Origin of the sequence: Corallincola spongiicola, from assembly GCF_004284785.1 — a bacterium.
GTDB classification, from domain to species: Bacteria; Pseudomonadota; Gammaproteobacteria; order Enterobacterales; family Neiellaceae; genus Corallincola; species Corallincola holothuriorum.
Genome location: NZ_SHLY01000001.1, coordinates 345948 through 461290, shown reverse-complemented (window position 1 = coordinate 461290; position 115343 = coordinate 345948). Strand labels below are relative to the sequence as shown.

The 115343-nt window shown below is 47.7% G+C and carries 110 protein-coding genes (1 of these 110 only partly in view); 46 read left to right on the top strand and 64 right to left on the bottom strand.

Translation table 11 applies throughout. The features are described from left to right. The 3 genes from EXY25_RS02000 to queE form a co-directional block, all read right to left on the bottom strand. On the bottom strand, positions 1–1776 hold the 5' portion of the coding sequence (locus EXY25_RS02000) for a S9 family peptidase (RefSeq protein ID WP_130565538.1). 288 nt of this gene lie to the left of the window's left edge; only the first 1776 of its 2064 coding nucleotides appear in the window; its start codon is at positions 1774–1776; its stop codon lies beyond the left edge, outside the window. 150 nt (positions 1777–1926) lie between these two features. After that, the gene (locus EXY25_RS01995; RefSeq protein ID WP_130565537.1) at positions 1927–2232 is read right to left on the bottom strand and encodes a monooxygenase; all 306 of its coding nucleotides are present in this window, start codon (positions 2230–2232) and stop codon (positions 1927–1929) included. A gap of 103 nt (positions 2233–2335) precedes the next feature. Further along, the gene (gene queE / locus EXY25_RS01990; RefSeq protein ID WP_130566022.1) at positions 2336–3016 is read right to left on the bottom strand and encodes a 7-carboxy-7-deazaguanine synthase QueE; all 681 of its coding nucleotides are present in this window, start codon (positions 3014–3016) and stop codon (positions 2336–2338) included. An 88-nt stretch (positions 3017–3104) separates the two neighbouring features. Here queE and queC point away from each other — a divergent pair, with 88 nt between their 5' ends. Further along, positions 3105–3764, top strand: coding sequence for a 7-cyano-7-deazaguanine synthase QueC (queC, locus tag EXY25_RS01985; protein WP_130565536.1), 660 nt, complete (start codon positions 3105–3107; stop codon positions 3762–3764). A gap of 49 nt (positions 3765–3813) precedes the next feature. Here queC and EXY25_RS01980 read toward each other — a convergent pair whose 3' ends face one another. Further along, positions 3814–4182 carry a hypothetical protein gene (locus tag EXY25_RS01980; protein ID WP_130565535.1) on the bottom strand — a complete coding sequence of 123 codons (369 nt, stop codon included), beginning with the start codon at positions 4180–4182 and terminating at the stop codon, positions 3814–3816. A gap of 646 nt (positions 4183–4828) precedes the next feature. Between EXY25_RS01980 and rrtA the strand changes: the two genes are divergently transcribed. Beyond that, on the top strand, positions 4829–5440 hold the full coding sequence (gene rrtA / locus EXY25_RS01975) for a rhombosortase (RefSeq protein ID WP_130565534.1): 612 nt from the start codon (positions 4829–4831) through the stop codon (positions 5438–5440). Positions 5441–5527: 87 nt separating this feature from the next. On the opposite strand, the gene pyrF is transcribed toward rrtA, so the two are convergent. From pyrF to gyrA, 10 genes are all read right to left on the bottom strand, one after another. Continuing rightward, the gene (gene pyrF, locus EXY25_RS01970) at positions 5528–6226 is read right to left on the bottom strand and encodes an orotidine-5'-phosphate decarboxylase (RefSeq protein WP_130565533.1); all 699 of its coding nucleotides are present in this window, start codon (positions 6224–6226) and stop codon (positions 5528–5530) included. A gap of 21 nt (positions 6227–6247) precedes the next feature. Continuing rightward, positions 6248–7414: a lipopolysaccharide assembly protein LapB gene (gene lapB, locus EXY25_RS01965; protein ID WP_130565532.1), complete on the bottom strand. Its 1167-nt coding sequence runs from the start codon at positions 7412–7414 to the stop codon at positions 6248–6250. Continuing rightward, a complete protein-coding gene (locus EXY25_RS01960) occupies positions 7414–7704 on the bottom strand; it encodes a lipopolysaccharide assembly protein LapA domain-containing protein (RefSeq protein WP_205695371.1) in 291 nt (96 codons plus the stop codon). Before EXY25_RS01960 ends, lapB begins: the two co-directional genes overlap by 1 nt. Before the next feature lie 100 nt (positions 7705–7804). After that, positions 7805–8098 carry an integration host factor subunit beta gene (ihfB, locus tag EXY25_RS01955; protein ID WP_114336721.1) on the bottom strand — a complete coding sequence of 98 codons (294 nt, stop codon included), beginning with the start codon at positions 8096–8098 and terminating at the stop codon, positions 7805–7807. Between the two features lie 93 nt (positions 8099–8191). Then, positions 8192–9871: a 30S ribosomal protein S1 gene (gene rpsA, locus EXY25_RS01950; RefSeq protein ID WP_114336866.1), complete on the bottom strand. Its 1680-nt coding sequence runs from the start codon at positions 9869–9871 to the stop codon at positions 8192–8194. A 104-nt stretch (positions 9872–9975) separates the two neighbouring features. Further along, positions 9976–10674, bottom strand: coding sequence for a (d)CMP kinase (gene cmk, locus EXY25_RS01945; RefSeq protein ID WP_130565530.1), 699 nt, complete (start codon positions 10672–10674; stop codon positions 9976–9978). Between the two features lie 212 nt (positions 10675–10886). Next, a complete protein-coding gene (aroA, locus tag EXY25_RS01940) occupies positions 10887–12170 on the bottom strand; it encodes a 3-phosphoshikimate 1-carboxyvinyltransferase (RefSeq protein ID WP_114336723.1) in 1284 nt (427 codons plus the stop codon). 21 nt (positions 12171–12191) lie between these two features. After that, a complete protein-coding gene (gene hisC / locus EXY25_RS01935) occupies positions 12192–13295 on the bottom strand; it encodes a histidinol-phosphate transaminase (protein WP_130565529.1) in 1104 nt (367 codons plus the stop codon). Between the two features lie 38 nt (positions 13296–13333). After that, entirely contained in the window at positions 13334–14422 is a 1089-nt protein-coding gene (gene serC / locus EXY25_RS01930; RefSeq protein WP_130565528.1) for a 3-phosphoserine/phosphohydroxythreonine transaminase, read from the bottom strand. 18 nt (positions 14423–14440) lie between these two features. Then, the gene (gyrA, locus tag EXY25_RS01925; RefSeq protein WP_130565527.1) at positions 14441–17065 is read right to left on the bottom strand and encodes a DNA topoisomerase (ATP-hydrolyzing) subunit A; all 2625 of its coding nucleotides are present in this window, start codon (positions 17063–17065) and stop codon (positions 14441–14443) included. A gap of 168 nt (positions 17066–17233) precedes the next feature. On the opposite strand from gyrA, the gene ubiG reads away from it, so the two are divergent. The 8 genes from ubiG (at position 17234) to adhE (ending at position 26954) form a co-directional block, all read left to right on the top strand. Continuing rightward, entirely contained in the window at positions 17234–17944 is a 711-nt protein-coding gene (ubiG, locus tag EXY25_RS01920) for a bifunctional 2-polyprenyl-6-hydroxyphenol methylase/3-demethylubiquinol 3-O-methyltransferase UbiG (protein WP_114336727.1), read from the top strand. A gap of 5 nt (positions 17945–17949) precedes the next feature. Next, entirely contained in the window at positions 17950–18621 is a 672-nt protein-coding gene (locus EXY25_RS01915) for an HAD-IA family hydrolase (protein WP_114336728.1), read from the top strand. Positions 18622–18632: 11 nt separating this feature from the next. Continuing rightward, complete coding sequence (locus EXY25_RS01910) at positions 18633–19772, top strand: FAD-dependent monooxygenase (protein ID WP_130565526.1); 1140 nt, start codon at positions 18633–18635, stop codon at positions 19770–19772. 65 nt (positions 19773–19837) lie between these two features. Beyond that, positions 19838–20605: a potassium channel family protein gene (locus EXY25_RS01905; RefSeq protein ID WP_130565525.1), complete on the top strand. Its 768-nt coding sequence runs from the start codon at positions 19838–19840 to the stop codon at positions 20603–20605. Positions 20606–20787: 182 nt separating this feature from the next. After that, complete coding sequence (locus EXY25_RS01900; protein WP_130565524.1) at positions 20788–22005, top strand: pyridoxal phosphate-dependent aminotransferase; 1218 nt, start codon at positions 20788–20790, stop codon at positions 22003–22005. Then, positions 22002–22589, top strand: a complete 588-nt coding sequence (yfbR, locus tag EXY25_RS01895; protein WP_130565523.1) for a 5'-deoxynucleotidase — start codon at positions 22002–22004, stop codon at positions 22587–22589. The genes EXY25_RS01900 and yfbR overlap by 4 nt, the downstream gene beginning before the upstream one ends. Before the next feature lie 14 nt (positions 22590–22603). Further along, positions 22604–23935 (top strand): anti-phage deoxyguanosine triphosphatase, encoded by a 1332-nt coding sequence (locus EXY25_RS01890; protein WP_130565522.1) that lies wholly within the window; start codon positions 22604–22606, stop codon positions 23933–23935. Positions 23936–24257: 322 nt separating this feature from the next. Continuing rightward, positions 24258–26954 carry a bifunctional acetaldehyde-CoA/alcohol dehydrogenase gene (adhE, locus tag EXY25_RS01885; RefSeq protein WP_276320499.1) on the top strand — a complete coding sequence of 899 codons (2697 nt, stop codon included), beginning with the start codon at positions 24258–24260 and terminating at the stop codon, positions 26952–26954. Positions 26955–27045: 91 nt separating this feature from the next. Here adhE and EXY25_RS01880 read toward each other — a convergent pair whose 3' ends face one another. After that, positions 27046–27555, bottom strand: a complete 510-nt coding sequence (locus EXY25_RS01880; protein ID WP_165419220.1) for a VC2046/SO_2500 family protein — start codon at positions 27553–27555, stop codon at positions 27046–27048. 158 nt (positions 27556–27713) lie between these two features. Here EXY25_RS01880 and EXY25_RS01875 point away from each other — a divergent pair, with 158 nt between their 5' ends. The 5 genes from EXY25_RS01875 to EXY25_RS01860 all read left to right on the top strand — a co-directional run bounded on the left by EXY25_RS01875 (position 27714) and on the right by EXY25_RS01860 (position 32443). Then, the gene (locus tag EXY25_RS01875) at positions 27714–29345 is read left to right on the top strand and encodes a response regulator (RefSeq protein WP_130565519.1); all 1632 of its coding nucleotides are present in this window, start codon (positions 27714–27716) and stop codon (positions 29343–29345) included. A 190-nt stretch (positions 29346–29535) separates the two neighbouring features. After that, positions 29536–29712 (top strand): hypothetical protein, encoded by a 177-nt coding sequence (locus EXY25_RS18705; RefSeq protein ID WP_165419219.1) that lies wholly within the window; start codon positions 29536–29538, stop codon positions 29710–29712. A gap of 64 nt (positions 29713–29776) precedes the next feature. Next, positions 29777–30763 carry a pentapeptide repeat-containing protein gene (locus EXY25_RS01870; RefSeq protein ID WP_114336738.1) on the top strand — a complete coding sequence of 329 codons (987 nt, stop codon included), beginning with the start codon at positions 29777–29779 and terminating at the stop codon, positions 30761–30763. A 66-nt stretch (positions 30764–30829) separates the two neighbouring features. Next, a complete protein-coding gene (locus EXY25_RS01865) occupies positions 30830–31282 on the top strand; it encodes an acyl-CoA thioesterase (protein ID WP_130565518.1) in 453 nt (150 codons plus the stop codon). A gap of 45 nt (positions 31283–31327) precedes the next feature. Beyond that, the gene (locus tag EXY25_RS01860) at positions 31328–32443 is read left to right on the top strand and encodes a pyridoxal-phosphate-dependent aminotransferase family protein (protein WP_130565517.1); all 1116 of its coding nucleotides are present in this window, start codon (positions 31328–31330) and stop codon (positions 32441–32443) included. Between the two features lie 47 nt (positions 32444–32490). On the opposite strand, the gene EXY25_RS01855 is transcribed toward EXY25_RS01860, so the two are convergent. Beyond that, complete coding sequence (locus EXY25_RS01855) at positions 32491–32883, bottom strand: DUF6559 family protein (RefSeq protein WP_114336741.1); 393 nt, start codon at positions 32881–32883, stop codon at positions 32491–32493. Positions 32884–33066: 183 nt separating this feature from the next. Between EXY25_RS01855 and EXY25_RS01850 the strand changes: the two genes are divergently transcribed. The 3 genes from EXY25_RS01850 (at position 33067) to EXY25_RS01840 (ending at position 35991) form a co-directional block, all read left to right on the top strand. Continuing rightward, positions 33067–34239 (top strand): GGDEF domain-containing protein, encoded by a 1173-nt coding sequence (locus EXY25_RS01850; RefSeq protein WP_130565516.1) that lies wholly within the window; start codon positions 33067–33069, stop codon positions 34237–34239. A gap of 52 nt (positions 34240–34291) precedes the next feature. Next, entirely contained in the window at positions 34292–35101 is an 810-nt protein-coding gene (xthA, locus tag EXY25_RS01845; protein ID WP_130565515.1) for an exodeoxyribonuclease III, read from the top strand. A 245-nt stretch (positions 35102–35346) separates the two neighbouring features. Then, positions 35347–35991, top strand: a complete 645-nt coding sequence (locus tag EXY25_RS01840) for a Bax inhibitor-1 family protein (RefSeq protein ID WP_130565514.1) — start codon at positions 35347–35349, stop codon at positions 35989–35991. 66 nt (positions 35992–36057) lie between these two features. Here the strand turns inward: EXY25_RS01840 and EXY25_RS01835 are convergent, their stop codons facing one another. Both EXY25_RS01835 and EXY25_RS01830 read right to left on the bottom strand, forming a co-directional pair. Further along, entirely contained in the window at positions 36058–36552 is a 495-nt protein-coding gene (locus EXY25_RS01835; protein WP_114336745.1) for a glycine cleavage system transcriptional repressor, read from the bottom strand. 268 nt (positions 36553–36820) lie between these two features. Continuing rightward, entirely contained in the window at positions 36821–38386 is a 1566-nt protein-coding gene (locus tag EXY25_RS01830) for a DUF3360 family protein (protein WP_130565513.1), read from the bottom strand. Between the two features lie 728 nt (positions 38387–39114). On the opposite strand from EXY25_RS01830, the gene pflB reads away from it, so the two are divergent. Both pflB and pflA read left to right on the top strand, forming a co-directional pair. Then, positions 39115–41400, top strand: coding sequence for a formate C-acetyltransferase (pflB, locus tag EXY25_RS01825; protein ID WP_114336747.1), 2286 nt, complete (start codon positions 39115–39117; stop codon positions 41398–41400). Between the two features lie 73 nt (positions 41401–41473). Beyond that, positions 41474–42217, top strand: a complete 744-nt coding sequence (gene pflA / locus EXY25_RS01820) for a pyruvate formate lyase 1-activating protein (protein WP_114336748.1) — start codon at positions 41474–41476, stop codon at positions 42215–42217. Between the two features lie 307 nt (positions 42218–42524). Here pflA and yfbV read toward each other — a convergent pair whose 3' ends face one another. Beyond that, the gene (gene yfbV / locus EXY25_RS01815) at positions 42525–42968 is read right to left on the bottom strand and encodes a terminus macrodomain insulation protein YfbV (protein WP_158537941.1); all 444 of its coding nucleotides are present in this window, start codon (positions 42966–42968) and stop codon (positions 42525–42527) included. A gap of 311 nt (positions 42969–43279) precedes the next feature. On the opposite strand from yfbV, the gene EXY25_RS01810 reads away from it, so the two are divergent. Next, positions 43280–44476 carry an acetate kinase gene (locus EXY25_RS01810; RefSeq protein WP_114336750.1) on the top strand — a complete coding sequence of 399 codons (1197 nt, stop codon included), beginning with the start codon at positions 43280–43282 and terminating at the stop codon, positions 44474–44476. Positions 44477–44538: 62 nt separating this feature from the next. Then, positions 44539–46692 (top strand): phosphate acetyltransferase, encoded by a 2154-nt coding sequence (gene pta / locus EXY25_RS01805; RefSeq protein ID WP_114336751.1) that lies wholly within the window; start codon positions 44539–44541, stop codon positions 46690–46692. A gap of 276 nt (positions 46693–46968) precedes the next feature. Here the strand turns inward: pta and EXY25_RS01800 are convergent, their stop codons facing one another. Genes EXY25_RS01800 through EXY25_RS01785 form a run of 4 tightly spaced genes read right to left on the bottom strand, consistent with a single transcriptional unit; the run spans position 46969 to position 49214 of the window. Next, entirely contained in the window at positions 46969–47373 is a 405-nt protein-coding gene (locus tag EXY25_RS01800) for a CBS domain-containing protein (protein WP_114336752.1), read from the bottom strand. Next, positions 47370–47720, bottom strand: coding sequence for a P-II family nitrogen regulator (locus EXY25_RS01795; protein WP_114336753.1), 351 nt, complete (start codon positions 47718–47720; stop codon positions 47370–47372). Before EXY25_RS01795 ends, EXY25_RS01800 begins: the two co-directional genes overlap by 4 nt. 1 nt (position 47721) lies before the next feature. After that, on the bottom strand, positions 47722–48519 hold the full coding sequence (locus tag EXY25_RS01790) for a DUF1538 domain-containing protein (protein WP_130565512.1): 798 nt from the start codon (positions 48517–48519) through the stop codon (positions 47722–47724). Continuing rightward, a complete protein-coding gene (locus EXY25_RS01785; RefSeq protein ID WP_114336755.1) occupies positions 48516–49214 on the bottom strand; it encodes a DUF1538 domain-containing protein in 699 nt (232 codons plus the stop codon). The genes EXY25_RS01790 and EXY25_RS01785 overlap by 4 nt, the downstream gene beginning before the upstream one ends. 206 nt (positions 49215–49420) lie before the next feature. Between EXY25_RS01785 and EXY25_RS01780 the strand changes: the two genes are divergently transcribed. Then, positions 49421–49858 carry a hypothetical protein gene (locus EXY25_RS01780; protein ID WP_114336756.1) on the top strand — a complete coding sequence of 146 codons (438 nt, stop codon included), beginning with the start codon at positions 49421–49423 and terminating at the stop codon, positions 49856–49858. A gap of 33 nt (positions 49859–49891) precedes the next feature. On the opposite strand, the gene ggt is transcribed toward EXY25_RS01780, so the two are convergent. After that, positions 49892–51637: a gamma-glutamyltransferase gene (gene ggt, locus EXY25_RS01775; protein WP_246019475.1), complete on the bottom strand. Its 1746-nt coding sequence runs from the start codon at positions 51635–51637 to the stop codon at positions 49892–49894. 262 nt (positions 51638–51899) lie between these two features. Between ggt and EXY25_RS01770 the strand changes: the two genes are divergently transcribed. Beyond that, entirely contained in the window at positions 51900–52154 is a 255-nt protein-coding gene (locus tag EXY25_RS01770; RefSeq protein WP_130565511.1) for a hypothetical protein, read from the top strand. A 33-nt stretch (positions 52155–52187) separates the two neighbouring features. Here EXY25_RS01770 and EXY25_RS01765 read toward each other — a convergent pair whose 3' ends face one another. After that, positions 52188–53054: a class I SAM-dependent methyltransferase gene (locus tag EXY25_RS01765; RefSeq protein WP_246019474.1), complete on the bottom strand. Its 867-nt coding sequence runs from the start codon at positions 53052–53054 to the stop codon at positions 52188–52190. Between the two features lie 140 nt (positions 53055–53194). On the opposite strand from EXY25_RS01765, the gene EXY25_RS01760 reads away from it, so the two are divergent. Further along, positions 53195–53545, top strand: coding sequence for a hypothetical protein (locus EXY25_RS01760; protein WP_130565509.1), 351 nt, complete (start codon positions 53195–53197; stop codon positions 53543–53545). Positions 53546–53603: 58 nt separating this feature from the next. Continuing rightward, the gene (locus tag EXY25_RS01755) at positions 53604–54521 is read left to right on the top strand and encodes a TIGR01777 family oxidoreductase (protein ID WP_342771973.1); all 918 of its coding nucleotides are present in this window, start codon (positions 53604–53606) and stop codon (positions 54519–54521) included. Positions 54522–54526: 5 nt separating this feature from the next. On the opposite strand, the gene EXY25_RS01750 is transcribed toward EXY25_RS01755, so the two are convergent. Beyond that, on the bottom strand, positions 54527–57016 hold the full coding sequence (locus EXY25_RS01750; protein WP_130565507.1) for an ABC transporter permease: 2490 nt from the start codon (positions 57014–57016) through the stop codon (positions 54527–54529). Continuing rightward, positions 57013–57705, bottom strand: coding sequence for an ABC transporter ATP-binding protein (locus tag EXY25_RS01745; protein ID WP_130565506.1), 693 nt, complete (start codon positions 57703–57705; stop codon positions 57013–57015). Before EXY25_RS01745 ends, EXY25_RS01750 begins: the two co-directional genes overlap by 4 nt. Between EXY25_RS01745 and EXY25_RS01740 the strand changes: the two genes are divergently transcribed. Further along, the gene (locus tag EXY25_RS01740; RefSeq protein WP_114336763.1) at positions 57680–58315 is read left to right on the top strand and encodes an arylesterase; all 636 of its coding nucleotides are present in this window, start codon (positions 57680–57682) and stop codon (positions 58313–58315) included. The two genes, EXY25_RS01745 and EXY25_RS01740, sit on opposite strands and share 26 nt — an antisense overlap. Positions 58316–58343: 28 nt before the next feature. Next, positions 58344–58622 carry a hypothetical protein gene (locus EXY25_RS01735; protein WP_130565505.1) on the top strand — a complete coding sequence of 93 codons (279 nt, stop codon included), beginning with the start codon at positions 58344–58346 and terminating at the stop codon, positions 58620–58622. A 115-nt stretch (positions 58623–58737) separates the two neighbouring features. Here EXY25_RS01735 and EXY25_RS01730 read toward each other — a convergent pair whose 3' ends face one another. Then, positions 58738–60096, bottom strand: coding sequence for a class II 3-deoxy-7-phosphoheptulonate synthase (locus EXY25_RS01730; RefSeq protein WP_114336765.1), 1359 nt, complete (start codon positions 60094–60096; stop codon positions 58738–58740). 384 nt (positions 60097–60480) lie between these two features. Here EXY25_RS01730 and EXY25_RS01725 point away from each other — a divergent pair, with 384 nt between their 5' ends. Both EXY25_RS01725 and EXY25_RS01720 read left to right on the top strand, forming a co-directional pair. Beyond that, the gene (locus EXY25_RS01725) at positions 60481–62274 is read left to right on the top strand and encodes a DEAD/DEAH box helicase (RefSeq protein WP_114336868.1); all 1794 of its coding nucleotides are present in this window, start codon (positions 60481–60483) and stop codon (positions 62272–62274) included. 83 nt (positions 62275–62357) lie between these two features. After that, positions 62358–63254, top strand: coding sequence for a DMT family transporter (locus EXY25_RS01720; RefSeq protein ID WP_130565504.1), 897 nt, complete (start codon positions 62358–62360; stop codon positions 63252–63254). 22 nt (positions 63255–63276) lie between these two features. Here EXY25_RS01720 and EXY25_RS01715 read toward each other — a convergent pair whose 3' ends face one another. Then, positions 63277–64776, bottom strand: a complete 1500-nt coding sequence (locus tag EXY25_RS01715) for a glycogen synthase (RefSeq protein ID WP_130565503.1) — start codon at positions 64774–64776, stop codon at positions 63277–63279. A 150-nt stretch (positions 64777–64926) separates the two neighbouring features. Here EXY25_RS01715 and EXY25_RS01710 point away from each other — a divergent pair, with 150 nt between their 5' ends. Further along, entirely contained in the window at positions 64927–67116 is a 2190-nt protein-coding gene (locus tag EXY25_RS01710) for a diguanylate cyclase (RefSeq protein WP_130565502.1), read from the top strand. Here the strand turns inward: EXY25_RS01710 and EXY25_RS01705 are convergent. Further along, the gene (locus EXY25_RS01705) at positions 67113–67436 is read right to left on the bottom strand and encodes a hypothetical protein (RefSeq protein WP_114336769.1); all 324 of its coding nucleotides are present in this window, start codon (positions 67434–67436) and stop codon (positions 67113–67115) included. The two genes, EXY25_RS01710 and EXY25_RS01705, sit on opposite strands and share 4 nt — an antisense overlap. A 522-nt stretch (positions 67437–67958) precedes the next feature. On the opposite strand from EXY25_RS01705, the gene EXY25_RS01700 reads away from it, so the two are divergent. Next, positions 67959–69941 carry an SDR family oxidoreductase gene (locus tag EXY25_RS01700; RefSeq protein WP_130565501.1) on the top strand — a complete coding sequence of 661 codons (1983 nt, stop codon included), beginning with the start codon at positions 67959–67961 and terminating at the stop codon, positions 69939–69941. 18 nt (positions 69942–69959) lie between these two features. Further along, positions 69960–70463, top strand: a complete 504-nt coding sequence (locus tag EXY25_RS01695; RefSeq protein WP_130565500.1) for a DUF2505 domain-containing protein — start codon at positions 69960–69962, stop codon at positions 70461–70463. Between the two features lie 62 nt (positions 70464–70525). Here EXY25_RS01695 and EXY25_RS01690 read toward each other — a convergent pair whose 3' ends face one another. Further along, positions 70526–70801 (bottom strand): acyl-CoA-binding protein, encoded by a 276-nt coding sequence (locus EXY25_RS01690; RefSeq protein ID WP_114336772.1) that lies wholly within the window; start codon positions 70799–70801, stop codon positions 70526–70528. A gap of 126 nt (positions 70802–70927) precedes the next feature. Here EXY25_RS01690 and EXY25_RS01685 point away from each other — a divergent pair, with 126 nt between their 5' ends. Beyond that, the gene (locus EXY25_RS01685) at positions 70928–71512 is read left to right on the top strand and encodes a TetR/AcrR family transcriptional regulator (RefSeq protein ID WP_130565499.1); all 585 of its coding nucleotides are present in this window, start codon (positions 70928–70930) and stop codon (positions 71510–71512) included. A 223-nt stretch (positions 71513–71735) separates the two neighbouring features. Here EXY25_RS01685 and EXY25_RS01680 read toward each other — a convergent pair whose 3' ends face one another. The 19 genes from EXY25_RS01680 to EXY25_RS01590 all read right to left on the bottom strand — a co-directional run bounded on the left by EXY25_RS01680 (position 71736) and on the right by EXY25_RS01590 (position 90418). Next, positions 71736–72683, bottom strand: a complete 948-nt coding sequence (locus EXY25_RS01680) for an alpha/beta hydrolase (protein WP_114336775.1) — start codon at positions 72681–72683, stop codon at positions 71736–71738. A gap of 36 nt (positions 72684–72719) precedes the next feature. Next, complete coding sequence (locus EXY25_RS01675; RefSeq protein WP_114336776.1) at positions 72720–74162, bottom strand: wax ester/triacylglycerol synthase family O-acyltransferase; 1443 nt, start codon at positions 74160–74162, stop codon at positions 72720–72722. A gap of 83 nt (positions 74163–74245) precedes the next feature. Beyond that, positions 74246–74602 (bottom strand): phasin family protein, encoded by a 357-nt coding sequence (locus tag EXY25_RS01670; RefSeq protein WP_114336777.1) that lies wholly within the window; start codon positions 74600–74602, stop codon positions 74246–74248. A 68-nt stretch (positions 74603–74670) separates the two neighbouring features. Further along, positions 74671–75309, bottom strand: coding sequence for a phasin-related domain-containing protein (locus EXY25_RS01665; protein WP_158537943.1), 639 nt, complete (start codon positions 75307–75309; stop codon positions 74671–74673). Between the two features lie 270 nt (positions 75310–75579). After that, positions 75580–75942: a hypothetical protein gene (locus EXY25_RS01660; RefSeq protein WP_130565497.1), complete on the bottom strand. Its 363-nt coding sequence runs from the start codon at positions 75940–75942 to the stop codon at positions 75580–75582. 119 nt (positions 75943–76061) lie between these two features. After that, positions 76062–78947 (bottom strand): PKD domain-containing protein, encoded by a 2886-nt coding sequence (locus EXY25_RS01655; RefSeq protein ID WP_130565496.1) that lies wholly within the window; start codon positions 78945–78947, stop codon positions 76062–76064. Positions 78948–79351: 404 nt separating this feature from the next. Further along, positions 79352–79630 (bottom strand): polyhydroxyalkanoic acid system family protein, encoded by a 279-nt coding sequence (locus tag EXY25_RS01650; protein WP_114336781.1) that lies wholly within the window; start codon positions 79628–79630, stop codon positions 79352–79354. A gap of 36 nt (positions 79631–79666) precedes the next feature. Further along, positions 79667–80146 (bottom strand): YchJ family protein, encoded by a 480-nt coding sequence (locus tag EXY25_RS01645; protein WP_130565495.1) that lies wholly within the window; start codon positions 80144–80146, stop codon positions 79667–79669. 37 nt (positions 80147–80183) lie between these two features. After that, a complete protein-coding gene (gene trhO / locus EXY25_RS01640; RefSeq protein ID WP_130565494.1) occupies positions 80184–81188 on the bottom strand; it encodes an oxygen-dependent tRNA uridine(34) hydroxylase TrhO in 1005 nt (334 codons plus the stop codon). 179 nt (positions 81189–81367) lie between these two features. Then, positions 81368–81562, bottom strand: coding sequence for a YwbE family protein (locus EXY25_RS01635; protein WP_114336784.1), 195 nt, complete (start codon positions 81560–81562; stop codon positions 81368–81370). 51 nt (positions 81563–81613) lie between these two features. After that, positions 81614–82210 (bottom strand): DJ-1/PfpI family protein, encoded by a 597-nt coding sequence (locus tag EXY25_RS01630; RefSeq protein WP_130565493.1) that lies wholly within the window; start codon positions 82208–82210, stop codon positions 81614–81616. Positions 82211–82260: 50 nt separating this feature from the next. Further along, positions 82261–82989, bottom strand: coding sequence for an esterase family protein (locus tag EXY25_RS01625; RefSeq protein WP_130565492.1), 729 nt, complete (start codon positions 82987–82989; stop codon positions 82261–82263). A 316-nt stretch (positions 82990–83305) separates the two neighbouring features. Further along, positions 83306–84325, bottom strand: a complete 1020-nt coding sequence (locus tag EXY25_RS01620) for an acetylxylan esterase (RefSeq protein ID WP_246019473.1) — start codon at positions 84323–84325, stop codon at positions 83306–83308. A gap of 122 nt (positions 84326–84447) precedes the next feature. Further along, entirely contained in the window at positions 84448–86169 is a 1722-nt protein-coding gene (locus EXY25_RS01615) for a tetratricopeptide repeat-containing diguanylate cyclase (protein WP_130565491.1), read from the bottom strand. Between the two features lie 47 nt (positions 86170–86216). Further along, positions 86217–86483: a hypothetical protein gene (locus EXY25_RS01610; RefSeq protein WP_130565490.1), complete on the bottom strand. Its 267-nt coding sequence runs from the start codon at positions 86481–86483 to the stop codon at positions 86217–86219. Between the two features lie 78 nt (positions 86484–86561). Next, entirely contained in the window at positions 86562–87356 is a 795-nt protein-coding gene (locus tag EXY25_RS01605; RefSeq protein WP_246019472.1) for an SAM-dependent methyltransferase, read from the bottom strand. Beyond that, positions 87343–87906 carry a GNAT family N-acetyltransferase gene (locus EXY25_RS01600; RefSeq protein WP_207232089.1) on the bottom strand — a complete coding sequence of 188 codons (564 nt, stop codon included), beginning with the start codon at positions 87904–87906 and terminating at the stop codon, positions 87343–87345. Before EXY25_RS01600 ends, EXY25_RS01605 begins: the two co-directional genes overlap by 14 nt. A gap of 133 nt (positions 87907–88039) precedes the next feature. Then, on the bottom strand, positions 88040–89365 hold the full coding sequence (locus EXY25_RS01595; RefSeq protein WP_130565487.1) for a pepsin-like aspartic protease: 1326 nt from the start codon (positions 89363–89365) through the stop codon (positions 88040–88042). 48 nt (positions 89366–89413) lie between these two features. Further along, positions 89414–90418, bottom strand: coding sequence for a DMT family transporter (locus tag EXY25_RS01590; protein ID WP_130565486.1), 1005 nt, complete (start codon positions 90416–90418; stop codon positions 89414–89416). 548 nt (positions 90419–90966) lie between these two features. Here EXY25_RS01590 and EXY25_RS01585 point away from each other — a divergent pair. Both EXY25_RS01585 and EXY25_RS01580 read left to right on the top strand, forming a co-directional pair. After that, positions 90967–91710, top strand: coding sequence for a hypothetical protein (locus EXY25_RS01585; protein WP_114336792.1), 744 nt, complete (start codon positions 90967–90969; stop codon positions 91708–91710). A 143-nt stretch (positions 91711–91853) separates the two neighbouring features. Next, positions 91854–92723, top strand: coding sequence for a mechanosensitive ion channel family protein (locus tag EXY25_RS01580; protein WP_130565485.1), 870 nt, complete (start codon positions 91854–91856; stop codon positions 92721–92723). A 67-nt stretch (positions 92724–92790) separates the two neighbouring features. Here EXY25_RS01580 and EXY25_RS01575 read toward each other — a convergent pair whose 3' ends face one another. From EXY25_RS01575 to EXY25_RS01515, 14 genes are all read right to left on the bottom strand, one after another. Further along, positions 92791–93276 (bottom strand): FKBP-type peptidyl-prolyl cis-trans isomerase, encoded by a 486-nt coding sequence (locus EXY25_RS01575; protein ID WP_130565484.1) that lies wholly within the window; start codon positions 93274–93276, stop codon positions 92791–92793. A gap of 81 nt (positions 93277–93357) precedes the next feature. After that, the gene (locus tag EXY25_RS01570) at positions 93358–93732 is read right to left on the bottom strand and encodes a helix-turn-helix domain-containing protein (protein WP_130565483.1); all 375 of its coding nucleotides are present in this window, start codon (positions 93730–93732) and stop codon (positions 93358–93360) included. Positions 93733–94050: 318 nt separating this feature from the next. Then, positions 94051–96444, bottom strand: a complete 2394-nt coding sequence (locus EXY25_RS01565; protein ID WP_130565482.1) for a penicillin acylase family protein — start codon at positions 96442–96444, stop codon at positions 94051–94053. A 212-nt stretch (positions 96445–96656) separates the two neighbouring features. Further along, complete coding sequence (locus EXY25_RS01560; protein ID WP_114336796.1) at positions 96657–96962, bottom strand: high-potential iron-sulfur protein; 306 nt, start codon at positions 96960–96962, stop codon at positions 96657–96659. Positions 96963–97119: 157 nt separating this feature from the next. After that, complete coding sequence (locus tag EXY25_RS01555) at positions 97120–97305, bottom strand: hypothetical protein (protein ID WP_114336797.1); 186 nt, start codon at positions 97303–97305, stop codon at positions 97120–97122. Positions 97306–97495: 190 nt separating this feature from the next. Further along, positions 97496–98944, bottom strand: coding sequence for a 2-methylcitrate dehydratase (gene prpD / locus EXY25_RS01550; protein WP_130565481.1), 1449 nt, complete (start codon positions 98942–98944; stop codon positions 97496–97498). A gap of 50 nt (positions 98945–98994) precedes the next feature. Then, positions 98995–100128: a bifunctional 2-methylcitrate synthase/citrate synthase gene (prpC, locus tag EXY25_RS01545; RefSeq protein WP_205695373.1), complete on the bottom strand. Its 1134-nt coding sequence runs from the start codon at positions 100126–100128 to the stop codon at positions 98995–98997. 119 nt (positions 100129–100247) lie between these two features. Continuing rightward, complete coding sequence (prpB, locus tag EXY25_RS01540) at positions 100248–101126, bottom strand: methylisocitrate lyase (protein ID WP_114336799.1); 879 nt, start codon at positions 101124–101126, stop codon at positions 100248–100250. Next, positions 101123–101866 carry a GntR family transcriptional regulator gene (locus tag EXY25_RS01535; protein ID WP_130565480.1) on the bottom strand — a complete coding sequence of 248 codons (744 nt, stop codon included), beginning with the start codon at positions 101864–101866 and terminating at the stop codon, positions 101123–101125. The genes prpB and EXY25_RS01535 overlap by 4 nt, the downstream gene beginning before the upstream one ends. 73 nt (positions 101867–101939) lie before the next feature. Continuing rightward, complete coding sequence (locus EXY25_RS01530) at positions 101940–102308, bottom strand: hypothetical protein (protein ID WP_114336801.1); 369 nt, start codon at positions 102306–102308, stop codon at positions 101940–101942. A gap of 404 nt (positions 102309–102712) precedes the next feature. Further along, positions 102713–103114, bottom strand: a complete 402-nt coding sequence (locus EXY25_RS01525; RefSeq protein ID WP_130565479.1) for an SMI1/KNR4 family protein — start codon at positions 103112–103114, stop codon at positions 102713–102715. 190 nt (positions 103115–103304) lie between these two features. Then, a complete protein-coding gene (locus EXY25_RS18700) occupies positions 103305–103469 on the bottom strand; it encodes a hypothetical protein (protein ID WP_158537944.1) in 165 nt (54 codons plus the stop codon). 101 nt (positions 103470–103570) lie between these two features. Continuing rightward, positions 103571–104761, bottom strand: a complete 1191-nt coding sequence (locus tag EXY25_RS01520; RefSeq protein WP_114336803.1) for a pyridoxal-phosphate-dependent aminotransferase family protein — start codon at positions 104759–104761, stop codon at positions 103571–103573. Between the two features lie 240 nt (positions 104762–105001). After that, positions 105002–105562: a hypothetical protein gene (locus tag EXY25_RS01515; RefSeq protein ID WP_114336804.1), complete on the bottom strand. Its 561-nt coding sequence runs from the start codon at positions 105560–105562 to the stop codon at positions 105002–105004. A gap of 507 nt (positions 105563–106069) precedes the next feature. Between EXY25_RS01515 and EXY25_RS01510 the strand changes: the two genes are divergently transcribed. From EXY25_RS01510 to EXY25_RS01465, 10 genes are all read left to right on the top strand, one after another. Further along, positions 106070–106372, top strand: coding sequence for a nitrogen fixation protein NifW (locus EXY25_RS01510; RefSeq protein ID WP_130565478.1), 303 nt, complete (start codon positions 106070–106072; stop codon positions 106370–106372). 195 nt (positions 106373–106567) lie between these two features. Beyond that, a complete protein-coding gene (phhA, locus tag EXY25_RS01505; protein ID WP_130565477.1) occupies positions 106568–107356 on the top strand; it encodes a phenylalanine 4-monooxygenase in 789 nt (262 codons plus the stop codon). Positions 107357–107419: 63 nt separating this feature from the next. Then, on the top strand, positions 107420–107761 hold the full coding sequence (locus EXY25_RS01500) for a 4a-hydroxytetrahydrobiopterin dehydratase (protein ID WP_114336807.1): 342 nt from the start codon (positions 107420–107422) through the stop codon (positions 107759–107761). A gap of 337 nt (positions 107762–108098) precedes the next feature. Next, positions 108099–108620: a PEP-CTERM sorting domain-containing protein gene (locus EXY25_RS01495; protein ID WP_114336808.1), complete on the top strand. Its 522-nt coding sequence runs from the start codon at positions 108099–108101 to the stop codon at positions 108618–108620. Between the two features lie 357 nt (positions 108621–108977). Further along, complete coding sequence (locus tag EXY25_RS01490) at positions 108978–109877, top strand: TolB family protein (protein ID WP_130565476.1); 900 nt, start codon at positions 108978–108980, stop codon at positions 109875–109877. A gap of 550 nt (positions 109878–110427) precedes the next feature. Next, positions 110428–111507, top strand: a complete 1080-nt coding sequence (gene hppD, locus EXY25_RS01485) for a 4-hydroxyphenylpyruvate dioxygenase (protein ID WP_130566018.1) — start codon at positions 110428–110430, stop codon at positions 111505–111507. 1 nt (position 111508) lies between these two features. Next, positions 111509–112654, top strand: coding sequence for a homogentisate 1,2-dioxygenase (locus tag EXY25_RS01480; protein WP_130565475.1), 1146 nt, complete (start codon positions 111509–111511; stop codon positions 112652–112654). 24 nt (positions 112655–112678) lie between these two features. Continuing rightward, positions 112679–113671, top strand: a complete 993-nt coding sequence (locus EXY25_RS01475; RefSeq protein WP_130565474.1) for a fumarylacetoacetate hydrolase family protein — start codon at positions 112679–112681, stop codon at positions 113669–113671. 8 nt (positions 113672–113679) lie between these two features. Beyond that, the gene (gene maiA, locus EXY25_RS01470) at positions 113680–114345 is read left to right on the top strand and encodes a maleylacetoacetate isomerase (protein WP_130565473.1); all 666 of its coding nucleotides are present in this window, start codon (positions 113680–113682) and stop codon (positions 114343–114345) included. A gap of 100 nt (positions 114346–114445) precedes the next feature. Then, on the top strand, positions 114446–115009 hold the full coding sequence (locus tag EXY25_RS01465) for a DUF6795 domain-containing protein (RefSeq protein ID WP_130565472.1): 564 nt from the start codon (positions 114446–114448) through the stop codon (positions 115007–115009). Positions 115010–115343: the final 334 nt, after the last annotated feature.

Below are 115343 nucleotides of genomic sequence, written 5' to 3'. Positions count from 1 at the left end.
AGCCTCCATATCGTCCCAAGGTAACGAATCAAACCAGTATTGGGTAAAAAATGGATAGGCGTCTGCCGTTAAACTAAAGCTATACCAGTTGATCACAGGCTTAGCTACTACAGCGGCTTTGAAGCGATCGGTATGACCAACGATCCACGCAGTCAGCGTTCCACCACCACTACCGCCGGTCACATAGAGTTGCTCAGGGTCAACAAAACCTTTGGCAATAACGGCATCAACACCAGAGATCAGATCATCGTAATCCTCAGATGGATAATTATGATGGATATAATTCGCAAAGACTTCACCGTAACTGTCGCTACCACGCGGGTTAACATACAAAACCACGTAACCAGCCGCGGCAAACAGCTGGATCTCCGCAGCAAAGCGGGCGCCATAATTCGCCACCGGTCCACCATGAATCTCTAGCATCAAAGGATATTTCTTTGTGGCATCGAAGTTTGGTGGGTATGCGATCCAACCTTGTATCTCCAAGCCATCAGCGGACGACGGGTAGCGGATCTCTTCAATCGTCGCTAACTGCTTGCGGGATAATAGTGTCTTGTTTAAATGGGTAATCCTTTTGGCTTTACCACCACGGTAGTTCACAACAGCAATTTCGGCAGGGGAAAGCCCGTCTGTCGTCGTAAACGCGATTTGCCGACCTTTTACAGTGAACTGGCCACCAGCATAAGGTCGGCCTAAAGAAAGCCCTCCGACATCGCTGACCACCTGCTTAAAGCGGCCGTTGCGATCTGTACGGCCTATGTAGGTGTTGCCTTGGTCATCATATTGAAAATAGAGATGCTTGCCATTGTCAGACCACACAGGTGCCGCCACACTTCTATCCAGATCTGCAGTTAAAACTCGCGAATTCCCTGTCGCTAAATTCAACAGGTAAAGTTGGCGATTCTGATAGATCACTTTCCTGTCATCGAAGCCGACATAAGCAATGTACTTACCGTCAGGAGACAACGCTGGATGCGCATCTGGACCTACCCGGTCGGTTAAAGGCTTCACCTTGCCATTGTTCAAAGACAGTGCAAACAATTCACTGTTTAATGGTGCCTTTTCAGCATCTGGAACGGCAGAGAAATAGATGGTTTTAACATCCGGGGAAAATGTTAGTGGACCATCATGATCGTACTGTGCCTGAGTTAATTGGATCGCCGAGCCGCCGTCGGCCGACATCATGAAGATTTGTTGGTTACCAGCCGGTAGGTACCCTGCCCCATCAAATCGGTAAAACGTCGAGGAGACCACTTTGGCTGGTGGCGCCCAATCAGCAGTCCTAGGCTTGCCAGGCAATGCCACTAACGGTTTTTCTTGGCGCGGAACAAACGCAGTGAATAGTAACGAAGCACCGTCCGGCGACCAAGTAAGATTAGTCGGACCTTCAGGTAACTGGCTTAGCACAGCGATCTGTCCGGTGTCTTGCCAGCGCATATAAAGCTGAGTAGAGCCGCCACGGTTAGAGATAAATGCTAGACGTTTGCCGTCTGGTGATAGTCTCGGGGACCGATCATTGAACAACCCTGTCGTTAACGGCCTGAGTTCACCACTAGCGATATTCGCCACCCACAAATTACTGCGTTTCCTGTCCTTTTCAATATCCATAAAGTTGCGAACAAAAATAACTTGTTCACCACTCCTACTGAGTTGCGGATCGGAGGCATATTCTAGGGCAAACACATCCTCCAATTGCAACGTTTCAAGAGGCGCAGCGAATAACAAATGACTTTGTGCTAACAGACAAAACGATACCAATGCAGCAAAGCAGCGCATAATGGTCTCCCTGGAATATGGAATTATTTTGATTATGAGCCAAACACACTAACGGACGGAGCTGCGCCGTTCAATAAAGCGATAGGAATTGTAATGGTTAGTAACATTTGTTTCGATGATAGGAGAGTGAGATCACCAACAATAAACGGCTTATAAAGGAGCCCGAGTGATCAATGAAAGCTGCTCATTCACCTCATACAGATGAGACTCGAACTCTGTCACTCCCAGCGCCTCTAATCGCTTCCTGTGAGTTAGCAGGAAATCTTCTGCATCAGCCTCATTTGCAAAAAGGTAGATCCCACCGGCAAGCCGTGTATCGCGATTTTCGGTCCAAATCTTCCATTTCAAACCAGGCGCTTGCGCTATTTCCTCGGCCAAACCGCGACACGCATCTTCAAGCTGCTGATGCCATGGGCCGCGACTATGAAAGTGGATTTCGAGAATAACGTCTGTCATGAGTTAGCCAAACAAAAGATACCTATGCTGAGTTTAGCTAATAGCAAGGTTTCTGGTATGCGCAATATCAAGCCGATATAACTGACCGTCTAATCAGGCGAAACTACTCAATACCTAAATACTTATGGGTCTGTATCGACAAGCGCCAATTTCTAGCGATACATGTTTTCACGGCAAGTTCAGTGGCGCGAGGTTTTTGGCTTATCGGCTGTAGGCAGATTGTTTTTCCTGACAGTTGACCCGACGCTGATATGGGCGCCAACAATGCATCAAGTTCATCAATATGTGATTGCTTCGCCACTGGGTGTTTAATCTCGTTCGCCCTGAGTAGTGCGGATGCTAAAACATCATATCCGCCTTTCATCGCCACTTTAGGCGAAACCGTTACCCAGGTTTTGTCATCTACCAAAACTTCAAATGTCCCTGAAGTCTCTATTTGGCAATGATAGCCGCGCAAAAAAAGTGTGGAAGTTAAGTCACTTAAGTTGTATACACAAGGCTCTCCACCAGTAATAACAACATGCTTAGCGGTATACCCCTGTTCAGCAAACAAATTCAGCAACTGCGTACTGGTCATTTCACTCCAACACTCAGTTTCTCCCTGCTCTGCTAACAGATCAACAACATCAATTTTGGCGTCATCATCTAACGGCCAGGTATGCTTAGTGTCACACCATGAGCAGCCGACGGGACAGCCCTGCAAGCGCACAAAGATTGCCGGAACGCCGGTATACACCCCTTCGCCTTGAATGGTTTCAAACACTTCATTGACTGGATAGGCGATTTGCTTCATTGAATACCTGTTGTATGTGAGATAGATCGCGTAAAATGCCGGCGATTTATACGTTAAGCGCGAGCATTAAACAACCATCATGAACGAAAAAGTCGTCGTAATATACTCAGGTGGCATGGACTCTTATACCGTGCTGAATAAAGCGATTAAGCAAGGCTATGATGTCTATGCCTTGAGCTTTGACTACGGCCAACGCCATGTCAAAGAGCTCGAGGTCGCAGCCAGCGTCTGTAAAGAGTTAGCTATTCACCATAAAGTAGTTGATATCAGTGCCATCAATAGCCTGATTGGCGGATCTTCACTGACCGATGACATTGCAGTTGCCGAAGGCCATTACGAAGAAGAAAGCATGAAGTCAACGGTGGTACCCAACCGCAATATGATCCTGCTGTCACTTGCTGTTGGTTATGCCGTTTCATTAAAAGCGGGCAAGGTCTTTTATGGCGCCCACTCCGGCGATCATGCTATATACCCCGACTGTCGGCCAGAATTCGTGCTGAAGATGAATGAGGTGGCAAAAATTGCCAACTATGAAATTGTCGAAATATGCAGCCCTTATCTAAACGATAGTAAAATAGATATCCTCACCGATGGCCTGAAAATGGGGCTGGATTATAGTAAAACGTGGACATGTTATAACGGCAGAGAAAGAGCCTGTGGCAAATGCGGTGCATGTGTCGAACGACTCGAAGCATTTGAAAAAAATGCGTTGAAGGATCCGCTCTCGTACGAAGCCTAGTAACAAGGAAAGCGCCCAACGGCGCTTTTCCTCAGCTAGGAACGCTCACTTATTCAATATCTAATTCAGTGGCGTCGTGTTTCTTAAGCAGCGGCAAAACACTCTCAAATTGCTCTGCGTACTTGTCACACAATTCACCATTGGGGTTTTCTTTCTTCAACACCTCAAACTCTGCAGCTGCTGTCGCTTTAACCTGCTCCCAGTCAACCTGAAGATCACCTGAAAAGCCGTTGGCATAAAGATAAAGCTTAGAGATCTCCTGCACTTTTTCTTTTTCTATTGTGACGCCACAGCTGTCATTCATATACATTAACTTACTAATCCCTTCAGCCAGCATATCTTGCGCAAGCTCTTCCGCCGCAAACGTCGGCGCAGCACAGAAAAGCAACACGCCCATAAATGCAGTTCTCTTTAACATCTAATTATACCTCTGGCATCTCTTGTTATTGATGGGATTAAACCTGATGGCATAAACGAAGCCAATCAAGGTCAACATGAATAATTAAAACTATTACCAAACCTGCAAATGCGCCTGCCGCCGCAAACACGGCTACAACTATCTATACAGTTTGAGCTATCTCGCCATGCATCCTAAGTATAACTTCAGCACCACCCAAGACACAGACATATGCACATTAAGATAGCGCGCCAATGGCTCTTCTGCCATAGCTCGTTTTGCTTAATTCAGCTTTCCAGCAGCACTAACATCTATCTGAAACTCTTGATCATTGCGCCATGGATTAACTATATGACTACGAAGTAACAAAATAATTCGCTCATAGAAATAACAACTCAAAAAATATAGTTGTTAAGCAGCCTAGCCTTCAAACTTAGCTTCGTATGTTGCAAGCGTCGACACAGCGTGTATCTGGCGTACTTACGTCTTAAACGTAAACGCGAAATGCACCGGTGAGCAAGATCGACCTCGCCCATGCTGGATCACGCATTGCAGTCGCTTACTCGACATCAGCGATCATTGTTAGCAGAATAGCCTTTTTACTTGGCTTTCGTAATCCAACTACAGGCCACCCTATTCATTAGGAGACATAAGTGGTTACTAAGAAATGATACCAGCGCCAATCAGATCTGTGTGCCATTGGCCCAAAAGGCATTTGCCTATATCGCTAATTATAGGGTTCTGTTTTATCAGCCAATTCACATGGCTGATCTTCCCTGAGCTTAAGGAGTTACTAGCCTTTAACCATCAAGCGGTTGAGCGAGGTGGTTGGTATCGCCTCATTTCAGGCGCCATGATCCACACCAATGGGTATCACCTATTGATGAATGTTGCGGGACTGGTCGCGATTACCCTGCTTTTTGGCAAAACGGTTAGCAGTGTTCGTGGGTTCGTGGCTTGGCTATCTATTACCGTGCTCAGTGGGTTAGCCATTTATCTTCTGGTCCCGGAAGTTAAATGGTTTGTTGGCTTATCAGGCAGCTTACATGGCCTGCTAGCGTGGGCTGCACTAACCCAGTTACCCAAGCACCTCTATTCAAATATCGCTTTGTTGATTGGATTAACGATTAAGATAGTGTTTGAGCAGGTAACCGGTGGTGATACTGGCACCAGTGAACTGATTGGTGCCAGAGTTTTAATCGAGGGGCACCTCATGGGGGCGCTGAGCGGTGTGGTGGTGGCATTCGTAACTCAAATACTTGTTCGGCTGAAAAAATAATCAGAGCATTATTGGCTGCCGATTTAATTCACTGGCTTTAGCTCGCCTCGATAGCCAATGGCCGAACAATAGAGCAGGACCTACTATTTAACTAGGCAATGAAGCATTGATTTGTTGCAATGTCAGAAGCGGATCCGCAGATTGGGTGATCGGTCGACCAATGACTAAGTAATCGGAACCAGCAACAATGGCCTGTTCAGGCGTCATAATCCTTTGCTGATCACCAGCATCCGCGCCTGCAGGACGTATCCCCGGCGTCACCAATTGAAACCCCTGACCCAATGCAGCTTTCAAAGAGGTCGCTTCTTGCGCGGAACAAACCACACCATCTAAGCCTGCGTCCTTGGTTAAATGAGCGAGATTCATAACGTGCTCTGCTGGGCTAATCGGAATACCAATGCCGCGGAGATCATCAGCGCTCATGCTGGTCAATACAGTTACAGCGATCAATTTAGGACGTTCACTGCCGAAACTGGTTAACGCTTCAGCGGCCTTAACCATCATCTGCCGCCCACCACTGGCATGAACATTCACCATCCACACGCCTAACTCTGCTGAAGCGGCAACAGCACGAGCAACAGTATTTGGTATGTCATGAAACTTAAGATCAAGAAACACATCAAAGCCACGACTTTGTAACGCCTTTACGTATTCAGGCCCATACAAGGTGAACATCTCTTTGCCTACTTTCAAGCGGCATAGAGATGGATCAATTCGGTCAACAAAAGCAAGTGCGGCGTCTTGAGTTGGATAATCAAGGGCGACGATGACTTTTGGATCTTGCATGGGGGCTCCTATCTACTTGAGTTACTCGCCATCCAAACCGCGGATAGGCTTAATACGGCCCCAGCTTTTACATGATGGGCACTGCCAAAGCAAGCTCCCGCTGGAAAATCCACAATTACAACAGCGATATTTTGGTTTTATACGGATCTGCGTAGACACCAGCTCTTGCAACGACTTCAGACTTGAACGTGCCTTTGATGATTCGGCTGAGTTGATATGATAGTGCATCAGATGACAAAAGCCTTTCATGGTCGGATGACGCACCAACTCTTGCCTAACTAATGCTTCTGCCGCATCATCACCATCGGTTATAGCAACCCGCTGCGCAAGCTTAATCAGAATGGATACGCCAGCGCCAAGCTGTAACAGGTCACGAAGGAAATGTTCAAACGCTTTTGGGTCTCTATGCCCTTGATATAGATCTTCCACCGCAGCAACGATTTCACTGCAGAAATCAACGTCCTGATTAGGGATCTCTTGGTAGCATTTCAGAGCCCCTTTACGGTCGCCCTTTTCAATAAGTACTGATGCTTTAAGTAGGTAAGCTCGAATACAGGCATTATCAGCTTTAAGCGCTTGGTTAATAAGCTTGAGTCCATCATTGTCCCCACGCGCTAATAAGGGCTCCGCCAACTCGCAATAGTAATGTGCCAATGATGTGGCAATTTTTGCTTTTTGTTGCAGCTTATATGATTCAACCACTGCAACGGCCTTTTCCCAATCCTTGGTATATTCATAGATATGCAGAAGTTGTTCAGCAGACTTGAGTTGGTAGCCTTCATGCTCGAGTAGCTCAATAAAAATCGTTTCAGCTCGATCGAAAAGACCCGCAACCAAATAATCATGGCCAAGTTCAAACATCGCAAAATCGCGTTGCTCTATGGGTAAGCTGGGGCGTGCAATAAGGTTTTGATGAAGACGAATAGCGCGGTCGACCTCACCACGCTTTCGAAACAGGCTTGCTAACGCCAGGTGTGTATCAATGGTTTCGCTATCCACCTTAATCATGTCAATAAAGAGGTCAACGGCTTTATCTGATTGATCTGAGAATAGGTAATTTAGACCGGCAACATATTTTTCAGACAGCTTTAAGCTAGTGTCCTTTAACTCCTGGTCTCCGCTTCGTCGGCCCATATACCAACCGTAAGCGACTGCGATAGGCAGCAGAAGAAAAAGCAACTCGCTCATTAGATCGGTTCGCCTTTGGAGTGAATCGAATTCTCCAGTTTCTTCTTCAATTTATCTCTTTCACTACTAACGAAGCGCAACTTGATCCGAGTGCGGAGATTAAAAAGAAACAGCGTAAATGCGCCGATACAAAACCCAAGCACTAAGAAGACACCTAACAGCGTCGCTAATTGATACTCACCCATCGCAATGAGGTAATTGAACTCAACTAATTGACCGTTCCTGGCGCCGATTAAGACACAGAGGACAAATATAAGTGCCCATAATAGTAGGTAGATGACAAGTTTCACGAATGGGCCTCCAAGCGCAATTCCAAAACCTAACGCACGCCCGGTATTATGACATAAAAAAACGGCATACCTAAGCATACCGTTTTTTTATCATTGACTATCAGCCGCTTACAAATGCGTCATTCACTCGGTCACGAAGTTCTTTACCCGGCTTAAAATGTGGGACAGACTTTCCTGACAGTGTTACCGAATCTCCGGTTTTAGGGTTACGCCCCACCCGCGGAGCACGGTAGTGCAGTGAAAAACTGCCAAAACCACGAATTTCGATCCGCTCACCTTCTTCAAGGGTTGCAGCCATCTGTTCGAGTATCTCTTTAATCGCCGACTCAACCTCTTTGGCAGACAAGTGCGTCTGCGTGGTGGCAAGTCGCTCAATCAGATCTGACTTTGTCATAACAATCATCACCGTTTGACTTAAGGGCCGATAAGCTATTCGGCAGTTAAAAAAAAAGGGCCGCATAAGCGGCCCTTTTTTCAAAAGGATGGCTTATGCATCGCCTTTCGCATTCTTGAAAGCTTCTGCCATGGCACTGCTGAAACCAGCAGTTTCAGTAGGCTGAGCATTCAAGTCTTCAATCGCAGTCTTTTCGTCTGCTTCATCTTTCGCACGGATAGACAAGCTAACTACACGGTTCTTACGATCGATACCCATGAACTTGGCTTCAACATCATCGCCAACGCTCAATACGGTAGAAGCGTCTTCAACGCGGTCACGAGAGATATCTGAAGCGCGGATATAACCTTCTACGCTAGAGGACAACTCAACAGTCGCGCCTTTGGCGTCAACTGCAGTAACCTTACCATTAACGATAGCACCTTTCTTGTTATCATTCAGATAATTATTGAAAGGATCTTCGTTCAACTGCTTCACGCCCAAGCTGATGCGCTCACGCTCAGGATCGACCTGCAGAACAACGGCATTAACTTCGTCGCCCTTCTTGAACTCACGAACTGCGTCTTCGCCTTGACCATTCCAGCTGATGTCTGACAAGTGAACCAGACCATCAATGCCGCCGTCCAAGCCGATGAAGATACCGAAGTCAGTGATTGACTTGATCTTACCGCTAACTTCATCGCCTTTAGCATGGTTGCTAGCGAACTCTTCCCATGGGTTAGCTTTACACTGCTTAAGACCCAGAGAGATACGACGACGATCTTCATCGATATCAAGAACCATAACGTCAACAGCATCACCCAGGTTAACAACCTTGCTTGGGTGGATGTTTTTGTTAGTCCAATCCATTTCAGAAACGTGTACCAGACCTTCAACACCTTCTTCGATCTCTACGAAACAACCGTAGTCAGTCAGGTTGGTCACAACACCGCTTACGCGAGTGCCTTCAGGGTAACGACCAGCGATAGCTACCCATGGATCTTCACCCAGCTGTTTCAGACCAAGTGACACGCGAGTGCGCTCACGGTCGAACTTAAGGATCTTAACTAGGATCTCATCACCAACATTTACGATTTCACTTGGGTGCTTAACGCGCTTCCAAGCCATGTCAGTGATATGCAACAGGCCGTCAACGCCACCTAAGTCTACGAATGCACCGTAGTCAGTCAGGTTCTTAACGATACCTTTAACTTCTAGGCCTTCCTGCAGAGACTCAAGCAGCTGATCACGTTCAACGCTGTTCTCAGTTTCAATAACTGCACGACGAGAAACAACAACGTTGTTACGCTTTTGATCTAGCTTGATTACTTTGAATTCGAGTTCTTTACCTTCCAAGTGCGCAGTGTCGCGTACTGGACGAACGTCAACCAAAGAACCTGGCAAGAACGCACGGATACCATTAAGGTCAACAGTGAAGCCACCCTTCACTTTACCCGTCATGATACCGATTACAGTTTCTGCTTCTTCGAAGGCGCGTTCCAGAACGATCCACGCTTCATGACGCTTAGCTTTCTCGCGAGACAGAATAGTCTCACCGAAGCCGTCTTCAACAGCGTCTAGTGCAACATCAACCTGGTCACCCACTTGAACTTCAACAACGCCTTCAGCGTTTTTGAACTGTTCAGCAGGAATAACTGCTTCTGACTTAAGACCTGCGTCAACCAACACAGCTTCTTTAGTAACAGAGATTACAGTACCTTTAACGATGGCACCCGGGCGGGTTTCGATTGTCTGTAAGCTTTCTTCGAATAATTGAGCAAAAGATTCAGTCATGTTTGATTTTAAACCATACTCATCCACGCAGCTTCCTTCTGTGCGGGGTAGTTAACGTTATTCGTTACCATCCTTAGCAACGAAGAACCGCAGCTTTCACCTAGTTAGGCGGAAGCTGTCGGCGATAATTTTCCATATATGTAATCAAATGCGGTTGCTTCAACCTCATCGATTGACATTTTACTGCTGTCGATGACCAATGCGTCTTCCGCTGGAACCAACGGAGCTACGCTCCGATTAGTGTCGCGTTCATCACGAGCTTGGACATCGGCTAAAATTTGCGCGAGGTTAGCATCATGGCCAGCGCTTTGCAACTGCAGATAACGGCGGTTAGCCCGGTCCTCGGCGCTTGCGGTTAAGAATAGCTTCACTGGGGCGTCCTGAAAAACCACCGTTCCCATATCACGGCCATCAGCCACTAGACCGGGTAGCGCCTTAAACGCCCTTTGTCGTCGAAGTAATGCCTCACGCACCCGAGGGAATGCAGCGATCTTTGAAGCAACAGCACCGCACTCTTCGGTACGAATGCTTTTACTGACCTCTTCGCCTTCCAGAATTACTTGGATTTTCTTGGTGTTCTCGTCTGACACAAACTGCACATCTAAATGCGCGGCCAAAGGCACCAGTGCATCTTCATTTTCGATATCCACACCATGGTGCAAGGAAGCTAATGCCAACACACGATAAATAGCGCCACTATCAAGCAGATGCCAGCCCAGTTGCTGCGCCAATCGCTGAGCGAGTGTCCCTTTCCCTGAACCGCTGGGACCATCAATAGTGATCACTGGTGCGCCTGAAGGCATAAAAACTCCGGTATTCTAATAAAAATCAGTACATTAGGGTGAGCAGATGACGTGTTTACAGCTCTCCCCCTATAAAGCGCGACTATTATAGTGAGAAAGTATTAAAGGTAAAATGCAGTTCAACGATAAAAACCGTCGGACGAAAGCGTCACATCACATTGCTAGGAATAAAAAAGGGACCGCAACGGGTCCCTTCTTAATCTTCAGTCCTATTATAGCTCGCTTAACGATGCCAAACGCTCAAAATAGTCAGGAAAAGTTTTCGATGTGCACTTAGGATCATTAATAGTCACGGGTGTATCACTTAATGCGACTAACGAAAAACACATCGCCATACGGTGATCATTATAAGTATCGATCGCCGCATGAGAGAGCTTGGCTGGTGGTTGGATCACAATGTAATCTTCTCCCTCTTCCACTTCAGCCCCCACTTTACGCAGCTCTGTCGCCATCGCGGATAAACGGTCAGTTTCCTTAACGCGCCAGTTATATACGTTACGAATTGCCGTTGTGCCCTCAGCAAACAAAGCCGCTGTAGCAATAGTCATTGCCGCATCTGGAATATGGTTCATATCCATATCCACCGCCTTTAGTTCGCCCACACGAGAAATGATATATTCATCACCCCACTCTATTTGGGCGCCCATAGCTTCAAGCACATCAGCAAAATGGATATCGCCTTGAATGCTGTTACGACCAATGCCAGTCACTTTAATCTCGCCGCCCTTAATGGCAGCTGCAGCCAAGAAATAGGACGCAGACGACGCATCGCCCTCAACCATAAAGCGGCCTGGTGCTTTGTAGGTTTGATTACCCTTGATGATGAACTTCTGATAATCGATATTTTCTACACTGACTCCGAATTGCTCCATGATATGTAGCGTAATATCGATGTAAGGTTTGGATACCAGTTCACCACTAATCACAATTTCAGTGTCGCCACCAGCCATTGGTGCGGCCATCAGGAAAGCGGTCAAAAACTGACTGGACACGCTACCATCAATAGATACTGTGCCACCAGACAACCCGGTTCCATAAATCTTCAGAGGTGGATAATCGGCATTTTTTAAGTATTCAACATTAGCGCCTGCTTGCACCAAGGCATCGACTAAAGCACCGATTGGGCGCTCTTCCATACGCGGTTCGCCGGTCAGGACGAACTCGCCTGCACCCAAACAGAGAGCCGCGCATAGTGGCCGCATCGCAGTACCCGCATTGCCTAAAAACAGCTCTAAAGACTCAGACGCGTTAAACGCACGGCCAAGCCCTTGCACTGTGCATTCGGTCTTATCATCGGAAAGCTGATAGCTGACGCCCAAGGCTTTCAATGCATTAAGCATATGGCGAATATCATCGCTATCGAGCAAATTGGTTAATATCGTCTCGCCTTCAGCTAACGCTGCTAGCAGTAGCGCACGATTTGAAACGCTTTTTGAGCCGGGTAAATTGACGGTGCCATTAACCCGCTGAATAGGTTGAAGTGTCAGTTGTTCCATTGAATTCATCTATATCAAAGCTTACAAAGAAAGCACTGATGTCAGTGCGTCGATAAAACGGTTATTTTCTTCTGAAGTGCCGATACTTACGCGGAGATGATTTGGTAAGCCATACCCACCAATCGGACGCACTATCACCCCTTGATGCAGCAATGCATCATAGACATCAGTGCCATTTCTACCGGTATCAAAAGTAACAAAATTGCCCCATGATGGGATAAAATTTATCTGCTGCTGACGAAAGAAATCAGTCAGTTGAGTCATCCCTTGGCGGTTAACAGAAACAGATTCGTGTAGAAACTCGTTATCATCTAGCGCTACTTCAGCGGCTTTCAATGCCAGTGAATTAACATTAAACGGCTGACGTAATCGATTTAACAGGCCAGCCATATCTGCACTACTAACACTGTAACCAACACGCAGACCAGCTAATCCATATGCCTTTGAGAAGGTACGCGTAACCACAAGGTTGGGGTAATCATTTAACCATTCAACACTGTTAGCACGATCACTGGCATCAACATACTCATCGTAGGCTTCGTCCAACACCACAATGACATCTTTTGGTACAGCGGCAATGAATGCTTTCAGACACTCTTTCGAGAGGAAAGTACCTGTCGGATTATTAGGGTTAGCGATAAAGATCATTTTGGTCTTGTCGCTAATCGCCGCTGCCATTGCATCTAGATCGTGTCCATATGCCTTAGCCGGCACAACACAGGGTTTAGCCCCTATTGCTTGCGTCACTAGGGGATATACAACAAAAGCGTGTTCTGCAAACATCACTTCATGTTCGGCGGATACAAAGGTACGTGCGATCAGCTCCAGCACATCATTAGAACCATTGCCCAGGGTAATCTGTGCCGATTCTACGCCGAGACGACTCGCCAGCTTCTCTTTCAGATAAAAGCCATTGGCATCAGGGTATCTGCTCAGCTCAGTAAACTCACTAACCAGCGCCTGTTTCACCTTGTCACTGATCCCCAAAGGGTTCTCGTTTGACGCAAGCTTCACTACATTTGAGATACCGAGCTCTCGTTCCAACTCGCTAACTGGCTTACCCGCCTGATAAGGATGTAATCCACGGATCCCAGCATTTGCCAAGGCAATCAAATCACAGCTCACGCCACGCTTCCTTTTTATCAGAGATAGAAACCTATCTATTAACCGAATCTTTTCTCAAAATCCGCCATGAAGTCGACTAATGCCTGAACGCCACTTAACGGCATCGCGTTATAGATACTGGCACGCATACCACCGACAATACGATGACCCTTAAGCGCTTTTAACCCAGCCGCATCAGAGAGTTCGAGAAACTTACTATCCAGACTCTCATCGGCTAACTGAAATGGAACATTCATTTTGCTGCGGCAGTTGTCATCGACATTATTTCGGTAAAAATCACTGCCATCGATAAACCGGTACAGAGTATCAGCCTTGGCCCAATTGACCTTGGCCATTTCTGTTAAACCGCCATTGGACTTAAGCCATTTAAACACCAAGCCTGCAAGATACCAGGCGTAGGTAGGTGGTGTGTTATACATAGAATCATGTTTAACGGCCAAGCCATAATCAAGGATCGATGGTGTTTCCTGCCGTGCATTGCCAATAAGATCTTCACGAACAATTACAACGGACAATCCACTAGGCCCGATGTTTTTTTGTGCGCCGGCATAAATCACCCCAAAACGACTAACGTCTAGCGGTTGGGAGAGGATGGTTGACGACATATCCGCCACTACCGGCACATGGCCAGCATCAGGAATATAAGAAAACTCCACCCCTTCAATGGTTTCATTGGGACAATAATGGAAATAAGCGGCGTCTGGGTTGATATTCAATGCCGACTGGGGAGGCAGCGCAACCTTGCCATCAATAAGGTTCGGCTCACCGGCGACCTTACAGTGAAGGTACTTTTCCCCTTCCGCCAACGCGCCTCGAGACCACTGCCCCGAAAGCAGGTAGTCCGCTGAATCACCCGAATGACTTAGATTAAGCGGTACGCCAGCAAATTGACCTCGCCCACCACCATGCAAAAACAGCACTTTGTAATTTGACGGTATCGCCATCAAATCTCTGAGGTCCTGCTCAGCCTCTGCCGCCATCTGCATATAAGGCTTTGAACGGTGACTCATTTCCATGACAGAGACACCTTGCCCCTGCCAATCAAGCATCTCTGCCTGGGCCTGCTTCATAACAGAGGCCGGCAACATTGCCGGCCCCGCGCAGAAATTAAACACTGCTTGTGTCATAGGTATTTCTTTACCTGATTACTCGTCGGTGTTGGTTTCTGATGCATCAGATTCAACTGACGCTGCGTCACCGTCACCATCTTCAATCAATTCACCATCAATGAGTTCGTCTGTTTCAACTTCATCAATCCGCTGCAAACCAACAACATGTTCATTTTCCGATGTACGGATCAGGCGAACACCTTGAGTATTTCGGCCAACACTGCTCACTTCTGATACTCGGGTACGAACAAGGGTACCAGCATCGGTGATCAACATGATCTCTTCGTTTTCATCGACCTGGACAGCGCCAACGACAGAGCCATTACGATCACTGACTTTGATTGAAACAACCCCTTGCGTACCACGTCCTTTGGTCGGGTACTCCAGCTCAGAGGTACGCTTACCAAAGCCATTTTCTGTCACGGTAAGGATCTGCCCTTCCCCACGAGGGATAATCAGCGAGATAACCTTTTGACCAGGCTTCAACGTGATCCCTTTGACCCCAGCGGCTGTTCTGCCCATGGCACGAACATGCTCTTCGTCAAATCGAACCACCTTACCGCCATCAGTAAACAGCATGACTTCATTGCTACCATCTGTAATGTCGACACCCACCAAGGTGTTGCCTTCATCCAGATTAATGGCACGAATACCGCTAGCCAATGGACGGGAGAATGCGGTAAGCGGCGTTTTCTTCACTCGGCCCGATGCTGTTGCGAAGAAGATATTGAGCCCCTCTTCGTACTCTTTCACCGGCAGGATTGCAGTAATCCGCTCGTCTTCGTCCAGCGGAAGTAGGTTCACGATCGGACGACCACGCGCCGTACGGCTAGCCAATGGCAGCTGATACACCTTCAACCAGTACACTTTACCGGCGCTGGAGAAACACAAAATGGTATCGTGGGTATTGGCAACCAATAAACGTTCAATGAAGTCTTCTTCCTTCATTTTGGTCGCGGCTTTACCCTTACCGCCACGGCGCTGGGCTTCGTAGTCAGATAGAATTTGATACTTCACGTAACCCTGATGTGACAGTGTCACCACCACATCCTCTTGGGTGATCAAATCTTCAAGGTTGATCTCAGCAGATGCGGCCGTGATCTCAGTCCGACGCTCATCACCGAACTCGTCCTTGATCGCTTCCAATTCCTCACGGATCACTTCCATCAAACGTGCTGGATTAGCAAGGATATATAGAAGTTCAGCGATTAACTCGAGCAGCTCTTTATATTCATCAAGAATTTTTTCGTGCTCAAGACCGGTTAACTTGTGCAAACGCAAGTCAAGGATCGCTTGTGCTTGTTGCTCTGTAAGGAAATATTTACCTTCACGGATGCCAAACTCAGGCTCTAGCCACTCTGGACGAGCAGCATCAACACCTGCGCGTTCCAGCATCTGGGCAACATCACCTAACGCCCAACCCTGTGCGATCAAGCCAGCTTTTGCTTCCGCTGGATTTGCAGAGTTTTTGATCAACTCAATAACAGGATCGACGTTTGACAGCGCGATGGCCAAACCTTCGAGAATGTGTGCTCGTTCACGGGCTTTACGTAGTTCAAAAACGGTACGACGAGTCACTACTTCACGGCGGTGATTAATGAACGCTGACAACATATCAACCAGCGTCATCAAACGTGGCTGGCCATGGTCGAGGGCAACCATGTTGATACCAAACACGTTCTGCAATTGAGTCTGCGCATACAGGTTGTTAATCACAACCTCACTCACTTCACCCTTACGCAGTTCAATCACGATACGCATGCCGTCTTTGTCCGACTCATCACGTAGCGCGGTAATGCCTTCGATCTTTTTATCTTTCACCAGCTCAGCGATCTTCTCGATCAGCCTTGCTTTGTTCACCATATAGGGGATTTCAGTGACGATAATGGACTCTTTGCCATTCTTTTCGTCTGTCTCTATATCGTGTTTTGCTCGCAAATAGATCTTACCGCGGCCCGTGCGATAAGCTTCTTCGATGCCTCTCCGGCCGTTAATCTGAGCTGCGGTAGGGAAATCAGGACCGGGAATATACTCCAGCAGCTCATCAACCGTAATTTCCGGCTTATCGATCATTGCCAAGCAACCGTCGATCACTTCATTCAGGTTATGAGGTGGAATATTGGTCGCCATACCAACAGCGATACCAGAGCTACCATTAACCAATAGGTTTGGCACCCGTGTCGGCATAACCGCAGGGATCTGCTCTGTACCATCATAGTTAGGTACGTAGTCAACGGTTTCCTTTTCAAGATCGGCCAACAAAGAGTGGGCGATCTTTGACATACGGACTTCGGTATAACGCATGGCTGCGGCAGAGTCGCCGTCAATAGAGCCAAAGTTACCCTGGCCATCAACCAATGTGTAACGAAGAGAGAATGGCTGTGCCATTCGAACAATGGTGTCATACACCGCCGAATCGCCGTGGGGGTGATATTTACCGATGACGTCACCAACGACACGGGCTGATTTTTTATACGGCTTGTTAAAATCGTTCTTTAGTTCATTCATCGCGAATAAAACACGACGGTGAACCGGTTTCAAGCCATCCCTGACATCAGGTAGTGCGCGCCCCACGATAACGCTCATCGCATAATCAAGGTACGAGCTTTTCAGCTCCTCCTCGATGTTAATCGGGGTGATCTCTTTTGCGAGTTCGCTCATAAAAGGTCTAGTTCCCTACACGGATACTGAAGTTTCTAGTTATGGTATTTTGCCGCGGCATGCTAGCACGTTTTAATGGCCTCGTCAGCGCTCACGAATGACGCTGGCGCACACTTTTAACCTGCGTATAATCGGCAGTCACGAAATTGCCGAGGATTTGCACAATAAATGACAACCACAATGAATGTCGATCCGAAAGAAATTGCGAAATTTGAAGCTCTTGCACATAAGTGGTGGGACGAGCAAGGCGAGTTCAAACCATTACATCGAATGAATCCTGTACGGCTAAAATTTGTCGCCGACAGTGTAGGCGGCTTATTCGGCAAACGTATTCTCGATGTCGGTTGTGGCGGCGGTATTCTCGCAGAGAGTATGGCTCGCAGTGGTGCCGACGTTACCGGCATCGACATGGGTGAAGCTCCTCTTTCTGTTGCCCGCCTGCATGCGTTGGAAACAGGTACAGCCCTGAACTATCAGCAGCAAACCGCCGAACAGCACGCAGAGCAACACCAAAACACCTATGACGTTGTGACCTGCATGGAGATGCTGGAACACGTTCCTGACCCAGCAGCAACGATCGCCGCCTGTGCCAGCATGGTAAAACCTGGCGGTCAGATATTTTTTTCAACACTCAACAAAACAGCAAAAGCCTGGTTGTTAGCCATTGTCGGCGCAGAGTATGTGCTGAAATTGCTACCCAAAGGTACCCACGAATTCGATAAATTCATTCGCCCAGCCGATCTCGTCAGCTATGCCGAGCATGCAGGGTTATCTCCAAAACAGATGACTGGGATCCACTACAACCCACTTCTGCAAACGTTTAAATTAAAGCCAAACGTGGACGTTAATTACATGCTGTATTGTACTCGCGAGGAATGAATCAGATGAATGTCGAAGGCGTATTATTTGATCTTGACGGCACCTTGCTAGATACAGCACCGGATCTTGGCGCAGCGTTAAATCATTTACTGGTTAAAGAGAATCTATCCACGCTGCCACTCGAACTTATCCGCCCTGTTGCCTCTCACGGCGCAAAAGGGCTCATTGACCTCGGTTTTGGAAAAAACATAGACGCCACTTTTTTCGCCGAATTAAGGCAAAGCTTATTGGATTACTACAGCGCAAATATCTGCGAGCACACTAATCTGTTTGATGGCGTTGCAGAGATCTTGGCAGAGCTCGACGCCAAGCATATTCCGTGGGGGGTTGTCACGAATAAGCCTGGTTGGTTAACCGATCCGCTTTTAGCCGATTTTAGCGAATTCTCATCCGCTCGTTGTATTATCAGTGGTGATACATTGCCAGTCAGAAAGCCCGACCCTGCGCCCTTATTTCACGCTGCAGAGTTGCTCGGTGTCGCCGCGAATAGCTGTATCTATGTTGGGGATGCAGAACGAGATATTGAAGCTGGAAGGCGCGCAGGGATGACAACAATGCTCGCCGCTTACGGCTATATTGCTGAACATGACACACCTGAAACTTGGCAAGCAGATATTAGTGTGTCCCACCCTGATGAGCTAAGCCTCTGGCTGCTCGAAAACCTGCAAGGTATTTAAGTAACACGCTCATGGTTAAACAAAGCATTCTCATCGTCGGTGCTGGCATTGCCGGTCTATCGCTCTACCGCGCGCTACGCCAGCGCGGCCTAGATGCCACATTAGTTGAGAGATCGGCAAGCTTGTCGGCGAGCGGCGCAGGGATCTGTCTACCTGCAAATGCCATGGCTGGACTTCAATCTATTGGCTTAAAGCACAAAGTGTTAGATGCCGCTCATCAAGTCACTGAGATTGAATATGCCAAAGCCAATGGGCGTACATTAACGTCAGGCAGCCTGACCAGCTCACCTTTTGATGAACAGCCTTTCGTTGCCCTGCGACGGGATGCGCTTGTCGATATTCTTGCAGACGGCATAGAGCCCATCAGATTCAACTGCGCGCCACAACGAATAGAGCATACCCAAGAAGGAACACTCGTCGAATTCAGTGATGGATACAGCCAATTTTTCGACCTTATCATTGGTGCCGACGGGATCCACTCGAAGGTTAGAACGCTTGCCTTCGGCGAGGAGCCAATCGCAGATCTGGGGGTGAGTTGTTGGCGCCTTATTACTGAACTCAAAGACGTTCCACAACACCCTCGATACCTGATAGGCAAAGACGATGCCTTCATGTTCTATCCACTCGGGAACAACAAATTCTATTGCTACGCTCAAAGCCAGGACAAAAACAAACGACTGTTAACTGCGCCGAAGATCGAGCTACTGAAAAGATTCAAACGCTACGAGCCCTGTGTCATTGACGCTCTAACCCAAGCAATTGATAGTGACGCCCTTATCAGTGGTCGATTAGAGAGCACTACCGGGACGCAATTTTATCACGGCAACATTGTACTCGTTGGGGACGCCCTACACGGTTGTCCACCGAGTCTGCAACAAGGCGTCGGGTTAACACTTGAAGACACAATTATTTTGGCACGACTATTAAGTCGGTATCCGTATATACAAGCCCTTCCTCGTTACCAGCAACACAGAGAAAAACGAGTACAATGGGTAGTCAACGAATCAAATAGGATCATAAAGCTAGCAAATAAGGGGCGTTTTTTTCCTGGCAGGTTAATACGCAATATGATGCTCAGAAGCAAAGGCCCTGCAAACATGATTGGGTGGCAACGTTTGCTACAAGACGATCCTCTAACCAAAGTGCTTTAGAATTCCTCTTACCTTTACAAATCAGCATCTTAAGCTAGAGTAAAAACGGACAAAGGAGAGTCATCATGCCATCCTCAGCATTTAAATTTAGCAAAATGAGCATTCCCATTCCTAAGTTCAGCTTTCATATTCTGCTGACCAGCTTGATATTATTGATCATCATACCGCCCCACCTCACAGATATCGTTGGGAAGGTATTAACCATGGTGCTCTTTAATCTGGTTATGCTTGCCTCCTTGTACGTCGTTGCACAACAGAAGCGCACTTTTTATATCGGAATATTGTTGGCCATCCCTACCGTTTTAGTCGGCTGGGGTGACTTCTACTCAAGCGCTCATCTTGCTAATTACTTAAGGGCCTTAACCCTTATCGCTTTCTTCGGTTTTGTCAGTTTCCACCTTTTGAAATACCTAATTAAGCAGTTACACCCAAATACAGAGATGATTATTGCTGCCATCTCACTCTACTTTATCATCGCCCTGCTTTGGGCAATGATTTACGTCTCTCTTGAGATCCACTACCCGGGTTCATTCAACTTAAAAGCAGGGATTGACGGCGGTGATTTAACCGGTTTGATTAACGAATTGACCTACTTCAGTTTCGTTACTATTTCGACCCTAGGCTACGGCGATATTAGCCCACAAACCACTTTCACTCAGGGCTGGGTGGTGCTTGAAGCTATCGTCGGTCAGTTCTATATCGCCATCGTACTGGCACGACTTCTCGGGCTTTTCGTGGCAGAAGAAACAGCAAAAGAAGCGGAAAAAAATCACGTTAAAGAGATGCTTAAGAAGGCACAATCAACACATAAGGATGACGGTACGCATCATTAATTTGCGGTGCACTCATCAACCGGGAACCTTGCAACACCATCATCAACAGCCGTTAGCAAGTCATGCAACCCAGACGATAATTGCGGCAACGATTCCAATGCAAGGAATAGCCGCTTATCTTCCCAAATCCCCCCGGATAGTGTTACTTTCGAATCACGAACTAATGAAGATCTTAAGGCACCATGAAGCAGGTCGAAAAATCTCACAAACTCAATGACGTATGCTACGAAATTCGAGGCCCAGTATTGCAAGAGGCAAAACGCCTTGAAGAAGATGGTCATCGCGTTTTGAAGCTCAATATAGGTAATCCTGGACCTTGGGGCTTCGAAGCGCCAGAAGAGCTACTGATCGACGTCATTCATAACCTGCCTACCTCACAAGGCTATTGCGATTCCAAAGGTCTTTTTTCTGCGCGAAAAGCTGTCATGCAGCAATATCAACAACGTCAGGTATTTGGCCTCGATATTGAAGATATCTACATCGGCAATGGTGTCAGTGAACTCATATTGATGGCGATGCAGGCTCTCCTTAATAACCACGAGGAGATGCTGATCCCTGCGCCAGATTATCCCTTATGGACAGCAGCCGTCACCCTAGCCGGCGGCCAGCCAGTTCACTACGTCTGCGATGAAGCTGCCGACTGGCAACCTGACATTGATGATATTCGTAGTAAAATCACCCCAAATACCCGTGGCATTGTCGTTATTAACCCTAATAACCCAACAGGGGCTGTTTACAGCAAAGAGATTTTACTGGAAATAGTGGAGTTAGCCCGTCAACACGACCTAATTATTTACGCCGACGAGATCTACGATAAGATCCTCTACGATGGTGCTGAGCATATTACCCTCGCCTCACTGGCAGATGATGTATTGATGGTGTCATTTAATGGATTGTCCAAGAGCTATCGAGCTGCAGGGTTTCGTGCTGGATGGATGGCCGTTACTGGACCAAAGATCCGTGCCCAAGGCTATATCGAAGGGCTGACCATGCTGGCATCCATGCGCCTTTGTGCCAACGTACCCTGTCAGCACGCAATACAGGCAGCATTAGGGGGGTACCAGAGTATTAATGAACTGATCCTCCCCGGTGGCAGACTATTAGCTCAGAGAGACATCGCTTACGAGATGCTGAATCAAATTCCAGGGGTCAGCTGCACCAAGCCAAAAGGCGCGCTATACGTCTTTCCAAAGCTCGATCCAAAGCGTTACCCGATCCACAATGATGAAAGATTTGTCCTAGACCTCCTCCGCCAGGAAAAACTCCTGATTGTCCAAGGCAGCGCATTTAATCTTCCGACAACAGATCATTTTCGCCTAGTCACCTTGCCACGAGAAGATCAGCTAAAAGACGCGATTAACCGTATCGCGCACTTTCTGGAGAGCTACAAACCGTCATGAGTGATAACAGCCACTTCTTCGCGCATATGGCGCGACTAAAACTGATCCAACGCTGGCCGTTAATGCGCAATACTCAAGTAGAAAATGTACAAGAACATAGTCTGCAAGTGGCAATGATCTCCCATGCCCTGGCAGTCATTAGAAATAGATTTTTTGACGGTTCGCTGAACGCTGCTGAAATTGCACTGCAAGCGCTCTATCATGACGCTAGCGAAGTTATTACCGGCGACCTTCCTACCCCCATCAAATATCACAACCCTGAGATCGCTAAAGAGTACAAAAAGATAGAAACGGCCGCTGAACAACGTTTACTAGAGATGCTTCCCAACGAACTATGCGCCGACTTTGAGGGGTTGCTCATTGGGGCTAAGCAGTTACCAGAACACAAATTAATTATCAAAGCCGCTGATACACTTTGCGCTTACTTGAAATGTCTTGAAGAGCAAAACGCAGGCAATAGTGAATTCAATCAAGCGAAACAGCGATTGGAACAGCAACTGGCGCAGTTTGCACTGCCCGAGGTGGACTACTTTATTCGTCACTTTGTAGCGAGCTTTAACTTAACCCTCGATGAGATCAGTTAGCAGGAGCGAAAACGATGGAAAGTCTTGTTTGGCAGCAGCGCCGGCTCGAAGAAACGAAGACAAGGCGTAATGATCATCGCTCTGCTTACCAACGAGATCGCGCTAGGATCCTGCATTCGGCAGCATTCCGGCGACTCCAGGCCAAAACCCAAGTGCTTGGCGCAGGGATGAATGACTTCTACCGCACTAGGCTAACCCATTCATTAGAAGCGGCACAAATCGGCACAGGCATTCGTGCCCAATTAGCATTAAAGCATCCTCAGCATCATCCACTACTCGATAGCGACGCGTTAATCGAAGCGATCTGCCTCGCCCATGACATTGGTCATCCTCCCTTTGGTCATGGCGGTGAAATAGCCCTGAATTACATGACAGCTGAACATGGCGGGTTTGAAGGGAATGCACAAACATTTCGCATTTTGGCGAGGTTAGAGCCCTATACGAAAAGCCATGGCATGAACCTTTCAAGACGCACACTTCTCGGCGTACTTAAATACCCGCAAACATTAAATAACCTTTGCCATCAGCGCTATCCAGCTAAGTCCGACAATCATAGAAAAGTAGTGGCTAGCACATGGCACCCACCTAAAGGCATATTTGACTGTGACCAACCACTACTGGATTGGGTACTCGCTCCCTTTTCCAACAGTGACAAAGAGTTGTTTATGCGCTTTGAGTCGAGCGCAGGACATGCAAAAACAGCATTCAAATCATTAGACTGCTCGTTGATGGAGCTAGCAGACGACATCGCCTACGGCATACATGACATGGAGGATGCCGTTGTCATGGGTATTGTTACGCGCGATGAATGGCAACAACATGTCATAAAACCGCTTCTCGCACTGCATGAGCCTTGGTTTACAGAAAATATTGACCGTATAACCAACCAACTGTTTAGTCGATACCAATACGATCGAAAAGACGCCATTGGCGCTTTAGTTAACACCCTTATCTCATCGGTAGAGCTATCGCACGACGAACGCTTTGAGTCCCCTTTGCTCGCATCTAACGCAAAACTCGGCCCACTGATGCACCAAGCTCTGGCTGTATTTAAGCGGTTTGTATTCAATTTTGTCATTCGTAAACCGGAACTACAGCTACTTGAATTTAAAGGACAACAAGTCGTGATGGCGCTTTTTGAGGCATTCGAAACCGATCCTACTCGTCTACTGCCTGACGATGTTAATAACCGCTGGCAGCACGCACGAGAGAAAGAAGGTACCACCTCTGGTTACCGCGTTATTTCCGATTACATATCGGGCATGACCGACGCATTTGCCAACCGCCTTTATCAAACACTGTTCCTACCAAATTCCAGCACACTCAACAGCCGGCATGATTTTTAATAGATATCAGTGCGTTACAAAAAACTCACAGCAACAAAGCTAGATCGGCGTGTGAATTTTTAATAAAATTACACTTCCCCCCAACAGTCGGCGCCACCAGCGCGCCGAACATCACAAAGGTGCGCCAAAATGAGACTTAAAACTTTCATTTATGTAATTAAATTACAATTGATCCATATCAAGCATACCTAGATAGAGGCATCTATACTCTCAGCCACGCAAAAAATTTATTAAACAGGCTTACCGAACAGCAGCAAAAGCTGGACTATACTCTACATCTCGTTAAGCTACGGCTTTTGTAAGTAAACTGTTGGTCTGTTTAATAAATTTCACATCTCACCAGGAGACACAGTCGATGCCTGTCACCAATATGGAAGAGTTAAACGCTCTTGTTGAACGCGTCAAAACGGCACAACGTACATTTGCAACATACAGTCAGGAGCAGGTTGATCAGATCTTCCGCGCTGCTTCTCTAGCTGCTTCTACTGCTCGTATCGAGCTGGCCAAAATGGCTGCAGAAGAATCAGGCATGGGTATCATGGAAGACAAAGTGATCAAGAACCACTTTGCTTCAGAATTCATCTACAACAAGTATAAAGATGACAAGACCTGTGGCGTAATCGAAAGCAACGAAGAAGGCGGTACTATTACTATCGCTGAGCCAGTAGGTATCGTTTGTGCGATCGTTCCGACCACTAACCCAACCTCTACTGCCATCTTTAAAGCGTTAATCTCGCTTAAGACTCGCAACGGTTGTATTTTTTCTCCGCACCCACGTGCTAAGAACGCTACGAACTACGCAGCGAAACTGGTTCTGGATGCCGCAGTAGCTGCAGGCGCACCTAAAGACATCATCGGTTGGATTGATCAACCGTCAGTTGAACTGTCTAACGCCCTAATGACTCACAACGACATCAACTTGATCCTCGCTACGGGTGGTCCAGGTATGGTGAAAGCAGCTTACTCTTCTGGTAAGCCAGCGATCGGCGTAGGTGCAGGTAACACACCTGTAGTTATTGACGAAACTGCAGATGTTAAGCGTGCAGTTTCTTCCATCCTTATGTCTAAGACATTCGATAACGGTGTTATCTGTGCGTCTGAGCAAGCAGCCATCATCGTTGAGTCTAAGTACGACGAAGTGATCGCTCGTTTCGCTAAATATGGCGCCGCTGTATTGAACAAGTCTGATGCAGACAAAGTACGTAAGGTATTGATGATCGATGGCGCGTTGAACGCCAAGATTGTTGGTCAACCAGCATATAAGATCGCTGAATTAGCAGGCGTGACTGTACCTGTAGCGACCAAAATCCTTATCGGTGAAGGTCTTGAAGCGTCATACGATGACGAGTTTTCTCACGAGAAACTCTCTCCAACGCTGGGTGTTTACAAAGCGAAAGACTTTGAAGACGCTGTTCGTCAAGCTGGTATCATTTTGGATATCGGTGGTGTCGGCCACACTTCTGTGCTCTATACCGACCAAGACGCCAATGCTGATCGTATCGCTTACTTCGGCGACAAGATGAAGACTGCTCGTATTCTTATCAATACGCCTTCTTCACACGGCGGTATCGGTGACCTTTACAACTTCGAACTTGCACCATCACTGACCTTGGGTTGTGGTTCTTGGGGTGGCAACGCAATCTCTGAAAACGTAGGTCCTAAGCACCTAATTAACAAGAAAATTGTTGCTAAGCGAGCTGAGAACATGTTGTGGCACAAACTACCTAAATCAATCTACTTCCGTCGTGGCTCTCTGCCTATTGCAATGGACGACCTGGAAGGTAAGAAACGCGCACTTATCGTTACTGACCGTTTCTTATTTAACAACGGCTACATTGATGACCTTCGCGCTATTCTTAAAGATAAAGGCATGGAAGTTGAAATCTTCCACGAAGTAGAAGCCGATCCTACTCTGACTATCGTGCAGAAAGGTGCAGAGGCATGCCACAGCTACCAACCTGACGTTATCTTGGCTGTTGGTGGTGGTTCACCAATGGATGCAGCGAAGATCATGTGGGTTATGTACGAGCACCCAGAAACAGACTTCGCAGACCTGTCTATGCGCTTCATGGACATCCGTAAGCGTATCTACAAGTTCCCTAAAATGGGCTCTAAAGCTGAACTGGTTTGTATCACTACCACTTCAGGTACTGGCTCTGAAGTAACACCTTTCGCAGTTGTTACAGACGACAAGACTGGCCAAAAATACCCACTGGCTGACTACGAATTGACACCTAACATGGCTGTTGTAGACGCCAACTTAGTTATGGACATGCCGAAGTCTTTATGTGCCTTTGGTGGTTACGATGCTGTGACTCACGCTATGGAAGCTTATGTTTCTGTTCTGGCAAACGAGTACTCAGATGGCCAAGCGCTGCAAGCACTTAAGCTGCTGAAGCAGTTCCTGCCAAGTTCATATCAAAATGGCAAGGCTGATCCAGTTGCTCGTGAAAAAGTTCACAACGCAGCCACAATCGCTGGTGTTGCTTTTGCGAATGCTTTCTTGGGTGTTTGTCACTCAATGGCTCACAAACTGGGCGCAGAGTTCCATGTACCTCACGGTCTGGCAAACGCACTGTTATTGGCTAACACTATCCGTTTCAATGCCACTAACACACCAACTAAGCAGACTGCATTCTCACAGTATGACCGTCCAAAAGCCCGTGCTCGCTACGCCGAAGTAGCTGATCACCTGGGTCTGGGTGGTAAAAACACTGAAGAGAAAATTAACAACCTGTTGACTTGGTTGGAAGAGCTGAAAGTTGAGTTAAATATCCCACTGTCAATTAAAGACGCGGGTGTTGACGAAGCAGCATTTATGGCGAAAGTTGACCAATTGGCTGTTGACGCGTTTGATGACCAGTGTACTGGTGCCAACCCTCGCTACCCGCTGATCAGTGAACTGAAGCAGGTATTGATCGACTCCTACTACGGTCGTCCATACCAAGAAGGCGATGATAGCGCTGATGCCCTGAACAAGGCCGTTAAAGCTAAGAAGTCACCTGCTAAGAAGAAGTAATTTCTAACTTAGTATGAAAAAGCCCGCTTAATAGCGGGCTTTTTTATGCATGAAACTCACGGAGACAACTGTCACCGCTACGTTTCGTGATTTATAGCGCTGTTTGTGAGCTGCTATGCAGCTTATTCAGTAGTTCAATCATCGGCTCGCTCGAAGAATATTCAGGCTTTGGGCAGACGTCAGCCCGTTTCCAATGAGGCAGAATATCGAGAATATCCGCAGATAAAGAGTTATCGTCCTCTTTCTTAGCCACTAACGCCGTCGGCGCGAGCGCAGCGAGTAGCCTTACGTCAGTGATCGAACCACCTTCAGCAAATAGTTGACTCTGATTTGTCGCACGCAGCATCGTTTCAGCATCGCTGAATAACGGCGCACTCTCTGGTAACGAAAACTCTTTCCTTAATTGCGTCTCATCTGGCGCGGGTTTGATACTGTCAAAACAAGCAAACTGAAACTGCGGCTGATCAAGCACATCATCCGACAACATACTTAGCAGATAAGCGAACTTAGCAGAATCGCCGCTACCAACCGCTTTGTTTAGCGATTGGCCGAGCTGAAGCTCATTAACGATGATTGACGAATTGACCTGTTCGGACTGCACAATTCTTTTCCAGTATGAAACCTAACTTCATATCGGCTTCATTATTAGATTCTTTAACTGTTTCTCTTCCAGTTGTTGATCAACGCCACTCAACGCATTGACATCGCTATGCTATATTCCAGCGAAGGGACTAATCCGCAGCTGTAAAGGAAGTGAACTTGAGCCTGACCCACTCTCACGTGCTTGTAGTTGATGACCAACGTTCATTTCAGGTAATGCTTAAAGGCATGCTGAATAATATCGGCTTTAACAACATCGAAATGTGTGAAACCGGTGAGCAAGCCTGTAAGTACTGTGATGACCGCCCTTTTCAACTGCTCTTAGTCGACTATAACCTGGGCGTAAACAAAAAAAATGGTCGCCAACTTTTGGAAGAGCTACGCGGTAAAGGGCTGATTACAACAGAGGCTATCTTTATCATTGTGACGGGTGAAAATAGTCGAGCCATGGTTTTGGGGGCGTTAGAAAACCAACCTGACGACTACATAATGAAGCCATTTTCCCAACGTCAGCTCAGTTCACGTATTGAGAGAGCGCATCAAAAACGGCAAGCGATGCAAAGTGTATTGCAGCCGTTGAACGATAAAAACTACCCAGAAGCAATTGCAGCTTGTCATACGTTGATCGCCGCAGGCAGCAAATACAGCAACCATTGCAAAAATTTATTGGCTGAACTCTATTGCAAGGTGGGGCAGTATGAGAAATCAGAACAATTTCTAAAAGCACTGTTAGCCGAGCGAGATATCACGTGGGCAAAAGTAGCATTAGCCAAAGCGCACATGGGTCTGAAACGTTATGATGTCGCCATCCAAACACTGGAAGAGTTGCTAATCCAGCACCCATTACTATTAGATGCTCATGATCTTAAAGCACAGTGCCAATATATGCTCGATCAACCAGAACAAGCGCTACAGTCTTTACAAGATGCAGCTGAGATATCTCCCCATTCGATTGAAAGGCAGCAACACATAGCTCGGTTATCCCGAGAAGTTGAACTCTCAGAACTAACACAAAATACCTATCAAACAATCTATGAACTAAGTAAACGTTCATTACATCACAACGTCGAACACCTACTCAATTATGTACGGAGTACGTTTGAAGCAGCAGAAAGCGCAGAGGAAGCGACCCGGCGTCACAAGTACCAACATGAAGCCATGAATGCGCTATTCCGTGCTAGACACGATAATCTCTACGGGAATTTTGATTTTGCTACTTTTGAAGGGCTCTGCCAAGCCAAGCTTGAAGCTGCGAAAGGTGAATTAATCAAAGCAAAGAAAAGCTATTACAACGCTTTGAAAGGGCTTGTCGAGCAAGGGAAGGACAAACTACCCATAGAGTTTTCCGGTGAAGGGCTGATAACACTATGCCAGATTGGCGAGTTTGAAGAGATGCAACACCTCGCAGAGCGAATGCAAAAAAGTACTAACTTAGGCACCTATGCTCGCGACGCACTACAAAGCTATCAAGCGGATGACGCACAACATGAACGGGTTGCGCAATTCCGCCAATGCCACCAAGACGGTAGCAGATATTACGAGCAGGGCAATTACGACGCAGCCGTGCGCGCATTTCGCACGGCGCTTAGCCTCGCGCCAACCAATACCGGTGCAGCACTAAATATGATCCAATCACTATTGCAACTTTGTAAAGCGGAGAAAAAGCCACACGAACTGCTACGCGAATGCAAAGAGTTTTTCCGCTTGCTCGACGGCGTCTCCCTCCCCTCGCGCCACAAAATACGCTATCAAGACCTAAAGCAAAGCTACAACAAGCTTCAACAAAAATAGTAATTTTCTTTTTCAATTATCTATTTGACCGTTTACACTTCATCAAAATAGATAATTGAACTTTCCTATGCATCCAATAGTCAAAAGCCTTTCGGCCAGCACTTTCGCTTTATCGACAGTATTCATTTTGAGCGCCTGCACAACTCAAAATGGTTGTGAAAACATTGAAGAAGTTCTTGCGCAAGAGAAAATGTGTAAAGACTTACAAAAACAGATAAGCAGCACATCAAGCCTACAGGTACGCGGCGCCCTAAAAGACCAGTATCAACAAGAGTGTGTCGATTTCCGCTATTATCGAGACAACTTCGAAGGTGGCAACATCTGCACATTAGAGGATAAAGAAGCTGTCGGCAAAGAAAGCGACTAAGCCTCCTAGCAACTCCTCTTCACCAACCTATAATTAGGTCAACGAGTTATCATTCTTTGACCTAATGCCTAGTATAACCAAACATAAATGCGGATTTGTTGGCGCAGGATCCCGCCAGTGTAGCCAAGAAGCGTTAGCTCACGGCTACTGCTTTTGGCACGATCCCAATAGCGACAAATCTGGCATAGATATAAAAACGCCACTCGAAAAATACGTGCGTAATGGTGAAGTATCCCAAGGACTTCAACTCAAGCGCGCTAGGCTTGAACAACTTGATTTGGTTAACCGGGGCGCCAGCTCAGGGTTTGACCTCCGAGGAAGCGACCTATATCGCGCGTCACTGCGTGGTGCACATCTTTTTTCCATAGATTTATCCAACTCGTCACTGATGAAAGCTGATCTTAGCGGCGCCAACCTTCATTGTGCCAATCTGAAGCAATGCAATCTATTGGGCACAAAACTTAAAGGTACGCGATTAGACAACGTTAACATCGGCAAGCAGCTATTGCAGGAGAAAAGAGGACATAAGCTGTGGAAGGCTGGCCATAAGCAAGAAGCGTTTGATAATTTTCAGCAAGCCGAGGAGGTATACCGAGATCTACACAAGGCAGCTGATAGCCAAGGCCTATTTGAGATGGCTGGCTATTGCCTACACAAAGAACTGACCATGCGCCGCTACCAAATGCCGAAGCCCTCCCTTAAGCGGGCGATATCTAAAGGAATAGATCTCTTTTGTGGTTACGGCGAGCGGCCATTTAATGTTGTCTTATTCGCCATGCTTTTTATTCTGGTTTGCGCCGTGGCTTACTTCCTGCTGGGGATCACACATCAAGGACAACTACTGATGTTCACGCCTGAAACGTTAGGTATGGAGGACGTTAATAGTGCGCTTGCCTGTCTCTACTTCAGTGTCGTCACATTCACGACATTAGGTTATGGTGACATAGCCCCTGTTGGACTATCGCGTTTCATTGCCGCTTTTGAAGCATTTACCGGCAGCTTTACTATTGCTCTTTTTGTTGTCGTGTTCGTAAAAAAGATGACTCGTTGAAGCGTGCTGGAAATCCCTGCTATTTGCCTCTAGACTGGTCATACCAGAAGAGTGCTAGTGGTACTTATGAATAATCTGCTCAATGACTTCCCGGTTGTAATTGAACAAGCAGTTGCTTGGGGTGAAATGGATGCACTGAATCACGTCAATAACAGTGTCTACTTCAAGTATTTCGAAAACGCCCGGATCGCCTACTTCGGCAAAATTAAAGTGATGCAACAAATGCAGACACTCGCGTTAGCCCCTGTACTGGCATCAACGCAATGTCGATATAAAATGCCACTAACCTACCCGGACTCTATCTCAATAGGCGCAAGGATCAGCGAACTCAATAACGACAGGTTCATGATGGAGTACCGAGTGGTCAGTCATAAAAATCAACGCACTGCCGCCGAAGGTTCAGCGCTTGTCGTTGCTTATAACACCAAAGCACAGCGTAAAGACAACCTGCCCTCATCAGTCGTCGAAGTGATTAGATCAGTCGAAAGAATTAATCTTGTAGACAACACGTTACTCTAATTTACTCAGGTAGTTAGAAAAGACATATAAGAAAGAGAACTCACCATGAACCCTAACAGCTTTCAGCCACCAAGACGCACCTTAATGGGCCCTGGCCCATCCGATATATCAGACCGAGTATTAAGCGCCCTGTCACGCCCAACCATAGGTCATTTGGACCCTCTATTTATCGGCATGATGGATGAAGTTAAAGCGCTACTTCAATATGCGTTCCAAACAAAGAACGAGATGACCCTGGCCATTTCAGCACCGGGCTCTGCAGGTATGGAAGCCTGTTTCGTGAATCTTTTGCAACCTGGTGACAAAGTTATCGTTTGCCGCAACGGCGTATTCGGCAGCAGGATGGTTGAAAACGTCCAACGCTGCGGCGGCACCGCAGTGACAGTCGATGATCCATGGGGGCGTGCAATCACCCCTGAAAAGCTCGAAGAGGCATTGCTAAAGCACCCTGACAGCAAATTTGTCGCATTCGTTCATGCAGAAACGTCAACTGGGGCTAAATCAGATGCGAAAACGCTCTGTGCTATCGCCAAAGCTCATAACTGCTTAACTATTGTTGATGCTGTTACATCGCTCGGCGGTATCGAATTAAAAGTCGACGAATGGGGCATCGATGCTATCTATTCAGGCAGTCAGAAGTGTCTTTCTTGCGTGCCAGGCCTCTCCCCTGTCAGCTTCAGCCCTGCCGCGGTTGAACATATTAAGCAGCGCACCCACAAGGTTCAAAGCTGGTTTTTAGATCAGTCTCTGGTTATGGATTACTGGGCTGGTGAAGGAAAACGGTCGTACCATCATACTGCCCCCGTCAATGCGCTTTATGGGCTCCATGAGGCACTTGTACTATTGCATAACGAAGGGTTAGAAAAAGCGTGGGCCAGACACCAGCATATGCACCAACAATTGCACGAGGGGTTGGCGTTGCTCGACATCGATTTTATCGTTCCCAAGGAAGAGCGACTGCCGCAACTCAATGCTGTGCATATCCCAAATAATGCTAACGATGCAGAGGTTAGAAATAGACTGCTGGCGGAATACAACCTTGAGATTGGTGCTGGGCTCGGAGAATTAGCAGGAAAAGCATGGCGTATCGGATTAATGGGTTATGGTGCGCGGCGAGAAAACATCACATTACTACTTGGCGCGCTTAGAGAAATTCTATGACGCTACAGAAACAAACAAGCGCCTCTATGGCGCTTGTTGTTAAACAATTATCGACGACGAGAAGGCCAAGGAAAACGCCAACTGTCCCAAAGGATCCCTTGAGGACCAGATTGGTTCGCGTACTGATAAAGGTACTGTGTTGTTAATACTTGTTCAGGTTCTAAATTCAATTTTTCACGGATCTTACTGCGCACCCGTTGGTAGCTGAGAGATAGCCTTTGACTGCGCGCCCATGCATTAAAATCACTTTCGGATAAGAAAATAGCATAAGCTTGTTCTGCTGCACGCTCGCCAAGTAAACCACAACGATCTAATCCAATATTTACTTCATCAATCGTATAGCTGTTTCTGTCACCATAACAAGCGCGAAGATATGGGGAAACAAGAGTGATAACTTTTATGAGTTGTTTCCGGGTCGAGAACAAACTAAAAAAGGACATAAATCAGTTATCTCCGTGACTGAGGAGGCCGCATCATACCAAAAACGTGACACAGTTCAAATATTTTGCGTTCTTAGTTTTGACCTATTCGCTTTTTAGAGTGCGGTGTTGCCATTTACCGGCAAGGGTTTAGCATGCAAGAAAAGCGCAGATAATGAGATGCGGCCGGAGACTCGATCTTAAATGGTAACAATAAAGCTACTTCCGAGTGACGTTAAGCAGCGAGCTTTGACCGAACGCTTTTTGCTATCAGCATCAGCCTACATACTTTGTGTATCACTCGCGTGGATGTCTTCCGCTTTTGGCTTGGCTGAAATTAACTCCTCCATTCTTATCTGGTCTACGGCCATCATCTCCGCTTACATCATCACGCTGTTTGTAATCTATCGTTCAGGTCTCAACACCTTGATCGAAGATTCCGTCTTAACCCGCTTACAAATGCTTGCAGCAATCGGCTGGAGTAGCTTTTTTATTAGCCAAACCCAAGAGTTACGCGGCGCGTTCCTGATGGTGTATCTGTTTATTACCATGTTTAGTTTTTTCACCTTAAACAGGGCACAAACCATCATCATGTCGTTTTTTATCTCCGCCTCATACGGTTGGGTGATCCTATACGATTGGGTAACGCAAACACCAAATTTTAACCCTCATGCCAATTTGTTGCAGTGGACAATATTGACTGCCGTATTGATATGGCTTTGTGCCATCGCCGGGTATATGACTCACGTCAGAGATAAGGTTCGTCGCTCTTCACTACAAATTAAACAGCAAAACAGTCAGATACAGGAAACTAACGAAGAGTTAGCCTTAGCTCTATCACGCGTAGAAGAGCTAGCGAGCACCGATGAACTAACCGGATTGGGTAATCGTAGGTATTTACGAAAGGAAGCTACCAAGCTCGCTTCGAAACAATACCAGGAGAACAAGGCATTCGCCGTTTGTTTGTTGGATGTCGACCATTTTAAGCGGATTAACGATACCTACGGCCATCAAAAGGGCGACGAGTTGTTACGAGAGATCGCTGAAGTCATGAGAAATCAGCTGCCAGAAGCGGCAACTCTCGCTCGTTTTGGGGGCGAAGAGTTTGTACTTCTGTTGCCGGAGGCAACAATGGAATCCACTAAAGCGGTTTGTGAAAAGCTACTTAAGCAGATAACGTCACACCATTTTGTCGCTATCAATGGCTCGCAAGAGATAAGTTTATCGATCGGAGCAACGCTCTTTTGTAGTGGCGACAATATGGATAAAGCACTCCGCCGCGCAGACCAATCTATGTACCAAGCCAAGGCCAACGGTCGCAACCAGTGCGCATACGATTTCTCATTAGACGCAAGTATTGTAAATATATCCAATTAGTAAGTTAGAATTTTAATGCCCGTTGTCATTCATTTAGAAAGTAAGAGATAACATGAAAATCGTCAGTTTTAATATCAATGGCCTTAGAGCACGCCTTCATCAGTTGGAAGCGCTAATAGACAAACATCAACCGGATGTCATTGGGTTACAAGAGACCAAAGTGCATGACGAAGTATTTCCATTAGCAGCTGTAGAAGCTCTCGGTTACCACGTAGAGTTTTATGGCCAGAAAGCCCATTACGGCGTCGCCATGTTAAGTAAACAAAAGCCTATTTCCGTCGAAAAAGGATTTCCTAATGACAGTGAAGATGCGCAAAAACGGATGATTAAAGCGACATTTGAACTCGAAGACGGTTCGCTACTGCATGTTATGAACGGCTACTTCCCCCAAGGCGAAAGTCGCGATCACCCAGTAAAGTTCCCATATAAAGAGAAGTTCTATCAAGATCTACAAACCTATTTAGAAGACACCCACACTCCCGATGACAAACTGATTGTCATGGGTGATATCAACATCTCCCCCACCGATTTAGATATAGGCATCGGAGATAACAACGCGAAGCGCTGGCTAAAAACGGGGAAATGCAGTTTCCTACCGGAAGAACGAGAATGGTTAACAAAACTACAGGGTTGGGGATTTACCGATACTTTTAGATACCTAAGCCCTGAGGTCACAGAGAAATACAGCTGGTTTGACTATCGCTCCCGCGGTTTCGACGACAATAGAGGGCTACGTATCGACGTTATACTAGCAACAGCGCCGTTGGTTGATTGCCTAGTCGAATCTGATATCGATTATCAACTCAGGGGAATTGAAAAGCCGTCCGATCACGCGCCGATTTGGAGTTCATTCAAATTTTAACGGAACGATTAGCGACGATCGATGCAACACTTATAAGTTGTCCAGCCCGTAACAAGACTGGATAACTACTTGGGAACATTTTTCATCATCTTGTAAGTAAAGCGATGAAGTTACATTTGCTTCAGTCTAACTATGGCCGAACAGGGAACCTCAGGTTAAGATAGTGGTCTTAATCAGCTGTAAAACAAGATTACAACCAAAGGTTGCGGCGGTGGCCTCAGCCAACAGGGAAATAAGGAAAAGCTATGAGCGTGGTTTCAACAGCGTCACAAGGCGTTATTCAGGAACAGAACAAAGTATTAAAAAATACCTTTTTCATGGTGGGATTACAGTTCGCTACTGCAGCCGCCGTAGGTGTAGCTGCCACCCTACTCGCTTTGCCACCTGTGCATTGGATCATCTTCCTAGCCGGGTTTTATGGCCTTTCATTCATGGTTGAGAAAAACCGTTACAACATGACCGGTTTCTTCTGCGCACTCGCGGCTGCAGGCTTGTTGGGATACGCCAGTGGTCCAATCATCAGTATGTATTTAGCAGTGAAGCCTGACGCCGTATTTATGGCGTTAGCGATGACCGGCCTATCTATGTTTGGTTTATCTCTCTACGCCACCACGACGAAGAAAGACCTTAGCCTGCTCGGCGGCGCAATGAGTATCGCATTTTGGGTATTATTGGGCGGTGTCGTCTTAAATATCTTTATGGGTAGCAGCTTAATCAGCCTGATGATTTCCGGCGGTATCGCCATATTCTCTGGTCTAGCCATCATGATGACAATCCAAGCTATCATCCGCGGTGGTGAAACAAGCTATGTATCAGCCTCACTGACAATCTTTGTCGGTATCTACAACATATTCATGTTCTTCTTGCGTTTCTTTGGATCTGACGATTAAGCGAGAGAATGACTTAAATAAAAGCCCGGTCAAATGGCCGGGCTTTTTGCTATTGAAGGCGATGTTCTAATTCAGATTAACGACGGCATCACCATCTAAAGACTCAAGCTTTGCCGCTATAGTGTTCGGTTCGACATCCTGCGGCAATCTGAGCTTCATTTGTGCGGTAAATATATTAGAGCCCAGCTCCACCACACCTACGCGGTGGCTTTCCATATGTTCAACCTTCACTCCCTCTTCGGTCAGTAAATGAGTAATTTCACTCACCAATCCAGGGCGATCACTGGAGTCGTAACTCACATTGACCGTAGCGCCAACTTCAGCGTCCTTAATCGGGCTGAAAAGCACATTAAATCCTTCAAGTGCAGCAAACTCCCCTTTCATCTGCGTTTCATTCTCTGCAGGGATATCTATTTTAATTAATCCCGCAAACTGTCCGCCTAGATGATTAGTTTTGCTATCTAACCAGCGCCCCCCCAAACTATGCGTCTTCTCCGCCATGAGTTTCAACATACCCTGATGCTCAGGACCAACAATGCTAACCATGAACTGCACACTCATGAGATTACCCTCCGTTTAGGGGTTGATTTGTAGCGCACCTAAACCTAATAAAATAGCAGAGCCTACATACGCAACAGGAAAAATACTTACGTCATAAGTGTAACACTTGATCGCACATTTCACTGGTTAGCTACGGCTTAAAATCAAACAGTTAGTTTCTGAATCTGCGTACGATCATGAATAGTTACAGTTTGCGGCACTAAATATAAAAAAAGCCGCTTATCACAGATAAGCGGCTTCGAAACTATTGTATATTAACTAGTTACAGCTATAGCAATGCTGGTATACCAAACTTACCTTCCAGCATACCAACAGCCAACATCGCTGCGGCACAAACAATCAATACCACGGTAGGAATGACAAGACGATCCAACTTGCTCAGTCTCTTCGGACGCTCTTTATCACCAATCAAGCCGTTATTATCAAGCAGCATGGTCAGTGCCCAAGCTAAAACTGGATTAGTAACCATCGCAGCAAAAATACAGATACCAGCAGACTGAGAGTCTTTCGCATCTTTAATCATCTGCATGCCAGCTTCCAACAGAGGCAAGGCAACACCAACCAACAAAGCGATACGCATCACTGGTGGCCAAACTGCAGCATCCATCGGGTAGCCCACGATAGCAATAACCATAACCAGAGCACCAAGAAGAATCGCACCGCCAGGGATTGGGCGCTTAGCAATTGCAGCAGGGATCATATAAGTACCCCAACTAGACGTGATATTACCGCCACCAACCGCTGTACCGACCATTTGACGAACTGAACACATGGTCATGGTGTCATCTACATCCATCAATACTTTTTCGGTCTTCTTCGGATAGTTCAGTTCTTGGAAAATACGGTGCCCAAGGAAGTCTGGTGACCACATAGCAACGGCCAAGATAGCGAACGGTAATGATGCAATAAAGTGCTGCATATTGGGCAAGCCCAACATCCAACCCTCTTCAGTAGAACCCCACCAATACACAGGGTTGAGGTTAGGTAAACCAGGTTGCGTAGTGAAGTTAAGGTCAAAACTGGCGCCTGATAGCATCGCTACGACAAAACCAGTGACAGCACACAACGGAATAGCGAGCCAGCGCTTACCTAATTTAGCGAGAACCGCATAAACAACGACAGTAATAGCCAAAACAATTAAGGCAATATATCCCATATCACCAGCAGCAACGCCTTCAGCTTCATTACTCAAGCCATTCGCCCAAGAAATCAGAGAGTCTATTTGGCTGATGGAGCCAGTAAAGCCGAGGAACACCAACAAGCCACCGGCGACACCTTCACTGGTTAAATTAACTAATCGGGAGCCCCCCTTTACCGCACTCAAAATCAAGCCGAATACGCCGATTAAGATAGCCAGAGCTAATGGATGTGCACCGGCCATAGCAATCATAAAGATCATTGGGATCATGGGGCCATGATTACCCGCTAAGTTTGCTCTGGGATTGATGAAACCCGACGCCAGAATACAAAACAAGAAAGCAGGGATAATCATCTCTACACGTGCCACTTCAATGGCAAACTCAACCCCAAGGTCAATATGTTCCCATTTATCAGAGAGACCCGCGGCCCAAGCCATCATCACTGCTGAATACATTGCAATAATGCCGATAGTACCAGCGATCGCAGGTACTAAATCTTCCAGTTCAAATCGGAAGTCACGTCCAGGTAAATTCAAACCATAGCGTCGAGGCTTCATGATCTGAAGTTCATGGTCTAAATAGTCGGCACGAGTATCAAACTCCCGACTAGGGCGATGCAGTTCGCGATAGCTGCGCTCTTCTGTGGTGTCAGCGTTAGCCGGATTCACCGGATCAATATCTTGATGGTTACCCATAGCGACGTTGGCTTCCTCTAAATGATTAAAAACAAAACAGTGTCAGTGCTCGATGGACGAATCTAAATAAGATAGCCGAATGGCCAGAAATAGCAGTGTCGCCAGCAAGCATACAGATCATGGAAAGGAGTGTAGTTTTTTTTCAACTTTTTTAGTTGATGTTGATCATAATTAGCTAACTGTCTGTAACAAATAAATAAGCAGAATCAACCCTCTGAATTAGCGCTGCAATGTGGCTAGAAGCCGGCGCCTTGACAGGTTTAAACCCCATAACTGCTGGGGTTTTAGATGGTTCCCTATCTCACCAGTAATCAGCAAAACAAGTACAAACAGATAACATATTAATTTAATGTTATATTTTCAATTGGTTAACAAACACTCTGACAATTTCTGTAATAAAATTACAAAAAATAAAAATAACTGATCCAGATCAATTATTACGGCCTACCTACTGGTAAGATGACAGCGTGAATTTTGGTTTATCCACCCATTTCTTTGATACTGAAGTAAGTGGTATGTAATTGCCTTACAACGTATGAAATAAGCATTTCATCGGTGACGAAACGACATTGCACCAATGGTTACAATGTGTCGCCTAGAGCGCAAAAAAATCATATAAACTGAGGCAAACAAGCTATCCTTTTAGCAGGTGCGCAAGCCCGAGCAGACATTGGCACCAGCTTCAAATGTAGTCTTAATTTATGTCACGTGTGACAAGGGGAAACGTAATGCCAGAGTCAAAATCAGTTAACGCCTGGGACGGTTTTACAGCAGGTGATTGGCAAACAGAAGTTAACGTTCGCGACTTCATCCAAAAGAACTACACGCCATATGAAGGTGATGAGAGCTTCCTTGCCGGTGCCACCGAAGCCACAACTCAGTTGTGGAATACCGTCATGGAAGGTATCAAGCAAGAAAACACAACCCACGCACCTGTCGATTTCGATACCGACAACCCAGCAACCATTACTTCTCACGACGCCGGGTATATCCATAAAGACTTAGAAACCATCGTTGGTTTGCAGACTGATAAGCCGCTGAAGCGTGCGATCATCTGTAACGGTGGTATTCGCATGGTTGAGACATCTTGCAAAGTCTACGGCCGCGAACTCGACCCTATGGTCAACAAAGTTTTCAGTGAATATCGTAAAACCCACAACCAGGGTGTATTCGATGTTTACACAGCAGATATCCGTAACTGTCGTAAATCAGGTGTTATCACCGGCTTACCTGACGCCTATGGTCGTGGCCGTATTATTGGTGACTACCGTCGCGTTGCCCTCTATGGCATCGACGCGCTGATGAAAGACAAGGTTAAACAACATATCAGCCTTGAAGAAGATATGTACTCTGCCCCTGACGGCGCAAACCTTGAAAAATCGATTCGTCTGCGCGAAGAGATTAGCGAACAACATCGTGCCTTAGGCCAGATGAAAGAGATGGCCGCTAAGTACGGTTGTGACATCAGCAAGCCTGCACAAACAGCACAAGAAGCGATCCAATGGACATACTTCGGCTACCTCGCTGCAGTTAAGAGCCAAAACGGCGCCGCTATGAGCTTAGGCCGAGTCTCTACGTTCCTCGACATCTACATTGAACGTGACATCGCGGCTGGTAAGCTTACTGAAGAACAAGCTCAGGAAATGATTGACCATTTCGTAATGAAACTGCGTATGGTTCGTTTCCTTCGTACCCCTGAGTACGACGATCTGTTCTCTGGTGATCCTATCTGGGCAACGGAATCAATTGGTGGTATGGGCCTTGACGGTCGTCCCTTGGTTGCTAAAACCAGCTTCCGCTTCTTGAATACGCTATACACCATGGGCCCAAGCCCAGAGCCAAACACCACTGTACTTTGGTCAGAGCAATTACCAGAAAACTTTAAAAAGTACTGTGCAAAAGTATCTATCGACACCTCATCTATTCAGTACGAAAACGATGATTTGATGCGTACAGACTTTGATTATGATGACTATGCGATCGCATGCTGTGTAAGCCCAATGCGTATCGGTAAAGATATGCAGTTCTTTGGTGCCCGAGCCAACTTGGCCAAGACCTTACTGTACGCAATCAACGGTGGTATGGACGAGAAGCTGAAGATCCAGATTGGTCCTAAAGAAGCACCAATTACAGATGAGTTCCTCGACTACGACGTTGTGATGGAGCGCCTGGATCACTTCATGGATTGGTTGGCCAAGCAATATGTTGGTGCGTTGAACTGCATCCACTATATGCACGACAAGTACAGCTATGAAGCCGCGCTGATGGCACTGCATGATCGTGACGTTCGTCGTACAATGGCATGTGGTATCGCAGGCCTTTCGATCACTGCTGATTCCCTTGCTGCAATCAAGTACGCAAAAGTTAAGCCTGTACGTGACGAAGATGGTATCGCCACAGATTTCGAAACTGTTGGTGATTTCCCTAAATTTGGTAACAACGACACTCGTGTAGACGAAATTGCTTGTGATTTGGTTGAGCGCTTCATGAAGAAAATTCAGAAGTTGTCCACTTATCGCGATGCTGTACCTACTCAGTCAGTTCTCACCATTACTTCTAACGTTGTTTATGGTAAGAAAACGGGTAACACGCCAGATGGCCGCGCTGCCGGTGCTCCTTTTGCTCCGGGTGCTAACCCAATGCATGGTCGCGATGAAAAAGGTGCCGTGGCATCACTGACATCAGTTGCTAAACTGCCATTTGCTTATGCAAAAGATGGCATCAGCTACACTTTCTCTATCGTGCCTAACGCGTTGGGTAAAGATGATGACACCCGTAAGCAGAACTTGGCAGGTTTGATGGATGGTTACTTCCACCATGAATCAGCTATCGAAGGTGGTCAGCATCTGAACGTTAATGTCATGAACCGCGAAATGTTACTTGATGCGATGGAAAACCCTGAGAAGTATCCTCAGTTAACTATCCGTGTCTCTGGTTATGCAGTACGTTTCAACTCTCTGACCAAAGAGCAGCAGCAAGACGTTATTACCCGGACATTCACCGCAACGCTGTAAGTTGCTAGAAATTAGGGTATAAAAGTAAGGCCTTGCGTATTCGGTACTCAAGGCCTTTTTTTATGGAGATATCATGGCAGCAATAAAAGGTAGAGTTCACTCCACTGAATCCTGCGGCACCGTGGACGGCCCTGGCATTCGTTACATCGTATTTATGCAAGGCTGTTTGATGCGCTGTAAGTATTGCCATAACCGCGATACATGGGATCTAGACGGTGGACGAGAAGTCACCGTTGAAGAGTTGATGTCAGAGATGCAGAGTTATCGTCACTTTATGAATGCCAGTGGTGGTGGCGTAACGGCATCGGGAGGCGAGGCAATTTTACAGGCAGCCTTCGTTAAAGAGCTATTCAAAGCCTGCCAAGCCGAGGGGATCCACACCTGTCTCGACACCAATGGCTTCGTTCGTGTCTATAACGACGATATTCATGAGCTAATCGACGTCTCTGATTTGGTGATGTTGGACATTAAGCAAATTGATGATGCCAAGCATATTGACCTAACAAAAGTGAGCAACAAAAGAACACTGCAATTTGCTCAATACTTGGCAGACAAGAACCAACCTGTTTGGCTACGTTATGTGGTCGTCGGTGGTTATACAGACGATATTGAGTCAGCACATGCCCTTGGTAATTTTATCAAGGAGATGAAAAATATTGAAAAAGTAGAACTACTTCCCTATCACGAGTTGGGCAAACACAAGTGGGAAGCCATGGGTGAAAAATATGACCTTGATGGTGTCAAGCCACCAAGTAAAGAAACAATGGAAGCAATAAAAGATGTGATCGCTAGCTATGGCCATCACGTGATGTATTAGTTATTGCTGATATTACTTGGCCTAGCGAGTTAAAAGATCTCGGCGGTAGGAGTTAGTCACTGCCGCCACCTTTCACAGCAGGCTCGTTCTCCTTTTTATCATCACAATAGTCAACTCTATTTAGAGAGCAATTATGGCGCGCGCTCGTTGGTATAACGTCGATATCAGGCCAACGCAGTTTATTCATGTTCATGGCAGATGGCACTGCGAATGAAGGAGCAATAAGCTTTATTACCACCTGTAAAACAGCCAAATAAAACTCGTTGAATGGAACACGATTCTGAACTGAAACGTGTGATGGCCTTGGCTAGAAAATACGCTGCAGCCTTGAAGATTCTAACTGCTTGAACGCTTGGTTTAGCAAAGCGCCCATATCCAAAAACTGCGGTTGTGATTTTACTGGAGATATCTGACACCCTTCAGCATTCATCCGAGCGTGGATATCTCGATACCATCCACTTAATGAGGGCGGTAAAGGTTGAGTAGCGCGATGCCCAAGCCAGAGTAAGCCTTGAAACGGAATCGACATAAGCAGTAGGCTCACAGCAATCATCTGAGCAAAAAACAAACCATCGACCAACAGATATTGCAAAGCAGGTAACATCACCGCAAAGCCGGGCAGCCAACGAGTCGCCCAGCGAGTAAACTGTATTACCCGAATCTCAGGGAAATGACGATACAGTTCAGGTCGGATAGGCCAAATGTTCATGTAGCGTTGCCCTTGCTGCAGTAACTCTGTTAGTTGCGACACCACGTACCCCTGCTTAAAACTTGATTCACATCTATGAGTGTACCTCATGTGACAACATTTTCGCCAAAACTATCCCATAACCCAGGTCCGGCGTTGCCGATTGATCATATAGTGCTAAAAATTGACCTAAGTTAAGGCGAGCACAGGGATTTTTTGTAATTTTATTACATTAGATATATATTTGCTCGCGCCTACACTCCATCATCAGCAGAGCGCACCGAACAATGCTTTTTGTTCTATTCTTATGTGACTTTAACTGATGAACGGGTGTTTCATCCCCCAAACAACTTGACTCAGGCTAAACGACTATTATGAGTGCCAACTTAGTTCTTGTTCTTAATTGCGGTAGTTCGTCTCTCAAGTTCGCCATTATTGATGCAGATAACGGCGACGAAATTCTTTCCGGCTTAGCCGAATGCCTCCACCTTCCCGAATCTCGCATTAAGTGGAAACTCAAAGGTGAGAAGGATGAAGCAAAATTAGGTGCTGGCTCAGCCCACAGAGAAGCGCTTGATTTCATAGTTGCATTAATTAATAAGCAACCTGGTCTAGCTGAATCGCTCGTAGCAATCGGTCATCGCGTGGTTCATGGCGGCGAACGTTTCACCAGTTCAATCGTTATTGATGACACTGTTATAGAGGGAATCGAAGCCTGTGCCACACTTGCTCCTCTGCACAACCCGGCGCACCTAATCGGTATTCGTGCAGCTCAAGCTGCGTTTCCTGCGCTTAAGCAAGTAGCCGTATTCGATACCGCATTCCATCAAACCATGCCTGAGCAGGCTTACCTTTACGCCCTGCCCTATAAAATGTACCGTCAACACAGTATTCGACGTTACGGCATGCATGGCACCAGCCATTATTTCGTTAGCCAAGAAGCCGCTAAGATGCTTGGCAAACCGATAGCTGAAACGAATGTTATCGTTGCTCACCTAGGTAATGGTGGTTCTGTTTGTGCGGTAAAAGGTGGCAAAAGTGTAGACACCAGCATGGGTCTGACACCTCTTGAAGGGCTTGTCATGGGTACCCGTTCAGGCGATATTGATCCGGCTATCATTTTCCATTTGGTTGACAACGTTGGCTACACCCTCACAGAAGTAAACAACATGCTGCACAAGCAAAGCGGCTTGTTAGGATTAACCGAAGTCACCAGCGACTGTCGTTATGTTGAAGATGGCCTCGAGAGCGGCAAGCCGGAAGCGATCCGTGCTCATGAGGTATTTATTTATCGATTAGCTAAATACATCGCCAGTTATGCAGCTGCGCTGCCTAGCATTGATGCTGTCGTATTTACTGGTGGTATCGGCGAAAACGCAGCAGCGATCAGAAAAGATACCTTAGAGCTGCTACCTGTGTTTGGCTTTGAAGTTGATGACGACGCAAACATGAATTGCCGCTTTGGCAAAGCAGGTGAAATCACCTCTGCTGAGAGTCGTGTTAAAGCATTGGTTATTCCAACCAACGAAGAGCTTGTCATCGCCAGAGACAGTGTTCGTTTGGCTAAGTAGTACTAAGCGGCCCGAGTCATTTACTCGGGCTTATCTTACTCAAGTACAAAAGGAAGTTCATAGTGTCACGCACTATAATGCTTATTCCCATCGGTGGCGGCGTCGGTCTCACAACCATCAGCTTAGGTATGGTTCGCGCATTAGAACGCCAAGGTGCCCGTGTCGGTTTTTACAAGCCAGTTGCACAGCTCAGGCTTGGTGATAAAGGCCCTGAACGTTCAACCGCGATTATTAATAATGCGACCAGCCTGACACCAGCTGAGCCATTGCGCATGCACTACGCAGAATCATTGATCAGTAGTGACCAACGCGATGTCTTACTCGAAGAGGTCGTCGCCCGCTATCAACAGTTCTGCGGCAATGACGATACCGTGGTAGTCGAAGGTTTAGTGCCCACTCGCCGCTCACCCTGGGCAAATCGCGCAAATATCGATATCGCCAAAGCGCTGGACGCAGAAGTTGTATTCGTTGCGACCCCAGGAGTTGATGATGCAGGGCAGCTGCGAGAGCGCGTAGAAATCGCCCACAACAATATGGGCGGAGACAAGAACACCCAACTATTGGGAGTTATCGTCAACAAGGTCGGCGCACCAGTGGACGATCAAGGACGTACCCGCCCTGACCTTAGTGAAATATTTGAAGGTAGCGAAGCCCATAGTAATGCATCCGTCGATGCTATTATCAAAGCGTTTAAGCATTCGAAAGTTTCACTATTAGGCTGTATTCCATGGACATACGATCTAATTGCACCACGAGTTAAAGACCTCGCTGACCACCTGAACGCCGAAGTCATTAACGAAGGGGAATTAGCCGGTCGCCGCCTGCGTAGCGTGACATTTTGTGCCCGCAGCGTGCCCAATATGATCAGCCACTTTAAACCTGGTAGCTTGCTCGTGACATCAGCGGATCGCCCAGATGTCATCGTCTCAGCTTGCCTAGCAGCAATGAATGGCGTCGAGATTGGTGCATTATTGCTGACTGGCGGCTTCCAGCCTGATGCAAGCTTAATGGAGCTGTGTAAACCCGCGATGGTTGGTGGACTGCCTGTTATCTTGGTGGATACCAACACGTGGCAAACATCACTCAACCTGCAAGCATTTAATCTTGAAGTGCCAACTGACGACCCCCAACGGATCGAACAGGTGCAGGATTACACAGCCAGCCACATTGACGAAGGCTGGATCCATCAGATAGTGGCAGGTACAGATCGTAAGCGGAAACTCTCACCTCCGGCATTCCGTTATAAGCTGACAGAGTTAGCGCGCCAGGCGAATAAACGGATTGTGCTGCCAGAAGGCACAGAGCCAAGAACCATTAAAGCTGCAGCTATGTGCGCAGAACGTGGTATCGCACGTTGCGTCCTCTTGGGTAATCCCGATGAAGTCGCTCGTATCGCTAGTCAACAAGGGGTAACCCTTGGCGAAGGCGTAGAGATTATCGACCCGCTCGCAGTACGTGAAAAATACATCGCACCGATGGTTGAAATGCGTAAGCATAAAGGGCTGACCGAAGTCGTTGCCGACGAGCAACTAGAAGATGAAGTCGTGCTAGGCACGATGATGCTAGCGCAAAATGAAGTCGACGGCTTGGTTTCTGGTGCTGTTCACACCACAGCACACACCATCAGGCCACCACTGCAACTTATCAAAACGGCGCCAGGTTGCAGTTTGGTATCATCGATCTTCTTTATGTTGTTACCTGACCAAGTTCTGGTTTACGGCGATTGCGCGATTAACCCAGATCCTACTGCAGAACAATTGGCTGATATCGCTATCCAATCGGCAGACTCAGCAACAGCATTTGGCATTGAACCCAAAGTTGCCATGATCAGCTACAGCACGGGTACTAGCGGCACAGGTACAGATGTAGACAAGGTTCGCTTGGCAACCGAAATTGCCAAACAGAAGCGTCCAGAACTGATTATTGATGGCCCACTGCAGTACGATGCTGCTGTCATGGAAAATGTAGCGAAGAAGAAAGCGCCTAACAGCCCTGTCGCTGGTCAAGCGACTGTCTTCATCTTTCCAGATCTGAATACTGGCAACACAACCTATAAAGCCGTTCAACGTTCAGCAGACTTAATCAGTATTGGCCCCATGCTGCAAGGCATGCGCAAGCCTGTTAATGATTTATCTCGCGGTGCGTTAGTGGAAGATATTGTCTATACAATCGCTTTAACAGCGATCCAATCCAGACAGTTGGATAACGTAAGCTAAAGTCGCCAATTCAGACCATAAAAGTAAAAAAAAAGGAGCTTAGCTCCTTTTTTTTTACTTGACATTTATTCGCGGGGATATTGAGAATTTGATTGTTCACTCTTCGATCAATAATTTTTATTGCATAAAAACAACAAGATAACGCCAACCACTTAATTCATCAACAAAGTTATCCACAAAATCTGTGGATAGTAATACGCACCATAAAACGTCTAACTAAGAAATTTGGTTAGTTGCAACTGTTTTCTTAATAGAGATTACATAAAAGTAAGACTATTAAGAGCCATTAAGCGCAAAACCTTTAATAACAATGTTGTTGTAACTGACGACACCTAACACCCGCCCTTCATCGATCACCGGAGCACGATGGATCCCAAAGCTATCGAACAAGCGAGCACAATACCTGACATCCATGCCTGAGCTAACAGACACTACAGGCTTAGCCATGATCTCATACAGATTGACCCTCGCAGGCGATTTGTCTTTCGCAATAACCTGCTTTGCAATATCGGAAAGCAGTACCATGCCAAATTCGTCATGTTCATCTCGTTTATCAATAATTAGTGCTTCAAGCCCCTTATCACCAATTAACTGCAGCGCTGCTTCGACCGTGATCAAGCCATCCACTAATTCAAATTTGTCGACCATTACTTGTTTCACCGGTACTCGCCGAATAGTCATAGTGTTTCCTCCACCTGTTTCTTAAGTGCAGCAACCTGATGGGCAACGCCAACGGCATCTTCTACGTCTAACTGGATTGCGATCCCTGCCCCTTTAGTTGCGTCAAATCGTCCTAGTTCAGAGATCTTTTCTAATACTTTTCTGGAAAGATGCTCTTCAACGAGAAAGAGTAAAACATCGCGCTGGGTTTCAAGATCAAGCCCAAAAAATGTCTTATGCTTGCTTAACCCTTCGCCTCTCGCATTATTTATCACCGTCGCGCCCGTCGCCCCCGCGACCCTAGCAGCTTCCATGATAGATTCAGTTAATCCGTCTTCGACAAAAGCAATGATCAGTTTGAAATGCATGTTAATTTTGCTCCTGTTTTTTTGGCGAACCTTTGCGGTGTTCCTGCCATTCAGAAAGCTGCGCATACGCCATTACAGTAATAATGGGAAATAGGCTGGCAAAAGCGATCAGACCAAAGCCATCGATCAACGGATTACGTCCTGGTACTGTTTCAGCCAATCCCAACCCTAACGCGGCCACTAGCGGTACCGTTACGGTTGAAGTAGTGACGCCACCGGAATCGTAAGCCAATGGAATAATCAACTTAGGCGCCACGAAGGTCTGGATCACTACCACGACGTACCCTGCCAAAATATAGAAGTGCAGAGGGTCGCCCACCACAATACGGTAACTTCCCAAGCTAATGCCGATAGCCACCCCTAACGCAACGGCAACCCTTAACCCCCAAACACCAATCGCGCCGCCAGAAACCTCGTGGGCTTTAATCGCCACCGCGATTAAGCTAGGCTCGGCAATTGTCGTGCTAAAGCCAATTGCCGCAGCGAAGATATAAATCCAGTAGTAATCTTTCCAATCAACGTGAAGGTCTAACTCGTGGGCGTGAGTGTAGATAAACTCTGGACGCGTTAACTGCTTTGCCATTAACTCGCCAAGCGGAAATAGCGCTTTTTCTAACCCAACCAAAAACAAGCTTAAGCCAATAATCACGTAAACAAAGCCAAGCATCACACGCTTAGTTCGTGGGATGGGCCGTCGTAACAGCACCAATTGAAAAACCAAGATGATGGTAATGATAGGCAACACATCAAGCATCGTATTAGCCGTGCTATAGAGTAGTTCTAGTAACAAGCCACTCATATCAACATCCCGTATATCATCACAAATATCATCGGTGTCAGCGACGCGAACGCAATCAAACCAAAACCATCCAGCATGGGATTACGCCCTTTAATCACACTGGATAGCCCGACACCTAATGCGGTCACCAAAGGGACAGTAATCGTTGATGTGGTGACGCCGCCAGAGTCATAGGCGATCCCAATAATCTCTCTCGGCGCAAAAACCGTCGTGATCAGCACCAAGATATAACCACCGGTGATCATCAAATGGATCGGCCACCCCCTAAGGATCCGCAATACACCTATCACAATCGCGACGCCTACAGACAAAGCAACCGTGAGCCTAAGGCCATCGGCATAAGACTCCATCGCTTCCTCGGTGCGAGCAATCATGTCGCCTTCAGCCGCAACCTCCGCCGCTTCATCGGCCACGGCAATCAGCGCGGGTTCAGCAACGGTGGTACCAAAACCTAAACAAAACGCGAATGCTAAAAGCAGCCAGACATTACCCTTCTGCGCAAAGGCATGGGCGAGATTTTCCCCCAGAGGGAAAAGACCAATTTCCAAGCCGCGAATAAAGAACGCCAGTCCAGCCACAACTAGCAGCAAACCTATAAGAATTTCGGAGAAATTAGGTAACGGTTGTTGCAGCACAACCAATTGGAAAAAAGCGACAACGATGACAATTGGAAGCAGATCGCGAACCCGCCCCATCAAGGAAGAAAGTAGATTACTTAGCAGTTCCTTCAAAAGCCACCTAGATAATCAGATAAACTTGTTGAATTAATAATGGGTTAGTTATCTGCTTAACGAAATACGATTATTCAGTTATGTGATGCATAGCGTAATCATTGGTATGTTTTGACCTATGAAAATGATTTATGCACTATAGACTGTGAAAAAAATTAAATGTGATGAAAATGAAAGCACGTCGTATTAACGCTCTTATCTCTTTGCTGTGTGCCTTTTTACTGCTAACTGGCTGTGAGGAGAAAGTCAGTACGCCTGAACAGGCGGCTATTGATTTCTTTGCTGCTATCTACATTCGCGCTGACGTAAACGAGGCTACCAAATACTGCATGCCGGAGTTGGCCGAGCTGTTAGTTCATTATCGCTCAGCACATTCCGTCAAACGCCATGTGGTTGGGCTGTCAATGAATGACGTTGAACTAACACTTAGCGACACGGATGCCGATTTTTTCCGTAAAGTAGCTACCCAAGCACAAGTAACCGTGCACTTTAAAGGAAAAATAGACGGTGGTGTTCGAGAGGATGAGCGCACAGTCATTGTTGTTAAGAAAGGTCTTGAATGGTACGTAGAATCAATCAAGCCAGATATATTCATGACCAATGGCTAACGTAATTAACGCTAGCCATTGCTGACTCAGGCACTATTCTGCCAACGCTAACCCTTCCCGCCGCGGGTCCGCTGCTGCGTCAATAAAGGTGTCTCCTACCTCAATAGCATGGATACCACTATTAAGATCAATCAGTCTCACTCTATGTCCTCTCACCTCTAAGGCTTTTTTTAGTAGAGCAATTTCAGTACCCTTTTCCAGCGCAGTGTAATCGTTTCTGTTAGTGACGCGCGGGAAGTCAATCGCTTGCTGTAAAGCCATGTCCCAATCAATACGCGCCAATAGGCTCCAGGCAACGTAGTCAATAATCCGACTTCCGCCCGGTGAGCCGATAACCAACCAGAGGCGGCCATCCGGTCTAAACACCATCGTCGGTGCCATTGAGCTTCTTGGCCTTTTACCTGGTTCAATACGATTAGCCACCGGCAATGCGCCACGTGTAGGTTGCAGCGAAAAGTCGGTTAACTGGTTATTAAGTAAAAAGCCTGCGACCATCAGTGAAGAGCCAAAACCCATTTCAATACTCGTCGTCATCGATACTGCATTACCACGCTTATCAACGATAGAAAGGTGACTAGTACTCTCAAATTCGGGACTTGCATCCAAAGCTCTCAGGTAGTCGACCGGCTGCCCGGCTTCAACCACCCCGTCATCGCGGCCTGTAATTAAGCCTTGGCGCAATTTGATATACCTATCATCCAGCATCTCAGAAACCGGTACAGCGACGAAATCGCTATCAGCCATATAAATATTGCGATCTGCAAATGCTAACTTAGATGCTTGAGTAAACAGATGAACAGCATCAGCAGAAGTCGGCTTTAGGGCCTGTAAATCGCTTCCTTCTAACAGTTTAAGTAACTGTAGAACCGCCACGCCACCGGAGCTCGGTGGTGCCATGCCGCAAACTTTATAGCCTCGATACAGACCACAGATAGGTGTTCGTTCCAGCGCGGTATAATGATTTAAATCCTTTTCGCTCAGTAACCCTGGGTTAACCTTGGCATTGTTTACCACATAGGCGATGCGGCGAGCCAGCTCACCTTGGTAAAATGCTTTCGGCCCAAACTCGGCAATCGCCGTCAACGTATCTGCCAGCGGCTGATTAACCAATAAGCTACCCTCAGCTATCGGTTTACCATCAGGGAAAAAATAGGCCTTGTTCGATTCAAACAATCCCATGCCAGGATTAATATTGGCTGCCACCAATTTAGCTAATCTGGGAGAGACAATGAAGCCCTCTTTTGCTTGCTTGATTGCGGGCTCGAACAACACTTTCCACGGCAACACGCCATGCTTGTCATGAGCCATTTTCAGCATGGCGACCACACCAGGGACACCAACCGAGCGCCCGCCCACCAAGGCATCCTTCCACGCCATTGGCTTACCATCTGGCAGTAGAAACATATCAGGCGTCGCTGCTTGCGGGGCGCTTTCCCGACCATCTAGGCTGGTCAAGGCACCTTCTTTAGCATCGTAGTGCAGCATGAATGCGCCACCACCAATGCCGGATGATTGCGGCTCAACTAGGGTCAATACCATCTGCGCTGCAATAGCTGCATCCACGGCACTGCCGCCCGCTTTTAGCATAGCCATCGCTGCTTCACTGGCGTGCTTATTCGCCGTGGCAACCGCAACGCTACTGCCGCGCGCTGTTGTTTTCGCACTTAATCCTAACGCTTTTTCCGGCTCTAGCTGCTCCTGTGACTCCAGCGGGGTGGCCAATAATCCCAACGGAAAAAGAAGCACGACCAACAGCCACCAGCGATTTATCCCACCCACGTTATCTCTCCCTATGATGCACAGCGCCTGAACAGTTAAGACTAAAAAATACTACAATCACTCAGTTTAACAGACTCACTTCTCAGATCCGTGGCGCTTTCAACATGTTAGAAATAAATAGATACTATTTTGTTAATAAACACTTTAATTTTCACTGGCTTGCTGGCATTCAAGGCTTGTATGCTGCTATAAAGATCAATAACAGTTGGATTGACTAGATGGGCAAAATTAAACCCTGCCCCCCTAATTAAGGAGTTAACAAATGAGTGGCAATATGATGATTGTTGTTTTGGTGGCGATTGTGTTCGCTTACTTGGCCTTAACACAGTTCAGCGCCAGAGGCCGCCGTCATAATGCGTTAAAGCAGCGGGTGGATATGCTTGAAACCCAACTGGCAATCTATAAGCAATATGTGAATAAAGAAACACTTGAAGCAATAAACCAGCGCCTACAAGTCGTTGAAAAAATTGTCACCGACGATAGCTATGATTTAAAGAAAGAGATTAACGATCTGTGATAGCTAACAGGAGAGCCTGTTAGCTATCTGCTATTAGCTACCATACCTGTAATGTAAAACCTTGAGCGCCTTTTCAGGAAAACGATCAGCAAAGGCTGCTGGGTTAGGCAAACGCTGCACAAAGCTCAAGTCAGGCGCACCTTTTTCAACCATCGCGGTTAGATATTCACTGTCTTTTTCTGGCGCATTTAAACAGAGTAATATATCTGCTCCCTCTTCTGCCAAGGAACTGAGCCGCCTAATTACTTTCGGATAATGTTTATCCAAAGTGAAACTACTGCCTTGGAAAGAGGGTGGATCAACGATAATCAAACCATAGGGTCCGAAACGTTTTAGCTTTCCCCAACTATTAAAAAGGTCGTGTCCGAGGAACCTTGCTCCATGCAGATCATTTTTTACATGATTTTGCTTGCCGACGCTCAGTGAACCTTTGCTCATATCCAAGTTCACCACACTGTCTGCACCACCCGCTAGTGCAGCAACAGAAAAGCCACAGGTATAGCTGAATAGATTGAGAACAGAACGCGCTTTGGCATGTTCCAACACCCACTTCCGCCCTTCCGCCATATCTAAAAATAAGCCATGATTTTGATGGTTAAGCAGATTGACCTTGTATTGCAGGTCATGTTCGGTGACCCATAAAGGCTGTGAAACCTCACCATGCAGGCACTCTACTGGCGCACCTTTTAAATAGCGACGTTGGCAAAGGACAGCTTGGATAGGCATCTGCCATTGCCGAAACTGATCCGCTACCGCATCAACAAGCGTATTCACATCATCGTCACTCACTTCACTATAAAAGGTGAACAACAGATGGCTTGCATACCAGTCGATAGCAATCGACTCTGCACCACCGGTTAGCTGGCCTCGACCATGTAATAATCGTTCAGCATTTTCCACAGATTTAGGCTTTAAAAGTGAATATAGGATATTTTTTGTACAATCCATGCTAATATTGTCACCAATTCGTCATCAAAATGTTGTAAACTTACAGAATTAGATGACATTGCATCGCATTCATGGGTTTTAAGGAGGTCAAAATGTTGACCTTAGTATTGAGCGCTATTTTTATTGCTACCATTCACGGCTATCAAAGGCTAAAAAGCGTAGACCGCACCTTTGCAGACCGTCTAATTAAGTCGATGATCCTATGTGTTATAGCCACCGCACTGGCGATGTTTAGCGACACAATGACCACAGAAACAATGGCTAGCAAAAGCTTACAGGCAGGCGCTCGTATGGTTGCCGTCGGTATTGCCATGGCGGCTGTCAGCCGTGCTTTGCTAGTCATACTGCAATTTGCCAATCATCGTCGCGAAAGAGGCTCTTACGAGCTCAACTCTTCATCCAATGATAATTCGGAGGATGACCTACTGCCCTGCCGAGGATAGTGTATAGTTTATCGGGTTTCGTTTGTGACACAATCCGTTATCACTTTGCACAGCATAGGTGACCTCATTGAACATATTGATCACTGGCGGCACAGGCTTCATTGGCAGCGCACTCACCAAGCACCTTAAAAACCAGCATAAGGTGACAGTGTTAAGCCGCCACCCCTCATCAGCACAAAAACAGCTTGGCTTCGACGTCAAGATCATCCCCAGCCTTAATGAACTTAATGATCTTGACCCATTTGATGCTGTGATCAACCTTGCCGGCGAACCAATAGCCAACAAGCGCTGGAGTAAAAGTCAGAAGTCTAGAATTACTGGCAGTCGTTGGCACATTACCAGTACGCTCGTGCAGCTCATGCACACTAGCAACAACCCACCATCCATTTTCCTGAGCGGCTCCGCGATAGGGATCTATGGGCGTCAAGGCAACGAGGCTATTGATGAATCGTTTACAGATCATCATGACGAATTTTCCCACCAGATCTGCCAACGGTGGGAAGAGTTAGCGGAAGGTAAGCCAGACAATGTCCGCCTCTGTATATTGCGAACGGGGATCGTACTTGGCACCAAAGGCGGTGCCCTGAAACGTATGCTACCGCCATTTCGATTTGGGCTCGGCGGGCCGCTTGCCACCGGCGAACAGTACATGTCGTGGATCCACATTAACGACATGGTTAAAGCCATAATATTCTTACTTGATCACCCAACAGCAAACGGCGTTTTTAATCTAACCGCCCCCTCTCCCTGCACTAACCAGGAGTTTACCGATGCGCTAGGTAAACAGCTGGAACGTCCAGCGGAATTCAGATTACCACGCTTTTTACTGCGCCTATTGTTTGGCGAAATGGCCGATTTATTGATTTACGGCCAACGGGTCGTACCATCACGACTACACGAGCATGGCTTTCATTTCTGTCATAGCCGATTAGATGAGGCATTGGCGAGCCTACTGGCTCGCCCTAAAACAAAGTAGTGTTGTCAGTGCGTTGCCACGCGCGATTTTGACGCCCGTAGCAACCTACTGGTTAGCCAAAACGCCAGTGGTAATGTCGCCAACATGCCGACAACAGGTCCCAGCAACCACAACTGCCCATGCCAGCGGGGAGATTGTTCGAATATCCATAAGGCCTGCGCACCTAACAGCGCCTCTGCGATCACCGACGCAATCACACCAGCCAATATGCCAACCAAAACAAACTCCGCCATCAACAGACGTTTTAAGGCACTATCACTGGCACCAAGTATGCGATAAATATGCAGTTCACGGTGGCGGCGGACAAAACTCCCCATCACCAACGAAGCCGTCACCAGTAACGCTGTTATTAACACCAACACCACTAGCACGGTCACCACTTGCACGATCTGCACTAGATAGCCGGCAAATTTCGCTAATATTTGCTCAATATCAATCAAGCTCACAGCGGGATATTGCCGCATATTGGTATACAACCAATCCCTACTCTCATACGGCAAGTAGAAGCTGGTAATATAAGTATGTGCATAAGCATCCAAACTACTTTTTGGGAAGATCACAAAAAAGTTCGGACGCATCGATTTCCAGTCTAATGAACGTATGCTAGTGATCGGTAGAGATATCTCGCCACCGGTAACAACAAAAGTAAGCCGATCACCCAATTCAAGTTCGAGCCGCTTAGCCATACCCTCTTCAACAGATAAACCTTCGCCGTTGACGGTTTTCTGCCAGTCACCCGCTTCGATTACATTATCTTCAGGTAATGTATCAGTCCAGGTCAGGTTCAACTCTCTATTGATCCCTCGACGTCGTCCTTGCTGCTCTTTTATGGCGACTTTGCCATCACGATCATCGACCACCTTTTCACCATTAATGCTAGTTAAGCGGCCACGAATAATGGGATAAAAACCGCTTAAGCGTCCTTTCTGGTTGGTGATCTGCTGCGCCAGCACAGTGCGCTCATCTGGGTTTACATTAACCAAAAAGAAATTAGCCGTTTGCTCTGGTACCAGGCGTTGCCATTCATCAATAAGATCTGAACGCACAAATACCATCGCCAAAGTCAGTGCAATGGCAAGAGTTAAGCCGACCATCTGGATCGTCACTCGAACCCGTTGCCGCACCAATAGCAACATTGCCAAGTGCAATGTTTTCATCTGCGCCGGTACACGAATTCGTTCGACCAATAGCAGAACACCACTGCTCAACAGCGTTAAAACGATGATTAACCCAAGCATAAGTAGCAGATTTAACCAACCACTCACTAATCCGGTTAACAGTACAAAACCGACCCCGAGTAACACACCGCCTTTCACAGCTGGCGCCTTGGGGGCGCGCTCCGCAGATTCCAGTAGTTGACGTGGTCCAACACGGAACAGGTAAGCCAGCAGAGGTGCCAACAAGCAAACGCAAGCCACAACCCCACTGAGCGCAGCCAACAAGTATGGCCGCACGCCGATGGATTGTTCGGCTAACAGCGGCGCAAAAGAGGCCATCTGCTGAGCAGCCATATAATCAAGACCACTACCAACCAATAACCCAAACGCAACCCCTGCAAATACAGTGATACCTAAGTGCAGGCCAAACTGCGCCAATAACAAACGTTGAGAAGCACCCAATATCCGCAGTACACCGATCCGCCGAGTTAATGGGCCGGCATAGGACTGTAACGAAGACCACATCGCGATCAGGGTCAGCGCTAATGCTGACACCATGGCCAAAAATAGCACCTGTTGTGCCCGTTGATAGGCATCCCCCAAATTGGATTCGCTATCAACTAACGAGGTCAGGGTGTGGCGCTCTTTTTTGTTCTGCTTGAGCCACCGGTACCAGTCATCAACGCGCTGTGAATCGCCACTAAATAGATAACGGTAATTAACGCGGCTACCCGGCCTTATAACACCGCTTCTTGCAACATCGTCGAGGTGGATTAAGCTCGGAGGCGACGAGCTAAACACCCCAAAAGCAACATCCGGTTGCTCCAGCAAGTAGTGGCTGAAAGTCAATTCAGTATCGCCAACTTCAACACGCTCTCCCACAGCAACTGACAGCTGTAGCGCCAGCGTTTCACTCAACCAAACCGTGCCTTGCTCGGGGCCATGCGTCACCCAGTAGCCTTCGCTGCCAATGGTATCGCTGATGCGGAGTTCACCCCGGAGTGGGTAACCATGAGCTACCGCTTTCACTGATGACAACTGCAAGCGGTCTCCAGCGAACATCATGGTAGAAAAACGCAACATCTGGGTACTGTTCAGCCCCCTTAAGTGGGCATCATCTAACCATGACTGGTCAACCGGTTGCGGTGCAGAGAGGACAATATCGGCGGCTAAGAAACCAGAAGTGGAACGTTGTAAAAACACCTCGATACGCTGGCTGAGAGCCAAGAACCAGAACAGGATTGCCACCGCCGCGGCTAGGGATATCCACCAAAGATAGAGCGACGCACCTCTGCGCTCCCCTTTAAGCATATTTAAGCTGTTTGCCAGCAAACTCATTGCTTCACGACCTCCAATTGGCCATTGGTGAGCCTAAGTACCCGCTGACACTTTGCTGCTAACGCCTCATCGTGGGTCACAAGCAAAAGTGTGGTTCCTTGCGCTTCATTTAGCTCAAACAGCAACTCACTGATGTGCTCACCGTTGGCACGATCCAGATTACCTGTCGGCTCATCTGCAAGCAGAATGTTAGGTTGATGGACAAATGCGCGAGCGATCGCCAGACGCTGTTGCTCACCGCCCGACATCTGTTGTGGATAGTGGCGCGCCCTTTGCGCAAGGCCAACCTTCTCCAACATCCCTTCAGCCTCACCTTTGGCGAGTATCTTTCCGCACAGCTGCGAGGGCACCGTCAGGTTCTCAACCGCCGTTAACTCGGGGATAAGCAAAAATGATTGGAAAACAAAACCAATATGCTCAGCACGCATTGCTGCTAAAGCTGATTCGGAGATATTAGTGATGCTCTGCCCCGCCACCGACACTTCTCCTGCCGAAACGCGCTCGAGCCCGGCGGCTAAAGAGAGTAATGAACTCTTACCCGCGCCAGACGGCCCGATAATGGCGACCGTTTCACCCTGCTTGACTTGTAACGACACACCATCGAGGATGGAGAGGCTGCCTTCAGGGCCGTCAACTGTATAACTGACTTGTTGGAATTCAATCATGTTTAACGCTGTTTCGTCTCGCATTAGCGCTTTTTTCCTCATACTTATTTTTGCTTTGCCTGCCTATACGTATGCCCAAGAGAAATCGACCATTATTGTTCTGGGTGACAGTCTCAGCGCGGCCTATGGCATGTCGATTGAACAGGGTTGGGTACACTTATTGAGTGACCGGTTAATTGCCGAAGGTAACAAAACTAGCGTGGTCAACGCCAGCATCACCGGCGATACCAGCGACGGCGGATTACGCCGGCTGCCAGATCTCCTTACCAAGCACCAGCCAGATGTTGTCATCATAGAGCTGGGCGGAAACGATGGCTTACGTGGGTTTGATCTGCAACATACAGAACAACAGCTAGCACAATTGATTACCGCATCGAAAGCCGCAGGGGCAACCCCGCTGTTAGTTGAGATCCTACTGCCACCAAACTATGGAAAGCGCTACACAGCGGCGTTTCAAGCGATCTACCATCGCTTGGCCGAAACACATCAAATTACACTTGTTCCCAGCTTTTTACCTGCTGTCGCAGAAAACCCAGCGCTGATGCAAGCCGATGGTATTCATCCGGCAGCAGACGCGCAACCAATCATTGCCACCCACATGCTACCCTTTATCAAGCAGGTGATCGCCAAGTAGAAATGACAAATTCAAGGAGGATCTGTTTATGTCTGGTTACAAAAAAACACTCTCCCCGTATCAAAAGCGAAAATACAAAATGGCTTTAATTGGCGCAGTTGTCGCCTTTCTGGCATTTATTATCGCACTTCAGGGAATTGCCACACTAGGCGCTGGCTTCGTTTCGCTATATGGCATATTGATGTGTCTCTACAATCTTTTACTCGGAAAATTCAACTACGACGAGGTCGATTCAGACATCGACAATAGCCACGAAAGTGCCGCAAAGACTGTAACTAATGCATCTAATAAAGATAGACAACGCTAACCCCGCGAGCACATCGCACTCGTTAACAACCTATATTTCAGGCAAAAAAAAAGGAGCCAATGGCTCCTTTTTTTATTGCTGCAACGAAATGCAGAACTAACCGGGTCAGCGGATCCTACTTAATCGCAGCACGTGCCGCTTTTACATGATCGGCGATCATAAACGCCAACTCTAACGCCTGATCAGCATTCAAACGCGGATCGCAGTAGGTGTGATAACGCTCAGCCAAGTCATGGTCGGTTATCTGGAATGCACCGCCGGTACACTCTGTCACGTTACGGCCGGTCATTTCGAAATGCACACCGCCCGCCACAGAGCCTTCAGCACCATGGATCTCGAAGAAGCTTTGCACCTCTTTCAACACATCCTCAACCCGACGCGTCTTATAACCGGTAGACGACTTAATGGTGTTGCCATGCATAGGATCACAGCTCCACACCACGTTCTTCCCTTCCCGTTGCACGGCACGAATTAACTCCGGCAAATGAGCACCAACGTTGTCCGCACCCATGCGTACGATAAGGTTCAAGCGCCCCTCTTCGTTATTCGGGTTAATAATATCGATGTTGCGCAATAGATCTTCGATCTTAGTGCTGGGTCCAGCTTTTAGACCGATCGGGTTATTAATACCGCGACAAAATTCCAAATGAGCCCCATCAGGCTGACGGGTACGATCGCCAACCCAGAGCATATGTGCTGCACAGTCGTACCATTCCCCGGTCAAATGATCTTTGCGGGTCAATGCCTGCTCATAAGGCAATAACAGCGCCTCATGAGAGGTATATAGAGTGGTCTCATGCAACTGCGGCGTGGTGTTGCCATTGATGCCACAGGCAGCCATAAATTCGAGGGATTCGTCAATGCGATCTGCCAGATGCTTGTAGCGATCTCCCAGCGGGCTCTTTTCGATAAAGTCGAGATTCCAGCGCTGTACCTGATGCAGATCTGCCAAGCCCCCTTGGGCAAAAGCACGTAACAGATTCAAAGTTGAAGTCGATTGCTGGTACGCCTTCAACATACGCTCAGGATCGGGCACCCGTGATGCGCTAGTGAACGCAATATCATTGATGATATCGCCACGATACGACGGTAATGTCACACCATCAATGGTTTCACTGTCCGCTGAACGCGGCTTAGCAAACTGTCCAGCGATCCGTCCGATCTTAACTACGGGGCTTTTCGCACTGAATGTCAGCACCACAGCCATCTGCAGTAACACTTTAAACGTATCGCGAATATGACTGGTTCTAAACTCAGCAAAACTTTCAGCGCAATCGCCACCCTGCAGTAAAAAGGCTTCACCACGGCCAACACGGGCGAGGTCTGCTTTTAAAGCGCGCGCTTCACCAGCAAACACCAACGGTGGTTGGTCAGCCAATTCCTTCTCAACACGTGCCAACGCTTCAGTATCAGGATACTGAGGCAACTGCTGCACTGGCTTATCGCGCCAGCTGCTAGGGGTCCACTGAGTCATCTCTTTGTCCGCTTACATTATTTGAGGCACGCATTATAGAGACTGTTGCCCCTGCAGAACAGCAGAACCACTAAGGAAAGTCTGGATTTAGCCTGTTTCACCATTAGCTCTCTTAAACTGTTTAGTCCAAATGTAAGGATTGGTTATTTTTTAATCGCTATTGCATAATTTTGTGATCCATGTATCATGCCGCCTCCTTACCAAGAGTGGTTAATTCTGTTCTTTGGTGTGTTTGAGGTCGTAGCGCCTGTTTTCGCCGCGTGAGTTCATGGCGAAACTACAATTCTTCAGGGCTGTCACCTCGTATTAGTGATTCGCATGCGCCGTGCTCGATGATGTTTCGAGATGAACGCCGCGCCGCTTGCCCAATATGAAGAATGTGAAATGTCAGAAGTTGAAACTCTTGACAGCGGCTTCGCTGTACTCAATCTCCCAGAAAACTTGTCTAGTGCGTTAGACAGCCTTGGATTCAAAACACCTACTCCGATCCAGCTTGAAGCTATCCCGCACCTCCTCGAAGGTCGCGATCTGCTGGGCGAAGCACAAACCGGTACCGGTAAAACCGCTGCGTTCGGTTTACCCGCACTTGCTTTAATCGACCCTAGCGTACGTAAAACCCAATTAATGGTCTTAGCACCAACTCGCGAACTGGCTATTCAGGTAGCTGAAGCGATTGAAAGCTTCGCCAAGCATATGCGTGGCCTTCGTGTTGCGACTGTTTATGGTGGCCAATCATACGGTCCTCAGTTAGCTGAACTGGAGCGTGGCCCACAGGTTATCGTTGCTACCCCTGGTCGTTTGATGGATCACATCCGTCGCGGTCGTATCAAATTTGATGATCTGAAAACACTTGTTCTCGACGAAGCTGATGAGATGCTCAACATGGGCTTCCTGGAAGACGTAGAGTGGATCATGAGCCACGTGCCAGAAACTACGCAGATGGCGTTGTTCTCTGCCACCATGCCCCCAGCGATCCGCAAGATCACTGAACGCTTCCTGAAAAACCCAGCCCACGTCAAAATTGCCGTGAGCGAAACCAAGAAAGCGAACATTCGCCAGCGCGCCTGGGAAGTTCGTGGTATCAACAAACTGACCGCACTAGAGCGTTTAGTTGAAACAGTCGAATACGACGCCATGTTGGTGTTCGTTCGAACTCGTAACGATACCGTAGAGTTGGCTGAGCGTTTGGAATCACAAGGTTTCAAAGCATCTGCACTTAATGGTGATATGAACCAGCAGATGCGTGAGCGTACAGTTAACCAACTGAAAGAAGGCAAGATCAATATCTTGGTAGCAACTGACGTTGTTGCACGCGGCCTTGATGTACCCCGTATCTCACACGTATTGAACTTCGATCTGCCTGACGATCACGAATCTTATGTTCACCGTATCGGTCGTACTGGCCGTGCTGGTCGCAGTGGCGAAGCCTTATTGTTTGTTCGCCCTCGCGAGCGTTACCTGCTGCGCCACTATATGCGTGCAACCGGTGGTGACATCGAAAGCATGGAGCTGCCAAGCCCAGTAGAACTAGGCGCACATCGCCAAGAGAAGTGTCGCGAAGAGCTGACCAAGCTAGTCGACAATCCAAACCTGGAAGCGATGCGCGAAATGATCAACGCCATGGCCGAGCAATCTGAAACTTCTGTTTTAGATCTTGCCGCAGCGTTGCTCTACAAGTATCAGCAGAAGCGTCCACTGCAACCTAAGCCTGATCCAGAGCGCCCGCAACGTGATACTCGTGGTCGTAATGATCGCTTTGACCGTAACGACCGTGGTGGTCAGCGGAATGGCCGTGGCCGTAACGAACGCGGTGGCCAGCGCTTTGATCGCAATGACCGCGGTGGTGATCGTCCACCTCGCGCTCGTCAAGGCCAAGGTCGTCGTAACGACATCGATTGGAAAACCTATCGCTTAGCCGTTGGTCGTGACCATGGTGTACAGGTGAAAGATATCGTCGGCGCTATTGCCAACGAAGCTTCTATCGACAGTGGTAACATTGGCGCTATCCGTTTGTTTGATGGACACAGCACTGTACAACTGCCAAGTGGCATGCCAGCGGAAGTGTTCAGTCAGTTGTCGAATGCACGGGTACGCAATAAGCCGATGGGTATTAGCGCTGACACAGGTGGCGCACCACGTCCGCGTCCACGCAATCAAGAGTCTCGCGCTGACGCATAACCGCTAGCCCGTTGATCTGATTTAACGCCGCAGCTCGCTTTTCGCGTCTGCGGCGTTTTACTGTCTGGAGTTCCACTTACGCCATGGTTGCTTTTACAGGTGAAATAGCTGCATTAACCGCCGCCCTATTCTGGGCGATCGCAACCTGGATCTACAGCCACTGCAGTCAGCGTTTTGGCGCCATGCCCCTCAACGTTATCAAGGGCGTCATCGCGTCGCTTCTGCTACTCATTGCTCTCCTGCTCAGTGATGCCTCTGTCGGCATACCAAGTGGCAGCGCATGGGGTTGGCTCATCATCAGTGGCGTGATAGGTATTGCGATTGGTGATACAGCCTACTTCGCAGCGCTACGGCGCATGGGCCCCAGGAAAGTATTGCTCATGGAATCGCTGGCGCCTCCCCTCACCGGCGTATTAGCGCTGTTGGTCCTCAACGAAGCAATCACCGTGACCGCTGCTTTGGGTATGCTAGTCACACTCACGGGGGTCATCTATGTGCTGAGGCAGCAAAGCCACGATGACAATGAACCATCGATATGCAAAAAAGGCCTTTTTTACGGTGCATTGGCGGCTGTTTGTCAGGCGGTGGGGGTGTTACTTTCACACTATGCCTTGGTTGATGCTGATGTCGCGCCACTGTGGGGGGCACTGATAAGACTAGTTGCCGGTACCTTAGTGATCGCTCTATTGTTAGGCTTACGCCAAGAGATCCATAAGCAGTTGATAAAACCCCTGTTAGCGATGGATATGCGAAACAGCGCGATACTAACCGTCGCCATCGTCGTTGGCACGTTTTTGGCCATTTGGTTGCAACAAGTATCGCTGAAATATGCCAATGCCGCTGTCGCCCAAACGCTGATGGCGACCAGTCCATTATTCGCCCTACCTATCGCCTGGTTAAGAGGAAATCCGCCCACCTTTAAAATTTGGCTAGGTACCTTATCTGCTGTCGCAGGGATCGCCATGATCATGTTTGGCTAAGCACTTGTCGCCATACGGGACGTCATGCTCTTTTCAACGGCGCGCTGTGCTCTCCGCTATTGTTCGCATCTGCCACCAGTTTTGAATAGATAGCAATATATTCCTCTGCCACCCGCTGCCAATCAAATCTTGTGCTCATTGCATTACGTCGTAACAGTTGCAAGAGAAACGGATCATCATGGTAGTGTTTAATGGCCTGTTTAACCGTAGCCAAAAAACTCTTCAGTGTAGGCTCGAAGAACTGATAGCCATTGGCCTTGCTGCGATTGGCTGTTAGCGCATCAAGCCCGGTGACACTGTCCTTTAACCCACCAACCCCATGCACAATTGGTACAGTCCCGTAACGCATAGCGTAGAGCTGGCTTAAGCCACACGGCTCAAACAAAGAGGGCATCAACATATAGTCGCTAGCAGCCAATGTATTGTGGGTACCTTCGCGGCTGAAATCAGCAAGGTATCGAAAACTATGAGGATAGTGTGCAGCCAGCTTCTCTAGCTCTTTAACAAAGCCCTCCTCACCATGTCCCATCACTACGCAGCGCATCGCATCAGCTTGTAACAACTGCCGCAATAACGGCAGCAGCAAGGAAAAACCTTTTTGCTGTGCAATGCGGCCGATGAAGCAAAACAGCGGCTTGTCTTCAAGACTTTCCAATCCCAGCTGCGTCAACAGTTGCTGTTTGCACTTCTGCTTTCCTGCTGGCTGATCAGCGGAATAATTGAACGGCAGACAACTGTCACTGGCCGGATCCCATTCCACCAGGTCAACACCATTAAGCACCCCGGTAAAGTCGGCTCGGCGGTAATTAAATACGCCAGCCATACCATGACTCGTTGCATTGGCTAACAGCTCATCTCGATAACTCGGTGATACCGTAACAATGCGATCTGCCATCACAACACCTGCTTTTAATGGATTAAGGCACCCCATATCCTCAAACAGTTGCGGCACCATGAACTTAGGATGTATTCCCAATTGTTCATGCCAGTCATAATCGGCACGCCCCTGGTAGGCGCCATTGTGAATAGTCAGCACGGTGCGTGTTGCAGAAAAGAATGTTGATGCGGCAAAGTGCTCACGTCGATAGAACGGCACCAATGCCCCCTGCCAGTCACTACTATGGATCACATCTGGTTGCCACTTTAATGCCAACGACAAATCAAAAGCGGCGTGAGACAGCAGAGCATAGCGTAAAGGGTTGTCTTGATACGCGGCGTGTCCATCATCATAGATGCCATCACGACCATACAGAGCTTGATACTCGAGCAAATACAGCGTGACCCCTTTCAACGTGACACAGTGGATCACCGCGTGAAAGGTTTGCCAGCAACTCAAAGGAATTGCGATGGGAAAACTGTGGCTAATGGTCACTTCATCCTGTATTCGCCCGTAAAATGGTATCAATACACGAATATCTTGCCCTTGCCGCTTAAGCTGTTCAGCGAATGCGGTGCAAAAGTCCGATAAGCCACCGACTTTAACCAAGCCCTCATATTCAGAGGTAACCAATAATATCTTCACTTTGCCTCCCTTGTTCGCACATGGCTATACCCACGACAAAGGTGTCGAGTAAATACTCTAACCTTAAGCGTAAGCCAATACAGGGAATTTTCCAGCACAGTTAATAATTTACGGATCTATACTCAGTGAAATGCTAATAAGGAATATGCTGTGATCAGAAGATTGCTAACCACAATTTTACTGTTAGGTTCCGTTTTTTTACTGACGGCTATGGGAAGCGTCTTAGCAGATCCACTCATAGACGAGATTGAGTTTACAGAGGAAGAACAGGCGTGGCTGGACAGTAAAACAGCACTGCACCTGCACACCATCCGTGGCGACTACTCGCCAGTAATTTACGTAGAAGGCGGGCAATTCAAAGGCTTCGTCGTTGAACTAATTAACATCGTCTCCAATAACATCGGTTTACCGATCCATTACAGCTTTAGCAAAAGCACTGAACAAGCAATATTCCTATTTGATTCTGGCCAAACAGATGCCCTGCTACCCGTTGTTACAACCAACCTCAGAGAACACTATGCCTTGTTCACCGTTCCTATTTTAGAGGAGGAGCTAGTGATCATGGTGCCACAAGGGATGCCCGCGGGTATCGATGTACTCTCTATACCCAACGTTAGACTCGGTGTTGTCGGCGATACAACCTACCAAGCTGAGGTGGCTAGATTCGCGGCAAACAGTGCTAACCTTTCCAGTTACAATCGTCACGAAGATCTGATAACAGCACTGCAGTTAGGCGCCATCGACGCTGTTATCGCTGCCCAATCTGTCCTGCAGTACCAAATTAAGACTCGAAATATAAAGGGCTATCACCTCGTCCCCTTTACTAACGAGAAACACCGCTATCATTCTGCTATTGCCATTCATAAGCGCAACCCGCTGTTACAATCCATACTAAACAAAGGGATCAGACAAATTCCCAAAGAGGTCATTGATGCCCTCGAAGATAAGTGGTTTCTCAATAGCAGTGACGCATTGGCAGCACCCATATCTGACATTGATCTCCAGTTCTTAGCGCAACTTAAGGAGGTGGATTATTGCATCGACCCACAATGGAAACCGCTAGAGTGGCTAGAAAACGGCAAACACGTGGGGCTAAGTGCAGATCTGCTATCAGAGATCCAAAGCCGCTTACCTATCCAGTTTAAGCTACACAAAACTGAGCATTGGCAGGACTCGCTAGAAGCGTTGAAGCGTGGACAATGCCAAATGCTTATTATGGCGTCGGCGACGCTCACTAGATTAAAAGAGATGAGTTTTAGCCGCAGCTACCTAAACACGCCGATAGTCATTGTCACTAAAGAGAAAGAACCCTATATCGCTGATGCTGCAACCATAGGCAGCAAGAGGTTTGGTTATATACAGGGCTATGCCTACGAAGAGCTGGTTAAGATACGGTACCCTAACTTAGAGCTAAAACCGTACGAGTCGTTCAACGACGCTCATAAAGCCCTGCAGCGTAATGAGATTGATGGCTATATCGAGAACTATATTGTGAGCTCATATCACCTCAGTTCTGGTGACTACCCGGGCTATAGAATTGGTGGCCGTCTATCCCTCGACATGAGCCTCGGCATCGCGGTCACGAAAGAGCTTACCCCGCTGTCCAAGATAATTAACAGCATCTTCAATCAGATCCCAGCACAAGAGAGAGAAGCCATTGTTAGCAAATGGACGACGGTCGAAGTAATAAAAACAATTAACAAATCCGCAGCGATCAAAGTGATTTCAATTGCTCTGGTTATTATCGCCATCATTATTTTCTCTAACTACAAGCTGCGCCGCTTCAATCAGAAGCTACATAAAGCACACCTTGCATTGCAGCAAGCCAATGAAGAGCTGGCAAAAATGGCCGTGACCGATCCCCTCACCCGTATCGGCAACCGCGCCTATCTAGACAATATCATCGCCAAGGAAATTGAACGCAATCTGCGTTACAGCCACTCACTTTCGGTTTTGCTGATTGATGTCGACCACTTTAAAAAGATCAACGATAAGTTTGGTCATCAGGTGGGCGATGAGGTACTCAAAGAGGTATCACAACGATTGGCATCAAACATACGCCAGTCTGATAGCTTAGGGCGCTGGGGTGGTGAAGAGTTTCTTATCATCTGTCCAGAAACCGATCTGGATAATGCTGCCATTTTAGCGGAGAAGCTAAGGGAGATAATCAACGAAAAAGAGATGCCCGAAGCGGGCATTCAAAGCATCAGTATTGGTGTCGCTGAGTTAGCCCATGACAGAAAGCCAGAGCCAATGATAGCCAGAGCCGATCAAGCCCTCTACCAGGCTAAGAATAAAGGCAGAAATAGAACCGCAATCTTCCGCCAACAAGCTGATTAACCAAACACCACCAATTGTTGCAGGTCGGCGATTAAACTGCCGACTTCACCCTTAGCGGTACAACGTTGATCAGGCAGATCAATACGCTGCCTCAACGCAATAAGAGAATCCACTAAAGAGATTCGGCTTCTATCAACCGAGCTATCCCAATGATGTTCATCAACTACAAATGCCGCTTCACTCAAGGCATCAAGTGCTGCGCGCCAATCTTCGCTGGTAGACCTCGCCTCATGGCGGTGCTTCTCCAGCACTTTTCTTACCACTAACTGTAACTGTTCGGTCGAGCAAACAATCCGATCCGTCTGGTTATATACATCCATACCTACTCCTAAAACGATTCCGTTTCAGGGTAAGAATAGCTAACTCTTCGCAGAACAGATCGGCAAACAACTGCGCAATGACACTTACGACGGAATGAAAATGAAAATAGATAATCACAGCAATAAGTTGGCAGGAGGAAAAAAATAAAAATATTTTTCAGCTGAAAATGGCGACCATCCATGGCCAGCGTGACGTCCTTATTGCCCGCAAGGGCGACGCTCTGAGAGAGCGTCAAGTCACATAAAAAGAGTCCAGAGTAAGCTATTTTTCTTGCTGTAGCGGGTACTGATACTAGGTTTAAATTCGTAGTCGAAATGAGAGGTCGCTCATGAAATCTGCTCAGTCAATTAAAGCACAAGTAAAATTCCTCGACGTTGCTGACCTAGATCAAATATCGCAACCATACCCAGATATTTTGTCGGAAATTTGACCACTACGATGTTTACTCACGCAAAACCTTTCTTTCTGGTCAGACCAGATCATAATTATGCCAGTGACAACAAATTGGAAGAGGTTGAACTATGAATTACTTCGTGACCGGCGGTACAGGATTTATCGGACGCTATCTAATTGAGAAACTACTCGCTCGTGGCGGGACGGTTTATGCATTGGTTCGTAGCGATAAAGCAGAACAAAAACTACTCGACCTGTTCGCCGATCACCAACACCAGATCAATCCCGTGCGGGGTGACATCATTTTGCCAGGACTGGGACTCTCAGACGAAGCCAAGACAAACTTAGTAGGCAAGATTGATCACCTGTTTCACTTGGCAGCGATCTACAACCTCGACGCCGATGCCGAACTGCAGCAACTGGCAAATGTCCATGGCACACTGCACACCCTGCAATGCGCAGAAGCCCTCAAGGTCGGTTGCTTTCACCATATAAGCTCTATCGCAGTAGCAGGGTTATATCCGGGTTGGTTCCGTGAAGATATGTTTGGACAAGCTGAACACTTAGATCACCCCTACCTGCAATCCAAACATGATGCAGAAAAATTAGTACGGGACAACCAGGCGGTACCATGGCGTATCTACCGACCCGGTATGGTTATTGGGCATTCAAAGACCGGACAAGCGGATAAAGCCGATGGCCCCTACTACTTTTTTAAAACGTTACAAAAACTGCGCCGCACACTGCCACCCTGGCTACCAACCATAGGTGTTGAAGGAGGTTATCTCAATATCGTACCGGTCGATTTTGTGGTTGCGGCTATGGACCATATTGCCCATCAACCAGAGCAAGATCAGACCTGCTTCCACCTCACCGATCCTAATCCCAACACCGCAGGTGAAATGCTCAACATCTTCGCCGATGCTGGCCACGCGCCACGTATGGCAATGCGAATTGACACCCGGTTGTTTAATTTCATTCCTCGGCAGGTCAAATCGGGCATCCTTAAAATGCCGCCCATTAAACGACTTATGGGTGCCGTCGTAAAAGATCTCGGCATCCCCAGCAGCGCGCTCAACTTCGTCAACTATCCAACACGATTCGACTGCCAAAACACGCTAGACGCCTTAAAGGGAAGTGATATCACTTGCCCACAGTTAGCAGACTACGCCCCCGCTATCTGGGACTACTGGGAGCGAAACCTCGATCCTGAATTGTCATTGGATAAAACCTTAGCAGGGGTACTTAAGGGCAAAACTGTACTGATCACAGGTGCTACCTCAGGCATTGGCGAAGCCACCGCGAAGATGTTGGCAGGTACAGGTGCCAAACTCGTATTGGTTGCGCGAACCCTAACCGAACTCAAACGGGTACAAGAGGAATTAGAACAACAGGGTGGTGAAATCCATATCCATAGTTGTGACCTGTCAGACCTAGACGCCATAGAGCTAATGTTGGAGCGGATCAATGACCAGCACCTGCACATTGATCTGTTAATCAATAATGCAGGGCGTTCAATCCGCCGTTCAGTAGAGCACTCTTTTGATCGGTTTCATGATTATCAACGCACCATGCAACTTAACTATTTTGGCTGTCTAAAACTGACCATGGGGTTACTACCCGGTATGTTAGCCAATGGCGGCGGACATGTGATTAATCTCTCCTCAATCGGTGTACTAACGAACGCGCCACGGTTTTCAGCCTATGTGGCTTCGAAATCGGCCATGGAATCTTTTACCCGCTGTGCAGCATCGGAGTTTTCCGACCGCAATGTACAGTTCACCACCATCAATATGCCGTTAGTGGCGACACCAATGATCGCCCCGACCGAGATCTACCAACAGATGCCCACCCTAACGCCAGAACAAGCAGCAGAAATGATCGCTAAGGCAATCATAGAAAAACCGAAAAGAGTGGCAACCCGACTCGGTATTTTTGGTGCCTTAATCCATGCTGTCTTTCCCAAATTGGGCGAAATCATTATGAACACAGGCTTCCGTATGTTCCCTGATTCGCCAAGAGCAACCGAAGAAGTTGAACATAAAGAGAAAGAAAAGCCCTCTCAGGAAATGATCGCCTTCGCTGCACTGTTGCGCGGTATACACCTCTAAGGATAAGGAGCAATAGCAATGAAATGCACAGCCAGTCACCAATATAGCCACAGCCTTGATCAGGTTTATCTGTTTTTTCGCGATGCAGAAACAATCAGCGAAAAATATGCAGCACTAAAAGCGATAAATATAAGCACCATCCGCAACGAAGATACCGATGATGGCTTTATCAGTGAAACAGAGCGTGAACTGCCTGCCGATGTGCCCGCGCTGCTGGCAAGCATTCTGGGAGACTACAATAAGCTAATTCAAAAGGAGCATTGGTATAGCAAGGATGACGGCAGTCTCGGCTGCGACATGACCATAGATCTCGTTGGTGTCCCGGTTAAGATTGAAGGCCACATGCACCTACATGAGAACGAAACTGGCGCAATAAATGATGTCACCATCGAAATCAGTTCCTCTTTACCCTTAATCGGTAGCAGCCTCGCGCGGTATGTAGCAGGCGACTGCAAAAAGAGCATGGAGCAGGAATATCAATATATTCAGGGGCAGCTACAAGCAGCAGAAGTGGCCGGATAGATATTGCATGACAGAAAAAACGGGGCAAGCCCCGTTTATTTATGGATTAAGCGATAGCTGTGTTAAGCCGCCAACTCGCTCTTCAGGCGCGTAACCACACGGCAATAACGGTCCATGGCCGCATCCTTATCCAGGCCTTTTATATGCTCCCGCGCTTCGTGCTTGGCACAGGCGCGGAAATCAAAAAAAGCGGGCCTGGGTCCGTTAACATCGCCCTCAGTGGCTTGCTTGAACAACGCATAAAGCTCGAGCAAGTCTTCATCTACGGGGCGATGAGGCAAGAGCCGGACATCGTTTTGAGCTTGTTCAAACAGATCAAACAGGTTTGAATCAGCCATTTTTTTCTCCCTTACTTTGATGAGACATTAGGTTAATAGTCATACAAAAGCAGGAGAAAAGATCCGTGGCGAGATCAATAAAGGTGTTTTTTTAACCAGTCACAATGGAGCTAAACAGGGTGAAAAATGCGTAATCGTGAGCGAGTCCTCAATCTTAGCTTAACGCTGTTTAATCAACAGGGCATCGCCCATGTGTCGACCTTACAAATCACTACCGAACTAGATATCAGTCCGGGTAACCTGTATTACCATTTCCGCAATAAAGAGGACATAGCTAAAGCATTGGTTCAAGAGTTTGACCAAGCTATTTGTCGAATGCGAACTGAATTCTCAAATCAAGTGACCACACTCGAAGACTATCCACCATTTCTGCTTAGCCTCATGGCCCTATTGGCACAGTACAGGTTTGTTCTTCGCGATCTCGAAACCCTGGTACTGGGAGAGCCTGACCTTAAACGCAACTTCAGCCACCTATACAACTCACTTAAGACGCTGAATAAACGAATGTTTGATCACCTTGATCACTTAGACGCCTTGAACATTGAAAAAGAAGACCAGAAGTTTCTCGCTGACAATAGCCTGATGATAGCTATTGGATGGGTGAATCAGTTAAGCATGGTTAGCAACGAACAGGAACACGCAATGATACTGCGCCAAGGCGTAAGCCGTTTGGTCGCGCTGGTTCAGCCGCATCTAAATACCACTACCTAGCTTCTTCTCTTATAGGTATTTGCTTGAAGACGGGCGCAGGAATAAGCTCAAGAGAGCAAGAAGACACCAATGATAGCTTGGCTTCACGAGCCGATCAGGCGCTCTACTTTGCTAAAGAAAATGGTCGAGATCAGGTACGGGTTTTCTCTGTTAGTGGCGAGCGCCAACCAAGTAGTGTTTTCATTAATGGTAATAAATGAACTTTCCCTTTTACAACGATCAATTATCCCACATTCGCCTCTGCCTGCGGCAATGGCTCAGCCAACCGTTCGATCTTATCCACGACAAATTGGCCACACTGCTGTATCGCCTGCTGCGCTTCAGGCAACTGATGAAAAATAGGAAATACGTGAGGCATACCTTCCCAAATGCTCAAATTAACTTCCCCCCCGGCAGCCTTTACCTTCTCTGCTAAACGAACCGAATCATCGAGCAACACCTCTTCCGATCCCACATGGATCATCATCGGCGGTAAACCTGAGAGATCGCCATACAGCGGCGACACTAAAGGATCACACGGGCAGTGAGTATTGAGATAACTGTTACGCATCAACAACAGCGTAGGCAAAGCAAAGAAAGGATCGACATTACGTTTAGCGAACGAAGACTCACCTGTCATCGCCAGATCCACTGACGGTGAAAACAACACGGCCGCCGCAGGCAAAGGTTGCCTATCCTGCTTCAATTTCATTAAGCAGCTTAATACCAAATTACCGCCAGCAGAATCTCCCGCCATAATGATCGACGCAGCAGGCACACCATGCGCCAATAACCAGCGGTAACCTGCCAGGCAGGCTTCTTGGGCACAGGGGAACGGATGCTCAGGTGCCAATGGATAGTCCACCATCATACCGCGCAGACCCGTCTGTTCGCTCAAGCGTGCCAGTACAGCATTGTGCACCAACGGACTTTTAAAACAGAAGCCACCACCGTGGAAGAACAGGATCACACCATCTCGGCGACAATCAGGCATCTCAATCCATTCGCACTTCAATGAACCAGCTTTAAACGGAATGGTAAACATATCGGAGGGGTGATTGATAAAAGAACCTAGCCGATCCATACCATCAATCACTTTACGCATATCAAATACATTGTCACAACGTTCCAGGCGGTTTCGCATCACCCGAAACAGGAGTTGATTAAATGCTTTGCTTTGCCAACTGGCCATTATCACCCTATAAACCGATTATTGGTCTGAACTGCGCTATTCCGTCTCTTGTAACAGGAATAACTGATCGGTGACGAGATCCACCGCGGTGTTAAGGACATCTTGCTCTAATCCAGCCAAGGCGTCTGTGAGGTAGTCGGATATCTGCTCAAAATTTGGTAGCGAGGTATTGCATCCCACTAAGCCGAAATGTACCCAACCGTCATAACTATACAGCGTGATATTCAGCGACTGACCCGGCAATAACAGTGACAAAGGGTATACCTCCGTCATCTGCGCGCCCATGTAATAGCGCGGTGCATTGGGGCCCGGGACATTGGAGATAATCAGGTTACTTGCCGGCGGAACGACGCCGTTAATATTAAGCTTACCGCCTAATAATGCCGCCGCGTTTACCAAGATGGAATAGTTCACATATGCCTTCGGCGATAGATCCAACGCTTCTTGCTTCACCCCTTGGGAAGAGTGCTGAATAGCAGCTAGACGTGCCAGTGGCGTATCTTCAGGCTGTCCCATCTCCACTAAACCGATCGACATCTTGTTACATGCGGAACTCAGATCCCCTTTGGCACGCAGATTAATCGGCATCAACGCCACCAATGGTTTCTCCGGCTGCATCTGTTGAATGTGCAAATAACGCTGCAATGCGATATCGCAAACTGCCAACGCCACATCATTCATCGACGCACCAGTCAAACGACTCACCTGCCTGAAGCTGGCCATGGGAAAACGACCAACACAGATCGAACGTCCCTGCCCCGGCTTACGATTGAACGCCGTCTTTGGCGCCGTAAAAGGGGTAGTTAATGCAGATGATTTGAGGTTAAGCGCGCTCATCGCCAAGGTACTGCCAATACGGAACAAGCCAGGCAAGGTAAACGCCTGCTTGGAAAGCTTGTAGACAGCATCCAGCCAAGCCTCAACCATACCGGTTTCATCTTCATCACAGTGCCGTTCAGGCACCATGGCGTTTTCCCAAAACGCGGTAAACTCTTCGTCTGGAGTTTCACTACAGGCGTTGATGAAAATACCACTGGCACGCATACCATCAGCCAATGCGTGATGCACTTTCAATGACAGAGCAACCTGACCATCGTCGAGACCATCAATGACCGTGAGTTCCCACAATGGACGACTACGATCCAAGCAACGGGCATGATTGCGTGAAACCAGTGCATTCAATTGCGCCCGATCACCAGGCTCTGCCAGCGTTTCTAATCGCACATGATCAGATAAACAAACATGATCACACACCTGCCACTGCGGCAAGTTGCTGTACTTCATCTGCAATCGCCAGTTAAACGGCGCTGCAATATGCTGTTTGGTCAACAATTTTGAATAGAGGCGGCGGGCAAAACTACTCCTTTCACCCTGTTGATCTGCAGGGGGCTTTAGTAACACCAAGCCGGTCACATGCATCGGTGTATCGCTGGACTCAAACCAAACGAATGCCGTATCCATGAGAGAAAGTCCCGGCATGTAACCTCCTTAGATTAGAAATCAGGGTGTGAACCTAAGCTCACACCCCGGTCAGAGTCAGGCCATTACAGATAACCTTCCGACTATTTCTTGGACAGTGATTCAACTGCGTCAGCCAACTTGTCGAGCTTTTCGTTCATATCTTCAAGCTGCTTACGGTCGATACCGCTTAACTTCAAGAATAGGTCATTCACCCGAGTTTCCAGCTTGTCAGACGCTTTTTCTTTTTTATCTTCCAACTTCTGGCGGGTGGCGTATTCCACTTCCTGCCCACGAGTCACCAACTCTTCGAAAAGCTCGGTTGTCTTGCCGTTCAGGCCTTGTGCTTCCTCCAAACTTTTACTGTAAACCCCTAAGCCAGCCAACCAGATGTTACGGGCAAGCTGCTCACCATTCTCCATCACGCGTTTTGCGGTTTCTTTTACATTATTGGCGCTCATAATGTCGCCCTCCTCTTATCTGGTAGCTGGGCGCGGCCTTCGCTCCCCGCTACGTTAGGAATATCGCTCTAAGCGGTTTCGGTCTCTGTCGGCTTTTTCGCCGCAGGTCTCGCAACTGCCGGTTTCGCAGCAGGTTTAGGCACGGCTTTCAGTGGCGCTTTAACCTCTGCTACTTTTCCTGCTGCTTTCGGCGCTGGCTTTTTAGCTGCTGGGCGTACCGTTTTCTTTGCCGCTGTCGCAGGTGCTTTTGCCGCTGGCTTGGCTGCCGGTTTTGCCGCGGGTTTGGCTGCTGGTTTCTTTGCAACAGCACGTTTCACGGGTGCTTTTTTGGCGACAGGCTTCTTATCTTTTGCCAATAACGCATCAACCTGCTTGGTCAAATCGTCTAGCTTTTTGTCCATCGCTTTCAGCTGCATGACATCTAAGCCGGAGGCTTTCTGCATCAGATGATTAACCCGTTGCTCAATCGCACCAGACGTTTCACTGGCCGCATCTGCCACCTTCTCTTTCGTGCTTTGCTCTACCTCTTTGCCCCGCGCTATTAACTCTTCAAACAGCGACTGGCTCTTGGCCGATAAACCACTTACCTCTTCAGCACTCTTAGCATATGCACCAAGTCCTGCTAACCAGATGTTATGCACCATGGTCTCGCGTATTGAACCAATTTTTTTCACCGCTGCACTGGCTTTTCCAATTAGGTTACTCATATTTCCTCCCTGCCTGTTTTGACTGTGCATGGGCTGATTGGACTGCGACACAGGTTTTTCAGGCGCTTTTTTAACCTACTTTGAAGGTACGCCAGAGAATTAGAGTGCTCTCTCTAAAGTCAGCGTGAGAATTGATGTGGATCAATTGGGGAGATAATAAAAGCTGGTCAGAAACCAGACAGCGCACTTTCAGCCGAAAGGCAGCTTGGCACTCAACGAGGGTGTATTACTTATTTAAGTAATAGCGTTTTGCTTTAACTTGAAAGCAGTTTAAGGCTCAACCTGCGATGTGCTCAAAGAATAAGCTACACCGGCCATGTTAATTAGCTGTGGCTCTTGCACCACAGTGACATCCAGTTCGTTATTAGCAAACTCTGCGGTAATAATTTCACCATCACAAACTAATCGACCATGTTCCACCATATCGCCATGGGACCAGATCACTTCAGGAAAGCGAAACTGCAGATGCCAACGCTTGGCTACACTGCCCTCTGGTGTCAGTCCACCCTCCAACTCTTCAACGGAAACATAGTCCAGCTCCAATCCCGCTTGGCATATCTCGGCAGCACGCAAAGGCATTGTCAGTAGAACAAAGCTAAGCACACTCACGAATAACAACTTCACTCCTATCATATACCCTCCACCACAAACATAAGCCTCAGTCAGTGCGAATCAAGCAACCAACAACACTTGCCAGATAAAACAGGCATGATGACCAGAACAAGGTCACCATGCCGATATCGCAGTGCAGCTTAATCCATCATCGCCTTAAGCTGATTAAAGAATTCAGCATCTGGCGCCTCTTCCTCTATCGCCACCGGCTCAACAAAAGCCCGCGCACCGGCAACGCCACCGTCACCCTTATAGAAGTAGAAGTTAATGCTGCCCCAATCATCGTGATCTCTAACCACAGTGTAGGCGCCGTCCTTGTTCACATCCAAACCATATTCAATATCATTAGGATAGCCGTTACAGTTGTAATCAATTGCGCCCGAGTTAGGATGACCAAAACCTACCGCATCATGCAGCGGTGCATCACCGGTCTCATCCATATCGATACTCAGGCCATGACTGTAACTGATACGGAAGTGACGATAGTCATCGGTCGGCGCATTGCTTAGATAAGGCACACAAACGCTGCCATGCAGTCGGCGCATTAGGCGGTCACCCTCGTCCAGGCCGATTGTCGGCAAGCCATCCAATTGGTGCATGTAGTTCATTGTGCTTAGGTAATTTGGTTTGTAATTAACGTTGTCATTACCACCATGAAGCAGCCCCAAGTTATGACCAAATTCATGCATCACAGTGCCAGCCTGATAGTTAATCAACAAGTTGGTGTTACGCGTGGTTTTACGATTAAGTCCCCACTGGCCTAAGGAGACAATCGCTTCTTTTCCATTCACCCAAGCAACACCTGAACTACCCGCTGAACCAGTCAAGTTACGTGAACTGCCAAACACCAAGTAGTACCAAGGGGCGTTAAAACGACGGGCATAGCTCATATGCTCGATCTTGAGATTATATAAACCCGCAATTTCTGGATTTGAGCTGTATTGCAGTTGAATGGTCTTAGTGAACGGCAACGCGTTACCGCCCCCCAAATCGAAATCGTCGGGGCTGATACCCGCATCAGCATGGTAGAGCGAGCCAGTATCAAAATGGATCGCGATCCCTTCAGCAGCGAAAGACGCTTTCACTTTCTCTAAAGCTTCACGTTGCGGAATAACACCGAGATCTGTCGTTTCCATCCAATCGATCTCAACAAACAGATCAGGCGTACCTACACGAGCACCCAGTTGATAGTAGTACTCTTCAAAGTAAGGAATACCATCCAGCTCGGCACAATCGGGTAGCCCATCTTTGTCTGTGTCACCCAAAAAGTTGATATCGCTTCGGCAAGCGTCCGGTGCAGCATCTGGGGCGCTAACAAGCACCGTGACGTTATCAGTGGCAATTAAACCACCGTCGTCCGTGACCGTTAATGTGACAACATAGTCACCTGCTGTGCCGTAGACCAAGCTAGGCGCAACACCAGACAGACCATTTGACCATTGGTAGCTAACGATCTCGCCGTCAGGGTCTTGAGAGAGTGAGCCGTCAAAATAGGCAACTTCACCTACTGAAATAGTAATATCCGCGCCAGCTTCCGCGATCGGAGCTTGGTTGTCGATACCAGTTTTTTCCACACGATAGCTAAAGTTACTGTCGTTAAAAGTGATCAGGTATTCCCCTGGTCCCTGTGTAATAAAGATGTCCTCACCCGCTTGCTCAGCCCAACCGTCGGCTTCGTTGTCACCATAGTTGAGGCTCCAATCACCGAGCTGATCGAATTTAAAACGCTGCTCACTGCCAGCTGCAAAGGTGGCTGTTGCCTGCCAAGTGTTATCCTCCACCAACGCCATCTCACCGGTCGCCCAGCCATTGTGGGTACCGCGCAAATAAAGGTGGGTAAAGTTCTGTTGTACGCTGTCGTCCTTCACTGTCACAACCACTGTGTCAGTAGCCGTTGCACCATCGTCATCGGTGACCGTCAGCGTGACTTGGTAACTGCCGGCATTTGGATAGGTCAGCGTAGGATTGACACCTTGCAGCCCGTTCGACCACGCGTAAGCAACAATATCGCCATCACTATCACGGGATCCTGCCGCACTGAAATAGGCCGTTTCACCAACCAGTAAAGTAATATCATCCCCGGCATCAGCTACCGGAGGCAGGTTACTCTCACCCGCTTTACTAACAGAGTAGGTTAACGTGGCATCATTAAACGTGATGAAATAATCGCCAGCGCCCTGATTAATCAGAATGTCGCCACCTGCGATCTCTGCGATACCATCAGCATTGCTATCACCATAGTTCTCAGACCAATCGCCGAAACGATCAAACTTAAATCTATCGTCAGCGTCGCCAGAAAAAGTAACTGTGGCTTCCCAGCTGTGGTTTGCCACCGCAACCATGGCAGTTGTAGACCAGTCATTATGGGTACCGCGTAAAGACAATGCCTCGAAGTTATGCTCTGCATCAGCTGCAGTGACATTAATCAACACGGAGTCCGTGGCTGAGGCACCGTCGTTGTCAGTCACAGTGAGAACAACGGTATACAGTCCCGCCTGCTCATAAGTCAGTGACGGTGCGACGCCAGATAAACCGTTTGACCATGTATAACTAACAATTTGGCCATCACTATCATAAGACGATCCGGCGTTGAAAAAGGCTGTGTCACCGACATTCAGGCTGATGTCCTCACCGGCATCAGCCACTGGGAGCAGGTTCTCTCCACCCTGTTTTGTCACGCTGTATTGCAGCGTTTCGTCGTTTAAGGTGATCTGGTAGATCCCCTCGCCTTGCGTCACAGCAATGTCACCGCCAGACGCATCAGCGTAACCATCCGCTTGATCATCGCCAAAGTTGGTTGACCAATCGCCATACACATCAAACTTAAAGCGCTCAGTATCAGTGGCAGCAAACTGGGCATTCACTTGCCAAGTATGATCCGCAACCAATGACATCGATGTCACTGACCAGCCATTGGAAGTACCACGTAAGTTTAACTGCGGGTACGTCTGCTCAAATGCATTCGCAAATGACGGTAACCCCATAAAGGTAATCAAGATAAATAATGAAACGCCTATCCTCGACATTGAAACCACTCCTTACAACACCACGATTTAAATAGCCACGAAGAACAATGGAGATCACAACACAGATGAATTATGTGAGCGATATCACGGACAGGCTAGCGCTATGTAAATGAGTTGTAAATGGAATGTTTCAATGATTTTTCTTGAGAAAGAGGGTTCGCCTCAAAATAGGCATTAAGAAAAATTGATAATAGTAAGGTAATTAGCCGCTTAGCGATCCATTAGCAAATGTTTGGGTTGAGGTCTGAACAGTCAAATCGCCACCACACTAACTCGCGTTACGCAGCGCAAACTAGGGTGGTAAAGAGAATTATCCGTAACAAGCTGTCACCCTTTCCGTCACAAAAGGGCGATACAAAAAGTTGATGAGGGGAAACTGCGCTTAGGAAAACAGCATTTAGAAATCAGCTCAACAGCCTATCCAATTGCTCGTTAATCGATGTCTCGATGCTGTCTTTAAACAGCGATAGCATAAAGCCCAGTTTGATAGAGATCTCTAACTGATGCTCCGTTGGACGCAAATGGCCATCGGCGCCGCCATCATGGGTAAAAATCAGCAACTCTTCCTGCCATTGCCACTCTATGCCGTATTTTTCGGCCAGTTTGTCAGCAACCTTTTCACTCAATTCTCTGACTTTATCGTGTCCTAAATCATGTGCTCGAACGAGCAAAATAGCAGCCATCAGTATCCCTTTCTCTAAGCTGGATTAAAGTCAGATTTAACCACAGCACTTCTTAAATTTTTTACCACTACCGCAAAGGCACGGATCATTTCGTCCCATGTTTACCACGGCGGCGGGGGCAAAGTCACCCTGGGTATAAACCCAGCGCTGCTCAAGGCGGGTAAATTGCGAATGCTCCTCGTGAACATACACCTTTCCCTGCTGCATAAACCAGGCTTTGAACCTCACCCAGCCATCATTATCCAAAGCCCCACCCTGACTCGCCAACACTTGCAGTCGCAACCATTGGGTTTCTCGTGCCGATGCGACAAAATCAGCGGCAGTGTCAGTGCCACGAAAATCAGGGTGATGCGTTGCGTAGAGGTAGTCACCATCATGCTTAACAAAGGCACAGAAGCGGGAGCGCATTAACGCTTCACAAGTCGGCGCCAATGCCTGACCACAATGATAAACCCCACAACACGCGCTATAAGCGTTGCTGGAGCCACAAGGGCAGCTCTCACTGGTGTTATCCATCAACCATCACCTCAGTTAGCACTCCTCTGCGCCACCGTTAGCGCTTAGAACTCGCAGCGGCGCTTGTTTGCTCTTTCTGCGCCAACTTCTGCGCCTGCTTGCGTTGTTTTCGCTGCGCAATTGCCTCAGCCGCATCGGCGCCTATATGTGCTTCGCCACGGTGCTTTGCCAACTCAACCTGCTTTTGCCGTTCAGCAAAGCGCGCACGCTGTTCATCGGTCACTTTGTCATAACAGTGTGGGCAACTGATCCCCAGCGCAAACTTCTCACTCTGTTTATCCTGCTCAGTGATCGGCAAGCGACAGGCATTACACTGGTCGTAATTACCCTTCTCCATTTGATGATTAACAGTGACCCGCTCATCAAAGACAAAGCACTCGCCTTGCCATAACGTATTTTCTTCAGGCACCTCTTCCAGGTATTTCAGAATGCCGCCCTTCAGATGGTAAACCTCATCGAAACCTTGCTCTTTCAGGTAAGCGGTCGATTTTTCACAACGGATCCCACCCGTACAAAACATGGCGACTTTCTTGTGCTGCTTTTTATCTAAATTCTTCGCAACATAGTCAGGAAACTCGCGGAAGCTTTCGGTTTGCGGGTTCACCGCTCCCTGGAATGTGCCGACCTGGATTTCGTAATCATTACGGGTATCCACCAGCACCACGTCAGGATCGCTGATCAACTCGTTCCAATCTTTGGGTTCGACATAGGTGCCCACCACTTGCTGAGGATCTATCCCCTCAACCCCCATGGTGACAATCTCTTTTTTCAACTTGACCTTAGTGCGGTGGAAAGGAGCTTGGTCAGTGAAAGACTCTTTGTGCTCAATATTCGCCAGACGGGGATCCTGGCTGAGCCACTGCAACAGACCATCCACACCTTTGCGGCTGCCCGCTACAGTGCCGTTAATGCCTTCGGCCGCAAGCAGCAAAGTACCGCGGATCTGGTGTTGATTCATCGCATCGAGTAACGGTTGACGGAGTTGTTCAAAATCGGGCAGAGATACAAATTTATACAGTGCGCAGACAACAATATCAGACAAAACAGCGTCCCTTATATTCAGTAAAACAGCGAGCTGGAGCGTAATTCCAGAGCAAAAAGCTCAAGTATTATAAAGGAAGGTTTTTCGGATGTCTCTCAGCTTAATGGGCGCCGCCAAAGCGCTCTGTTACAGCGGTGCTCGAACAGGTGTTACGTGGGTGCCAATATGGAAGCAATGCACTATTCCAAAATCGCCTGCACCCGCCCTACTTCACCGGAATCTAATCTGACCTTGATACCATGGGGATGACTGGGAGACTTGGTCAGTAACGATTGGATCACCCCTTCGGTTAACTGGCCGCTACGTTGATCTTGCTTCTGCACTATGGCCACAGGTAATCCGGGGTGCAACTCGCTTCTATTAGGTACAGCCATCAATCTACCCTCTTAATTTAACGCGTGCTGACAATTCGCAACGTGCCATCATCACATCGCCTCTGCTTGCCAAGCATATTCCATATAGTCCGCTGTCGCCTTCGCGGCAAGGGGGCCAAACAATCTGGCCACCATGTGTAGGCTCATATCAATTCCGGCAGAAATGCCCGCAGAAGTAATGAGCTGACCGTTATCGACAAAGCGGGACTGATGACAGATCTTGGCGTCAGGTGCTAAGCCTTGCAACAGCTCAAAACAGTGGTGGTGGGTTGTTACTTTGCACTGCGATAACAACCCAGCCTTGGCCAACAACAAAGCGCCACTGCACACTGACATCGTATGCGTTGCCGCCGCAGCACGTTCCGCGATCCACTGGATCGTTTTGGTTTGCTCTATAACGGTTCGAGTACCCGCCCCCCCAGGGACAAGCAGCAGATCTGCTGCACTTATCTCATCAATAGCGGCGTCAACATTGATCGACAAACCATTTTTGGCCACCACAGCCATACCATCGGCCGACACCAATTGTATCTCAAGTAAGCTGTTTTGATTCAGTTCGTTGGCGACCCCAAACACTTCAAATGGGCCAGCAAAATCCAGAACTTCCACATCATCAAACATCAGTACCACTAATCGCATTTTCGTCATACCTGACAACCTGCCTCTACGACTAAAACTAGATAATCAACAACCAATCTCTATAGATACAGCGGTGCCATACGGCGCCAGTAATACGCACGGTGGGCACGCTCATCCCACGTTAACAGCTGGTGGGCGATACCCTTGCCCCATAATATATGGCTCAAATGCTCGTTGTTTGCTTTAAACGGATCATCCCTGCCAATCACCAGCACTATCTCCATCGCCCGTAACTGCTGTAAACGCCAATCACAATGTAAATTGGGCAGAAAATGGGTGGGCGTGTGATAGTAGATATCATCATTGTAGTAGCCGCTGAACAAGTCGCTAAAGTACTCAACGTTCAGCGTCAAATCATAACGACCAGAGAAGGCTACGAGCTTTTTAAAAAGGTGGGGATGACGAAATGCGATATTAGCAGCGTGAAACGCGCCTAAGCTGCAGCCGTGGGAAATAACACACTCATGCTGATTCTTGTCCTGCATAAATGGCATCACTTCATTGAGAATATACTCCTCGTACGCTTTCTGCCGTTCGATACGCCCATGGGGGTGAGCCCAACAACAGTAGAGACTTTCGGCATCAACGCTATCAACACAGTACAGTTGTAAATGCCCCTGTTCGATCTTATCCCGCAGCGATGCCACTACGCGCATATCTTCATATTCATGAAAACGCCCGCCACGAGTCGGAAATATCAACACTTTGGCACCAGCATGGCCAAACACGAGTAACTCCATGTCCCGCCCTAACCGATCACTCCACCACTTGTGATACTCCCGGTTCATAGTCCCATCCCTGTGTCCTCACTTGTTTGATATTGGCTTACATATCGTTTGGGTTGTAACCCTCACCCTTTAGTACTGACGGTTCCTCTGCATTAAATATCAGCAGCACGTGTGCAACCGCGAAAACAACTCTTTTACTCCTTCTCCCCTAAAAAGCGAAAGCAAGAACCAGTCGAGAAGGCTGGAATGAGGGGTCTTTGCTTTACACTTACGAGCTAAACACCCCTCACCCTAGCCCTCTCCCCTAGGAGAGGGGATCAAGCAACCGCGTTACTTCCACGCCAAGAAACAAACCTCAAAGAAGCAAGATCCAGCCCTATAGTGGCTTAAAAAACTGGTTCAACTGGTCCATCAACTCATTGTTCTGTTGCGCTTGTCGCGGATACTCATGATGCCCAGCATCGAGCACCAGCAACTCTTTCCTTTGAGGCACCGCGTTGTACACAGCAAACTGCCCTGGTGGTGCAACCGCAGGGTCAAAGCGGGCACAGGCAAAATGTGTAGGTACCTGAATTCTCGCAGCCGCAGTAGCGGCATCGTAGTAACCCAGTGTACGCATGGTTGTTTCAGGATGATGACGATAGAAGCGCCTAACCGCCTGACCACTGCCGCGGGTTTTTAACGACACCCGTAGCGGTTGATGGCCAAAGGTCGGCACATTGAAGTGGGCACGCCGGATCCGGGAGTCATAGGCAGTCGCCATTGCGCCAAGCCCGCCGCCAAAACTTATTCCCAAATAGCCAATATGCCCAGCCAAGTTAGGAAACAGCCGCAGTAGCGAGGAAACCCCAAGCCAAATATCATCAACACAGCCACCAATCACATAGCGCTGCGGATCATCAATATCGTGTAATACATGAAACTGAGGGTTGGTGGACAATGGTTCACGGTGACTTAGCGACAACCCTCGAAAACAGGGAAACAACAATGCCGAATCGGTAAAAGGCAGATTAAAGTCGGGCGCATCTCGGCCGCCATAACCATGGCCAATCACAAAGCCCCGTTTAACCACACCGCTTTTCGGTAGCAGTAACCAACCGCGAATAGGGAATTGATCTGTCGACTGATAAGTAACATCAAACACACGCCAACCTAACCAATCGCGATTGAGATCGGCAATCACTGGCAGTGGCTGGCAAGCCAACGCACGTTGATAGCGTTTATGCCAAAAATGGTCAAAATCTGACGGTTCATCGGGGCGGCCAACGGCCATTAGCTGTTCGAGGGAATAGCCATAAGAGGGGTCAAAGTGATAAGGGTGATCTGTGATGAGATTGCCGTCTACTGCAGCAAAACCTTCTACTTCACCACTTTTAGCTTCAAGATTAACTGCCACTTCATCGTAACCACTAATGGCTCACCTCCATAACGCTGGCCTGAATGATCAACAGCGCTGCCATACTAGCAAGTGGCATATCTCCCTATTGCCACAACCTATTCACCAATCTTCGAAGCGGGCTAAATGCCCGCCCCCAATATCACACTGTTGTCATAGTTAGGCGACAGGGTGACCCGATTACGACCATGTTTCTTAGATAAATATAACGCTTTGTCGGCATCAACGATCAACGCACGACTGTCATAGCCAACAACGGAAGACGCTGACACGCCAAAACTGGCAGTAATTTGAAACTTAGCGCCAGCAGGTGTGCTATCTATCCGTTCGATAGCGAGTCGGCACTGCTCGGCGACGCGGGTGGCATTCGCCATATCGCAATCAGGCAGCAGAATACCAAACTCTTCACCGCCTAAGCGGCCAACTAAATCAGCACGCCGCCCGCTACTGCTACAAACCTCACCCACGGCTTTCAATACCCAGTCACCTGCCGGATGGCCGTAACTGTCGTTAATTCGTTTAAAATGGTCCAAGTCGAACAAGACAAAGCTAACACTTTGCTGCGCTGGTTGAGCACTTACCAACGCCTTTTCAAAACATTCAGAAAAATAGCGACGGGAAAGCACGCCAGTTAACGCATCCACTTCTACCTGTTTTTTTAAGCGCAACTGATGCAATTTGGTCTTATAAACCCAAAGGATCAGCATACAAACCACAATCAACGCCATCGATAAATACAAACGATTATTTTCAGCTTCGACTTTGGCAACTTGAGACTCGAGATCGGCGAGGGAAAGTTTTTTGTTTAGACTTGCAATATGCCTAGTAGCTTCTTCAGCTTTTAACTTGACAGAGTAGAAAGCAACAGCTGAAGAAAGTTTTGAATGTTCAACCGACGATTTTACTAGTTCATATTCTTTTAAAAATTTAAATGCTCTCTGTAAATCACCAATACTATAATATGCTTGGTAAAGAGTTTTGTAGGCTTGCACTCTATTCTCAATATAGCTTTGATCGACATCATAATCAAAAGAGAGCATGGCATATCTAACGGCTTGTTCATAACCTTTATTATCTAACCATATAGAAGAAAGTGTGACATACCACTCAGCAATGAGATTGTCGTATTTTGTATTTATCACACGTTCAAGTTCAGAAACAGCAAGATTTAAAAAATTAAATCCATTTCCGTCTGCCACTCCTTTTTTTATTATGTTCACCTGCCCTATATATGCCAAAATATGCTCACCTATTTCTTTGCAAAAAGAAATATCATCATTAACTGTTGAACTTTTAATCCCTGAATCAGACAGCTCACTATATATTTCAGACTCAACAACAAGCTTCAAGCATCTATTTCGGTCATCAAGGTATTTAGTTTCCATACTACTCAACGCCGCTGCAGCCTCAACATTCAACCCAGCCTTCAATAACGTATAAGACATTAGCAGCGTTGCATTATTCCGTTTTTCTTGTTTTACTTTATTATATATTTCATCAGAAAATTTTAGAGCATTTGAAAACGCTTTTTCAGTTTGACCTTCAAGCCCATACAGATTAACTAAGGCGATTAATGAAAGAAAAGCAGCATCAGCATTAATGCTTTCCTCGACAACACTTTCATATAGAGATATAGCGTCCGATGTCTTACCTAATCTTGAAAGGTAAAAAGCTTTCAAATAATTTAAATGAGACACCTGATACGAGCTCATATTTTTTCTAAAACTTTCCAAATGTTCAATTTTTCTCTCAAATACACTCATGTTTTTTGTTCTAAGGCTTTCAGCCTCAATCAATAGAGCGTCAAAATCTTCAGCAAAAGAATTAAAGTTCAGGAGTAGCATAAATAATGCTACTCCGCCTAACTTATGAAGGAAAAATCTAAGCAATGTTATACAGCCTGCGCTATCAATGATTCAACTTCACTATCTTTCTCTGTGTCATCTTCTTCATCTTCAGGCTTCTCAGGAAACAGGGCACAATAAATATCTCCATTCCCCAAATTAGCAAGACGTTTAGGTTCGCGGCTCAAAATAGCAGCCTGCTCTTCCTGACTCAGCTCATAAGACTGCATCGTTTCAACCAGCTCTTGTTCTGTCATTGCTCGTAACTTCGCGCTGGAACCAAACTCAACCGCAAACTTGATTAAATTGCTCATAACACTTCCTTTTATGTGTTGGCCTAGGCCACCTTTAATTTCGAGGGGAGTAAATCATCCCTCACTGTTAAACCTGTATTAAGCTGTTCCAGCGATAGCTTTGATTCGTTCTATCATTTTATGATTACGCTTTAGTTTCTCACTGGGCGGTATCACTAATGTCGTGTGCATCGCCATTTCAGCACTTGCTAACTCACCAAGATGAACTCTATCTGCCCTTGGATCTGCAAATGGCAGGGTCGCGGCTTCGTACAACAGAACTTGATGATCAGCAGGGTAGGTTTCCATCAGCAGCTCAGCCAATAACGCAATATATCGGGTATCAGGTTCGAAACGTGTCATCGCCAAATCACCGGCCATCGCTGGCTGCCAAATAACCAAGTAGGCCGAGGAATCAACTCGTCGCTGATGATACATAAATTGACTGGCTGCAAAATGTTGGCAACCAACCTCTCCGGGATCGATACCCAAATCAGTATACAAACAATCCTCGGCGGAAATGCCCGGCTCAAATACCACATTTAGATTGTCGGCTTTAGCTACTCTCACTAACTCGTGGGGTGCCCAAGCAAACACACCAGGATGACCGTAAAAAGCAGCACAAACGCGCTTGCCGAGTCGTACAGCTTCAAGCACAGTATTGACCATCAATTGATAAGTATCTTCCCGTGACCGCCCCTCACCATAATGCTGCTGCAAGCTAACAAAATTACTGTTCAGTGAACTGAGCCAGGTCTCTGTCGCGCTATGAGAAACAGAGGCAAAAACGATGTCAGCCTCCTCAACATAGCTTTTCGCGATGGGTGTGATGTGTGCCCCAAGCATCATGCCTGTGCCTACGACCGAAAGCTGGCCAGGTTTACCTTTGTTCATTGCATTCATCTTTTAATGTTGTAGAGGTAACAGCCCAAAATTCGAAGTCATCTGTCGTCTTTCTATTCACATCAATCTTATGAAACCCAAGCCTTGTCACCAGTGTTTTGGCAGGCCAATTCTCAACTGCAATACGCGCGGTAACGCTCGCCAAGCCAAAAGATGTAAATGCATAACGAGCAATACGGTTCATCGCGATATCGGATATCCGAGGGGATCGAACGAATGGCTTCAACATGATGCCAATTTCAGCACTATCGGTGTTTTCAAACATCAAACCAATCAAACCGCATGAACCACTGCCATCGACGCTAATAGTCCAATAAGCGCACCGTGGCTGCTTGACGTTTTGCTGTTGCAAGACATAGGAAAACAACGCTTCAGTAGTTTGCTGTTTGAGTGGTGCGCCAATAAAACGCATGGTTGCAGGGGTTTGATAAAGCTTTGAGAATAATGAAAAATCAGACTTTTTTATAGGAATAAGGCGAACACCGTTCTCCGCACTACGAAGATCAGGTTGTTGGTGAAAATCCTTTTTATGACCGTCCAATTGTCTAATGGCGCATCTCTGCATTAAGCCAAATTGATCTCAATCAAAACAGATTATGTTGTTCTATCATTGTTTTTTTTATTAAACAATGCATTAACAGGCAAACAGTGAAGGATTCACACAATATGTTTGATCACTTCCGCTTCGCCGTTCTAATCACCCCTAACTCATGCTCACTACGATCAAACACGCAGAAGTAGTTACTCAGCAACGGCAACCCCAGTATCGACTGGTTTGCCCAGCCATCGAGCTGACTAATCACAGTAAACATAGCTTCGCCCTCACCGGGCGCGTTGATCTGCCAATAGTGGGTGGCGGGACAGGTTAAGGTGACGTCACCGTACTCCCCTTCCATGACAAAATGCAGATCAGGCCAATGGGGCAGATGCAATTTGCTCATGGGTAACCCAGTCAACTTCCGCGCGGTTTTTTGCCCCGCTGCGACCAGATCCAACAATCCGGGCTCTAGCTTGCTCAGGCAGTCAGTGAAGTATTGGTACATGGGATCGGTCAGCACCATGAAGCTGGAGCCGCAATCGAAGATACTGTTGCTCTGATAGCTCTTCTCGTATTTGGGTTGGATCCGCTCTACGTCCATCGCTGCGAATCCGTCTACCTGAAACTTCTTAATGCGGGTGTTGTAGTAAACATCATGCACCACAGACACGGCTTCCAACTCACCGTGATACAGGTGGGTGTGTTCCTCACCGCCACCCAAAATAAGAAAACCTGTATTTAACGGATCATGTAGCAGTTCACTTTCTGCTTCGTCGGCTTCCGTCATATGGTAAAACGCCCGCTGGGTATACAGTGCAAACTTGTTGCTGCAACGGCCATCCTCTTCCATCGCGGTAAAATAGGGGGTGATATGCACGGTTGGATATTGCTTAAACAGTTTTTGAAAACTCTTAAGCTCATTGTGATCGGCAACCGCATTAAACGGCCATGGATAGGTATGGGCGATATCACTGCCCTGCTGTTGCAAGTAGTCAGACATGTCGTGAACAGTGTCTAGCGGCGCGTAGGCCAAGCCCCAGATGCCATCCGCTTCGAAAAAATTACGTTGTGGCTCTTCAACAATCAGCGCCAGCGCCACATCATCCAACACCACTTGTTCATCATCGTGGCCGATACCAATCTGTGAATGCACCACGGGTCCCGCCCAACCACCTGCGCCATAGGCGATCGCCTGTGCCAGCGGCGTGGGTTTAAGGTGGGCGTCCTGATCGGGCAACACTTTGTCTGCCCGCACCGCTAAGGCGGAACTGCCCGTGTCGAGCAACACATTCACCAGGCGCTTCTCACTTCCCACATATATTGGCGCGGTGTAGCCGCCTTCGGCGTACGCCATGGTGATGGGAATAACCATCGCTTCATGAAAGCTTGTTTCGGCCTTGGCTTTACGCGGCTCAGCCTGCGAATGCACGAGAGTCTGCTTGTCTTGGCTGTTTTGCGTCATGGTGTATCGCTCCGTCTTTGCATTATCCGTTTATCGCTATGACTTCGATCATGGGTTGCTTTTTACTGTCATCAACGCGATACCCAGTAGCACGAGGCTACCGGCCGTTATCAACCCCTGAGTGATCGGCTCTTGCAACCAGAGCGCTGCGCCAATAGCAGCCAATATCGGCACCAGCAATTGGCTAACGGCGGCATGACTGGCCTGTAGATAGCGTAATGCCTGATACCAAAGCGCGTAGCCCACACCAGATGCCAGAGCACCAGAAGCAACGGCAAGATACAAACCTCGGGGATCGAGATTGATATGTATTGTGATCTCGTCTAACCAGAGCGAGGCAAACAACACAAAAATCAATGCAACTAATACGATCCAAAGCAGAGAGGCTGCAAAATGATCCCGGCTCTCTTTTAACGGATCTAAGCTGCCGCGCCCCGCCAAGGTGTAGAACCCCCAGGCGATCCCCGCTACGACCATAAGGCCAACCCCGATAAAGCTGATGTTGCTAGCATCACTTTGTTTGGTTACTGCTGGTAGCACCAGCCAAACAAACCCTGTCAACGCAAATAGAAAACCTAGCCATTGTCTTTTGCTCAACGACTCGCGTTGCACTAGCGCTGCTGTCATCAATGTAAATTGCACTGTGGCAAACAATATCAGTGCGCCAAGGGCGGCGCCCAGCTCAACATAAGCAAGGGAAAAACCTAAAGCATATAATGCAAGCCACAAAGCAGCACCACGGCGCAACCAAGACCTGTTGACAGAAAACGCTTTGCTGTCTTTGCTGGGGCATGCCGAGACCAGCGATGCACGACGCTCAATCAGCCATCGCCGCAGTAAAGTGAGTACCGCCAACATCACTGCGCCAGAGAATAATCGCACCAACGTAAAACTATACGGATCCATCGCTTGCGCTGTTTCAGCAGCGGGAGCCAATGCCTGCCGACACAACAAAGAGTTGGCAGCAAACGCCAGCAAAGCGAGGGATGTCAGCGCAACGGTACGAAGCTCGATGAGTAAGGAGTTTGATTCAACAGGCGTTTTGGCTTCCATCAACAACTCGTAAGTTAACCTTGGTTGCTAAAGCTAATGAACAACAGCCTAAAAAGCTAGTTTTGGTCATAGTGATCGCTGTCAAAAAACTTGTCAGTCATCACTCGAAATTTGTAGTAATTAATCAAAAGCTAACTAACTGATTTAAAAGTAACCAAGAAAAAGCGGTAACTAAATGTTAACATTCACTGCTGTTACTTGTAACATTGCAGTAATAAATTGATGTGCATCATAGTTACAAACGCCTATACTGTCTGTTGGACGACTACAGATTCCACATGGAAGAAATTGGTAGAGCAAGGTATACACGCCCTTCCGTTTCATCCTTACATTAACAAGTCAGTGACTTTTTAATGGTGTACCAGCGAGGTAAATAGTGCTCGCACAGTACAAGGGATGACAATAGAAAATGATGTTGCCTGGCTGGTAGTCGGTCGATAACTGTAAAAAGAATGTCCTTGTGGCGCGTGAAAGGACACATTGAAGAAAGTGGTACGTTACACCGGTAGTAGTTAGCAGTTGGCGGCGGACGTTTCAAGGAGCTCAAAATGAACCTCAGTTACAGAGATATCTTCTTGGTACTATTTGGTGCCGGGTTTACAGCATTTGTGAACTCAGTTTCCAGTAACCAAGACGCTTCTCAAGCAATTCCAGTGTCTCAAATGGCAGCAGTGGACGCAGTCATTGTGGAAGAAGCAGAACCTAAGTTAGCAACCTCCAAGCTAACCATCGAAATACCTTCCAGCAAAGCTGGCGAAAAAACCTTCTTAGAAGCATTTGATAGCGAGTCGAAACTCACTAACGCTGAGCGTTGGCATATGGTGGCAACCTATTTTTCCGAAGAGGAAGGTGCCAATAAGCCTAATTTCGATCTCAGTCAGCCTGCCCTTGCGGCGACTTACCTTAACCAACTAATCACCGACAGTGGGATCAGTTTCGACAACAAGCTGGCGATCGCTGACGCTTTGCAGAAATTGCAAGACGCGCCAAATCAGCCTGGAGTTGTTGCCTATTTCCACGATCAGTTGGATGAGATTGACGAGCCAGCACAACAAGTGCGTACACTTAAAGTGATGCACGAAGCCACCGAAGAGTACATGCTCGATGAAGTGGTGTTGCTGTTGGATAGCGACGCCAGTGAAGTTCGTTTAGCGGCACTTGAGGTCTTGGTGCATGCTCCGCACAGTGATGCGCTTGAGCAACGGTTGAATCGACTATACGAAAGTGATCAATCTGACGAAGTTAGCAAGCGAGCGTTGACCGCACTAACCAAGTTCAGAGAACAACCATAATCGTTTCTCGCTAACAAACCGGGCCTCTCGCCCGGTTTTTTGTTTTTATGCCAACCCTCTAAAAATTCGACATTTATCTGTCATAGTTTCGATTTCTGACTTACCTTTAACGAATAAGTAATAGACGTTAGAGTGCCCCCGCCATGGAAGAAAATATTGCTGATGTGCAGAAGTACTACGACCTGATCGCTGATTTCTTGGTGGAGTACAGTTTCCAACTGTTAGGTGCCATCGTAGTTCTGCTGATCGGTCTCTGGATCGCTAAGAAAGTAGGCATTTGGATCAATAACCTATGCTTGCGCCACCACGTTGATGTGACCCTGGCAAACTTTCTCGCCAATATGGTGAAGATCGCCATCATCGTGATGGTGGTCATTATGACCCTCAATCAACTTGGCATTGCCATCACACCATTTGTCGCAGCGATAGGTGCCGCATCATTAGGTGCTGGTTTGGCTTTTCAAGGCATGCTCTCTAACTATGCGGCAGGCTTAACCATCATTCTTACCCGGCTGTTTACTATCGGTAATACCATCCGAGTGCAAGGCGTTCACGGCGTGGTTAAGGAGATAAACCTTGCCACCACCTTGTTAGAAAACGAAGACGGCGAACTGATCCTGATCCCTAACAAACACATTGTCGGCGAAATAGTCCATAACTCTGCTGCGGCTCGAGTGATAGAGGCTGAAGTTGGGGTTGCCTACGATACGGATATCGACAAGGCATTAGCCGTGATCCGAGAAGCGATAGCCCAAACAGATGATAGTCAGGACAAAGCCAACAATAACGACAATGAAGCCACAGAGAGCGACACTTTAACGCCGAATATCGGTATCGACCGCTTTGATGACAGCGCCATTGTTATCGGCTATCGGGTCTGGGTACCCAGCCTCAGCTTTTTTGAGCGAAAATACGCGCTGAATAAAGCAGTCATTGACGCTTTACGTCGCGAAAACATCCAGATCCCATTTCCACAAAGAGTTGTCCATCAGTACAAGGATCCCGCGAGCTAATCCTGCTGTACTGCCGCAGATCAAAAAAGCCGACTTAACGTCGGCTTTTTCAGGCAATAAGTATTGCTTAGTGATTACAGCTTGGACCGTGCACGTGACCATGCTCCAGTTCATCATCTTTCGGCTCACGCACAGCGGCAACACTGCCGGTAAACGTGAGTGTCTTGCCTGCTAATGGGTGGTTGCCATCAACAGTCACTGTGTCATCACTGACGTTTGTGACAACAACGCGCACCGGACCTTGATTGGTTTCAGCGGTGAACGCCATACCAACGACGATCTCTTCAGTCTGTTGGAATGCTTCTTTAGGTACTTCCTGAACCATTTCGGCATGGATCTCGCCATAACCATCTTTTGGTTCAACAACCACTTCAAATTCAGTACCCGCTTCCATGCCTGTCAGCGCATTTTCTAACCCTGGAATAAGATTGCCGTGGCCATGTAAATACTCAAGCGGCGTACCTTCGGCAGAAGCATCTAGTACTTCACCACTGGCGTCTTTAACTTGATAATTAATCGATACGACTTTGTTCTCTGCAACAGATTTTGACATTTATTAACCCTATGAATTATATGTAATATATTATTTTTAATGGACTTAGTTAAACAAGTGAAGTCATAACTCACTCACATTTTAAGCCATCGCCTCATTTATGCGCTGTACAACTTTATAGCCTTTCAGGGTCATATATGCCCTACGTACTCGGTAGTCTTTTTCATCATGCCGTAACTCAATCAGACGCAGACCTTCCTTTTCATGCGACAGTCTGTCTGATAGCATTCTAAGGTTGCGGCTAGTTGTCGCTTTTGGTAATCCTAGCCTGTGAGATATATCGCTACTCGATACACCATCCTCACACGATACTTCCATAAGAATAGCGATGCCATTAAGCGGGAAGTCAAAGTGAAGATCTTTTAGAATCTCTGTAACTTTTATAAGTTTCTTACTAATTAGAAAATCTGCCCTAACAGAGTTTTCCACTGCTGCCGTTTTCGATAAATCATCCATTCTTTTATTTCGCTACATCAGTCGTTACTAATATCTGACTCCATTTTCATAAACAAAAACAGCGCTTACTTATCAGATGATTAATTGTCTTCGTTAAGAAAAGTCTGTTGTCAAAAGCAGGTAGAAACTCATGCTTTATAGAACAACGACTTTGTTCTCTGCAACTGTCATTTAAATTCCTGTGCTTATCAGTGCATGGTTCATGAGCTTAAACCCATGGTAAATAGATAGTGAGGCTAGGCCTAACAGCTATCCGCTCTACGGTCTTTCAAATCAGCCCGCTAACACCGTTAAGCATCAGCATTTTGCTTATCCCATTTAGTTATGGGCAGCAGGCAGTAATTTCAAGTGATAAATAGTCTGTTGCGGCAAAAAGGGTGATGGGTTGCCCTCAACCCAATCCTGGTGACCAGCCTGATAGAACTCAGAGAACGGATGTCCGCTCTGCCCAGTTGGCATATGAAATATGCCATCAGCTTCCCTACCCGGCGCTACCACCATACGTTGTGACGCGCCAAACGCTCGTCCCTGTATCCGAACTACGTTTTTCCGGTCTCCAGCAATTGCTTGTTGTGGCATATCAAGAAAATAGCCAAGCCCCGGTACCGCTCTGCTTAACGGGTGTTGCAGGTGAAGCTGATGGGCTAGCCCCCACGTTGCTTCGTCAGCCGGCAACCCATTAAGTGTAAGTTCACTAAATGCGGTGCGAGCGCTGTTTAGCAGCAGCGCTTCCCAACTCACAAACGCCGGATTAAGCAAGTGATCGGGCTGCTCACTGATCAGCAGCCATAATGGGTTATCAATAAAGTTGTCGATACGTTTTACGCTAAACCCTTGGTAGTCCTTCAATGTCAGTGCTTGATAAACCGGCCCTAGGCTGTTTTCAAGCACCGCTTGGCGATAAGCACTCACCAAACGATAACTGACAGACGACACTTCGGCATGCCCATCCCACTCATCTAGAATGGCTAACAGTTCTGCGGCAAACACGGGCTCAGGTTGAATATCAACCACATCCCGCAGATGGTCTGCCCAGCGCCCCAGCAACCGGTTTTCAGTGTCGAGTTGGATCGCCAACAGATCGGCCTCATTCAATTTGGTTTTAGCCGCTAAGCGCTCGGCAATGGTGCCAGCTCGGATCCCGATGTCGTAACCACCATCACCAATCAAAGGGTAACGTTGATCCATTAACACCTGCGAATTAGCCGTCCACAAATAGCCGTCTAACTCATCGGCGACCACGCGGGGATAGTCTTCTGCCGCACGATACCCCTGCCAGTTACCATCCTGTTGTGACCAATCCTGTACCCACTGTTTATCTAACCAGAGGCGATCGGGGATAGCGCCAAAAACACTCCAGGAAAGGTTGCCCTCGGCATCCGCCAGCATCATGTTTTGCGCCGGAACACCGCTGCGGCTGGCAATCGCTAAAGCTTCAGCACTGCTCAGCGCTTTAGACAGCTCCATGATCTCAAAGTTAGCCCCTTGTTGATCATGAGCGATCCAGCGATAGGCAAGCAGGTTCCCCTGTTCATCTTCACCAATCACCGGTCCCCAGATAGTTTCACGCACCGTAAATGGATTCGGGTGGTTGTTCACCATGATGATCTCTTCATGGTAATCAAATTCACGCCAGCCAGTGGGGGTCAAGTACTGGCTGCGGCGGTCATCCGTCACTAACCTAACCACCTCACTCCAGTCGCCATAGGTATTGGTAAAACCCCAGGCAAATTTTTCATTACTACCCACCACCATAGCGGGTGTACCAGGTAACGTAGCCCCGGTGACTCGGCGCCCGTCCTCCAGATACCAACTAGCGCGATACCAGGTATTAGGTACGCGAATGCCCAGATGCATATCATCCGCGACAATGGCAGCCCCATGATGGCTGCGACTGCCAGCAACGCCCCAGTTATTACTGCCAGGGATCCCTTCGTCCGCCCAATGATAAGCGGCCAGCGTATGACCTGGCGCTAAGCCGTTCAGTAGAGCAGCGATTGGCATCTCGGGCAAAGCCAGGCGGGTAGTAACGTCGCCCGCCAGCGGTGCTTCCCAATGGAATTTCGAATCGTCACCAATATCTGCTGGCTGCGGCCTGAGAAATTCAAACCAGTCAGCAGGAAGCTGCGTCTGCATAAAGTCGAGGGAGCGTTCATAGCTACCATCATGATCCTGCAGATCAACATACATAGAATAGAGACACAGCAGACTGTCTTCTGCAGACCAGGGGCGAACAGATTGCATCAACAGTAGATACTCAAAGGGGCGCGCGCCTAAACTGGCCACCCCTTCATTCACACCCGCGGTATATGAATCAATCACAGTGCGCTGTGCCTCTGGCAGCGCCTCGATGGTTTGCCTTGCCCGCGCTCTAAACCTATGGGTGCGCATTTCTCGATCCCAGTCCAGCGCTGCGCTACCAAACAATTCCGATAGTTCACCGGCAGCGTTTCTTCGCAGCAGATCCATTTGAAAATAACGATCTTGGCCATGCAGCCAACCAAGGGCATAAGCTCTATCCGCATCATTGGCGGCTGATATCGTCGGCACACCATGACTATCCCGCTCGATTTTTACCGCCTGCGTAAGCGGGTGACCACCCCACTCACCTTCTAATACAGGTAGACTGGCCGTCACCGCAAAATAGACCCCGCCGAACGCCAGCAGGGTTAGCACAAACGCCATCAGCAGCAATCGCTTAATGATTTTCATCGAATACTCGCAAACAAAGGAGATAACAATTAGGTCGTTAATAAAACTTAGCGCAGTTTTAACTTTAATTTAAATCAATCAGTTAGAAATGTGCCACGGGTTTGATATGACGACAATATTAGGGGTGACAACGGAATAAACAGGAGGAGTTTTACGGTGTTTACAAAGGTCAAACATGGCCCTTGTAGCAAGGGCCATCTACGACTCGGCTATTAAGGCTTTTTAACCCAGCCTGCGCACCAACCTTTTGCGTTCACCAGTTTACCTGGGAACAGATTGCAGGGACGCCATTCATCACCGTCGGTACCGGTGATATGCATACAATTAGCGCAGTCCTGTTCAGCATTTTCACTGGCGTGCACATACTTAAGTGCTTTCGCCGTCGCATCATCTAACGACAAGTGAGGCATGTCGCCAGCATGAGCAAATTGACGCAGTTGTGTTCCTACCGTGACTCCAACAATACCTAACGAAGCATATTTGAGGAAACGGCGACGATCATTTTGGTTAACGGGCATTTTATTATTCTCCGTGGCTATCCACAGTGTTTTTACTGTTGCCAGAGAAGAATAGTTCAATTTGAATAATTGGTATGTGAACTAACTCATTGAAGTTAATTTAGTTGTTAATAAAAAAAGGCTTCCATCAGGAAGCCTTTTTGCGGTCAAACATGGCCTATTCGTGGCCATGTCCAGAAAACAGTTGCTGGTAAACCTCTTCGGCTTCCATACCCCGACGATAAAGGGGCTCTAGCTGACGATGGGATAACTGACTGGCTTCATCAGCCATGGTTGGGTCACTTTCGGCCGCCAAGCGGGCGATCTTTTCACGCCACACAATGAAGTTACTTGCACTTGCCAAGGGAACCTCCTTGAAAATCAAATAAGAACTCTGGGTTGGCGGACTACTCACTCGCCAGCGAATAATTTTCACATTTACTTTGACAGTAAAAGTTCAAAAAGTGTCCAAAAAAATGGCTACTTTAACGATCAGTAGCCAATTTCATTTGATCGATCACATTGCCGAAACAAAGTCAGCAACGAATACAGTGCTAGATCACAAACAGCTCACAGAACAGGTTGACAGGTGTTGCTTCGAGCGCATTTTGATCCAAACAGAGGGACTCGATTTTGTCGCACCGCCCTTGTGGGAAGCGGGTTGCGAGGTTTTTTCTAAACTTAGATTCAAGCACCGGGATCCCCTCCTCCCGACGTCGACGATGGCCAATCGGATATTCTACTTCGATCTTTTCTGAGCAACTGCCGTCGTCATAAAACACTTGTACCGCGTTGGCGATCGATCGTTTTTCAGGATCGTGGTAGTCCCTGCTGTATGCAGGATCTTCAACAATCTCCATCTTCTCTCGTAACTCATCTATCAATGGATTAGCTCGATGAAAGCTATCTTCATAATGCTCTGCTACCAGATCACCGTACATCAAGGGCACCGCCGTCATATATTGCAAGCAGTGATCTCGGTCTGCTGGATTAGCAAGTTCCCCCTGCTTGGAGATAATGCGAATAGCCGATTCATGGGTGGTGATTACAATTTTTTCGATGGCGTGCAGGCGCTCTTTGACTTGCGGGTGCAATAATACCGCCGCCTCACATGCTGTTTGCGAGTGGAATTCCGCTGGGAAAGAGATTTTAAACAGCACATTTTCCATCACATAGCTGCCATAGGGGCGCTGCATCTTGAATGATTTGCCCTTAAAAGCAACATCATAAAAACCCCAGCCTGGTGCCGTAAGCACACCGGGAATCCCCATCTCACCGCGCATCACAATATCGACCAGCTTTACCGCCCTGGAGGTGGCATCGCCCGCTGCCCACGATTTGCGAGAACCGGCATTAGGAGCATGGCGATAGGTACGTAATGATTGCCCATCCACCCACGCATGTGACAATGCGGCCAGGATCTGCTCTCGATCGGCACCGTGAAGTTTGGCAACCACAGCGGTCGATGCCACTTTCACTAACACCACATGATCAAGGCCGACACGATTGAATGAGTTTTCCAGCGCTAAGCCACCTTGGATCTCGTGGGCCATGATCATCGCTTCTAACACATCACGCATCACTAATGGTGCCATACCTGAAGCTACCCGCTTCTGCGACAGATAATCAGAAACGGCTAGGATCGCACCTAAATTGTCTGACGGGTGTCCCCACTCTGCTGCCAACCAAGTGTCATTAAAATCCAGCCAGCGCACAATACAGCCGATGTCCCAGGCCGCCTTTACGGGGTCAAGTCTTAACTGGGTGCCGGGTACGCGTGCGCCATTGGGAACATGGGTACCTTCGACGATCGGCCCCAGATGCTTGGTGCACTCAGGAAAACGCAGCGCTAGCAGGCCACAGCCCAGCGTATCAATGAGACAGTTCCGTGCGGTTTGCCATGCTTCGTCACTGTCTACCTGATAGTTCAGTACGTAATCAGCGATCTCCTGCAAAATGTCGTCGTAAGGAGGACGTTCATTTAACTCTACATTCGCGCTCATCAGAATCTTCCTATTGCTATTCTTATCTATTATTCAGATGCGTAACCACACTATTTGGCTACGCGTTGTTCAATCGCTACGTAAGCGCGCGGCTCAGGCCCCACATAATCGGCACTTGGACGAATAATTCGATTATCCGCCCGCTGCTCCTTCACATGCGCTGCCCAGCCTGTAACGCGGGACATAACAAAGATCGGGGTAAACAGTTTGGTTGGGATGCCCAGATAGTGATACGCCGAAGCATGAAAGAAATCCGCATTGGGAAATAGCTCTTTTTCCCGCCACATCACCTGCTCACAACGCTCTGACACTTGATAAAGCAACGGCGAATCAGCCTCTTCAGCGAGCCGTTTAGACCACGCCTTGATGATCCCATTGCGCGGATCTGAGGTGCAATATACCGCGTGCCCAAAGCCCATCACTTTGTCTTTGTTAGCAAGCTTTTCCAGCAACAGTTGTTCGGCGTGTTCAGGGCTATCCATCTGCTGGATCAATGCCATCGCTGCTTCATTTGCACCACCATGAAGTGGCCCGCGTAAACTGCCGATGGCGGCGGTAATACAGGAGTGCATATCAGACAAAGTGGAGGCACAAACTCGCGCAGTAAAGGTCGATGCATTAAATTCATGTTCGGCATACAGCACTAACGACGCATGCATCACCGATTGATGCAACGCACTCGGCTTCTCTCCGTGGAGCATGTGTAGGAAGTGGCCGCCGACAGAATCATCATCGGTCGCTGTTTCGATGCGCTTATCGTGATGGGAATATTGATACCAGTAACAGATAATCGCAGGTAGCAGCGCGATCAGACGTTCAATCACTTGGTCTTGTTCAGCAAATGTCTGTTCCGTTTCCAGGTTACCAAGTAGCGAACAACCGGTCCGCATCACATCCATGGGATGCGCAGTCGCGGGGATCCGTTCTAACACCTCTTTCAAGGCCAAAGGGAGCCGCCTATGGTGACGTAAGCGTGCGTTAAACTCTTCCAACTGTGTCAGCGACGGTAATTCACCGTAAACGAGCAGATAAGCGACCTCTTCAAAGCTCGCATGCGCCGCCAAGTCAGCAATGTCATAACCACAATATGTCAGGCCAGAGCCCGATTGGCCAACGGTGCAGAGCGCAGTTTTACCAGCCACCTGACCACGCAGCCCTGCGCCACCCAGTACTTTTTGTACCATGATCCGATCCTCCATAAACTTGTTTGTGATGGTGCGATACGTGCCGCCCATCGATTTTTATCTGTTATGGAAGTCACTGTATGTAGGGTACAGCGACCTATATAGCTTCGATGTTAGAGTTAGTTGTTATCCTCGCTGTACAGCGCATCCAAACGCTGCTCAAAACTGTGATAGTTGAGAAACTGATAGAGTTCCTCCCGTGTTTGCATTTGTGGCACCAGATCACATTGATCACCATCGCTCTTAAGGGTTTGATACACCTTCAATGCGGCAGCATTCATCGCCCGGAATGCGCTGAGCGGATACAGCACCATGCCCACACCAGACTGTGCTAACTGTGGCAAAGTAAACAATGGTGTTTGGCCAAACTCGGTCATATTCGCCAAAATAGGGACATTCAATGCGTTGGCAAATGCAGCATAGTCGTCCAACGTATGCACTGCCTCAGCAAAAATGCCATCGGCACCAGCTTCAACACAGGCTTGGGCACGCTCAATCGCCGCTTCAAGCCCCTGCTGGGCAAACGCATCGGTACGCGCCATGATAAAGAACTGTGGATCGTGACGAGCGTCTACCGCCGCCGCAATGCGATCAACCATCTCCTGCTGACTCACGATCTGTTTATTAGGTCGATGACCACAGCGCTTCTGTTGCACCTGATCCTCTATATGAACAGCGGCCACCCCGGCACGTTCCATCTCCTTTATCGTGCGGGCAATGTTAAACGCACCACCCCATCCGGTATCAATATCCACCAGTAAGGGCAGATCTGAGGCTGCCGTGATTCGTCTAGCATCGGTCAATACATCATCCAGGCTGGTCATGCCCAGATCGGGTAAACCATAAGAGGCATTGGCCACCCCTGCCCCGGACAAGTACAACGCCTGATGACCAGACTGCTCAGCCATCATGGCGCAATAGGCATTAATGGCACCGACCACTTGCAGCGGTGTTTCGCTATTTAGGGCACTGCGAAATCGTGCTCCGGCTGAACTCATAGTTTGGTTTCCTTTTGATCGGGCGCTTTGGCAGTGCTTGCAGGCGTCAGCCTTGTGTCATCAACATCTGACATATCTTCTGCAAGGGTGCGTTCAATATTACGGCGAGCGGTTTGGATATGGCGCTGCATTAAGAGAGCGGCGAGTTCTCCGTCTCTGGCAAGCAAAGCTTCATAGATACGTTGATGCTCGGCCAACGCTTGTTGCGGCCTTGAGTGACGGTGACTGCCAGTGTAGCGGTAGCGACGAACTAGCTGATAGAGCTCGTCACAGAGCAAATTAATCAGGCTTTGATTACCGCTGCCTTGGATAATGCAGTAGTGGAAATCGAGATCACCTTGTTGGTTGAAGTAGCGCTTACCCTCTTGTGCGTCGATATACTCAGCGTGTTGAGTAAGCAGCTCACCTAAATCTGTTAGCGCCTGGTCACTCATCTGGCGAGCAGCTAAGCGACACGCTAAAGCTTCCAAACTTTCACGAATAAGGTAAATTTCTGCCAGCTCTTTTAGATCTAAATCGACCACCTGTGCGCCCACATGGGGGATTTTTCGCACTAGCTTACGCCCCTCCAGTCGATTTAACGCTTCTCGTAACGGGCCACGACTGATGCCATAGGTAGCTGATAGTTCAGCCTCCTTCAGCTTACTGCCAGGCGCAATTTCACCCTTGACGATCGCTTCCTGCAAGCGGAAGAAAGCATCATTATTTCGGGTTTGCGGATCTGCAATTATTGTTGACAATATAAAAGTCCACGCAGGATATCTATCTATAAAATAGCGATATCAAACAGACATTGTCAACAATGCGTCGTGATTAGCGGTTGTCGTTATCAGGCAGTTTTTGGTAGATAGAACAGATCAGGCAGGAGCTTTGCACAAAGTGGTCAACCGTATTGCGGTAGGCACGAATATGATACGGAGAGGGACCCATCTTCTGCTCAGCAAATTTTAAATACAGTAGGTCGAAGCCGTTTACGTTTAGATCATGCCAATCTGAAGCATCTATGGCAGTGACTAGGTGATTCTGAACATCCTTATAGCTGCTATAACCCCAACTTTGAGCAACGGCTTCCCTTAGTTTACTTAAGTGGTATTTCGGTTGGTCTAAATGAATATATTGTTCACATAATACGTGGGAAAAACGCGATACAACTTCTGAATAGCTAAGGCGAAACTTCGTCATATGATGCTCCGAAAACGAAAATTCTCATTGAGAGCGCTCCCCTGTTCGGGAGCCGGAACTCAACAAATTCAATTACGTTTTGTGCACCTATCACAAGGTAAACAAGAAATACCATTGTGAATACAGCAGGTTACAAACTAAAGGCATCTCTAATTTAAACACCTGGAACTAAGCATAGCTAAGAAATGGACAGCAATACCTTTTAAATTGTAATAAAAATAAAATATTTTCGAATGTTCATGTCGCCGAATAGCGCTCCGATCTCTCTTTATAGGTAGATCTATCGGTGTTTGAGCACATATAAAGCAGTTTCGGCATCAGGACTGACCAGTACAAACAGCAATGTTGCACTGATCATTCGTTGTAAGCGGCATAATCACAACAAAACGCTCGTCAAGCCAGTATCAGGACTCTAACCATACCTCTTTGGCCCACTGCCAAATATCCTGCCAGCTGCCTTCAGTCAGCTCACCGTCCACCCAATGAACGACTTCCCCCTCCGGCGTCATACAATAATAGGTACCACGATCAGCACAAATTACTATCAGGTGGCGCTCTACCCCTTCTGACCATGCGGTCGCGGTGACCTCTGGTAAGTGGGTGTGCAGATAGGGATCAGAAGCGGTGACTGGCTCAATGCTGCCATACACGACATCACTCACCTCCTTTAGGAAGGTTTTCAGATCGCGAGGCATAGGTAGCAGGATCTCTTCCTCAATCACCACAAGATCATCGTCATCCGGCAGTTCAACGGGAACCGGCACGGACAGGCTGACTTCGCGCAGGCGTTCTATGGTTTCTTGCATTGCTCTACCTTTTTGTCATTCCCATCACTGCCAACATGAGATGGGGTATGAACTGTGATTAACAAAGATTGTTAGTTCTATGGCTAAAAACTTATGCCGGCGATTTTGGAGGGCAAGTGCCGAAGAATCAAGTCAGTATGACAAAGAGACACTGACTTGTAGTGGTGACGCGAGTTATCGAAGAGAGCATTTAGCTCTGGGTGAGATCATTAAGCTGACGTTGATAGTATTCAGGCACCGCTTCGGCCTTCTGCAAAAGGTAGATATTATCTACCTTGGTTCTGCAAAAAGCTGCGAACGTCGCGATACTAATACCGTAAAAGCGTAGTAAACGAAAAAATGCACGGCCATTCATAAATCACCTGTTCTAACGAGTGTGGGGCGAACCCACATTGAATGCGCGAAGCATTCAAACAAACGCAGATGACAAAACGATGACCGAATTAATAGTTATCGTTATTTTTGCAAACGTTTTTCCAGCTCGGCAACACCTGCGGGTAGATCGACATTGACCCCTAACTCTTTCACGCTAGAGCCTAGGGCATGTACCGTTCTAAACAGGTGATGAGTACGGCACTGCTCCCCCATCTGGCCAATACGAATAATATTGGGTCCAAACGAGCCCGATATCTCCACCCGATGTTTAGCTGACATTAATGCCAGAATCTCAGGCCCGGTGGTGCCGTTTGGTACGTTGATACCTACCACCGAATTCAGTCGGCTGTCAGGCTCGACATACAGGCTCATACCTAACGCTTCAATCGCCCCCTGCAGTGCCAAAGAACAGCGCTCATGGCGCTCGAAACGCCCCTGCAAAGTTTCGCTGCAGATCAGGCGTAACGCTTCATGCATAGCCAAAATACCCGACACAGGTGCCGTGTAGTGATAGGATTTTTTGTACCAAAACTGATCCGCCAACCGGGCATCTAAACACCAATGCCGTAGCGTATCTTTACGTGATTCGATCAGCGACCAAGCTTGTTCAGAAAACGCCACCAAAGACACACCAGGAATAGAGGACAAACCTTTTTGGCCGCCGGTAATTACTGCATCAACGCCCCACTCATCCATCGCCAGTGGCATGGTGCTCAAGGTACATACTGCATCCGTTATCACCAAACAGTCATGGGCTTTGGCTAACTTACAAATGGCCGGCAAGTGACGGTTGTAGACCGTATTAGAGGTCTCCCCCTGTACTATGGTCAAGACCTTAGGTTTATGTTGTGCGATCAGTTGTGCAACCTGTTCTACATCAGCACAAAAACCATCTTCTACCTCAAAGCGGATCACCTTGGCTTCGGTACGCTCTGCCATTTCAGACAAACGGTGACTAAAAAAGCCGTTGCAAATGCTCAGGACGGTATCGCCAGGAGCAACCAGATTCACCACGGCCATTTCCATCGCTGCAGAGCCTGGGCCTGCCACCCCTAAAATATGCCGGGATTCGGTTTGAAAAACATAACGCGACATCGACTTAACCTGCTCGATGATCTGCGACATGGTGTCACCCAGATGATTGATCACAATGGAATTTGCCGCCGCTACCCGGGCAGGAATAGGCACAGGGCCCGCTCCCATCATCAACAGCGGCTCTTCAGGCAAAATATTATCCAGTGACACAATATCGGTAGGCGCTTTTACAAACACTTGATTTCCTTAATCTGTCCAACCCAAAACTCAGGCCGTATCAGTTTTCTCTGCAGTAAATTTAGCCGCCTATCATATCTGGGTTTTGTAGCAATGAGTAAACAAAAAATTACGTTTTACGCTGAATGAATTTAATCGAAGAAGTTGCGAATGGGATCTTTATTAATGTAGGGCTCTGCGATGGTAAGAGTGGTGAGAGAAACCATCGCTCCCTCACCCTTGGCATGGCTTCATCAGCAATTAGATAGCGCCATGAACCTCTTTCTTAGCTGATGTAGCATTGGCTAGCATCTCATCCAGTGAGAGCTGTGCAAATCTCGGCGCATAATCTTTCAACTCGCCGAACACTTTCAATACTTTGTCGGCCGCTTTAAGCCCTTTGAAATCACTCTTTTCTAACCGCAACTCTTCCGTAAGCTGAGCCCACACCATGGCATCCCACGGTAGTAGATAGCCACTAATACCATTGATCACCGTCTTCGCTTCACAATGGGCATTGGGCGCCAACAAAAAGATAAACGCATCATCAGCAAAATCCTGACCATAGCGCTCAAGCAGCAAGCTGATATCTGCGATATCGTCGAAGCCGCCAACGATCATTTTTAGCTTTTCTCCCTCTGCCAGTAATATTGCATCGCGAAGCAACTTCACTGGTGCTTTGCGACGACCTGAATCATCGGCGATCTCACCATCGATCAGCACCAACTCACCACGATAGGCATGCAGACCAGCCTGACTTGTTTCCGCCTTAAAGTTGGTGGTAAATAACGCCCCTTGCGCTTCATAGCTATCCAACAGCATGATTTAACTCCTAAAATATTAAAGTGATACCACTGCTATATCAGCAAGAAACAAACCATCTACCCGCCGTAGTCAGTTTTAGTAATTAGGCTAAATTTCAACATGTTGCGTGACAACAAGACCTATTACCTATTGTTGGATTTGACACAACACACGCGGAATTTGGCTGATTTACTGCAAATTGTTGGCCGTCCAGCTAAACAACCCAACCCCTAACCCGCTGGCGGGACTATGTAGATTAAAGGTGTGGCTCGACGCCGTAGTGGCATCAATATTGATAGAGGAACTGATAGGAACTGATAGGAACTGATAGGAATTGATAGAAGCTGAGAGTAATTCAAAGAGATTAATAGCAGTTAAGAGGGCTTAACGTGAGTTAGAGATGCAGTTGCCGCTAAACTGAAAGCCGCACGAAGAGAAAGATAGGCACTGCAGTTAAGACTATTAAGGTAACAGTTTGGAACGCTAAACCGCCCTCTCCTGACAGTCGGCATAAGCAGCTAGATAATGACAACAGATAACAACACAGACGCCGCGCAAGCAACAAAAATTGCCGCACAGATAAATAGCATGAGTAACATGGCCGAGTTACTGACTCTTTTTGAGATCGGCTTTAATACGACGTTTATAGAGCGTCACGGCAAAGAGGTTTACAAGCGCTTTAATGGCCACGTATTACAACAGCAACCGGCTGATTGGTTTGATTATCGTCGTTGCCTCAAGCGTGCTTATTGCCATATTCAACGCGACTATATGCGCTTAGAAGGGCGTGCCACCTGCCATGGATGCACCTCGTGCGATCGTCGTTAACAGCCCAGCCACCAGCTAAAAGGTTAGTTAATTCAATTAAGTAACATCACAAAGTAAACAATAAAGTACGATTTGACAGCGCGGCTTTATCCCCCACAAATTGGGCGTTTGGCGTAATCACTCCTAAAGTGATGTCCAAATTATAAGCGTTGGCTGACGCCCTACGTCAGACCGAAGCAATTGAGGGGGACAGCGGTGAAACAGTGTCGCTATGTATCGAAACAGGCAGACTCAGATGGCCTTATCATCTGGAGTGACGAAGAACATCAGGTATGGCATGACCTGATCACTCAGCAGCAAGCGGTGATGCCTGGTAAAGCCTGTGATGAATACCTTAAAGGCATGGAAGCGCTCGCCCTCCCCACAGATCGTATTCCACAACTGGATGAGATTAATCGTGTGCTCATTGCAACCAGCGGCTGGCAGGTTGTGGCGGTCCCCGCACTGATCCCATTTGAGAAGTTCTTCCAGCTGCTGGCAAACAAGCAGTTTCCCGTCGCCACCTTTATCCGCAGCCGAGAAGAGTTCGCCTACTTGCAGGAGCCTGATATCTTTCACGAGATCGTCGGCCACTGTCCGTTACTCACAAATCCCGCCTTCGCCCATTTTACCCATCGCTACGGTCAGATCGGTTTGGCAGCCACCCCACAGCAACGGGTATATCTGGCAAGGCTATATTGGTTTACCGTCGAGTTTGGCTTGGTCAACACCGACGAAGGCTTGCGTATCTATGGCGGCGGCATTCTGTCATCACCAGGGGAAACAGAGCGTGCATTACACTCTCCAGACCCCGAGCGCCTGCCGTTAAAAATCCTCGACGCAATGCGCACCCCTTATCGTATTGATATCATGCAACCGGTCTATTATGTGTTGGATGATATCGACGAACTGGTCGAAATTGCTGAAATGAACTTGATCGCTAAAGTCGACCGAGCGCAGAAACAGGGGCTATTCCCGCCGCGATTTGCCCCCGTAGCGCAGTAAATTAAAGCAACGCGCATTCGGCGCTAATGCTATTTGTTATCACCATTGGACACAGGAACAGCTATGTCAGATCTTGCAAAAACTAACTGCGAAGCATGCCGCGCCGACGCACCGAAAGTCACTGACGCAGAGTTAGCAGCCCTAATCAAAGAGATCCCGGATTGGGCAGCCGTTAGCGAAGACAGCATCTTGATGCTCCGTCGGCAGTACAGCTTCAGTAACTTTAAGAAAGCGATGGCTTTTAGTAATCGCGTCGGCGATCTCGCTGAAGAGTATGGCCACCACCCAGCAATTTTAACCGAATGGGGCAAAGTCACGGTGACATGGTGGACACACAAGATCAGTGGACTACATAAGAATGATTTCGTGATGGCTGCAAAGACCGATTTAATTCCAACCGACTAGTAGGCGTGTCGAGTTAACGATCCTCCGCTTCCCCTCCCAAAAATCAGGACGGTACTATTCGTTAGCACTGTCCTGATCAGGCTGATCCAAAAATGGGTTTAGTTGAGCTATTCGCTAGCCCTGTCCTCGTGAGATTCAGCCCCCCTCACAACGTCACCAAATTATACATAGCTGCGGTACCTTCAAAGTGCTTCGTTTCTAGTTCGTTGAATTAAAACAACTAATATTAATGGTCTTATTATTGCACCGTTGTCGTAATGAAGGCGTTCTGCCTGACTAAGGCTAGAGTGATTAAGTGGGCTACTGGCGCTAAATACTAATAAAGGGATGTTTAACCATGAAAAATTTCGTTTCTGTATTATCAGTATTACTGCTGACAAGCTGGGCGGGCATTGCACACGCTGGTTTGATGGGAGCAACGGTAGGCGCAGATTTTTACTACCCAAACGACACCAGCTTGTATTGTTCCAATGGCACTAAAACGGTAGACGCTACGGTTGAATATCCAACAAGCTGCAGTGGATTTAGTGTCGTAAGCATTGATGTGAGTGATACTCAGGTGATCGTCGGACACTCAGGCAACAGCTTTGCGAGTGGCAGCTTTAACGGCTTTGTACTTTCAGTACTCTCTGATTTATCCATTACATCGTTAATGTATGATGCTGCGGCAAGTACCTTAGGGGTCACCTCTTATGGTTTTGACGCCAGCTCTGCCTATTTCAACTTTGCCGGACAACTTAATGGCACCGCTATTTTCGATATTAATTCTAGTACTAACGCGGCCGTTCCTGCACCTGCAAGTATTGCGCTGATCGCGCTGGTTATTGCTGCAATGGGTTGGCATCGTAAGCAAGCATAGATGTTTTCGCTTCAAGCCATATGGAAGCTCCTGTAAGGGAGCTTTTTTATTGGTATCTTTGTAATTACTTGATGACTAAAGAAGCAACAGGCCGATCACTTACATCAACCATTCCGGCTGTTACAGCACTAAAAAAACCACATAAGTTATGCAGGGTGAAAGACCTACTCTCTAGTCGATAATAGAGGCATGATGTACAGAACCACTTACACAAGGTACGACATTCCAATTGCTGTTTTTGCTTGGCGATAGTGGCCTGTAAATTCCATTAACGGTAACTTGCATCCTCAACAATCAGATGTGGTTATCGGCACGCATCAATTCAGTTAATTAGTAATGAGCATCAGGAATATATAGATGAGAGCTTTCAACCGCATCAGTACACTAGCCATTGCCGCAACCGCTCTCACATTTGGCTCAACATTGTCCGCAGCGCCGACACCTTACCACTCTGCGCCAGCCGCTAAGCAGGCGGTAGAATTTGCGCCGGGAATCATCTCTACCAAAGACAATTTTGAGATCAACACTGTCTTCAACAAAGCGGGTGATCACGTTATCTTTGCTCGCTGCCATGACGACTTCAGTCAGTGCACCATGATGGGATCTCATTATAAGAACGGTCAATGGCAACCGCCCGTAGCACTGCCATTCTCTGGCGGCTATTTAGAAGCCGATGCCTATTACAACGAAGATTACTCAGCGATTTACTTCGTTTCCAAGCGGCCAATAAAGCCAGGCGCAGCAGTTAGCAGTTCAGTGAATCTTTGGCGTGTGGCGCTAGACAACGGTGTCTGGCAAACGCCCGAGTACCTGCCAGATCTCAGTTCTGACTCGGATGACCTGTATCCCTCAATCACCGCCAACGGTGATCTCTACTTTCCCTCTTTTCGCGATAACCAACGTCAAATGTACGTAGCGAAGAAGACGCCTGCTGGATTTGAAGAACCAAAGCCCTTACCTGCACATATCTATGGAAAAGACGCCAAAATCGGTGACTCTGTCGTGCTTCGTGATGGTAACACCATTATTTTTAGCATCTCCGGTCGCAACGACAGCGTCGGCAAAGGCGATCTCTATATCGCCGACAAAGTGGATGGGATCTGGAGCGAAGCGAGAAGCTTAGGCGAAAAAGTTAATACGCCAAACCATGAGTTCACACCGATCGTGTCACCCAATGGCGAATACCTGTTTTTTACCCGTATCGAAAACGGCCGAGGCAATCTCTATCAGATAAAGCTAAGTGCGATTTTGCAGTAAGCATCAAGCTGTCGGTTGCATCGATGCAACCGATACATCACTCAAACAATACACAACTTCATCGCAGTTTAAGTACTGAACCAGCAAGGCATCTGCTTTGATTTCAAGGCGCGAAAGCTATTAGTAATAGTTGCCACCGCACTACTGGCAGTGCTCGTTCAGATACATGGCCTGCCTTCTTGCTCACTTTCCGAAGCTAATACCCTGGCGCAACCAACGGCAACGTGCCGAGCACAGCATAGATATTAATTGCTAAGGCATTAGCACTGCTGACAACCACGGAACTTGCATCCCTCCCCACTTAGGCTCATTTAGACTTGCCACTTTTTCAACGATAATTGACAACGTTGCGCCGCCAAACCGCGATATATAGGGGTTTGAAGCACGGCTCTGATGACGTAACGATTTGTTTACCATTTAACCAAATCGCCTCACTTTGCTCCCTCCGCTATTTTCGCGACAGATTGCAGTAATTAGCCCTAACTTAGGTTCAAACAATTACAACGCCCATTAAAAAGAGGTGACTGTTCCCATGGCTAATCTCAACCCGATGACTGATCCAGTTCTTAACCCACTTGGTACTGACGGCTTCGAATTCGTCGAATATACAGCGGCGGATACCGCCGGTATTGATGCGTTAAAACAGCTATTTTGCTCACTCGGCTTTACCGAAGTGGCAAAGCACCGCTCAAAAGCGGTATGGCTCTATAAGCAGGGTGACCTTAACTTTATCGTTAATGCAGAGCCTGGCTCGCAAGCGGAGCAGTTCTCACGTATTCATGGGCCGAGCGTATGCGGTATGGCATTCCGTGTTGCCGATGCCGGGGCAGCATTAAAGCGCGCTATCGCCCATGGCGCTACTGAGTATGTTGGCAACCTGGGCGCCATGGAGCTTAAGATCCCTGCCGTGTACGGTATTGGCAAAAGTACGCTCTACTTTATTGATCGCTACGGCGACAGCAGTATCTACGAAGTAGACTTCAAGTTTTATCCAGACTGGCAGCACAAGATGGAAAGCCACCAAGTGGGGCTTTACGAGCTGGATCACCTCACTCATAACGTGATGCGTGGCAATATGGATAAATGGTCACACTTCTATGAGCAGTTAGGTAATTTCCGTGAGATCCGGTACTTCGATATCGAAGGTAAACTCACGGGTCTGAAAAGCCGCGCCATGACGGCTCCCTGTGGCAAGATCCGCATACCGATAAATGAATCTTCTGACGACAAATCGCAGATCGAAGAGTTTATCCGTGAATACCACGGCGAAGGGATCCAGCATATCGCCATGACCACAGATGATATCTACACCACAGTACAAACCCTCAAAAATCGTGGCGTGGAGTTTATGTTCACACCGGACACCTACTATGAAAAGGTCGATACCCGAGTTCCCGACCATGGTGAAGATGTCGCTCAGTTGCAAGCCTTGAAGATCCTGATCGATGGCGCACCTGAAAAAGATGGGATCTTACTTCAGATCTTCACCAATACGGTGATCGGGCCGGTGTTCTTCGAGATCATTCAACGCAAGGGAAACCAAGGCTTTGGCGAGGGCAATTTCAAGGCATTGTTTGAATCTATCGAAGAAGATCAGATCCGCCGCGGTACATTGAGCGAGGAGCAGTAATATGGCGAGCCAACCGATCAACTTTCCCCGCACAGAGGGGCAGTGCTCTGCACAAGCCCACGCTGACTTTCCCGAAGAGGGATTATATGAACGTGAGGTGGGGCGCGATGGATTTTTTGGCTCTGCCAGCCATATTCATCACCGCCATCCGCCTACGGGTTGGCTGGCCTGGGAAGGCCCGCTCCGCCCCCGAGCATTCGCTTTTGCAAAGATCACAGGTATTGCCCCCGACAGCCCGTGGCGCACGCCCACTTTGCTACACAACGCTCACTGCCGCTACCGGCTATGGGACTGCAACGAAGCGATGGAAAATCTAGTACGTAATGCCGACGGTGACGACCTGCTATTCGTTCATGAAGGCGACGGCGAGATATTCTGCGATTATGGTCATATGACGTTGACCGAAGGTGATTATGTGGTGATCCCTCGAGGCACCATGTGGCGACTCTGCCCTCAACGGCCTATGCGCCTATTGATGATTGAGGCCACCGAACAAAGCTACCAGTTGCCCGATAAGGGGATGGTGGGTCGACACGCATTATTTGACCCTGCGGTACTGAAAACACCGCAGATCAACCAGACTTTTCTAGATCAACAAAACGAAGAACGTTGGCAAGTGCATGTTAAGCGCCATCAACAGATATCGGTGATCACCTATCCATTTAACCCGCTTGATGCGGTGGGTTGGCACGGCGATCTTTCGGTGGTGAAACTGAATTGGCGCGACATACGCCCGTTAATGAGTCACAGATATCACCTACCGCCGTCGGCGCACACCACCTTTGTTACCAAACACTTTGTTATCTGCACTTTTGTGCCCCGTCCGATTGAGAGTGACCCCGGCGCACTGAAAGTACCGTTCTATCACAGTAACGATGACTACGATGAAGTGTTGTTCTACCACGCGGGCGACTTTTTCAGTCGCGACAATATCACCCAAGGCATGGTCACCCTGCACCCGGCGGGTTTCCCCCATGGCCCCCATCCTAAGGCGTACAAAGCGGGTCAAGAATACAGCCGCAAGTTCACCGACGAAGTGGCAGTGATGCTTGACACCCGTGATGCGTTAGAAGTGTCACCGAAAGCTTCAGAACTGGAGAACCCTGACTATGTTTACAGCTGGCGCAATCACAATGAACTGGGTTGAAGTGAAAGCAGAAAGGAGCGCTAAATGAAGTTAGCCAGTTTGAAAAACGGCACTCGTGATGGACAACTGATCGTTGTGAGTCGCGATCTTAGCCAAGCGGTGACCGTGACAGAGATCGCCAGCACCCTGCAGCAAGCGCTGGATAACTGGCAAATTGTCCGGCCGGCGCTCGACACTGTCTATCAACAACTCAACGACAACGTGCTTGCCGATACCTTTGGCTTTGTTGAAAGTGCTTGTGAATCCCCCCTGCCCCGTGCCTTTCATTGGGCTGATGGCAGCGCCTATGTTAATCATGTCGAGTTGGTACGCAAAGCGCGCGGAGCCGACATGCCAGAGAGCTTCTGGAGCGATCCACTGATCTATCAAGGTGGCTCTGATTGTTTTCTGCCTCCCCATGATCCTATTCCGATGGCATCCACCGATTGGGGCATCGATTTTGAAGCGGAGATCGCGGTGGTGACCGACGATGTGCCGATGGGCGTTGCGACCAAAGATGCGGATAACCACATTCAACTACTGATGCTGGTTAATGATGTATCACTGCGTAATTTAATCCCCGGCGAGTTAGCCAAAGGGTTTGGCTTTTACCAAAGCAAACCATCCAGCAGTTTTTCTCCTGTGGCGATAACCCCTGATGAACTAGGTGATCATTGGCAAAAAAGTAAAGTGCTGCGGCCTCTGACCAGTCACCTCAATAATGCGCTATTTGGCGAGCCGGACGCAGGCACAGATATGACCTTTAACTTTGCCGAATTAGTTGCTCATGCCGCGAAAACACGGCCACTGTGCGCAGGCACCATTATAGGCTCAGGCACAGTAAGCAATTATGACCGTAGCGCAGGCTCAAGCTGTATAGCTGAAAAACGGATGTTGGAAACCGTTGCAGAAGGTAAACCCACAACGCCGTTTATGAACTTTGGTGACACCATTCGCATCGAGATGTTTGATACCGCCGGCCGCTCAATTTTTGGCGCGATCGAACAAACCGTGATCCCGTTTCCACAGGAAGAATAGAGGTAGCCATGGAATATACACTGTACTCATATTGGCGATCATCAGCAGCGTATCGCGTGCGCATCGCCTTAGCATTAAAGGGGCTGCGCTATCGTACCGAGCCGGTTCACTTAGTTAAGCATGGTGGCGAACAACATAGTCAGCAATATACGGCGCTCAACGCCAGTGGTCTGGTTCCTACGCTGGGCACTCCCGACGGTGTACTACGACAATCATTGGCGATCCTGGAATATCTTGAGGAGCGTCACCCAGCCCCCGCCTTGTTACCCTGCCAGCCGCTCAAGCGTGCACAAAGCCGCGCATTGGCCTTAGATATCTGTTGTGAGACCCACCCGCTGAACAACCTGCGGGTGCAGCAATACCTAACAAAAAACCTAGGGATAAATGACACAGAAAAACACAGATGGATGACCCACTGGATGCACAAGGGTTTTGTGCCTACCGAACAGCAGCTCGCAGAAACTGGCGGCGTGTTTGCAGTGGGAGACACGCCCACGTTTGCCGATATTTGCCTGATCCCGCAAGTCTATAACGCCAAGCGATTTAACATCAGTATGGAACGCTTCCCTCGCATCACCGAGATCTGGTCACGGTGCAACGAACTGGAGGCATTTAAACAAGCCGCACCCGAGGCGCAAAACGATGCCGAGCCGTTACTGCTGAAAGCGCAGTGACATTGATTCAATAGATAACTTAACGTAGGCTTTCTGCCGTCAAAGGAGTTGACCGCAGAAAACAGCGTGTTCATGGAGTGATAGCAGCCCCGATAGTAGGGTGAAGCTGTTCCCCACTTTTAAAGCACCATCCCACACGCTTAACGTCATCTTCCTGCTGTTTTTGTTCATCACAGGTAACATCGGTATGTTCGGATTATTCAAGAAGTTTGATGTCAATCTTTGTCCTGAAGTCAAAGGACAGATACTGCTTGAGGGCAAGCCAGTGTCAGGCGTAAAAATCACGCGTAGCCTAACGTATTACTACGAGAACGAACGCCTTGATTACACCACGACTGACGATAACGGGCAATTTTCATTTCCAGAGGTAAACATCCGTTCCCGTAAGCCTGGCAGCATGTTTGATGTCAGCCGCACCTACCAAGAGATCTTTGCCGAGAGGTGTGGCCAGAAATATAAACTTTGGCGCTCAACATTCCATGGCATAGAAAAGCGTCCAGAGTATGAAAAGAAGCTGGGTTCTCTTAACTGCGACTTGACATCCAAACTAGTCAAATTTGAATTCAAAAATAATAAAAATTCTAACATTGATTTTTTCGCAACTAGCTTGGCTCGTTGGTCTGATGACTACAAGCTCTTTGAAGAGTTCGACAGGGTAAGTTAGTCAAACGACGCTATAGGACAGCATCGCGACAACCTAATAAAAAGCTAATATTTGGTTTATAAATCAGTGACGTTGATTCGATAAATATCTTCGCGTAGACTTCCTGCAGTCAAAGGAGTTGACCGCAGAAAACGGCGTGTTCATGGAGTGAAAGCAGCCCCGATAGTAGGGTGAAGCTGTTCCCCACTTTTAAAGCACCATCCCACACGCTTAACGTCATCTTCCTGCTGTTTTTGTTCATCACAGGTAACATCGGTATGTTCGGATTATTCAAGAAGTTTGATGTCAATCTTTGTCCTGAAGTCAAAGGACAGATACTGCTTGAGGGCAAGCC

Bases quoted from the DNA above. Each gene is read 5' to 3' on its own strand.
- EXY25_RS01770 (WP_130565511.1), top strand. From the start codon at position 51,900: ATGAGTGGCAATATGATGATTGTTGTTTTGGTGGCGATTGTGTTCGCT.
- EXY25_RS01680 (WP_114336775.1), bottom strand. From the start codon at position 72,683: ATGGCCAGTTGGCAAAGCAAAGCATTTAATCAACTCCTGTTTCGGGTG.
- EXY25_RS01705 (WP_114336769.1), bottom strand. From the start codon at position 67,436: ATGGATGTATATAACCAGACGGATCGGATTGTTTGCTCGACCGAACAG.
- EXY25_RS01890 (WP_130565522.1), top strand. From the start codon at position 22,604: ATGGAAAGTCTTGTTTGGCAGCAGCGCCGGCTCGAAGAAACGAAGACA.
- EXY25_RS01610 (WP_130565490.1), bottom strand. From the start codon at position 86,483: ATGAGCAATTTAATCAAGTTTGCGGTTGAGTTTGGTTCCAGCGCGAAG.
- EXY25_RS18700 (WP_158537944.1), bottom strand. From the start codon at position 103,469: ATGAATGGCCGTGCATTTTTTCGTTTACTACGCTTTTACGGTATTAGT.
- EXY25_RS01810 (WP_114336750.1), top strand. From the start codon at position 43,280: ATGAGTGCCAACTTAGTTCTTGTTCTTAATTGCGGTAGTTCGTCTCTC.
- EXY25_RS01695 (WP_130565500.1), top strand. From the start codon at position 69,960: ATGAAATGCACAGCCAGTCACCAATATAGCCACAGCCTTGATCAGGTT.
- EXY25_RS01750 (WP_130565507.1), bottom strand. From the start codon at position 57,016: ATGAGTTTGCTGGCAAACAGCTTAAATATGCTTAAAGGGGAGCGCAGA.
- EXY25_RS01840 (WP_130565514.1), top strand. From the start codon at position 35,347: ATGAGCGTGGTTTCAACAGCGTCACAAGGCGTTATTCAGGAACAGAAC.
- EXY25_RS01720 (WP_130565504.1), top strand. From the start codon at position 62,358: ATGGTTGCTTTTACAGGTGAAATAGCTGCATTAACCGCCGCCCTATTC.
- pflB (WP_114336747.1), top strand. From the start codon at position 39,115: ATGCCAGAGTCAAAATCAGTTAACGCCTGGGACGGTTTTACAGCAGGT.
- EXY25_RS01910 (WP_130565526.1), top strand. From the start codon at position 18,633: ATGGTTAAACAAAGCATTCTCATCGTCGGTGCTGGCATTGCCGGTCTA.
- EXY25_RS01585 (WP_114336792.1), top strand. From the start codon at position 90,967: ATGAACCTCAGTTACAGAGATATCTTCTTGGTACTATTTGGTGCCGGG.
- EXY25_RS01905 (WP_130565525.1), top strand. From the start codon at position 19,838: ATGCCATCCTCAGCATTTAAATTTAGCAAAATGAGCATTCCCATTCCT.
- EXY25_RS01735 (WP_130565505.1), top strand. From the start codon at position 58,344: ATGTCTGGTTACAAAAAAACACTCTCCCCGTATCAAAAGCGAAAATAC.
- EXY25_RS01530 (WP_114336801.1), bottom strand. From the start codon at position 102,308: ATGACGAAGTTTCGCCTTAGCTATTCAGAAGTTGTATCGCGTTTTTCC.
- EXY25_RS01650 (WP_114336781.1), bottom strand. From the start codon at position 79,630: ATGGCTGCTATTTTGCTCGTTCGAGCACATGATTTAGGACACGATAAA.
- EXY25_RS01980 (WP_130565535.1), bottom strand. From the start codon at position 4,182: ATGTTAAAGAGAACTGCATTTATGGGCGTGTTGCTTTTCTGTGCTGCG.
- prpB (WP_114336799.1), bottom strand. From the start codon at position 101,126: ATGAGTTCAGCCGGAGCACGATTTCGCAGTGCCCTAAATAGCGAAACA.
- yfbR (WP_130565523.1), top strand. From the start codon at position 22,002: ATGAGTGATAACAGCCACTTCTTCGCGCATATGGCGCGACTAAAACTG.
- EXY25_RS01510 (WP_130565478.1), top strand. From the start codon at position 106,070: ATGACAACAGATAACAACACAGACGCCGCGCAAGCAACAAAAATTGCC.
- EXY25_RS01830 (WP_130565513.1), bottom strand. From the start codon at position 38,386: ATGGGTAACCATCAAGATATTGATCCGGTGAATCCGGCTAACGCTGAC.
- EXY25_RS01865 (WP_130565518.1), top strand. From the start codon at position 30,830: ATGAATAATCTGCTCAATGACTTCCCGGTTGTAATTGAACAAGCAGTT.
- EXY25_RS01490 (WP_130565476.1), top strand. From the start codon at position 108,978: ATGAGAGCTTTCAACCGCATCAGTACACTAGCCATTGCCGCAACCGCT.
- cmk (WP_130565530.1), bottom strand. From the start codon at position 10,674: ATGCCTTCAGGCGCACCAGTGATCACTATTGATGGTCCCAGCGGTTCA.
- EXY25_RS01900 (WP_130565524.1), top strand. From the start codon at position 20,788: ATGAAGCAGGTCGAAAAATCTCACAAACTCAATGACGTATGCTACGAA.
- EXY25_RS01725 (WP_114336868.1), top strand. From the start codon at position 60,481: ATGTCAGAAGTTGAAACTCTTGACAGCGGCTTCGCTGTACTCAATCTC.
- EXY25_RS01630 (WP_130565493.1), bottom strand. From the start codon at position 82,210: ATGACGAAAATGCGATTAGTGGTACTGATGTTTGATGATGTGGAAGTT.
- EXY25_RS01860 (WP_130565517.1), top strand. From the start codon at position 31,328: ATGAACCCTAACAGCTTTCAGCCACCAAGACGCACCTTAATGGGCCCT.
- EXY25_RS01665 (WP_158537943.1), bottom strand. From the start codon at position 75,309: ATGAGTAACCTAATTGGAAAAGCCAGTGCAGCGGTGAAAAAAATTGGT.
- EXY25_RS01795 (WP_114336753.1), bottom strand. From the start codon at position 47,720: ATGCATTTCAAACTGATCATTGCTTTTGTCGAAGACGGATTAACTGAA.
- EXY25_RS01855 (WP_114336741.1), bottom strand. From the start codon at position 32,883: ATGTCCTTTTTTAGTTTGTTCTCGACCCGGAAACAACTCATAAAAGTT.
- EXY25_RS01475 (WP_130565474.1), top strand. From the start codon at position 112,679: ATGAAGTTAGCCAGTTTGAAAAACGGCACTCGTGATGGACAACTGATC.
- maiA (WP_130565473.1), top strand. From the start codon at position 113,680: ATGGAATATACACTGTACTCATATTGGCGATCATCAGCAGCGTATCGC.
- EXY25_RS01570 (WP_130565483.1), bottom strand. From the start codon at position 93,732: ATGGATGATTTATCGAAAACGGCAGCAGTGGAAAACTCTGTTAGGGCA.
- EXY25_RS01500 (WP_114336807.1), top strand. From the start codon at position 107,420: ATGTCAGATCTTGCAAAAACTAACTGCGAAGCATGCCGCGCCGACGCA.
- hppD (WP_130566018.1), top strand. From the start codon at position 110,428: ATGACTGATCCAGTTCTTAACCCACTTGGTACTGACGGCTTCGAATTC.
- EXY25_RS01565 (WP_130565482.1), bottom strand. From the start codon at position 96,444: ATGAAAATCATTAAGCGATTGCTGCTGATGGCGTTTGTGCTAACCCTG.
- EXY25_RS01655 (WP_130565496.1), bottom strand. From the start codon at position 78,947: ATGTCGAGGATAGGCGTTTCATTATTTATCTTGATTACCTTTATGGGG.
- pflA (WP_114336748.1), top strand. From the start codon at position 41,474: ATGGCAGCAATAAAAGGTAGAGTTCACTCCACTGAATCCTGCGGCACC.
- EXY25_RS01635 (WP_114336784.1), bottom strand. From the start codon at position 81,562: ATGGCTGTACCTAATAGAAGCGAGTTGCACCCCGGATTACCTGTGGCC.
- queC (WP_130565536.1), top strand. From the start codon at position 3,105: ATGAACGAAAAAGTCGTCGTAATATACTCAGGTGGCATGGACTCTTAT.
- EXY25_RS01660 (WP_130565497.1), bottom strand. From the start codon at position 75,942: ATGATAGGAGTGAAGTTGTTATTCGTGAGTGTGCTTAGCTTTGTTCTA.
- prpD (WP_130565481.1), bottom strand. From the start codon at position 98,944: ATGAGCGCGAATGTAGAGTTAAATGAACGTCCTCCTTACGACGACATT.
- EXY25_RS01760 (WP_130565509.1), top strand. From the start codon at position 53,195: ATGTTGACCTTAGTATTGAGCGCTATTTTTATTGCTACCATTCACGGC.
- EXY25_RS01480 (WP_130565475.1), top strand. From the start codon at position 111,509: ATGGCGAGCCAACCGATCAACTTTCCCCGCACAGAGGGGCAGTGCTCT.
- EXY25_RS01835 (WP_114336745.1), bottom strand. From the start codon at position 36,552: ATGAGTGTGCAGTTCATGGTTAGCATTGTTGGTCCTGAGCATCAGGGT.
- EXY25_RS01495 (WP_114336808.1), top strand. From the start codon at position 108,099: ATGAAAAATTTCGTTTCTGTATTATCAGTATTACTGCTGACAAGCTGG.
- rrtA (WP_130565534.1), top strand. From the start codon at position 4,829: ATGATACCAGCGCCAATCAGATCTGTGTGCCATTGGCCCAAAAGGCAT.
- EXY25_RS01645 (WP_130565495.1), bottom strand. From the start codon at position 80,146: ATGGATAACACCAGTGAGAGCTGCCCTTGTGGCTCCAGCAACGCTTAT.
- EXY25_RS01605 (WP_246019472.1), bottom strand. From the start codon at position 87,356: ATGAACAAAGGTAAACCTGGCCAGCTTTCGGTCGTAGGCACAGGCATG.
- rpsA (WP_114336866.1), bottom strand. From the start codon at position 9,871: ATGACTGAATCTTTTGCTCAATTATTCGAAGAAAGCTTACAGACAATC.
- gyrA (WP_130565527.1), bottom strand. From the start codon at position 17,065: ATGAGCGAACTCGCAAAAGAGATCACCCCGATTAACATCGAGGAGGAG.
- EXY25_RS01790 (WP_130565512.1), bottom strand. From the start codon at position 48,519: ATGAGTGGCTTGTTACTAGAACTACTCTATAGCACGGCTAATACGATG.
- EXY25_RS01995 (WP_130565537.1), bottom strand. From the start codon at position 2,232: ATGACAGACGTTATTCTCGAAATCCACTTTCATAGTCGCGGCCCATGG.
- EXY25_RS01870 (WP_114336738.1), top strand. From the start codon at position 29,777: ATGCCTAGTATAACCAAACATAAATGCGGATTTGTTGGCGCAGGATCC.
- xthA (WP_130565515.1), top strand. From the start codon at position 34,292: ATGAAAATCGTCAGTTTTAATATCAATGGCCTTAGAGCACGCCTTCAT.
- EXY25_RS01745 (WP_130565506.1), bottom strand. From the start codon at position 57,705: ATGCGAGACGAAACAGCGTTAAACATGATTGAATTCCAACAAGTCAGT.
- EXY25_RS01615 (WP_130565491.1), bottom strand. From the start codon at position 86,169: ATGCTACTCCTGAACTTTAATTCTTTTGCTGAAGATTTTGACGCTCTA.
- serC (WP_130565528.1), bottom strand. From the start codon at position 14,422: ATGACACAAGCAGTGTTTAATTTCTGCGCGGGGCCGGCAATGTTGCCG.
- lapB (WP_130565532.1), bottom strand. From the start codon at position 7,414: ATGAGCGAGTTGCTTTTTCTTCTGCTGCCTATCGCAGTCGCTTACGGT.
- EXY25_RS01800 (WP_114336752.1), bottom strand. From the start codon at position 47,373: ATGACTATTCGGCGAGTACCGGTGAAACAAGTAATGGTCGACAAATTT.
- EXY25_RS18705 (WP_165419219.1), top strand. From the start codon at position 29,536: ATGTGTAAAGACTTACAAAAACAGATAAGCAGCACATCAAGCCTACAG.
- EXY25_RS01915 (WP_114336728.1), top strand. From the start codon at position 17,950: ATGAATGTCGAAGGCGTATTATTTGATCTTGACGGCACCTTGCTAGAT.
- EXY25_RS01785 (WP_114336755.1), bottom strand. From the start codon at position 49,214: ATGGGGCGGGTTCGCGATCTGCTTCCAATTGTCATCGTTGTCGCTTTT.
- EXY25_RS01515 (WP_114336804.1), bottom strand. From the start codon at position 105,562: ATGCTGTTGGATAGCTATGAAGCGCAAGGGGCGTTATTTACCACCAAC.
- EXY25_RS01580 (WP_130565485.1), top strand. From the start codon at position 91,854: ATGGAAGAAAATATTGCTGATGTGCAGAAGTACTACGACCTGATCGCT.
- EXY25_RS01700 (WP_130565501.1), top strand. From the start codon at position 67,959: ATGAATTACTTCGTGACCGGCGGTACAGGATTTATCGGACGCTATCTA.
- EXY25_RS01670 (WP_114336777.1), bottom strand. From the start codon at position 74,602: ATGAGCGCCAATAATGTAAAAGAAACCGCAAAACGCGTGATGGAGAAT.
- ihfB (WP_114336721.1), bottom strand. From the start codon at position 8,098: ATGACAAAGTCAGATCTGATTGAGCGACTTGCCACCACGCAGACGCAC.
- EXY25_RS01675 (WP_114336776.1), bottom strand. From the start codon at position 74,162: ATGCCGGGACTTTCTCTCATGGATACGGCATTCGTTTGGTTTGAGTCC.
- EXY25_RS01560 (WP_114336796.1), bottom strand. From the start codon at position 96,962: ATGCCCGTTAACCAAAATGATCGTCGCCGTTTCCTCAAATATGCTTCG.
- ubiG (WP_114336727.1), top strand. From the start codon at position 17,234: ATGACAACCACAATGAATGTCGATCCGAAAGAAATTGCGAAATTTGAA.
- EXY25_RS01590 (WP_130565486.1), bottom strand. From the start codon at position 90,418: ATGGAAGCCAAAACGCCTGTTGAATCAAACTCCTTACTCATCGAGCTT.
- EXY25_RS01685 (WP_130565499.1), top strand. From the start codon at position 70,928: ATGCGTAATCGTGAGCGAGTCCTCAATCTTAGCTTAACGCTGTTTAAT.
- EXY25_RS01595 (WP_130565487.1), bottom strand. From the start codon at position 89,365: ATGACGCAAAACAGCCAAGACAAGCAGACTCTCGTGCATTCGCAGGCT.
- EXY25_RS01740 (WP_114336763.1), top strand. From the start codon at position 57,680: ATGTTTAACGCTGTTTCGTCTCGCATTAGCGCTTTTTTCCTCATACTT.
- EXY25_RS01850 (WP_130565516.1), top strand. From the start codon at position 33,067: ATGGTAACAATAAAGCTACTTCCGAGTGACGTTAAGCAGCGAGCTTTG.
- EXY25_RS01780 (WP_114336756.1), top strand. From the start codon at position 49,421: ATGAAAGCACGTCGTATTAACGCTCTTATCTCTTTGCTGTGTGCCTTT.
- EXY25_RS01690 (WP_114336772.1), bottom strand. From the start codon at position 70,801: ATGGCTGATTCAAACCTGTTTGATCTGTTTGAACAAGCTCAAAACGAT.
- aroA (WP_114336723.1), bottom strand. From the start codon at position 12,170: ATGGAACAACTGACACTTCAACCTATTCAGCGGGTTAATGGCACCGTC.
- EXY25_RS01625 (WP_130565492.1), bottom strand. From the start codon at position 82,989: ATGAACCGGGAGTATCACAAGTGGTGGAGTGATCGGTTAGGGCGGGAC.
- EXY25_RS01575 (WP_130565484.1), bottom strand. From the start codon at position 93,276: ATGTCAAAATCTGTTGCAGAGAACAAAGTCGTATCGATTAATTATCAA.
- prpC (WP_205695373.1), bottom strand. From the start codon at position 100,128: ATGGTACAAAAAGTACTGGGTGGCGCAGGGCTGCGTGGTCAGGTGGCT.
- pyrF (WP_130565533.1), bottom strand. From the start codon at position 6,226: ATGCAAGATCCAAAAGTCATCGTCGCCCTTGATTATCCAACTCAAGAC.
- EXY25_RS01525 (WP_130565479.1), bottom strand. From the start codon at position 103,114: ATGCAAGAAACCATAGAACGCCTGCGCGAAGTCAGCCTGTCCGTGCCG.
- EXY25_RS01730 (WP_114336765.1), bottom strand. From the start codon at position 60,096: ATGACTCAGTGGACCCCTAGCAGCTGGCGCGATAAGCCAGTGCAGCAG.